Source organism: Ereboglobus sp. PH5-10, from assembly GCF_029504735.1.
In the GTDB taxonomy this organism is placed as follows: Bacteria; Verrucomicrobiota; Verrucomicrobiia; order Opitutales; family Opitutaceae; genus Ereboglobus.
Genome location: NZ_JAQFIP010000006.1, coordinates 1 through 115343 on the forward strand (window position 1 = coordinate 1; position 115343 = coordinate 115343).

General features: G+C 59.8%; 89 protein-coding genes and 1 pseudogene (1 of these 90 running past the window's edge). 57 read left to right on the forward strand and 33 right to left on the reverse strand.

The features are described 5' to 3' along the window. Positions 1-2619, forward strand: a 2619-nt coding sequence (locus tag M2447_RS06485) for an autotransporter outer membrane beta-barrel domain-containing protein (RefSeq protein ID WP_277557897.1), incomplete at its 5' end; no start/stop codon positions are given. An 81-nt stretch (positions 2620-2700) separates the two neighbouring features. Here M2447_RS06485 and M2447_RS06490 read toward each other — a convergent pair. The 6 genes from M2447_RS06490 to M2447_RS06515 form a co-directional block, all read right to left on the reverse strand. Next, a complete protein-coding gene (locus tag M2447_RS06490) occupies positions 2701-4062 on the reverse strand; it encodes a Gfo/Idh/MocA family oxidoreductase (protein ID WP_277557898.1) in 1362 nt (453 codons plus the stop codon). Positions 4063-4104: 42 nt separating this feature from the next. Beyond that, positions 4105-6186 (reverse strand): DUF1080 domain-containing protein, encoded by a 2082-nt coding sequence (locus M2447_RS06495; RefSeq protein WP_277557899.1) that lies wholly within the window; start codon positions 6184-6186, stop codon positions 4105-4107. A gap of 345 nt (positions 6187-6531) precedes the next feature. Further along, positions 6532-7602 carry a uroporphyrinogen decarboxylase family protein gene (locus M2447_RS06500; protein ID WP_277557900.1) on the reverse strand — a complete coding sequence of 357 codons (1071 nt, stop codon included), beginning with the start codon at positions 7600-7602 and terminating at the stop codon, positions 6532-6534. Positions 7603-7719: 117 nt separating this feature from the next. After that, the gene (locus M2447_RS06505; protein ID WP_277557901.1) at positions 7720-8364 is read right to left on the reverse strand and encodes a corrinoid protein; all 645 of its coding nucleotides are present in this window, start codon (positions 8362-8364) and stop codon (positions 7720-7722) included. Between the two features lie 299 nt (positions 8365-8663). Next, on the reverse strand, positions 8664-9077 hold the full coding sequence (locus tag M2447_RS06510) for a hypothetical protein (RefSeq protein WP_277557902.1): 414 nt from the start codon (positions 9075-9077) through the stop codon (positions 8664-8666). Positions 9078-9174: 97 nt separating this feature from the next. After that, positions 9175-9669, reverse strand: a complete 495-nt coding sequence (locus tag M2447_RS06515) for a hypothetical protein (protein ID WP_277557903.1) — start codon at positions 9667-9669, stop codon at positions 9175-9177. 442 nt (positions 9670-10111) lie between these two features. On the opposite strand from M2447_RS06515, the gene sugE reads away from it, so the two are divergent. Continuing rightward, positions 10112-10438: a quaternary ammonium compound efflux SMR transporter SugE gene (gene sugE, locus M2447_RS06520; RefSeq protein WP_277510229.1), complete on the forward strand. Its 327-nt coding sequence runs from the start codon at positions 10112-10114 to the stop codon at positions 10436-10438. A gap of 29 nt (positions 10439-10467) precedes the next feature. Here the strand turns inward: sugE and M2447_RS06525 are convergent, their stop codons facing one another. Beyond that, on the reverse strand, positions 10468-11055 hold the full coding sequence (locus tag M2447_RS06525) for a flavoprotein (RefSeq protein ID WP_277557904.1): 588 nt from the start codon (positions 11053-11055) through the stop codon (positions 10468-10470). 85 nt (positions 11056-11140) lie between these two features. Between M2447_RS06525 and M2447_RS06530 the strand changes: the two genes are divergently transcribed. From M2447_RS06530 to M2447_RS06565, 8 genes are all read left to right on the forward strand, one after another. Next, on the forward strand, positions 11141-12022 hold the full coding sequence (locus tag M2447_RS06530; protein WP_277557905.1) for an SDR family NAD(P)-dependent oxidoreductase: 882 nt from the start codon (positions 11141-11143) through the stop codon (positions 12020-12022). A gap of 125 nt (positions 12023-12147) precedes the next feature. Beyond that, complete coding sequence (locus tag M2447_RS06535) at positions 12148-13866, forward strand: exosortase/archaeosortase family protein (protein WP_277557906.1); 1719 nt, start codon at positions 12148-12150, stop codon at positions 13864-13866. 32 nt (positions 13867-13898) lie between these two features. Further along, positions 13899-15491 carry a ribonuclease Y gene (gene rny, locus M2447_RS06540; RefSeq protein WP_277510235.1) on the forward strand — a complete coding sequence of 531 codons (1593 nt, stop codon included), beginning with the start codon at positions 13899-13901 and terminating at the stop codon, positions 15489-15491. A 49-nt stretch (positions 15492-15540) separates the two neighbouring features. Beyond that, positions 15541-16119 carry a hypothetical protein gene (locus tag M2447_RS06545; RefSeq protein WP_277557907.1) on the forward strand — a complete coding sequence of 193 codons (579 nt, stop codon included), beginning with the start codon at positions 15541-15543 and terminating at the stop codon, positions 16117-16119. A 178-nt stretch (positions 16120-16297) separates the two neighbouring features. Then, positions 16298-16489 carry a hypothetical protein gene (locus tag M2447_RS06550; RefSeq protein ID WP_277510237.1) on the forward strand — a complete coding sequence of 64 codons (192 nt, stop codon included), beginning with the start codon at positions 16298-16300 and terminating at the stop codon, positions 16487-16489. A 44-nt stretch (positions 16490-16533) separates the two neighbouring features. Next, positions 16534-17052 carry a thioredoxin family protein gene (locus tag M2447_RS06555; RefSeq protein WP_277557908.1) on the forward strand — a complete coding sequence of 173 codons (519 nt, stop codon included), beginning with the start codon at positions 16534-16536 and terminating at the stop codon, positions 17050-17052. A gap of 166 nt (positions 17053-17218) precedes the next feature. Next, positions 17219-19201, forward strand: coding sequence for an OPT/YSL family transporter (locus tag M2447_RS06560; protein WP_277557909.1), 1983 nt, complete (start codon positions 17219-17221; stop codon positions 19199-19201). A gap of 204 nt (positions 19202-19405) precedes the next feature. Further along, positions 19406-20110, forward strand: a complete 705-nt coding sequence (locus M2447_RS06565) for a DUF4412 domain-containing protein (protein ID WP_277510240.1) — start codon at positions 19406-19408, stop codon at positions 20108-20110. Positions 20111-20201: 91 nt separating this feature from the next. Here the strand turns inward: M2447_RS06565 and argJ are convergent, their stop codons facing one another. The 3 genes from argJ to prfB all read right to left on the reverse strand — a co-directional run bounded on the left by argJ (position 20202) and on the right by prfB (position 24023). Next, positions 20202-21524 (reverse strand): bifunctional glutamate N-acetyltransferase/amino-acid acetyltransferase ArgJ, encoded by a 1323-nt coding sequence (gene argJ, locus M2447_RS06570; protein WP_277557910.1) that lies wholly within the window; start codon positions 21522-21524, stop codon positions 20202-20204. A 99-nt stretch (positions 21525-21623) separates the two neighbouring features. Continuing rightward, positions 21624-22766 carry a sialidase family protein gene (locus M2447_RS06575; protein ID WP_277557911.1) on the reverse strand — a complete coding sequence of 381 codons (1143 nt, stop codon included), beginning with the start codon at positions 22764-22766 and terminating at the stop codon, positions 21624-21626. A gap of 110 nt (positions 22767-22876) precedes the next feature. Further along, positions 22877-24023, reverse strand: a protein-coding gene (prfB, locus tag M2447_RS06580) for a peptide chain release factor 2 (protein ID WP_277557912.1) whose coding sequence is annotated in 2 segments (ribosomal slippage) — positions 22877-23950 and positions 23952-24023 — 1146 coding nt in all. Because the reading frame shifts where the segments join, the coding sequence is not laid out codon by codon here. Between prfB and M2447_RS06585 the strand changes: the two genes are divergently transcribed. Further along, positions 23967-24206: a hypothetical protein gene (locus M2447_RS06585; RefSeq protein WP_277510341.1), complete on the forward strand. Its 240-nt coding sequence runs from the start codon at positions 23967-23969 to the stop codon at positions 24204-24206. The two genes, prfB and M2447_RS06585, sit on opposite strands and share 57 nt — an antisense overlap. A 95-nt stretch (positions 24207-24301) precedes the next feature. Then, positions 24302-25732 (forward strand): lysine 2,3-aminomutase, encoded by a 1431-nt coding sequence (locus M2447_RS06590; RefSeq protein ID WP_277557913.1) that lies wholly within the window; start codon positions 24302-24304, stop codon positions 25730-25732. Between the two features lie 55 nt (positions 25733-25787). Here M2447_RS06590 and pheA read toward each other — a convergent pair whose 3' ends face one another. The 3 genes from pheA to hisA all read right to left on the reverse strand — a co-directional run bounded on the left by pheA (position 25788) and on the right by hisA (position 28808). Next, on the reverse strand, positions 25788-26861 hold the full coding sequence (gene pheA / locus M2447_RS06595; protein ID WP_277557914.1) for a prephenate dehydratase: 1074 nt from the start codon (positions 26859-26861) through the stop codon (positions 25788-25790). A gap of 23 nt (positions 26862-26884) precedes the next feature. After that, complete coding sequence (scpB, locus tag M2447_RS06600; protein WP_277557915.1) at positions 26885-27973, reverse strand: SMC-Scp complex subunit ScpB; 1089 nt, start codon at positions 27971-27973, stop codon at positions 26885-26887. 106 nt (positions 27974-28079) lie between these two features. Beyond that, complete coding sequence (gene hisA / locus M2447_RS06605; RefSeq protein WP_277557916.1) at positions 28080-28808, reverse strand: 1-(5-phosphoribosyl)-5-[(5-phosphoribosylamino)methylideneamino]imidazole-4-carboxamide isomerase; 729 nt, start codon at positions 28806-28808, stop codon at positions 28080-28082. A gap of 161 nt (positions 28809-28969) precedes the next feature. Here hisA and M2447_RS06610 point away from each other — a divergent pair, with 161 nt between their 5' ends. Both M2447_RS06610 and M2447_RS06615 read left to right on the forward strand, forming a co-directional pair. Continuing rightward, the gene (locus M2447_RS06610; RefSeq protein ID WP_277557917.1) at positions 28970-29803 is read left to right on the forward strand and encodes a helix-turn-helix domain-containing protein; all 834 of its coding nucleotides are present in this window, start codon (positions 28970-28972) and stop codon (positions 29801-29803) included. A 156-nt stretch (positions 29804-29959) separates the two neighbouring features. Beyond that, a complete protein-coding gene (locus M2447_RS06615) occupies positions 29960-30664 on the forward strand; it encodes a glycosyltransferase family 2 protein (protein ID WP_343215381.1) in 705 nt (234 codons plus the stop codon). Positions 30665-30704: 40 nt separating this feature from the next. On the opposite strand, the gene M2447_RS06620 is transcribed toward M2447_RS06615, so the two are convergent. Both M2447_RS06620 and M2447_RS06625 read right to left on the reverse strand, forming a co-directional pair. After that, the gene (locus tag M2447_RS06620) at positions 30705-31172 is read right to left on the reverse strand and encodes a GNAT family N-acetyltransferase (protein ID WP_277510254.1); all 468 of its coding nucleotides are present in this window, start codon (positions 31170-31172) and stop codon (positions 30705-30707) included. 1 nt (position 31173) lies between these two features. Beyond that, a complete protein-coding gene (locus tag M2447_RS06625; protein ID WP_277557984.1) occupies positions 31174-31857 on the reverse strand; it encodes a 3'-5' exonuclease in 684 nt (227 codons plus the stop codon). A 137-nt stretch (positions 31858-31994) separates the two neighbouring features. On the opposite strand from M2447_RS06625, the gene ychF reads away from it, so the two are divergent. The 3 genes from ychF to M2447_RS06640 all read left to right on the forward strand — a co-directional run bounded on the left by ychF (position 31995) and on the right by M2447_RS06640 (position 35643). Further along, positions 31995-33101, forward strand: a complete 1107-nt coding sequence (gene ychF, locus M2447_RS06630) for a redox-regulated ATPase YchF (protein WP_343215380.1) — start codon at positions 31995-31997, stop codon at positions 33099-33101. A 146-nt stretch (positions 33102-33247) separates the two neighbouring features. Next, on the forward strand, positions 33248-33997 hold the full coding sequence (locus tag M2447_RS06635; RefSeq protein ID WP_277557919.1) for a DUF1638 domain-containing protein: 750 nt from the start codon (positions 33248-33250) through the stop codon (positions 33995-33997). After that, a complete protein-coding gene (locus M2447_RS06640; protein WP_277557920.1) occupies positions 33994-35643 on the forward strand; it encodes an ASKHA domain-containing protein in 1650 nt (549 codons plus the stop codon). The genes M2447_RS06635 and M2447_RS06640 overlap by 4 nt, the downstream gene beginning before the upstream one ends. Positions 35644-35666: 23 nt before the next feature. On the opposite strand, the gene prfA is transcribed toward M2447_RS06640, so the two are convergent. Beyond that, positions 35667-36797: a peptide chain release factor 1 gene (prfA, locus tag M2447_RS06645; protein ID WP_277557921.1), complete on the reverse strand. Its 1131-nt coding sequence runs from the start codon at positions 36795-36797 to the stop codon at positions 35667-35669. A gap of 253 nt (positions 36798-37050) precedes the next feature. Here prfA and M2447_RS06650 point away from each other — a divergent pair, with 253 nt between their 5' ends. The 5 genes and pseudogenes from M2447_RS06650 to M2447_RS06675 all read left to right on the forward strand — a co-directional run bounded on the left by M2447_RS06650 (position 37051) and on the right by M2447_RS06675 (position 45244). Beyond that, on the forward strand, positions 37051-38283 hold the full coding sequence (locus M2447_RS06650) for an anaerobic sulfatase maturase (protein ID WP_277557922.1): 1233 nt from the start codon (positions 37051-37053) through the stop codon (positions 38281-38283). 306 nt (positions 38284-38589) lie between these two features. Next, positions 38590-42395, forward strand: a pseudogene (gene metH / locus M2447_RS06660) (methionine synthase). Between the two features lie 106 nt (positions 42396-42501). Further along, the gene (locus M2447_RS06665; protein WP_277557925.1) at positions 42502-42834 is read left to right on the forward strand and encodes a hypothetical protein; all 333 of its coding nucleotides are present in this window, start codon (positions 42502-42504) and stop codon (positions 42832-42834) included. A 71-nt stretch (positions 42835-42905) separates the two neighbouring features. Continuing rightward, on the forward strand, positions 42906-44570 hold the full coding sequence (locus M2447_RS06670; RefSeq protein WP_277557926.1) for an AarF/UbiB family protein: 1665 nt from the start codon (positions 42906-42908) through the stop codon (positions 44568-44570). A 92-nt stretch (positions 44571-44662) separates the two neighbouring features. After that, positions 44663-45244: a flavin reductase family protein gene (locus M2447_RS06675; RefSeq protein ID WP_108824465.1), complete on the forward strand. Its 582-nt coding sequence runs from the start codon at positions 44663-44665 to the stop codon at positions 45242-45244. 76 nt (positions 45245-45320) lie between these two features. Here the strand turns inward: M2447_RS06675 and M2447_RS06680 are convergent, their stop codons facing one another. Continuing rightward, entirely contained in the window at positions 45321-46496 is a 1176-nt protein-coding gene (locus M2447_RS06680) for an L-rhamnose/proton symporter RhaT (RefSeq protein WP_277557927.1), read from the reverse strand. A gap of 324 nt (positions 46497-46820) precedes the next feature. Here M2447_RS06680 and M2447_RS06685 point away from each other — a divergent pair, with 324 nt between their 5' ends. The 5 genes from M2447_RS06685 (at position 46821) to M2447_RS06705 (ending at position 53361) form a co-directional block, all read left to right on the forward strand. Next, positions 46821-48338 carry a putative Na+/H+ antiporter gene (locus M2447_RS06685; RefSeq protein WP_277557928.1) on the forward strand — a complete coding sequence of 506 codons (1518 nt, stop codon included), beginning with the start codon at positions 46821-46823 and terminating at the stop codon, positions 48336-48338. A gap of 119 nt (positions 48339-48457) precedes the next feature. Beyond that, on the forward strand, positions 48458-49150 hold the full coding sequence (locus tag M2447_RS06690; RefSeq protein ID WP_277557929.1) for a hypothetical protein: 693 nt from the start codon (positions 48458-48460) through the stop codon (positions 49148-49150). 129 nt (positions 49151-49279) lie between these two features. Then, a complete protein-coding gene (locus tag M2447_RS06695) occupies positions 49280-49654 on the forward strand; it encodes a septum formation initiator family protein (RefSeq protein ID WP_277510271.1) in 375 nt (124 codons plus the stop codon). 176 nt (positions 49655-49830) lie between these two features. Further along, positions 49831-51267 carry a UDPGP type 1 family protein gene (locus M2447_RS06700; RefSeq protein WP_277557930.1) on the forward strand — a complete coding sequence of 479 codons (1437 nt, stop codon included), beginning with the start codon at positions 49831-49833 and terminating at the stop codon, positions 51265-51267. Positions 51268-51381: 114 nt separating this feature from the next. Next, positions 51382-53361, forward strand: a complete 1980-nt coding sequence (locus M2447_RS06705; RefSeq protein WP_277557931.1) for a phospho-sugar mutase — start codon at positions 51382-51384, stop codon at positions 53359-53361. A 126-nt stretch (positions 53362-53487) separates the two neighbouring features. On the opposite strand, the gene M2447_RS06710 is transcribed toward M2447_RS06705, so the two are convergent. Next, positions 53488-55017 (reverse strand): immunoglobulin domain-containing protein, encoded by a 1530-nt coding sequence (locus M2447_RS06710; RefSeq protein WP_277557932.1) that lies wholly within the window; start codon positions 55015-55017, stop codon positions 53488-53490. Positions 55018-55142: 125 nt separating this feature from the next. Next, a complete protein-coding gene (locus M2447_RS06715; RefSeq protein WP_277557933.1) occupies positions 55143-57770 on the reverse strand; it encodes an immunoglobulin domain-containing protein in 2628 nt (875 codons plus the stop codon). 237 nt (positions 57771-58007) lie between these two features. Between M2447_RS06715 and M2447_RS06720 the strand changes: the two genes are divergently transcribed. From M2447_RS06720 to M2447_RS06745, 6 genes are all read left to right on the forward strand, one after another. After that, positions 58008-59024: an ABC transporter ATP-binding protein gene (locus tag M2447_RS06720; RefSeq protein ID WP_277557934.1), complete on the forward strand. Its 1017-nt coding sequence runs from the start codon at positions 58008-58010 to the stop codon at positions 59022-59024. A gap of 62 nt (positions 59025-59086) precedes the next feature. Further along, positions 59087-59845, forward strand: a complete 759-nt coding sequence (locus M2447_RS06725; protein ID WP_108824475.1) for an ABC transporter permease subunit — start codon at positions 59087-59089, stop codon at positions 59843-59845. A gap of 3 nt (positions 59846-59848) precedes the next feature. After that, entirely contained in the window at positions 59849-61348 is a 1500-nt protein-coding gene (locus tag M2447_RS06730; protein WP_277510280.1) for a GldG family protein, read from the forward strand. 33 nt (positions 61349-61381) lie between these two features. After that, positions 61382-63319, forward strand: coding sequence for a DUF4340 domain-containing protein (locus tag M2447_RS06735; RefSeq protein ID WP_277510282.1), 1938 nt, complete (start codon positions 61382-61384; stop codon positions 63317-63319). A gap of 43 nt (positions 63320-63362) precedes the next feature. Continuing rightward, a complete protein-coding gene (locus tag M2447_RS06740) occupies positions 63363-63770 on the forward strand; it encodes a hypothetical protein (protein WP_277510284.1) in 408 nt (135 codons plus the stop codon). Positions 63771-63868: 98 nt separating this feature from the next. Further along, positions 63869-64993 carry a metallophosphoesterase gene (locus M2447_RS06745; RefSeq protein ID WP_277557935.1) on the forward strand — a complete coding sequence of 375 codons (1125 nt, stop codon included), beginning with the start codon at positions 63869-63871 and terminating at the stop codon, positions 64991-64993. Between the two features lie 133 nt (positions 64994-65126). Here the strand turns inward: M2447_RS06745 and M2447_RS06750 are convergent, their stop codons facing one another. Continuing rightward, entirely contained in the window at positions 65127-66581 is a 1455-nt protein-coding gene (locus tag M2447_RS06750) for a hypothetical protein (protein WP_277510287.1), read from the reverse strand. Between the two features lie 63 nt (positions 66582-66644). Further along, positions 66645-68009: a Gfo/Idh/MocA family oxidoreductase gene (locus M2447_RS06755; protein WP_277510288.1), complete on the reverse strand. Its 1365-nt coding sequence runs from the start codon at positions 68007-68009 to the stop codon at positions 66645-66647. Between the two features lie 188 nt (positions 68010-68197). Here M2447_RS06755 and M2447_RS06760 point away from each other — a divergent pair, with 188 nt between their 5' ends. The 5 genes from M2447_RS06760 (at position 68198) to M2447_RS06780 (ending at position 73393) form a co-directional block, all read left to right on the forward strand. Continuing rightward, positions 68198-68659, forward strand: coding sequence for a DUF5069 domain-containing protein (locus M2447_RS06760; RefSeq protein WP_277510289.1), 462 nt, complete (start codon positions 68198-68200; stop codon positions 68657-68659). A gap of 201 nt (positions 68660-68860) precedes the next feature. Then, positions 68861-69853 carry a DUF362 domain-containing protein gene (locus tag M2447_RS06765; RefSeq protein WP_277510290.1) on the forward strand — a complete coding sequence of 331 codons (993 nt, stop codon included), beginning with the start codon at positions 68861-68863 and terminating at the stop codon, positions 69851-69853. A gap of 356 nt (positions 69854-70209) precedes the next feature. After that, positions 70210-72309, forward strand: a complete 2100-nt coding sequence (locus M2447_RS06770; protein WP_277510292.1) for a TonB-dependent receptor — start codon at positions 70210-70212, stop codon at positions 72307-72309. A gap of 46 nt (positions 72310-72355) precedes the next feature. Beyond that, entirely contained in the window at positions 72356-72586 is a 231-nt protein-coding gene (locus M2447_RS06775; RefSeq protein WP_277510293.1) for a DUF3185 family protein, read from the forward strand. A 480-nt stretch (positions 72587-73066) separates the two neighbouring features. Next, positions 73067-73393, forward strand: coding sequence for a hypothetical protein (locus tag M2447_RS06780; protein WP_277510295.1), 327 nt, complete (start codon positions 73067-73069; stop codon positions 73391-73393). A 118-nt stretch (positions 73394-73511) separates the two neighbouring features. On the opposite strand, the gene M2447_RS06785 is transcribed toward M2447_RS06780, so the two are convergent. Then, on the reverse strand, positions 73512-73850 hold the full coding sequence (locus M2447_RS06785; protein ID WP_277510296.1) for a metalloregulator ArsR/SmtB family transcription factor: 339 nt from the start codon (positions 73848-73850) through the stop codon (positions 73512-73514). Between the two features lie 67 nt (positions 73851-73917). Between M2447_RS06785 and M2447_RS06790 the strand changes: the two genes are divergently transcribed. After that, positions 73918-76410 (forward strand): FAD-dependent oxidoreductase, encoded by a 2493-nt coding sequence (locus M2447_RS06790; RefSeq protein ID WP_277510297.1) that lies wholly within the window; start codon positions 73918-73920, stop codon positions 76408-76410. 134 nt (positions 76411-76544) lie between these two features. On the opposite strand, the gene M2447_RS06795 is transcribed toward M2447_RS06790, so the two are convergent. Beyond that, positions 76545-77714, reverse strand: coding sequence for an ATP-binding protein (locus M2447_RS06795; RefSeq protein WP_277510298.1), 1170 nt, complete (start codon positions 77712-77714; stop codon positions 76545-76547). 288 nt (positions 77715-78002) lie between these two features. Here M2447_RS06795 and purL point away from each other — a divergent pair, with 288 nt between their 5' ends. The 3 genes from purL to rfaD all read left to right on the forward strand — a co-directional run bounded on the left by purL (position 78003) and on the right by rfaD (position 85431). Continuing rightward, positions 78003-82004 (forward strand): phosphoribosylformylglycinamidine synthase, encoded by a 4002-nt coding sequence (gene purL / locus M2447_RS06800; protein WP_277557936.1) that lies wholly within the window; start codon positions 78003-78005, stop codon positions 82002-82004. A gap of 165 nt (positions 82005-82169) precedes the next feature. Next, entirely contained in the window at positions 82170-84251 is a 2082-nt protein-coding gene (locus tag M2447_RS06805; protein WP_277557937.1) for a carbon starvation CstA family protein, read from the forward strand. A gap of 181 nt (positions 84252-84432) precedes the next feature. After that, complete coding sequence (gene rfaD / locus M2447_RS06810; RefSeq protein ID WP_277557938.1) at positions 84433-85431, forward strand: ADP-glyceromanno-heptose 6-epimerase; 999 nt, start codon at positions 84433-84435, stop codon at positions 85429-85431. 203 nt (positions 85432-85634) lie between these two features. Here rfaD and M2447_RS06815 read toward each other — a convergent pair whose 3' ends face one another. Beyond that, positions 85635-86057, reverse strand: coding sequence for a hypothetical protein (locus M2447_RS06815; protein WP_277510303.1), 423 nt, complete (start codon positions 86055-86057; stop codon positions 85635-85637). Between the two features lie 310 nt (positions 86058-86367). Further along, entirely contained in the window at positions 86368-86706 is a 339-nt protein-coding gene (locus tag M2447_RS06820; protein WP_161554732.1) for an RDD family protein, read from the reverse strand. 205 nt (positions 86707-86911) lie between these two features. Here M2447_RS06820 and M2447_RS06825 point away from each other — a divergent pair, with 205 nt between their 5' ends. Then, a complete protein-coding gene (locus M2447_RS06825) occupies positions 86912-88471 on the forward strand; it encodes an alpha-N-arabinofuranosidase (protein WP_277557939.1) in 1560 nt (519 codons plus the stop codon). Positions 88472-88969: 498 nt separating this feature from the next. Here the strand turns inward: M2447_RS06825 and M2447_RS06830 are convergent, their stop codons facing one another. After that, a complete protein-coding gene (locus tag M2447_RS06830; protein ID WP_277557940.1) occupies positions 88970-90823 on the reverse strand; it encodes a DNA topoisomerase IV subunit B in 1854 nt (617 codons plus the stop codon). A gap of 241 nt (positions 90824-91064) precedes the next feature. On the opposite strand from M2447_RS06830, the gene radC reads away from it, so the two are divergent. Then, positions 91065-91793 (forward strand): DNA repair protein RadC, encoded by a 729-nt coding sequence (gene radC / locus M2447_RS06835; RefSeq protein WP_277557941.1) that lies wholly within the window; start codon positions 91065-91067, stop codon positions 91791-91793. 194 nt (positions 91794-91987) lie between these two features. Then, positions 91988-93085 carry a hypothetical protein gene (locus M2447_RS06840; RefSeq protein WP_277557942.1) on the forward strand — a complete coding sequence of 366 codons (1098 nt, stop codon included), beginning with the start codon at positions 91988-91990 and terminating at the stop codon, positions 93083-93085. Positions 93086-93102: 17 nt separating this feature from the next. Here the strand turns inward: M2447_RS06840 and M2447_RS06845 are convergent, their stop codons facing one another. Continuing rightward, a complete protein-coding gene (locus tag M2447_RS06845; RefSeq protein WP_277557943.1) occupies positions 93103-94002 on the reverse strand; it encodes a DNA adenine methylase in 900 nt (299 codons plus the stop codon). 5 nt (positions 94003-94007) lie between these two features. After that, positions 94008-94892 carry a NotI family restriction endonuclease gene (locus M2447_RS06850; RefSeq protein ID WP_277557944.1) on the reverse strand — a complete coding sequence of 295 codons (885 nt, stop codon included), beginning with the start codon at positions 94890-94892 and terminating at the stop codon, positions 94008-94010. Positions 94893-95032: 140 nt separating this feature from the next. Here M2447_RS06850 and mnmE point away from each other — a divergent pair, with 140 nt between their 5' ends. The 6 genes from mnmE (at position 95033) to M2447_RS06880 (ending at position 104928) form a co-directional block, all read left to right on the forward strand. Next, positions 95033-96445, forward strand: a complete 1413-nt coding sequence (gene mnmE, locus M2447_RS06855; protein ID WP_277557945.1) for a tRNA uridine-5-carboxymethylaminomethyl(34) synthesis GTPase MnmE — start codon at positions 95033-95035, stop codon at positions 96443-96445. Positions 96446-96587: 142 nt separating this feature from the next. Beyond that, on the forward strand, positions 96588-98735 hold the full coding sequence (locus M2447_RS06860) for an FAD-dependent oxidoreductase (protein ID WP_277557946.1): 2148 nt from the start codon (positions 96588-96590) through the stop codon (positions 98733-98735). A 1044-nt stretch (positions 98736-99779) separates the two neighbouring features. Next, a complete protein-coding gene (locus M2447_RS06865) occupies positions 99780-102080 on the forward strand; it encodes a cation:proton antiporter (RefSeq protein ID WP_277557947.1) in 2301 nt (766 codons plus the stop codon). A 192-nt stretch (positions 102081-102272) separates the two neighbouring features. After that, positions 102273-102770: a 5-(carboxyamino)imidazole ribonucleotide mutase gene (gene purE, locus M2447_RS06870; protein WP_277510312.1), complete on the forward strand. Its 498-nt coding sequence runs from the start codon at positions 102273-102275 to the stop codon at positions 102768-102770. A 93-nt stretch (positions 102771-102863) separates the two neighbouring features. Next, positions 102864-104261 carry an MFS transporter gene (locus tag M2447_RS06875; protein WP_277557948.1) on the forward strand — a complete coding sequence of 466 codons (1398 nt, stop codon included), beginning with the start codon at positions 102864-102866 and terminating at the stop codon, positions 104259-104261. A 1-nt stretch (position 104262) separates the two neighbouring features. After that, on the forward strand, positions 104263-104928 hold the full coding sequence (locus tag M2447_RS06880; protein ID WP_277557949.1) for a ribulose-phosphate 3-epimerase: 666 nt from the start codon (positions 104263-104265) through the stop codon (positions 104926-104928). Positions 104929-104946: 18 nt separating this feature from the next. Here the strand turns inward: M2447_RS06880 and M2447_RS06885 are convergent, their stop codons facing one another. From M2447_RS06885 to M2447_RS06900, 4 genes are all read right to left on the reverse strand, one after another. Next, the gene (locus M2447_RS06885) at positions 104947-105831 is read right to left on the reverse strand and encodes a hypothetical protein (protein ID WP_277557950.1); all 885 of its coding nucleotides are present in this window, start codon (positions 105829-105831) and stop codon (positions 104947-104949) included. Positions 105832-106009: 178 nt separating this feature from the next. Next, the gene (gene dnaN / locus M2447_RS06890) at positions 106010-107134 is read right to left on the reverse strand and encodes a DNA polymerase III subunit beta (RefSeq protein WP_277510316.1); all 1125 of its coding nucleotides are present in this window, start codon (positions 107132-107134) and stop codon (positions 106010-106012) included. A gap of 239 nt (positions 107135-107373) precedes the next feature. Further along, on the reverse strand, positions 107374-108294 hold the full coding sequence (gene pssA / locus M2447_RS06895; RefSeq protein ID WP_277557951.1) for a CDP-diacylglycerol--serine O-phosphatidyltransferase: 921 nt from the start codon (positions 108292-108294) through the stop codon (positions 107374-107376). 42 nt (positions 108295-108336) lie between these two features. Further along, complete coding sequence (locus M2447_RS06900) at positions 108337-108660, reverse strand: cytotoxic translational repressor of toxin-antitoxin stability system (protein WP_277557952.1); 324 nt, start codon at positions 108658-108660, stop codon at positions 108337-108339. Positions 108661-108885: 225 nt separating this feature from the next. Between M2447_RS06900 and M2447_RS06905 the strand changes: the two genes are divergently transcribed. From M2447_RS06905 to M2447_RS06920, 4 genes are all read left to right on the forward strand, one after another. Continuing rightward, positions 108886-109167, forward strand: a complete 282-nt coding sequence (locus M2447_RS06905; RefSeq protein WP_277557953.1) for a hypothetical protein — start codon at positions 108886-108888, stop codon at positions 109165-109167. Between the two features lie 58 nt (positions 109168-109225). Beyond that, complete coding sequence (rpe, locus tag M2447_RS06910; RefSeq protein ID WP_277510320.1) at positions 109226-109891, forward strand: ribulose-phosphate 3-epimerase; 666 nt, start codon at positions 109226-109228, stop codon at positions 109889-109891. Positions 109892-109915: 24 nt separating this feature from the next. Next, positions 109916-110863: a hypothetical protein gene (locus M2447_RS06915; protein WP_277510321.1), complete on the forward strand. Its 948-nt coding sequence runs from the start codon at positions 109916-109918 to the stop codon at positions 110861-110863. 354 nt (positions 110864-111217) lie between these two features. Further along, complete coding sequence (locus tag M2447_RS06920) at positions 111218-112492, forward strand: glycosyltransferase N-terminal domain-containing protein (protein WP_277557954.1); 1275 nt, start codon at positions 111218-111220, stop codon at positions 112490-112492. 156 nt (positions 112493-112648) lie between these two features. Here M2447_RS06920 and M2447_RS06925 read toward each other — a convergent pair whose 3' ends face one another. Further along, positions 112649-113689: a P-loop NTPase gene (locus tag M2447_RS06925; protein ID WP_277510323.1), complete on the reverse strand. Its 1041-nt coding sequence runs from the start codon at positions 113687-113689 to the stop codon at positions 112649-112651. Positions 113690-113806: 117 nt separating this feature from the next. Between M2447_RS06925 and M2447_RS06930 the strand changes: the two genes are divergently transcribed. Together M2447_RS06930 and prmC are read left to right on the forward strand one after the other, a co-directional pair. Next, positions 113807-115054 (forward strand): biopolymer transporter Tol, encoded by a 1248-nt coding sequence (locus M2447_RS06930; RefSeq protein WP_277557955.1) that lies wholly within the window; start codon positions 113807-113809, stop codon positions 115052-115054. A 164-nt stretch (positions 115055-115218) separates the two neighbouring features. Beyond that, a protein-coding gene (prmC, locus tag M2447_RS06935) for a peptide chain release factor N(5)-glutamine methyltransferase (protein WP_277557956.1) crosses the window boundary here: on the forward strand, positions 115219-115343 show its 5' portion. 745 nt of this gene lie beyond the right edge of the window; only the first 125 of its 870 coding nucleotides appear in the window; its start codon is at positions 115219-115221; its stop codon lies beyond the right edge, outside the window.

Genomic DNA, 115343 nt, shown 5'->3' on the forward strand with positions numbered 1-115343 from the left:
AACACCGGCGGCATCCTCCACGCCAACGCCGAAACCCGCCGCATCCACGGCCTGACCCTCAACGGCGGCGCGCTCTGGCTGCCCATGAACGGCGTGGACCCGGTCGAAGTGCTCAACGTCGGCGCGCTCTCCATCGCCGACCTCGGCAGCACGGTGGTCTTTGAAAACTACACCGGCGGCACCACCGCGATTATAGACTCGACCGTCCAGAAAAACTGGCTCGACCAGGACAACCTCACCGACAACGCCACGCTGCTCGTCGCCGCCGACACCCTCGCCGAGGCCGCCCCGCGCCAAATCGCCATCCACAAGGCCGACGGCACCGCGCTGTCCAACGGCCAGACAATCGAGCACGACGAAGTTTACGCCATCTACAACTACACCGCGCAAACCACCGGCAGCGCCAGCGCCCACACCAGCGCCACGCTCGCCGCCGGCCTCTACTACGACTACGTGCTGACCGAGCTCAACGTGAAGCAGGACAAAACCCTGCAACTCACCGACACCGGCGCGACCGACGACACCCTCTCGGCCGCGATCACCGGCGCCGGCAGCGTCACCTTCGCAACCGGCTCGGCCATGACCCTCACCGGCACGAACACCTACACCGGCACCAGCACGCTCGTCACCGGCACCGTGATCGCCGGCGCGGACAACGCCCTTGGCGCCACCAAGCTCATCCTCGTGGAAATCCCCGCCACCTTTGACCTGAACGGCAAGGCGCAAACAATCGCCGAAGGCGGCCGCATCGACGGCCACATCACCGGCTCGGGCACGCTCACCCTCAACGGCGGCACCCTCGCCATCAACAGCGCCAACACCGGCTACAACGCGCAAACCAACATCGCGCTGCCCGCCGCCGTGCACGCCACCGACGCCGGGGCGCTCGGCACCTCGCACATCCAGCTCGACGGCACGCTCAAAGTTGACGCCACCGGCACGATGCAAAACACCCTCGCCGGCTCCGGCCAGTTCCACGCCTCGAGCGGCGACATCACCCTTGTCAACTCCAGCGCCTCCTTCCACGGCACCGGCACGGTCACCACCGGCCGCCTCACCGCCACCGAAATCGACGCGCTCGGCGACGCACCGATCAGCGTGGCCGCCGGCGCGACCTTCGGGCAACTCAACATCACCGGCACCCTGCAAAACGCCCTCGCCGGCGAAGGCACGCACCAACTCGCCAACAGCATGCTCCACCTAAACAACCCCGCCGCCTACACGATTGCGAACACCGCGCTCGACGCCACCTCCGCGCTCATCCTCGAAACAACCGGCTACGCCTTCGGCAAACTCGACATGAACAACGGCACGCTCGCCTTCGCCAAGCTCGCCGACCGCGCCACCATCGCCACCCTCGGCACACCGGGCACGTTTATCATGAACGCCAACCTCGCCGCGTTGGACGAAGGCATCAACGACGCCGGCGCCATCGCCAACCACCTCGACATCGCCAACGCCGGCGCGGGCACGCACAACGTCTTTATCGAGACAAACGGCACGCTGCCCTCCGCGCTCAACGCCTCCATCGAACTGATCAGCGTGGACGCCGCGAGCACCACGACCTTCACCCTCGCGAACAACGCCGCCGGCAAACTCGAGTATGACCTCACCGTCTTCGAACTGGTCCGCGGCGACCTCAGCGACTACACGCCCGACGCGAACATGTGGTATCTCTCGGACCGCAACCTCAGCCACGCCGCCGACGCGATCATCAACACCGCCTCGACGCTCGCCATCGACTGGAACTACTCGCTCGACTCCATCCACCAGCGCCTCGGCGACATCCGCCTCGGCCTTGAGCACGCCTCCACCGGCAGCGTCTGGATCAAGTCGCGCGGCTACCGCCTCAACGCCCGGAACGAACTCTCCGGCATGTCCTTCCGCCAATACGGCTGGGGCGTGACCGGCGGCGCGGACAAAGTCTTCGCCACCCAAGCCGGCGCCAGCCTGCTCGGCGGCTTCATCGACGCCGGCGGCGTCAACCGCGAGTTTGACAACAACGGCAACGGCCGCACCAACAACATCGGCATCGGCGCCTACCTCACGCTCATCCAAACCAACGGCTGGTTTGCCGACATCACGGCCCGCGCCGACCGCTACTCGAACCGCTTCGAGGCGCGCGCCTACGGCGACACGACGACCAAGGGCCGCTACACCAACAAAGCCCTCGGCCTCTCATTTGAAGCCGGCCGCCGCCTGCAACGCACCGACGGCTGGTGGATCGAGCCGGCCGTGCAAATGAGCGTCCTGTGGCTCGACGGCGCCAGCTACACGACCGAGGCCAACGCCACGCACCGCGCGATGAAAGTGAAAATCAACGACTCGATGAACACGCAATACCGCGCGCTGTTGCGCTTTGGCCGCCAGATCAAGGACAGCCGCTGGCACCCCTACGGCAAGCTCGCCGGGGTGACGGTGGACTCGGATCGCGGCGCGATCAAGGCGCACGGCAAAACCTTCCGCACCGACTACGACGGCAAACGCATCGAAATGGGCTTTGGCACGAGCTACCGTCTCGACGCCGCCTCGCAGCTCCACATCGACTACGAGTATGCCAAGGCCCGGGCCTACGACCGCCCCTGGTCCATCAACCTCGGCTACCGCAGACTCTGGTAACCCCCCCCTTCATAAAACCCGCCCGCCCAAAAAAAGGCCGCCCCATAACGAGGCGGCCTTTTTATCTGCCCGCACTTTGGCTCAGAAGGAGCGGTAGGTTTTGTTTATGTATTGGTTTAATTCGGGCTGGCCGACGGCGGTGGCGCTGGCGGTGTCCCAACGGACGGGACGATCCGAAAGCAGGGCGAGGTTGCCGAGGAGGGTGGTTTCGGTGAGATCCACGGAATAGTCGACGAAGTTCGAGCACGGCGCGGGGCCCGCGCTGGTGATGGCGTTGATCCAGTCCATGTAGATGCTGCCTTTGACGATGCGGGGAATGGTTTTGGGCGGGCGGGCGGAGGCGAATTTTTTCGCAAGCTCGACGGGGAAGACGCGCGGGACGCCGCCGTAGGTGTTGGTGTCGTAGAGGGCGCCCTTGTCGCCAAGGTAAATCGTGCCGTTGCCGGCGAGCTGGGTGTCGGCCTCGAAGGAATCGGGTTTCCCGGGCTTTTTGCCGCCGTCATACCAGACGAGCTTCACGGGAGGACGGCTACCGCGGGCGGGGAATTGGTAGGTGATGACGGACCATTTGGGCCAGATTCCGTCGGCGATGCCGGAGTGCTTGGCGGAAACAGTGACGTCGCCGCTCAGTCCGAGGGCGAAGACGGGGGCGTTGAAGAGGTGGCAGCCCATGTCGCCGAGGGCGCCGCAACCGTAGTCGAGGAATCCGCGCCAGTTGAAGGGGGCGATTCCCGGGGCGTAGGCGCGGGCGGGGGCGACGCCTTGCCAAAGATCCCATTCGAGGGTGGGCGGCAGCGGCGAGGCGGCGTCGGGACGGGGCGCGGGCATGCCCTGGGGCCAGATGGGGCGGTTGGTCCAGCAGTGGACTTCGCGGACAGTGCCAATGACGCCGGCATCGATCCATTCCTTGGTGACGCGGCAGCCTTCGCGGGCGGCGCCTTGGTTGCCCATTTGTGTGACGACGCCGTGTTTCGCAGCGGCGGCTTTCAGGATGCGCGCCTCGCCGATGGTGTGCGAAAGGGGTTTTTCGACGTAAACGTGCTTGCCCCGCTCAATGGCGGCGAGGGCGATGGGGAAGTGCATGTGGTCGGTTGTGGAGATGGCGACGGCGTCGATGCGGTCGTGCATCTCCTCGAGCATCTGGCGGTAGTCGCGGTAGCGCGGGGCGAGGGGGAAGCGGGCGAAGTTCTGGCGCGCGCGGGCGAAATCCACGTCGCAGAGCGCGACGACATCGGCGAGCGGTGCGAGGCCGTCGATGTTGCTGTTGCCGCGTCCGCCGATGCCCACGAAGGCGAGGCGGACTTTGCGGCCGGAGACGAGGTTCCTAAACCCGGGGGCGGCGGGCGCGGCGCGGAGGCGTCCGAGCGGGAGCGCGGTCGCGAGCGCGGCGAGCGCGGAGGTTTGCAAAAAATGGCGTCGGGTGAAGAGGGTGTTTTTTTTCATGGAAATTTCTAATGTAACCGCTGAGGCGCGGAGTTCGGAGTGTTATTTGGAGGAGGCCGGCAGGGAGAGCTCGCGCAGCCAGATGTTGCGGAAGGAGGGACGGTCGGTGGCGTGGTTTTGGAGGACGAGCGGGAGCTTGGCGGGGTGCGCGGCATAGGGGACGCGGCCCCGGTGGACGGTCGGGCCGGTGAGGATGGCGCCGTGCTGGACGAGGATGCCGTTATGGAAGGCGGTGATGCGCGCGGGGGAGACGAGCTCGCCGGCGGCGTTGAAGCGCGGGGCAATGAAAACCACGTCGTAGGACTGCCATTCGCCGGGGGCGCGGGAGGCGTTTGCGAGGGGCGGGTGTTGTTTGTAAACGGAGGCGGCCTGTCCGTTGGCGTAGGTGGGGTTTTCGTGGGAATCGAGCACCTGGAACTCGTAGAGGCCCATGAAGATGAGACCGCTGTTGCCGCGTTGCTGGCCGCTTTTCACGGGGTTGGTTTGCGTGCGGAATTCGAGGTGCACTTGCACGTCGCCGTAGGAGGCCTTGGTGCGGAGGCTGCCGGTTTTTTCAACAGGGGTGAGGATGCCGCCGGCGACTTTCCACCGGGGGGAGGTTTCCTTGGCGCTGGTGGATTCCCATGCGTCAAGGCCGGAGCCGTCGAAAAGGACGGTGGCATCGGACGGAACGGCGGAGCCGGCGGGAGCCTTCACGACAGGGACTTTGGTCGTCCAGTCCTCGGTCTCGGCGGCGGGGGTGGTGGAAGGGAGGTAAGTGATGCCGGCGAAGGGCGCGGCGGAGCCGGAGCGAGCGGCGGCGGGAGGGAGCTTGTCGAGCGCGGCGGGATTGGTCGGGGTGTAGATGGCGGAGCCGCGGCGACGAAGGACGCGGTTTGCTTGGTCGGCGGTGAAAACGAGCGTGTTTTTTTCGGGGGTTGTGAGGGCGATGGTGGCGGGACCGGTGACGCGCCAGGTGCCTTTCTTGTTCTTGCCCATCCAGTTCTCGGTGTAGGTGTTGTCGGGGTGGAGGGTGAAGGTGGAGGTGTTTTTGCCGAGCTTGCCGGTCCAGGGAGTGGCGGTGAGGAAGGACAGGAGCGCGCCGTCATCGACACGGACAGGGGTGGACGGGGTTTTCTGGAGCGCGGCGGGATTGGTCGGGGTGTAGGTGGCGGAGCCGCGGCGACGGAGGACGCCTGCGCCGGGATCGGCGGTGAAGACGAGCGTGCTTTTTTCGGGGGTTGTGAGGGCGATGGTGGCGGGGCCGGTGACGCGCCAGGTGCCTTTCTTATTCTTGCCCATCCAGTTCTCGGTGTAGGTGTTGTCGGGGTGGAGGGTGAAGGTGGAGGTGTTCTGGCCCTTGCCTATCTTGGCGGTCCAGGGGGTGGCGGTGAGGAAGGACAGGAGCACGGAGGCGTCGGCGTCGCTGACAGGGGCGGCGACGGGAGGCGGCGGGAGGGCTTCGATAAAGAGGTTTCGGTATTCGATTTTACCCTCGGCGGCGTGGAGGCCGATGACTCCGGAGCGGGCGAAGTCGCGGAGCGCTTTTTTGAATTTGTTGCCGGTGCCACCGGGGTTTTTTCCAGCGGCGGTCCATTGCTCAAGATCGGCGCGGACAAGGCGTTCGTCATCGAGCCAGACGGTGATTTTTTCGTTATCGGCGCGGATGAGGAGTTTGTGCCAGGCGCCCGGCTCAATTTCGACTTGGCGCGAGGGGGCGACGAGGTCGTAGAGGGCGCCGACGAGGGCGCGTTCATTGTTGCCCGCGGGGTCGCCCTGAAGGATTTGGACCTCGATGGAGTTTTGCACGTAGTCCTTGGTGTCGGAGCAGCGGAGGAAGATGCCGCCGTCGGCCTTGGCTTGGGCGCGGAATTCGAGGGAGAGGTAGAAGTTGTCGCCGGCAGCCTTGGTCCATGCGACGCCTTTGCCGGTGAAGACGCCGTCCTTGCACGACCACGCGCCGGGGGCGGTGGAGACGTTGGAGAGGTTGGGTGCGAAAAGCGGGGTTGCGGCAGGCCACTGTTTGGAGCCGGGGGGAGCCTTGCTGGTGGCGAGGTCGCCGGGGTTGGCGATGGTGGCGGCCTGGAGGACGGCGCCAGCACAGAGGGCGATGGCGAGGACGGGGATGAGGGATTTTGTTTTCATGGAAATGCGGTGGTTATCCGGAAGGGTTCGGTGTCGATCGCGAGATCTTTTTCAATCCGCGGATGAACGCGACGCCAGAACAAAGGTTTCCGGACGGGATGGAAAGCATGAATAAAAATTTACCGCGCCGCGAGGCGGTTTAACCGGAGTCGCGGACGCGGCGGGCATGGCCGAGAACAAATGCTCCTTATGCCAACGACCCAAAGCTTTTATATTTTCGTCGTAGGGGCGTCGCTTGCGACGCCCGGTTTGAGAATCATTCGTAGGGCAAGGGCGTCGCAAGCGACGCCCCTACGGGAGTGGTGCAATGGCTTCGGGGTAATCGGAGGGTTGCGACGGACGCCGTCACGCCCGCATAAAAGCGTCCACCTTGCTCATGATTTCGGCCTCGCTGCCGGGGACGCTGAGGACGTCGCACTCGGTGCCGAGGATGAAGGGGTGGCCCGTGGCGCGCATTTTTTCCAGAAGCTCGCGCGCCATCGCGGCGACGTTTTCGGCGGTGAGTTGCGGCGCGTAGAAATTTTTGCTGGGCAGGTTGCCGTAGATGACGGTGGTTTTCGGAATCAGCGCGGCGTCCTCCCAGAGTTTGCGCGAGCCGCCAAGGCTGATGATTGCCGGGTTGAGCGCGCCGAGGCGGCGCACCATTTCGCCCGTGAGTTCGCCGCAGTCGTGGAAGATCAGGTCGACATCGTGCTCCGCGAGCAGCGCGGCGAAACGACGCATGGGCTCCATCACGTATTTTTCGAAAACGGCGTAGTTGGTTTCCTCCTGCTGCTTCGGGGAAAAATAAACCAGGTTTGCCGCGGGTTCGCAGACGAAGATCGCCTTGGCGCCGGCGGCGATTTGCGCGCGCAAATATTCATGGATGACGTGCTCGCCGAGCGCGAGAAGACGCTCAACCATGGCGATGTCGGGTTCGTCCCCGGCGGTGATTCCGGTGCCGGCAAGAAAGACGGGCATGATCGGGTCGGTGACGAGCTTGGTCATCAGCGAAAAGGGGCCGATGCACATGCCGATGGGGAGGAGGTCCGTGTGCGTTTGCGCGATGCGTGTGATCGCGTCGCATGTGGCGCGCATGCGCGGCGTGAGCGGGATGCCGGGGAGTTCCGTTGCGAGCGGGGGGAGCTTGGGCGGGTTTTCCATCGAGGTCGACGGCGGCGCAAAATGATAACTTTCGATTTCGTCCTCGGGAACGCCGCAGGCGCGCAACAGCGCGTCTTTTTCGAGCGTGAGGTCCATGAGCGGAATCGCGAGCGGGCAGTTGAAACGGCGCGCGGTTTCGGCAATCACGTCGCCAAGGCGTTTGCCGTCGAGGAGAATGGCGTCGTGGTCGGCATGCGCATGCAGAATGAGGTGCGCGCCGACGGGCGCGCGAAGTCCCTTGATGGCAAGGTCGGTGTAATAGTTGTTGTTCATGAAAGCGGATGAGGGACAGTGGTTTGTTGTGTGTTGAAAAATTAGGGCACGCAGTGGCGATGGGCGCGGACAGGAATGTCCGCGCAACATGTCAGAATAAGACGCGCGGTTTGGGCGTCAGGCGGTTGCGCCTATGAGCTCGCAGGCTTTGTCAACGGCGGAGCCGGCGTCGGAGCTGTAACCGTCCGCGCCGATTTCGTCGGCGAATTGCTGCGTGATCGGCGCGCCGCCGATCATGACCTTGGTCTTCGGGAGATTGGCCTCCTTGATGAGGGCGACGGTCGATTTCATCGCGGGCATCGTGGTGGTGAGAAGCGCGGAAAGGCCGACGACGTCGGCGTTGTGCTCCTTGGCGGCGGCGAGGAATTTTTCAGGCGTCACGTTCACGCCGAGATCGACGACGCGGAAATTCGCGCCCTTCCACATCATGGCGACGAGATTTTTGCCGATGTCGTGAAGGTCGCCCTGCACGGTCCCGATGACGGCGGTGTATTTCGGAACGATGCCGGCCTTGGCGAGAAGCGGCTCGAGCATGCCCATCGACTCCTTCATGGCGCGAGCGGCAATGAGCATCTCGGGGACAAAGATTTCGTTGCGCTTGAATTTTTCGCCAACGATGCCCATCGCGCTAACGAGGGCGTTGTCCACGATTTCCTGGAGGGGAATGTTTGCGTCGAGCGCATGCTGCGTGGCGGCCTTTGCGTCTTTGCTTTTGCCGCCAATGACCGCGGCGGAAAGTTGTTCGAGGATTGGGTTGCTCATAATATCAGGGTTTTATTTGCGGTTGAGGGCGCAAACAATACCAGAACCGCCTCCGGTTTGCTTGCACTTAAGTGCGCAAACTTTGGATTTTCGTGCGAAGAGACACGCAAACACACGCAGTCAAGAACGCCAGCAGACGCGAAGTCGGCAAGAACGACGTTCCCCACACACGTGCCAACGGGAAGGACGTTCGTTCGCCCTGCGGCGACCAGAAAAACAAAATCAACCAATATCAATTAACCCTTTCGACTGGGCTACTCCTTCGGGCTGAACTTCGGAGGAAGTCCTGATCACAAATTTCACAAATTGCCACTCAAAAACCCGCTTTTCATTAAGTATAAAAATAGAAACAATCCTATAAAAACAAATGGAGCAAATGACAAAAAAGAATATATCAACCATAAAAGCCTTTTCTTCTTCGGTCGCATTTCATCGATCTGATCATAATAATGATCCGTCTTCTTAAATATAAGAAATATTATATTAATTATACCCGTCAGAATAAAGAGTAATATATATATTGAAAAATAAACACGCAGCACAGTCCCACTGCATTTCAAGACATCACCCAAAAAAACCAAACCCAAAGCTCCCCACGCGCCCAAAGAAACGGTAAGAGCGGCGACGGACCTCAATTCGACACGAAACTTATTTTCAACATTTCCGCCTATTATTTTTGAAATAAAACAATACCAATAAAAATAGTATTTCATGATACTCATAAAATGAAGCGTTTGCCCTCGATAGTCATTCATTGCATATCAAAATATTCCTTAATACTTGATATCGTCAGATTTAGCCTTTCAAATTTTATATTTCTTTCTCCATATAAAGAAATTCAATAACGCCGGTAGGCATTGAACTGGTTTTATATATAATTTCCCTTTTGAACCTTCCAACAATCGTCACGTAACTTCCAGTTGTTTTTGATAATGACGACCCTTTGCCTACCTTCTCCACATATTTCTTAGGAATTTGCACATCGTCAGGAAGTCCATAAATCCACACACTATTTTTCATTACTCCTCCCTTGTGATCTTCTATGCTATTGTATAAAAATTGTTGAGATGGAGAAAACATAAAATAATATCCGCGAACTTTTATGAATTTCCCATCATAGCGCTCAGGAGATGAAATAAGGGAAAACATGGATACGTATTCGAGCCGTTCCTCTTGGGAGGATGCTGCGCATAATGGCCCAATGCTAATCAGGAGAATTCTCAATAGAGTTTTCATCATTTTGTAATAATTTTGAAGAAACCAGATCGATGCTTGTTGATTTTCATTAGCAGAGAAAGGGGCCAAGTAGCATGAGAATCAGAGCCGAGTAGCGCGGGTAAGCACAGCGGCGCCTGGTTGCCATGAACGATGCCGGAATTGATTATCACAAGCGACATCGTGTGACGTGCGCGCTGGATGCGCAAGGCCGCAAACCTTTGTGCGGCGCGAAGCGAGGCCAACTCGCCCGAGGCCTTTGGGCGTTACTTCAAGGAGCTTGGCGGGCAAACACCGTTTTGGATAGGGCGCGACGGTTTCCTGGCCGCCGCTCCATCGCACGCGCCTTTTGCATTCACCAACTTCACCTTACCCCAGACGCCGGTCTTCCATTTGCTTGCCAAGGGATGTTTGTTTTGCATGTGTTCCCCACAGCCATGCGAGATGCCGATGGCGGGTTTTTGAGCGCAAATCGCGCCCGGCCCGTAGGTGTCATAACTCATCAGTTGAAATTGTTTGGAAAGGAAAAGTTATGGCTTGGGTTTATCTGGTTATCGCGGGGGTTTTTGAAGTTGTCTGGGCGATTGGCATGAAGCAGTCGGACGGGTTTTCTCGGTTTTGGCCGGGTGTCGTCACAATTGTGTTCATGCTCGCCAGTTTCGCCCTGCTCGCGATGGCAATGAAACAGCTGCCGGTTGGAACGGCTTACGCGATCTGGACCGGCATCGGCGCGGCAGGCGCGGCGATTGTCGGGATGATGTTTCTCGGAGAATCGCGCGACGTGCCGCGCATCCTCTGCGTGTGCCTGATCGTCGGCGGAGTGGTCGGCCTGAAACTGCTGGCAAAACCCGCGGCCTAAAAAACCCGGGCTCGCCCGGGCGCCCTTCCCTATTCCGGTTTGCCACCCGACGCGCCAAGCATCGTTTCGACCCGCCCGACAATGTCCCCGACCGGCCAGAGGCGGCCGATGCCTTCGTAGCCGCAGGCGAGCGCGCCCTCCTCGGGGCCGATGAATTCGACGCCGCGCGTCTTGAGCGTGGCAACATTGGCGGCGGTCGCCGGGTGCGTCCACATTTTGCAGTTCATGGCGGGCGCGATCAGCACCGGCGCGCGACAAACCAGATACATTGAACTCAAATAATCAGGCGCGAGTCCGTGGGCAAATTGCGCGATCACGTCGGCGGTGGCGGGCGCGACAAGCATGAGGTCGGCCTTGTCGGCGAGCTCGATGTGGCCGGGCTGCCAGCTGTTGCCCTCGTCCCAAAGATCGGCGGCGACGGGATTGCGCGCGAGCGTTTGCAATGTCAGCGGAGTGATGAACTTTTGCGCGGCGGCGGTCATGACGGGAAAAATCTCCGCGCCGCGCTTGCGCAACTGGCTGGTGATCTCGGCCGCCTTGTAAGCGGCGATCGAGCCTGTGACTCCGAGAATGATTTTTTTGCCTTCGAGCGAGGGAATGGGCGCGGGCGTCGTCATGCGAAAAAACGAAACACCACTTTGCACGAGTCGCAAGTGTTGAAGCAGGCTTGGCAGCGCGCCCGGTAAATGACATTATGCAGCCATGCCAAAAAACAAAACTGTCATCGTCACGGGCGCGTCCTCGGGAATCGGCGGGGCCGTGGCACGGCGGATGGCGCGGGCGGGCGCGAACGTCGTCGTGTTTGCAAGGCGCGCGGAACGACTTGAGGCGCTTTGCGCGGAGATTGATCCGGCGGGGACTCGCACGCTCGCCGTCGCGGGCGATGTGAACGTGGCAATAGATCGCGAGCGGTTGGTGCGCGTGGCGGTGGGGCGATTCGGACGCATCGACGCGCTTGTGAACAACGCCGGCTACGGACAGCGCGGCCCGATCGAGCGGATTCCGCTTGAGGCGTTGCGCGCGAATTTCGAGACCAATGTGTTTTCGCTCGTCGCGCTCACGCAACTCGTCGCGCCGGTCATGCGCACGCAGGCGCGGCTCGGCAAGGACGGCACGGGAAAAGACGGCGGGCGCATCATCAACATCGGCTCGGTGGCGGGACGCATCACGCGCCCGATGTCGGCGGCGTATGATTCGACGAAGTTTGCGCTCGAGGGAATAACCGACGGGCTGCGCGGCGAACTCAAGCCGTTTGGAATCGACGTGGTGCTGGTGCGTCCGGGTTTCATCCGCACGGAGTTCGGGCAAGTCGCGGATGCTGTGTCGAATCGCGTGCTTTCCGGTGACGGCGCGGGACCGTATGCGCCCTATGTGGGGGATTTTCAAACAAAGCGCGTGAAGCTGCGGCGCATGGCGGGCGCGCCGGACGACATCGCGCGCCTCGTGGAAAAGGCGCTCACGGCACGAAGACCGCGCGCGCATTACAACGGACCGGCTCACGCAAAATTGTTTCTGTTTTTGAAATGGCTGCTGCCCGTGCGCGCAATGGACTGGGCGTTGCGAATGAAAAAACCAGCGAAATAAAACCTCTTGCGAGCGAGCCTTGGACTGCAACGGGTGGGGCATGCTCGCCGAGCGCGCCGGGAATTACGAGAGACAAACGCGGCAGTTGCAAAGCGCGGCGGCCTTTGCGAGAATGGGCGGCGTCAATGAAACAATCGTCGCGCATCAATTGCGTTCCGCCGTGGCTGCCCGTGCTTGTTTGCGCGCTGGCGGGCGCGGTTGTATTTCAGTTTTTCGGCAATGCGACGCGCGGCTACATCCACACACAATCGCTCTTCTGGTGGTGGGGCTGGCAATGGTTTGATCCGGCCTCGGAAACACAACACGGCCCGCTCGTCGTCGTCGTGGCCGCGTGGCTGTTCCGGCGAAACACACGAAATGCGGAAAGCGCGCAAATTGGCGGCGCAAGGGGCGCCCCCGCGATCGCCATGCTTGGCGCGCTCGCGCTGCATATCGCCGGTTATGCAATGCAGCAGACGCGCGTGTCGATTGTTGCGTTCCTGGTGTTCACGTGGGGCGTGCTCGCGCTTGCCGATTGTTGCAAAAAACAAGACGGGCGCGGCGCGGTTTTGTCGTGGTCGCGCGCGGCGGTTTTTCCGCTCGGGTTTCTGATGCTTGCGATTCCGTTCGGGTTTCTCGACACGCTTGGTTTTTACCTGCGGCTCGGCGTGGTGGGCACGGTCAGCGCGCTTGCGCACGGCGCCGGCATCGACGTGGTGCGCAATGGCACGCAGCTGTTTTCTCCGGATGGAAATTTTCAATACGATGTCGCCGCGGCGTGCTCCGGAGTGCGGTCGTTTGTGGCGTTGCTCGCGATGGCGTTGCTCGTCGGGTATCTCGGATTTCGCTCGTGGTGGCGGCGCGCGGCGCTGGCGGTGTTGTGCGTGCCGTTTGTGTTTGTCGGCAACGTGGCGCGCATCGGCGTGATCGTGCTGGCCGGCGAATGGTTCGGACACGCGGCGGGCGGGCGCGTGCACGACTGGTCGGGCTGGGTGGTGTTTTTGATTGTGTTCGCGCTGCTGCTCGGCGCGGCGCGGTTGATGCGCGAATCTAAAAAACGCGATTCCGATAAATCATATCATAATGATAATGAACAAGAAAAGGAACACCGCAACCCAATGGACCGCACCGCATTAAAAGCGGCGGGCTCGCGCGGGATGTCTGTTGCGGCGGCCTGGGTGGTGGCGGTGTGTGTGTGTGTGACGGCGGCGGGCGCGGCGTTTGCGACGGCGCGACTGGACACGGTCGCGGTGCGCGGGCCGGCCGGCGTGCGGCTTGCGTCCGACGGGGTGAACCCGGCGCCGTTGCCGGTGTTTTTGGGAACCAAGTGGGGCGGACGCGATGTCGAGGTCAGCGCGGTCGAGCGCGAATTGCTCCCGCCGGACACGGGTTTTGCGCGCAAAAATTACGCGCGCCTTTCCAATCCGCAACGCGAGCAGGTTTTTTTCTCGATTGTTCTCAGCGGACGCGACCGCACGTCAATTCACCGTCCCGAAGTCTGCCTTGTCGGCCAGGGATGGCGAATCAAGGGACGCGGCAGGGAGCGATTCGCGCTGCCCGATGGCGGAACGCTCGACGCCACGCTGCTGCGCATCGAGCGCGGGGTGGTTTTGGCGGATTCAAAAACCACCGCGACCATACCGGCCGTGTTTGTCTATTGGTTTGCCGGAAGCGATGGCACCGAGGCGTCTCACGCCGGAATGCTTTTGCGCGGCGCGACCGACCGGCTGCTGCATTTGCGCGCGGACCGCTGGGCGTATGTGGTCGCGCAATCGCTCGCCCTGGACGGCGAGGAGGCGGCGCGCGCGCGCATTGCCGAAGTGATCGCGCTGAGCTGGCCCGAAACCCGCGCAAGAAATGATTGAACTTTCCCGCCGCCGTTTTACCTTCCGCCACCTTGAAACTACAAAGCGCGATATTTGCCGACGTCGCAACAGCCACGACATTCTGGGACGAATACGGCCCCGTTTGGGTATTTGTCGTGGCTGGCGTCGCGGGCATTTTACTCGGGCTGGTGGGGTCCTGGATGGTCACGCGCTACTCGCGCCGCATGGCCGCGCACCAGGCAAACCAGCTTGTCGAGGTGGCGCGCCGCGAGGCGGCGGTCGAGGCCCATGAACTGCGGCAAAAAGTCGAGGAGGAGATGCAGGAAAAACGCTCCGAAATGACGCGCGAGTTTGACCGGCGCGAAATCGAGGCCGATCTCAAATTGCGCGAAATCCGCGCGCACGAGGAATCGCTCGCGTTGCTCGACCATCAACTGGAGCAAAAACAGGAGCGCCTTTCGCGCGAAAACGCCGCCGCCAAGCAGGCGCGCGACGTGCTTCGGGAAACGTCGAAAAACCTGCGCAAACGCCTCGAGGGCATGTCGCAAATGGACGCCGAGGAGATAAAGAAAATTTTGCGCGAGGAGGTCGAAATGGAATGCCAGGACGAGTTGCGCCTTCTCCGCCGCGAAACACTCGACCGCTCCGAGCACGACCTCGAAATGCAGGCGCGCCGCATTCTCATCGCCACGATGCAGCGCATGGCGTCAAAACCCAACGCCGACATCACCGCGACGATTGTCCAGCTGCCCAACGACGAAATGAAAGGCCGCATCATCGGCCGCGAAGGGCGCAACATCAAGGCCTTCGAGGCCGTCACGGGCGTCACACTGCTCATCGATGAAACGCCGCAGATGGTGCTCATCTCGTCGTTCGATCCTGTGCGCCGCGAAATCGCGCGCATCGCTCTCGACAGCCTCGTGAAGGACGGCCGCATCCATCCGGCAAGCATTGAGGAAAGCGTCAACCGCGCCGCCGAGGAGGTGAACATCAACGTGCAGCAAGCCGGTGAATCCGCCGTCGAATATCTCGGCGTGACGGGGCTGCATCCCGAGATCATAAAACTGCTCGGCAAACTGAAATACCGTTTTTCATACACGCAAAACGTGCTCGACCACTCGATCGAAGTGGGCTTCCTCGCCTCAATGATCGCCAGCGAAGTCGGCCTCGACCCGAACATCGCAAAACGCGCCGGCCTGCTTCACGACATCGGCAAGGCGGTTGATGGCGAATACGAGGGCAGCCACGCGACAATCGGCGCCGAGTTTGTGAAGCGCCACGACGAGACGCCCATCGTGGTCAACGCCATCGCCGCGCACCACGAGGAGGTGAAACCCGAGACCGTTTATGCGGGCCTGGTGATTCTAGCCGACACGATCTCCGCGATCCGCCCGGGCGCGCGCGCCGAGGCGATGACCAATTACATCCAGCGCCTTGGCCGCCTCGAAAAACTCGCGCTTGGCATCGACGGCGTGCAGCAGGCCTACGCGATCCAGGCGGGCCGCGAAATCCGCGTGCTCGTCTCGCCGCAACACGTCTCGGACGACCAGGCCCGCGAACTCGCCCGCGAACTCCGCCGCAAAATCGAAAGCGAGCTCCAATACCCGAGCACAATCAAGGTGACCGTAATCCGCGAATCGCGGTTCACCGAAACGGCAACGTGAGATTGCCCGCGCGCAAGCCGCCCAAACTTCATGAACAAAAGATAATTCCATGAGGCATGCGCTGGCAGTTTTGGTGTCATTCATTGGAATACTCCTTGTTTGCGCCGGTTGCAGAAAGAACCCCTACGATCAAAAAATCTCGGCGGCAAACCAGGAGGAGTTGAACCGCTGGCTTTCGTTCAACACACACCGCCTCAGTGTCCGGGAAATCGAGGAGATAAACAACAGCATGAGGGAGATAAGAATCTCATTCATGCTGCAGGATGCCAAAAAATCGAAAAGCAACGAAACCCTGAACCGGCTGCTTTGCGAAAAAATCAACGGCCTGCCCCTGAAAGAAATGGTGGTGATGGGCTACGAATTGCAAATCGGGCGCTATGAAGTCGAGCGATTGCGGCTGGTGGGGGATCTCCATCATAAAAACAAATTGAAAACACGCCCCGGCGACCTGGACTCGGAACGCTTTTTGCGGGAGCAAAAGGAAATGGTGGGCGAGCAAATAGGCGAATTCGACTCGCGCATTGAGCGGTGCAAGACGCGCATCAAAGAACTTTGCGAAAAATTCGCCATGCCCGATCCGGCAACCGACTCCACCCCGCCGGAGCGAATCAGCACCGGGGACTCTTGATTTTTTGGGGCGGGGATTGCCGCGCCGCGAGGGCGCGAGCCCCATAGGCGCCAACCTGTTTGTTATTTACGCGCGCCAAAGGCGTGCCATTCGGCAGCCCAGGGTCGAGCTTGCGAGACCCTGGGGAAACGATGGAAGACAACGCGCCCTGTAAGGGCGCTACAAATAACGTTTCAAAATGAACGCCGTGCGTTTCTCGCAAACCATGTCATCGTTTACGATGAATGTTACGCGTGGGATTGAGGCGCATGTGGCACCGCTTGAGCACGGCATTGTGCGCAAGCGGCTGGTTGCAAACGTATTCACGTCATCCGCGTTTGGGCTTGATAAGCAACATGTGGAAAAGAAGATGCCCGAATGTCCCAAATAACCCTGACACCGCGCCAACTCGCCGTCGGCGGAGGCTGTTTCGCCGTGGCGCTGTTTGCCGGTATTTTCCTAGTTGTCTCCGGCAATCAAGACCGGGACATCCAGCAGGAGCCTGTTCAGACTTTCACGCCTCCGGCGGCCAGCGTTGCGAGTCCCGGCGCGGCGGCGCAAAAACAAGAGACGCCCGCGCCGGCAAAACGTCCGGCAGGCAAGGTTTACCCCAAGGAAATCGCCTATGGCGAGGAGGTGGATATCAAGGATTATGCGGTTCCGGATAAGATGATGATATTCGATTTCACCAGCCAGTATTGTCCGCCGTGCCGCCGGGTCGCGCCGCGCCTCGAAAAGTTGCATTTCGATCGCGAGGATGTCGTGGTGGTCAAGGTGAACATAAACCGACCGGGCGTGCGGGGCATTGATTTTCGCTCGCCGGTGGCACTCAAATACCGGCTGCCCTACGTGCCCTACTTTGTGGTTCTGCCCGCTGATCGCAGCCGTGTCATCGAGGGAAAGGACGCCGCGAACATGGTGTATGAAATGTTGCAAAAGAACGAACGCGGATGACCCGGCGGGGCGGTGTTGATTCGCGCCCGCGCTGAACGCGGCCGGACACCGGGTTTTTGGCCCGGAAGCGAATTTGAAAAGCGTGCTCGCCCTCGGGCGGCAATTCCGGCAAACGCAAACCTTTTCATATTTAGACCAAACGCACTCCGCTATCCCTCACCAAGCCATGGCAATCCATCAACTGAACGAAGAACAAATCCGCACCTGGACTCGCGAGCAAAAGGACCACTGGTGGTTCACAAACATCTTTCGCGGCAACATGCCGCAGCTCACGCTCCGCTCCGGCATCACGGGTTTTGTTCTCGGCGGCATCCTCGCCTCGACCAACCTCTACGTCGGCGCCAAGACCGGCTCGACGCTCGGCGTGGGGCTCACGTCGGTGATTTTGGCGTTTGCGCTGTTCCGCGTCATGTCGCGCATGGGACTGGCGAAGGATTTCACGATTCTGGAAAACAACGCCATGCAGTCCATCGCCACGGCGGCGGGTTACATGACCTCGCCGTTCATCTCGTCGCTCGCGGCCTACATGCTCGTCACGGGAAACATCGTTCCCTGGTGGCAAATGCTGTTGTGGAACGTGGTTATTTCGATCACCGGCGTGCTGGTGGCGTTTCCGATGAAGCGGCGCTTTATCAACGAGGACCAGCTTCCGTTTCCCGAGGGGCGCGCGTGCGGCGTCGTGCTCGACACACTTTACACGGGCGAGGGCGCGAGCGGCTTGTTCAAGGCAAAGGTGCTCGCCGTCGCCGCGGTGCTGGCCGCGGGCATGCAAATGGTCATGGGCGAGGGCTGGATGAAGTTAATCCAGTTCAAGTTGCTCCGCCTTTCCGGCAATCCGAAGGAAGGCGCGCTCTGGCACTTCAACGAAATGGTCGACCAGTATTATTACAACATCGCCACCTGGGTCCCGAAAATCATGGGAACCGACATCCGCGAGCTCGGCCTGCGCGTGAGTTTCGACTTGAGCATGATCGGCGTCGGCGGGCTCATGGGCATCCGCATCGCGACGAGCATGCTGATCGGCATGATAATCAATTATGTGTGGCTCGCGCCGTGGATGATCCAGCTCGGCGACATCACGCGCAAGGTCGGCCCCGACGGCACGCTGCTCCCGCTCAACCGCGGCGAGATTGTGAACCAGTGGTCGCTCTGGTGGGCGATTGCGATGATGGTGGTCGGCTCAATGGTGGGCCTGTTCGGCAAACCAAAGATGATCATCAGCGCGTTCACCGGCCTGTTTAAGAAAAAGGAAAAGGTGAAGAAGGGTCACGACGTGCTCAAGCACATCGAGGTGCCGCTGTGGATATCGTTCGTCGGCGTGCCGCTGTTCGCGTTGCTCGGCGCGAGCATGGCGCATTGGTTTTTCGGAGCGAGCTGGGTGCTTTCGCTCGTGGCGGTGCCGCTCATCTGCGTGCTCTCGATCATCGCGACCAACTCGATGGCGCTCACCTCGTGGACGCCCGTCGGCGCGCTTTCCAAGATCACGCAATTCACCATGGGCGCGCTCCAGCCGCACAACGCGGCGACAAACCTCACAACCGCCGGCATGACCGCCGAGGTCGCGGGCAACGCGGCCAACCTGCTCTCCGACATCAAGCCCGGCTACATGCTCGGCGCAAAACCGCGCCAGCAGGCGATCGGCCACGTGATCGGCATCACCGCCGGCGCGCTCGCCTCGACGCCGCTGTTCTTCGCGCTTTTCCTGCCAAAAAATTCAGAGGGCGTGCGCAGCATCTCAACGCTGGTGTCGGACACCTTCGGAATGCCCGCCGCGCTTCAATGGAAAGGCGTGGCCGACCTGATTGCGAAGGGGCTTTCCAGTCTGCCGACGACGGCGGTCATCGCCATGGTGATCGCCGCGGTGGCGGCGCTGCTCTTCGAGGTTATCCGCATAGTGACCAAAAACAAATTCCCCCTCTCGGCCGTTTCGATCGGCCTCGGCGTGGTGCTGCCGCCAAACGCGACCATCTGCATGTGGTGCGGCGCGCTGTTTTTCGAGATCATGCGCCGCAAATACAAAACGCCAAACACCAAGGGAAACACAATCTGGGTCGAGTGCCTGGAGCCGATTTGCGCGGGCCTGATCACCGGCGCGGCGCTGATCGGCATCGGCGACGCATTGATACAAAACGTGCTTCCGATTTGGTGATCGGCGACGGCTCATCCAAAGCCGTCGCGCCCGCAAAGGGTGCCGCATTATATTATATAAAGTGATGCGCCGGCATCATGGCGCCTGTTTACACTCTATTCACATTATTCATGGAAAAATAATGTGAATAGGGGGCGCGCCGGATGACTGGGTTTGAACACGCGCGCATCCGGGCGCAGTTTGAACATGAAATTATCCAATACCATGAAAACAAAAGGGCGTTTTTTCACACTCACACTTGCCGGCCTCTCATTTCTCGCATGCGGTCTTTTCGCATTTGAGGGCAAAATAACCATGCGCGCCATTGATTTGGCCGGCGACGCGGAGCCGCGCAATGTCACGCTCCACGCCAAGGGCGAGCTTTTGCGCCTTGAGCCGGCGGCGCAAAACCCGAAGGACAAGCGCGCGGTCACGATCATTGACCACAGCCAGCGCAAAAAGACCGTGCTCATGCCCGGCAGGAAGGCTTACACAATAAAATGGTTTCACGGCCAGGTTGCGGAGCAGATGGCGGTTGATTTCAGCCAGACACAGTTCAAGGCAGCGGGCGTAACGGAAGAAATCGCCGGAATTGACGCTGAAAAATACACGGGCACGGCGCAGGATGAAAAATACACGGAGCTTTGGGTGACAAAATCGCTGGGAAAATTCCTGCTCGATTATCCCGGCATGGGCGAGGTTGACGCCGTTGGCAGCAATATCGAACAGGCCGCGTGGTCGAAATTCGCCTACTCGCAGGATTTTTTTGTGCTTCGCGCGGTCGAATACGATCGGAAGGGAGGCGCGGAAAAATCCCGTTTTGAGGTGACTGAAATCACCCGGGCCAAACAACAGGATTCGCTTTTCAAAATCCCGGAGGGTTATAAGGAAATCGACGCGCCCGAGGGGAGGAACAAACAACCCCGGTAATGCCGCGCGCGCCAAAAACACACAAGGCGAAAGGGCTGCCTCCGGCGCAACCGTCCCGCTTGCGCACGCCAATGTTGATACAATTATTATATCAACTCCGGTAATCCGCGTTTTCGCTCACGTATTCATGCGTGAGGTCGCCGCCCAGAACCGCGCAGTCGCCGTCGCCGCTCGCGAGGTCGATTTCGATTTCAACGCCGCGCTCGTGCGGCGGATAATGAACCGGCGGCGCAAACACGCCGTCCGCTGTCGGCGCGCTTGCGTAAAGCTCGGCCTCGCGCAAATGCGCCACAAGCGCGTTTTCCTTTTCCGGGTCGAGCCTGAACACGCCGTTCGCAAAGATCTCGACCCCGCCCATGCGCGCGCTCATGCGCGACACATCGAGTTCCGGCATGTGCGCGCCGACGTGTTTGCCGATTGCCTGCACAAGGCGCCCGACATTCGGATCGTTGCCCGCGACGGCGCATTTGAAAAGCGGCGCGTTGACAATCGCCTTTCCAAGCGCGCGCGCCGTGTCGCGATCGGGCGCGCCTTTCACCGCGACACGGATCACATGGCGCACGCCCTCGCCGTTGCGCACGACATCCTCCGCAAGGTCGCGGCACACTTGCGCGAGCGCCGTCTCGAACGCGGCATATTCGCTCGCGGCGCAGGGCACTTTTCCGGACGACACAAGCGCGACGGTGTCCGATGTGCTCGTGTCGCTGTCGATGCTGATGGTGTTGAAACTCAAATCGACGGCGCGCGCGAGCATGGCGCGCAGCGCGTCGCGCGGCACGGCCAGGTCGGTCAAAATATAAACGAGCATCGTGGCCATGTTCGGCTCGATCATGCCCGCGCCTTTTGCGATTCCGACGATGCTGCCCGCCCCGACGGAGGCGCGGCGGATTTTCGGATAAAGATCGGTCGTCACAATGCCCTCGGCGGCGGGCAATATCGAATCGCCCGAGAGGGCTGCGACCGCATCGGGCAGCGCGGCCATCATCGCATCGGCGGGAAGCGCCCAGCCGATGACGCCGGTCGAACTGGGTAGCACTTGCTCCGGCGAAATGCCGAGATGCCGGGCGGTTTCCGCGCAAATGCGCTCCGCCGTTTCCACGCCGCCGGGCGCGCAGACGTTGGAGATTTTGTTGTTGATGATAATCACGCCGAGCGCGGGTTCGGCGAGCCGTTTGCGTCCGATGATAACGGGCGCGCCGGGAAAGGCGTTGCGTGTGAACATCGCGGCAAAATCCGGCGTCGGTTTGTCGAGCGCGATGAGCGTGAGCGTCATGCGCGCGGGTTTCGGCGCCTCGACGGGGGTGAAGTCAAAGCGGGCGGTGCCGGCGCGAAATCCGGCGGGCAGCGCGGCTTGCGAAACGAGCCATGCGCGATGGGCGTCCTGGTTGGCAAAGGTGAGATTGGTCGAGGGCACGGCAGGGAAAGAGAAAATGGTAAGGAGTAAAAGGTAGCGCGGCGCGGCGACGCTGTCTAGGCCGCAAGTGAGAAGTTGCGATTGTCCGGAAGGATGGCGTCAGGGGGCCAGTTTCCATTTCGCCTGTCGCAGCACGGCGCGAGGGGATTCCTTTAATTGCTCATACCAGACGGTGAGGAGCGTGCCGTCGTCGAGTTCGACAGTGCTGGGATAGCCGAGGTCCCAAGAGTCGCCGTCGCTCGAAATGTCGATGGGCGGGCCCCAGGTTTTTCCGTTGTCCGTGCTGACGCGGGCCTGGTTGCCAAAGGGCGCGCGCCGATAGCCGTAAGTCATCACGAGGCGGTTGTCGCGCAAGCGCAGCAGGTGCGAGGGCAAACCCCACACGCCAATGGGACGGGGCTCGGTCCATGTCCTGCCGCCATCCGCTGACTCGGCCTGGAGGGTTTCGCGATTGTTGTTTTTGTTGTGGGTGCGAATCTGCGCGATAAGCGTGCCGTCGCCGGCTTCGACGGCGTGCAGCTCATGATAATTGGCCGCGCTGTCCCCGGGGCGCGCGGGGATTTCCGCCAGCCATTGCCAGGTGAGGCCGTCGTCGCGGGACTCGGCGACGCCGATTTTCCTCCCGTTGGACTCGAGCTGTTTTCCGGCGTAGAGCAGGCGTCCGTCCTTGAGCTGGATGGGGCCGTGCGGGCTGTTGACGATGGTGGGGATGGGTGGCGACCAGGTTTTCCCGCCATCGGTGCTGCGGATGAGCCACTCGCCCAGTTGCGATTTCCTTTCCGCGTCGTCCATCCAGGCGTGGGCGGCCCGCCACGCCGGCAGGCGGCCTTCGCGCACATGCGAACTTTTTTTGCCCGAGAGGACGACGTCGAGCTGCCGTTCATAATAGGAGGAGGTGAAGGTGGTGACGAGCAGGGTGCCTTTCGCCGTTTCCAGCACGCCGGCGTCGCGATCGTCCAGCGCGGTGTCAAGCAGCACGCGGGGCCATGACCATGTGCGCCCCTCATCCCGCGAGGTCATGGCGACCACTTGGCCAAAGGGATCAACATGCCCGTCCCGCCCGCCGGACCAGACGACCCAAAGTTCATTGTTGCCGCGGCGAGCCACGGTGGGCCAGCCATGATAATACTCCGGCTGCAGGCTAATGACCTTGGTTTCAAGAATGACGGCAGTCTCGCCCGATGCGATCAAGGCGGGGAGAAACAGCAGGGGAAGAAATATTCGGGGGTTTATGCGTTTCACGTTGATAACCAAGAGGCGGGAAATCGAGAGGTCAATTTGGAACGGCTCGACAGGGAAAACCGCCGCCAAAAAAGAAAGCGACCCCGTGGGATCGCCTCCGTTTTTATAAATCAGTCATCGTCCACCTTGATGTCCTTGTTGCGGTGGCGCGGACTGCCGGCGCGAAGCCAGCCGTTGACGAAGCGGTCGATGTCGCCGTCGAGCACGCCTTGCGTGTCACTGGTTTCGACGCCGGTGCGCAAGTCCTTCACCATCTGATACGGTTGCAAAACGTAACTGCGGATCTGGCTGCCCCAGCCGATCTCGCCTTTCTCGCCGTAGAATCTCTCCATCTCGCTGCGCTGCTCGTCGAGCCGGCGCTCGTAGAGGCGCGCCTTCAGGACGCTCATCGCGCTGGCGCGGTTCTTGATTTGCGAGCGTTCGTTTTGGCAGACCACAACCATGCCGGTCGGGATGTGCGTGATGCGCACCGCCGAGTCGGTCGTGTTGACGCCCTGGCCGCCCTTGCCGGAGGAGCGGTAAACGTCCACGCGGATTTCGGTTTCGGGAATGTCGACCTTGATGTCGTCGTCGATTTCGGCGACAACGTCCACCGCGCAAAAGGAGGTGTGGCGTCGTTTGTTCGAATCGAACGGGCTGATGCGCACGAGCCGGTGCACGCCGCGCTCAGCGTTCACGTAACCGTAGGCGTTTTCGCCCTTGATGAGGAGCGTGGCGCGGCTGATGCCGGCCTGGTCGCCGGGCTGCACATCCTGCACCTCGACCGCGAAGCCGCGGCGCTCGGCCCAGCGCGAATACATGCGGAAAAGCATGTCGGCCCAATCGTTCGACTCGGTGCCGCCCGCGCCGGCCTGGATGGAGAGGATGGCGTTGTTTTTGTCGAACTGGCCGGTGAGGTAGGAGGCGATTTCGAGCTTGTCGAGCTCCACGACCATCGCGGCGGCGGTGGTTTCGAGCTCTTTTTCAAACTCGGCCTGCTCGGCGCCCTCGGAGGCTTCGGCGAGCTCGACCATCACGTCGAGATCGTCCGCCCTTTTCTTAAAGGCGACGACGGGCACGACCGCGCTTTTAAGCCGGTTGAGATTGGCGATGTGTTTTTGCGCGCGCTCGTTGTTGTCCCAAAAATCGGGCGCGCCCATTTGCGCTTCGAGCGCCTCTATTTCGCGGGTCTTTTGGTCGACGTCAAAGAAACCTCCATAAATGACCGGCTCGCTTTTTTATGTATTCGATGTGGGAAAATGTTTCTGGTGTGATCATGATGTTGTTTGTGAGCCGCACATGGCGGCACGCGGGCGCGCAAGGCGCAAGGGGAAATTTGATTCGGAAAAAATCTTCGCAAAAACGAAATGCGGGCTTGGCAACCGGTTCTCGCGCGCCGCAAAATGTGTGTTACTCGAAGGCAAAGCCGCTTTTCGCCCACGGCGAAAGACAGTCGTTTGAAATTACACGCAGCGACGTTTGTTTTGCCACTAGAGTCCTTACGCGGGACGCAGCGCGTGTCGCCCAACAGCAATTATCAAAAGAAAGGACATTGTATGACGCCGCCCAACATCACGACAAAAAGGCCGTCCGGCCGGGGCATTCAACCGCGCAAATATCGGGCTATTCAACGCCGGGACCTCGACTCCCTGCCGCAACTCAGCGGCCTCTCGACGGAGGAGCTTCTCGGCATGAAGGCCGTCGCCGCGGTGCTTCCATTTCGTGTCAACGAATACGTGATCGAGGAACTCATCGATTGGGACGCGATTCCGCAGGACCCGATGTTCCAGCTCAGTTTTCCACAGCCCGACATGCTCGCGACCGACGACCTCGCCGCCATGCGCCAGCTCATCGCCGATGACGCGCCCGCCGCGGAACAATCCGCGCTCGCGCACGCCATCCAGCTCAAAATGAACCCCCACCCCGCCGGCCAGATGGAGGTCAACGTGCCTCGCCTTGAGGACGGCACGCCGCTCCCCGGCATGCAGCACAAGTATCGCGAAACCGTGCTCTTTTTCCCGAGCCAGGGGCAGACCTGCCACACCTATTGCTCGTATTGTTTTCGCTGGGCGCAGTTCGTCGGGATGGACGACCTGAAATTCGCCAGCCGCGAAGCCGACAGCCTCCGCCGCTACGTCACGCAGCACTCCGAGGTGAACAGCATCCTTTTCACCGGCGGCGATCCGATGGTGATGAACGCCTCGCTGCTCTCGCGCTATATCGAACCGCTTCTCGAGCTCGACCATGTGCTGAGCGTGCGCATCGGCACCAAGTCGCTCGCATGGTGGCCGTATCGCTTCGTGACCGACAACGACGCGGACGACGTGCTGAAGCTCTTCGAGCGCGTCGTGAAAAGCGGGCGCCACCTCGCGCTCATGGCGCACTTCTCGCACCCGCGCGAACTCGAAACACGCGTCGTGCAAGCCGCCATCCGCCGCATTCGCGACACCGGCGCGATCATTCGCTGCCAGGCCCCGCTCGTGCGCAACATCAACGACGATCCGCTGGTTTGGACGAATCTCTGGAAACGCCAGATCGTGCTCGGCATGGTGCCGTATTACATGTTTGTCGAGCGCGACACCGGCCCGAAAAACTACTTCGAGGTGCCGCTCGCCCGCGCGTATGAAATTTTCAACAAGGCCTATCGCCGCATGTCCGGCCTTGGCCGCACCGTGCGCGGCCCGTCAATGTCCGCGCTTCCCGGCAAGGTGCTCATCGACGGCATCGCCGAGGTTCGCGGCGAAAAGGTTTTTGTGCTGAAATTCATCCAGGGCCGCGAACCCTCGTGGGCGGGCCGCGTCTTCTTCGCGCAGTTCGATGAAAAGGCCACCTGGCTCGACCACCTCAAGCCGGCGTTCGGCGAAAAGGAGTTTTTCTTCGAGCCCGCGATGCGCGACATCAAGACGCACCACCGCGCGCCCGCATGGGGCGACCGTTCAAAGTTCGTGAAACGCCTTTCCGAATTCGGCCACGTCGAGTGGATGTGATTTGGAGACACGCGGGGCGTTGCGCGGCAACGCCCCCGCGGGCGGGAGCGGCAGCTTACCGCGGATAGCTGCCAAGCCATTTGACCATTGTGCAATACTGGCGCATCTCGGCGATGGCCTCGCGCATCTCGGGGTCGTCAATATGGCCGCCCGTGTCGATGTAGAAGTAATAATCCCACGCCTTGCGGCGGCTCGGGCGTGATTCGATTTTTGAAAGGTTGATTCCGCGCTTCGACAGGGGCTCGACCATTTTCAAGAGCGTCCCCGAGTGCAGGGCGGCGTTTTCGTCGAGCAAAACCAGCAGGCTTGTCATGTCGCGACCTCCGCCAACCGCGCCCGACGGCTCGCGGCCGATCACGAAGAAACGCGTCATGTTGTTCGCCTTGTCCTCAATGTTGCGCGCCAGGATCGGAACGCCATAGCGCACGGACGCGAGCTCGTTGGCGACGGCCGCCGCGCCGGGTTGTTCGGACGCGATTTGAACAGCGCGCGCGGTGCTCGACGCATCGCACAACTCGACATTCGGCAGGTGGCGTTGCAACCAGAGCCGGCATTGCGCAAGCGCCTGATCCTTCGAGTAAACTTTTTTGATTTGGTCGAGCGGCTCGTTCGTGATCAGGCAGTAGGAAATTTCCATGTAGAGCTGCGCGACGATTTTCAGCTCCGAGGAGACAAATTGGTCGATCGCGTCGCGCACGGAACCGTCGGTTGAGTTTTCAATCGGGATGATGCCGTAATCGACCTCCTTTTTTTCCACCGCGGTGAAAATGTCCGCAAACGAAGTCATGGCGTGGTAGTCCACGCTCGATCCGAATTTCCTGATGGCGGCTTGGTGGCTGTTTGTCGATTCGGGGCCGAGGTAGGCAATCTGCAACGGCTTTTCGAGCGCGATGGCCGCCGACATAATTTCGCAGTAAATCGCCTTCAGCGCGTCGTTTTTAATCGGACCCTTGCTGAGCGATGTGACTTTGCGCAGCACTTCCGCCTCGCGCTCGGCCACGTAGATTTTACCGCCGACGCTGCGCTTGGCCTTGCCGATTTCGGCGGCCAGGGCGAGGCGTTCGTTGATCAATTCGACAAGCTGGCGATCAATGACGTCGATTTTTTCGCGAAACGGGGTGAGGTCCATGGATGCGGGTTGTTGCGGAAAAACTATTCGGATTTTTCAGGCTCTTCGGAATCGGGATTATCCGGCTGATCGGTCGGATCGGGCAGGGGCGCGACTTCCTCGGCGGAAGCCGCCACCGCCGCGAACGGCGGGGTCGAGTGGTCCCCGACACTCACTTCCGCGAGATTCGGCGACTCGCCCTCGCCCTCTTCGAGCGGCAGGCCCATGTCGGCGTCGGAGGGCGGCGTGACTTTCGCCGAATTTTGCAGCCACGCGTCGATCTGGCGCGGCGAGAGCACGTCGGACGCGGGCAGCTCGACGAGCGACTTCACGCCGACGAATTCGAGAAACTTGTCCGTCGTGCCGTATTGCAACGGACGTCCGGGCAAATCAGCGCGACCCGTGATATAAACGAGTTCGCGCTCAATCAGCTTGTTCAGGCCGGCGTCGGCGGACACACCGCGAATGGATTCGATCTCACTGCGCGTCACGGGCTGGCGGTAGGCGACGATCGCGAGTGTTTCAAGGGCCGACTGGGAGAGCCTCACTGGCGGCGGTTCGTCGCGCATAATGCGAATCCAGCGCGCAAAGCGCGGATGTGTCATGAGCCGGTAGCCGGCGGGGCCCTCAACAAGAATATAAATGTCGTTTGCCTCCTGCAGCTCGACGGCGATGGCGTCCATCGCCTCTCGAATTTGCGCCGCGGTGATGAGCGAGGGCACGCCCTTGTAAAGCTCCTCGTCCGAGTCCTCGGGGAATTGCACAACAACCTCCGCGGCATCATCGGCGGGCGGTTGCGGTTCACCGTCCTGCGGCTTCTCTTCGGTTGATGGTTCAGACCGCAGCTCGGCGGGTTTCAACGAAGGCGCCTCGGGATCGGGAGCCGGCTCCGGCTCGCGTCCGGCGGGCGTGGCGGCGGATGTGTCAGCGGTTTCCCCAACATCATCGGCGGGCGCGTCCGTTGCGGCGTCATCCGGCGGCACGGCAATCGGCGGCGCCTCCCCGTCATTTTCGACTGCGACGGGCGCTTGTTCGTGAAAACGCGCAAAAATATCCTGCACGTCCTTGATGGAAAGTGCCTGGCTGGAGGAAAACAGGAGTGCGCGAAGCACCTTTTGCAGATTGAAAGCCATTGATAAAAACGAGCCAAAAATGAATGAGCCGCCCCGCCCCGAAGCAATAACGAAAAAAACGGGCCGCCCGACGCCGGCCTCGTTTCAAAACTGAATGAACTTCGGACTACGCTCGCGCGTCCGCAATTGCCTGCGCGAGATCAACGCGTTTTTCGTAAATCGCCTTGCCTATGATCACGCCGTCAAGGTTGGCGTGGCGTTTTGCGAGCGCGCCAAGCGCGCCGACATCGCCTTGTTGCGACACGCCGCCGGAGGCGATCACGCCGCATTTGACGGTTTTCAGCATCGCTTCCTGCGCGGCGAGATTCGGGCCGGTCAGCATGCCGTCGGTGCCGATGTCCGTGTAGATGAGCGTGGACACGCCGAGCGCGTCCATGCGTTGCGCAAGCGCCAGCGCGCTCGTGCCGGTCGTGGAAACCCAGCCCTTGACCGCGACCATGCCGTCCTTCGCGTCGATGCCGACGGCGATTTTCGAGCCAAACACGCCAACCAGCTCGCGCACAAACTCCTCGCTTTCCGCCGCGCGCGTGCCGACCACGACACGCGACACGCCAAGCGCCAGCGCGCGTTCCACGGCCTCGCGCGAGCGCATGCCCCCGCCCAGCTGCACCTTCATTCCGGCGGCGACGATTTCGCGCACCGCGGCCAGGTTTTGCGACTCTCCGGAAAACGCGCCGTCGAGATCGACCACATGCACCCAGTCCGAGCCGGCGGCCTCGAATTGCGTCGCGATCGCGGCGGGGTTTTCCGAGTAGATTGTCTGCTGGTCCGCGCGACCCTGTGTGAGGCGCACGCAACGCCCGCCCTTGATGTCTATGGCTGGATAAATTGTCATGGTCGAAAGCGCGTAAAACGCCCCCAAACCCTCCCTGTTGCAAAGATAAACTGCGGGGAAGGTTAAAAAAAATCGTTGCGCGCTCCAGACTCTTGCGAATACGCGCATTATGTTGCACTTCGCACTTCCCTTGGACACCGCTTTTCCTTAACTCTCCCAACATGCAAACAATCGGCGAACGACTTGAAGAGGCCCGCAAGCGCAAGGGCGTTTCCATCCGCGAGGCCGCGGAAGCCACGAAGATTCGCGGCGAGTATCTGCACAAATTTGAATCCAACCAATACGACATCCGCCTGCCGGAGATTTATGTGCGCGGATTTCTCCGTTCGTATGCCAATTTCCTGAAGCTGCCCGCCGATCAAATCATCGCCGATTACAACGCCCTGCACCACGGAGAGGCCAAGTCCAGCCGCTCGATGAGCCGGGAAGTTTACGGGCGCATGGACATCTCGACCAGCAAGGACAAGGAAACCAAGGACCCGCTCACCGGGGGAACCACCCCGCCCATGCCCGGCGTCTCCGGCGAACCCGCCGCGACCACGCGCAACCCCGCCACGTTTGTGCCGCCGCACTCGCCGGGCTCCTCGCTCGACAAAAAACTCCTTATCAAGCTCGGCGCGATCATTGGCGTGATCGCGGCCATAATCATCCTGATCGTTGTTCTTCTCAGCAACGGCGGCTCGTCGGCATCCGCGCCCAAGGAAACATGGGTGCAGGCGCAGGCGGGCGAGGCCACGATCACAATCACCGCGAAGGATCTCCCGGTTGAGGTGAAAGTCACCTCAAAGGACACCCAGCCGGACGGAAGCGCCATCACCTATTACCAGGGCACGATTCCCGTCGGAGAGGCGCGCGCCATTCCGCGCCGCACGGACATCATTATCGAGTGCACGCATCCGGAAAACCTGCTTCTGACCGTTGGCAACTGGACAGGACAGCTCACCGACCCCGCAACAGGCCGGCTAATGACGCGCGGACAAATCAACAAACAATAGTCCGCCTCCACCCATTCCCGGAAAAGAATCCCCGTTAAAAAACGCACCGGTCAACCCGGTGCGTTTTTTGATGACAAGGCATGCCGCGGGCAACTGGGCATTATTAGTCATGACAAACACGTTCGCATATATTTCATTTGCGTGAGATTTAAAAAAATGACGCGGACACTTTCTGTTATTATTCCTTGTTACAACGAGCGCGCGACCATTCGCACGCTTGTCGACGCCGTGCTCAACTGCGGTGTGAACCCAATCGAAATCGTCGTTGTTGACGACGGCTCGACCGACGGCACCCGCGACGTGCTCGAAAGCGAAATTGCCCCGCTCGTTTCCAAGATTGTTTACCATGAGAAAAACCAGGGCAAAGGCGCCGCGCTGCGCACGGGCTTTCAACACGCCACAGGCGATTACGTGATCGTGCAGGACGCCGATCTTGAATACGACCCGCGCGAGCTTCCGCTCCTCATGCAGCCGCTCATCGACGGCAAGGCTGACGTTGTTTTCGGCTCGCGCTTCATGGGCGGCGCGCCCCACCGCGTGCTTTATTACTGGCACAGCCTCGGCAACAAGTTTCTCACGACGCTCTCAAACATGTTCACCAACCTCAACCTCACGGACATGGAATGCTGCTACAAAATGTTCCGCCGCGAGGTTATTCAGGAAATCGCGCTCAAGGAAAACCGTTTCGGCTTCGAGCCCGAAGTCACCGCCAAGATCGCGCGCCGCCAGTTGCGCATTTACGAGGTCGGCGTCTCGTATTCGGGCCGCACTTACGCGGAGGGAAAAAAGATCGGCTGGCGCGACGGATTTCGCGCCATCTACGCCATCTTGAAATACAACATCTGGCACCGTCGCGGCTAAGCGGCGTATCCAGTTTCTAGATACAAGCTCCGCCGTTTGATCAAAGCATGAGGGTGAGGATGTCGCGCTTGTCGTCCTTGAAGCCGGCCTTCAAGTAAATCCCCATGGCTCTCTTGTTGTGATGATTCACCTCGAGCCGGACGGCAACCGCGCCCTCCCGACGCGCCCAATCGCCCACCATGTCCAGCGTTTGCGGAGCCAAACCCCTGCCGCGCGCGGCGGGCGCCAGGTAAAGCTCGTCGAGAAGCGCCACGCGCCCGCCAAATTCAAGGCTGTGCCAGAACACAACCACCGCATAACCGCCGGGCGCGCTCCCGGGCGCGGATGTGTTTTTCAGCAAAAACACACGTCCAAGCTGCGGCTCGCGCAACAACGCGCGCAACGCCGTCCGCACCGGCCCGGGGCGAAACTCGATTTGATCCTCCTTGTAAAACTCCCCTATCATCGCAAACAACGCGCCTTCGTCGGCGGAGCCGGCCCCGGTCCATTTCCAGTCAATCGTGTTCATTTTAAAACAATTCCTCCTGCCGCATGGCATCGCGTTTTTCGGGATTCGCCGTGCTTGTTTGCAAAAGCCACGGCACCGTCATGTTGGAAAACTCTGCTCGTCGCCCGAGCGAAACCAGCAACAACGCCGCCGCGAGCGCGTCGTAGAGCGCGGCATGGTAGCGCCGCCGTCCCTCGGGACAATGCTCCGCCGCCATCAGGTCGAGCTCCGCCTGCAAGCCAAACGCCGCCACGAGTGTTTCCAACCGGCAGGATTTGAGCTGCGGGAAAACCTCCGCATACAAACGCCCCGTGTCAATCCACGGCCCCCACTCGGCGGTTGCATGCGAGCCGCCGCGCGCAAAATCGGGCGACTGACGCGAATAGGGCCACGCGGATTTGATGAGCGAGTTTTCCGCGTGCGCAAAATGCGCCCCGAGCGGCCCCGTCTCGCGCAATCCCGCAAAATAGGCGAACTCCCCGTCCGTCGCAAACGGCTCGGAATGCGCGACCAATCCCGCCGTGAGGCCGTGGATCGCCGCGTCCTCATTGCGCACGCGACCGGTCGCCCGGCAAAACCGCGTGCGCGTTCTTTCAACACGACCACCCCGCAGGGTAACCACGCCGTATTCAAGAATTCCGGACGCAATACTCCCCTCGAAATCAATGAAGTGAATGGGAATCTCGGTCCAGCGCATGGTGATCACAGACAAAAATGAAAATCCCGGGATAATTCAACAACAGCAATCGAAGCCGCAAACGCGCGCCCTGCTTTTAAAAATCATTCATTTGCTTGACCCTTCCCGTCCGTGCGCGAGACGCTTTGCGTTTTTCCTAAAACATCATGCTCAAAGCAGGCATCGTCGGCCTTCCCAACGTAGGCAAATCCACACTCTTCAACGCCCTCACACGCTCCCGCAAGGCGGAGGCCGCGAACTACCCGTTTTGCACCATCGACCCGAATGTCGGCGTCGTCACCGTGCCCGACGAGCGCGCCTACGTGCTGCAAAGAATCGCCAAGACGCAAGTCGTGATTCCCGCGGCGGTTGAGTTTGTCGACATCGCCGGACTCGTTGCGGGCGCAAGCAAGGGCGAGGGCCTCGGCAACCAGTTTCTTGCCAACATCCGCGAGGTGGACGCCATCGTGGAAGTCGTGCGTTGCTTCGAGGATTCCGACGTCGTGCACACAATGGGCGCGGTCGACCCCGTGCGCGACATCGAGGTGATCAACACCGAGCTCGTGCTCGCCGATCTTGAATCCGTGACGAAGCGCATCGAGAAAACGCAGAAAAAAGCGAAGTCCGGCGACAAGGAGGCCATCACAGAAATGGCGCTTCTCGAAAGACTCGTGCCACATCTCAACGAGGGCAAAACCGCCAACGTGCTTCCCGGCGCAACCGAGGACGACCGGGCGATGATGAAACTCTTCCAACTGCTCACCGCCAAGCCCGTGCTCTTCGCATGCAACGTCGCCGAGGGCGATCTTGCCACGGCAAATGAAAACCCGTTCGTGCAAAAAGTCGCCGAGTATGTGCGCACACACCACGACGCGGCCTACGTGCCGATCTCCGCGAAAATTGAGGCCGAGCTCATCGAGTTGCCGCCCGAGGAGGCGAAGGCGTTTTTGAAGGACCTCGGCGTGGACGACTCCGGTGTTTCAATGCTGATCCGCGAGTCCTATTCGCTTCTCGGCCTGCAAACCTACTTCACCGCCGGTGAAAAGGAAGTGCGCGCGTGGACGATCAAAAAAGGCTGGAAGGCGCCGCAAGCCGCCGGCGTCATTCACACCGATTTCGAAAAAGGTTTCATCAAGGCCGAGGTTGTCAGCTTCGAGGACCTCTCGCGACTGGGCAGCGTGCTCGCCGCGCGCGAGGCCGGCAAATACCGCCTCGAAGGCAAGGATTACGTCTTTCAGGACGGCGATGTCGCGCTGTTCCGGTTTAATAATTGAGCAGCGCGCTTTTTCGAGAAAAGCGGAAATCCCCGCGCATTGCCAACGGCCATGACCGCGCCGCGATCATTTGCGGCGGCGGGGTTTTGTTTGCATGAAACCCTTGCGATGAGGCCGCCGGTCATGGCATGGTCGGGCTTCTTACCATGCCGCAAAACTCTCCTCGCATTGCCGTGATCGCCTGCTCCGTCCTTGAGGACGAAGTGGGTCATTTTGCGCGAGGGCTGCCGCATGTGAAGGAGATCGAGTATTTGCCGCAGTTGTTGCACAACGAGCCGGTGCGTTTGCGCGCTGAATTGCAAGCCGCGGTGGAGCGTTGCGAGGCGAACCCGGAGGTGGACGCAATCGTGCTGGCCTACGGTTTGTGCAGTCGCGGCGTGGAAGGGTTGCGGCATGCGCGGTGTCCGCTCGTGATCGCGCGCGCGCACGATTGCGTGACGCTTTATCTGGGCTCGAAGGAACGCTACTCGGAATATCTTAAAAAACACCCGGGCACCTATTGGTATAGCCCCGGCTGGATCAAGGCGCACGCTCCGCCCGGACCGGATCGCAACGCGTATTTGCGGGAGGAATACGCGAAACAGTTCGAGCCGGAAGACGTGGAATATTTGGTCGAGCAGGAACGGCTCTGGACCGCGCATTATGATCGCGCCGCCTACATCGGGCTCGGCGCGGGCGAAAAACCGGAGCAGGTGGAATACACGAAGCAATGCGCCGCGTGCCTTGGCTGGGTGTTCGACCATGTGCGGGGCGACGAGTCGTTGATGCGCGATTTGTTTGCCGGACCGGACAAGTGGGACGCGAAGCGTTTTCTGATCGTGCCGCCGAATCACGGCATTCAGTTGACCGCCGATGACTCCGTGATCAAAGCCGTGCCGCTGGAGGAGCCGAAATGAGCGCGGCCGATTCATTGCGTGTGCGCGCGGTCGATGAGACGCGCGAACTGCCGCTTGCTCCGGCTGATCTTGCCGCTGCGAACACAAGCATGTTGACGGATTTTCTGGCAAAACGCGGACTGGCGTTGAACACGCGTTGCGGCGGGCGCGGATTGTGCAGCGGATGCCTGGTTGAAATCGAGCGCGCCGGAGGGAAACACGAACAGGCGCGCGCGTGCCGGATGCCGCTTGCGGAAGCGGTGGGCGCGGCGGCGAAAAACGCCGTCATCTCGATTCCGTCGAGATCGTTGTTAAAACAGCAGCCGTCGGTCGTGGATGATTTTCGCGTCAACATTCCGATGGCGCGAGATCCGCTGGTCGCGGGTGCGCGTTACGGCGCGGCGGTGGATGTGGGAACGACGACGGTGGCGGTGATCGTGTGCGATTTTGAAAACGGAAAAATGCTTGCGCGCGCATCGGCATTTAATGCGCAAATCAGGTTCGGCGAGGACGTGCTGACACGGATTCAATATTGTTGCACGAACGGCGCGCCGGCGGTGCGCAAATTGCAGCATGCGTTGATGGCGGAAACCATTCAGCCGTTGATCGAAAAAGCCTGCGCCAAGGCGGGCATCGCAAAAGGGGATGTGGGCGCGATCGTGATCGCGGGCAACACGACGATGCAACATCTCGCGGCGGGCGTCGATCCGGCGCCGCTGGGCGCGCATCCGTTCACACCGGCGTTTCTGGAGCATCGCGTGTATTCGGCGGAGGCGCTGGGGTTGGCGTGGCGCGGGCTGCCCGTGCATTTATTGCCCGGTCTTTCCTCCTACGTTGGCGCGGATTTGACGGCGGGGCTAATCGCGACGGGATTGGTTTACGAGGACGGTCCGTCGCTGCTCGTCGACGTGGGAACAAATGGTGAAATCATCGCAAAAACGGGTGACCGCATCGTGGGCTGCGCGACGGCGGCGGGGCCGGCGTTCGAGGGTGCGGGATTGTCGTGCGGCATGCGCGCGGCGCGCGGCGCGATCGAACGCGTGCGCATGAACGTGAATGCCGGTGGCGCTTTTGAGATGCGACTCGACGTGATTGGCTCTGGTGAAAACAGCGCGCCACTGAAGCCAATCGGCATGTGCGGCTCGGCTTACATCGATTTTTTATGGGAAGCGCGACGCGCGGGATTGCTCATGCCAAACGGACGTTTTGCGCCACGGGAAAAGCTGCCCGAGGGCGTGTGCGTGGAGGTCGATGAACACGGGAAAAAGTTCCGCATCCACGAACACGGCGCGTCGGAACCGCTGTGGATTTCCGAAATGGATGTCGTGAAATTGCTGCAGGCGAAAGCGGCAATTGGCGCGGGCATTTGCACGTTGCTTGACGTGCTCGGCATCAAGGCGCGCGACATAAAACGGCTTTATCTTGCGGGCGGTTTCGGCATGCACCTGTCACTCGAGCACGCGATCGGCTGCGGCTTGCTGCCCGGCTTCGCGCCGGAGCAGATCGAGGTGGTCGGCAACACATCACTCGGCGGCGCGTATCTGGCGATGAACGACAGCTCGCTGCTTGATGAAATGGAAACCGCGCGAAAACGCTTCGAGGCCGTCGAGCTAAACCTGCACCCGAATTTCGAGGATGCGTATATTGACAACCTGATGCTGGAGTAACCTTGCTCCCGCAAAAAGCCCGTTCAGTCCTCGTCGTCCGCGCCGCCGCGGGTGGCGCTGGGGCCGGTGTATTCCTTGCCGGTGAGGCGGGCGAACTTCTCCTCGAAATCAACCCGCTGGAGCGCGGTAATGATTTCGTCGATGTCTCCTTCCATGACTTGCGGGAGGCTGTAAAGCGTGAGGCCGATGCGGTGGTCGGTGAGGCGGTTTTGCGGAAAATTGTAGGTGCGGATGCGTTCGCTGCGCCCGCCGGTGCCAATCTGGCTGCGACGGTGCTCGGCATATTTTTCACGCTCCTCGTCCTCCTTGAGCTTGAGGAGGCGCGAACGAAGGACGGTCATGGCGCGCGCCTTGTTTTTGAGCTGCGAGCGTTCGTCGGCGCATTGCACAATGAGTCCGGTGGGCTTGTGCAGGATTTGCACGGCGGAGTCGGTCGTGTTGACGCCCTGCCCGCCGGGACCGCTGGCGCGGCTGACGGTGATCTCGAGTTCCTGCGGGTCGATGTGGATGTCGACCTCCTCGGCCTCGGGAAGGACTGCGACGGTGACGGTGGAGGTGTGGATGCGGCCGTTGGCCTCGGTGACGGGGATGCGTTGCACGCGATGCACACCGCTTTCAAACTTGAGCTGCCGGTAAACATCCTGGCCGGTGATGAGGAAAATGACTTCCTTGTAGCCGCCGCGCTCGGTGCCGCTGCTGCTCATGGGCTGGACTTTCCAACCGCGGTTTTCGGCATAGCGGGTATACATCCGGAAGAGATCGCCGGCGAAAAGGCTGGCCTCGTCTCCGCCGGTGCCGGCGCGGATTTCCATGACGGTGTTGCGCGAGTCGCTGGGGTCGGGCGGAATCATGGACTCAAGGACGGTTTCGCGAAGCTGTGTGCGTTTGCGCTCAAGCTCGGGGAGTTCGGCGGCGGCGAGTTCCTTGAGGTCGGGATCGGCGGCGGGGTCCTTGACGAGGGTTTGGGCCTCGGCGATTTCAAGCCCTGTTTTTTCGAAGGCGATGTGGTCGTCGATGAGGGCCTTCAGCTTTTGCTGTTCGCGGGAAACATCGGCGGCCTTGCGCGGGTTTTGATAAAAATCGGGCGCGGACATCTGCGCATCGAGTTCATCGAGGCGAAGTTTGAAGGGAGCGATGTCGGGAAGCTGTTCCATGCCGAAAATACCGCACGAAACAGAAACTCCCGCGCAGTGCCAAGTCTGCAATGATCGCGGCCGGCGGGATTTGGCCGGCATCAGTTGTCGCGTCTTAATTTCGCGATTAGTTCTTCACTCCATCTCAATTTGCAGGCATGTTTTTGGGTCGTCACCATAATTGCAAAACAGCCCGGCGTCTCACACAACCCGCTTGCCGATGTCCGCACCGCTCACAAATCCTCTCAAGTCCGCGCGTTTCCCGTTTCACCTCATGACCAAGCCCGTCGGCTCGGTCTGCAATCTCGATTGCACGTATTGTTTCTATCTCGAAAAGGCGCGCCTCTATGAAGGCCAGGGCGGGCATCGCATGAAACGCGAGGTTCTCGCCACCTACATCCGCAGCTACATCGCCGCGCAACCGGGTCGCGAGGTCAGCTTCGCCTGGCAGGGCGGCGAGCCCACGCTTTGCGGTGTCGATTTTTTTCGCGAGGCGATGGAGCTGCAGCAACGCTACGGCGCCGGCCGCAACATCACCAACGCCTTCCAGACCAACGGCACGCTGCTTGACGACGAATGGGGCGAGTTTCTCGCCAAGCACAATTTCCTCGTCGGCATCAGCATCGACGGTCCGCGCCGTGTGCACGACGGCTACCGCGTGGACAAGGGCCAGAATCCCACGTTCGACCGCGTGATGAACGGCATCGACGTCCTCAAGCGTCACAAGGTCGAGTTTAACACCCTCACCACCGTCCATCGCAAAAACTCGCATCTTCCTCTCGACGTTTACCGCTTCCTGCGCGAAATCGGCTCCGGCTACATCCAGTTCATCCCCATCGTTGAGCGCGCCGCCGAGGCCACCGCCGCCGCCGCGTCCGGCCTTTGGCTCGCCCCGCCGCCAAACCACCCCGAGGCCGACGAGCTCGACTCGGTCGTCACCCAATGGAGCGTGCGCCCCTCCGACTACGGCAATTTCCTCTGCGCTGTTTTTGATGAGTGGATCAAAACCGATGTCGGCCGCATCTTCGTGCAACAATTCGACTGCGCCCTTGCCAACTGGGCCGGCGAACCCGCCGGTGTCTGCGTGTTTTCGGAAAAATGCGGACGCGCCCTCGCCATCGAGCACAACGGCGACGTTTACACCTGCGACCATTACGTTTATCCGCACTACAAGCTCGGCAATGTGATGACCGACGCGCTCGCCGACATGGTCGACTCGCCCATGCAAACCGCCTTCGGAGATTCAAAGGCCGACTCGCTCCCGCGCTACTGCCGGAAGTGCCCCGTGCATTTCGCCTGCCACGGCGAATGCCCCAAGCACCGCTTTCTCACCACGCCCGACGGCGAGGACGGCCTCGCGTATTTGTGCGGTGGATACAAAAAATTCTACGCGCATATCGACTCGCCCATGCGAACCATGACCGCGCTTTTGCGACAAGGGCGCGCGCCCGCCGAAATCATGCAAATCCCCCGCGCCCATTGGATGCGCGGGCCAAAACTGCGGTAAAAGTCCCTGCGGACGAAAATTCAGAATTCGACATAAATCATTACGTCAGACTGAGTTAATTTACACAGCATCAGTGTGAATCGAATTAAGCTGAAGTGTGTTGATGCAATAAAATCAACATATTTTGATTCAATGATATGTTCATTGCAATTATCCCAACTTTGTCTTTTTGTAAGCGATTTCACATTCCTCGCAACAGACAACATTCTCATGCCAGCCACCGTAGCCAATCCCATCAAAGAATCGCGCTCGTTCGCCGGGCTGCGCGAGCTGTTTGCCGCGCGCATCGCAGTGCTCGACGGCGCGATGGGCTCGATGCTGCAAACACACTCACTCACCGAAACTGACTTCCGCGGCGGCGAGGGAGGCCGCCTCGCGAGCCACCCGCACGACTTGCGCGGAAACAACGACCTGCTCAGCCTCACGCGCCCCGACCTCATCGAAAAAATCCACGCCGACTACTTCGCGGCGGGCGCGGACTTGGTCGAGACAAACACCTTCAACGCCACCTCGATCTCGCAGGCCGATTACCACACGGAAAACCTCGTCGTCGAAATCAACACTGCCGCCGCCGAAATCGCCCGCCGCGCCGCGCGCGCCGCCGAGGCCGGGTCGCGCGAAAAAGGCGGGCCGCGCCGCCGCTTCGTCGTCGGCGCCATCGGCCCGCTCAACCGCACGCTCTCGATGTCGCCCGACGTGAACCGCCCCGAATACCGCGCCGTCACCTGGGCGCAAGTCGTCGCCGCCTACGCCGAACAAATCCGCGCGCTCACCGCCCCCGCGCCCGACACCGACGGCGAGCCCGGCGTGGACGCGCTTCTCATCGAAACCATCTTCGACACGCTCAACGCCAAGGCCGCGCTCTTCGCCGCCGAAAACGTTTTCGCGGAAACCGGCGTGCGCGTGCCCGTCATGGTCAGCGTCACGATCACCGACGCCTCCGGCCGCACGCTTTCCGGCCAGACGGTCGAAGCCTTCTACAACAGCATCCGCCACACGCGGCCCTTCAGCGTCGGCATCAACTGCGCGCTCGGCGGTGCCGCGATGCGCCCCCATGTCGAGGAACTCGCCCGCATCGCCGAGTGCCCCGTGACGTGCCACCCAAACGCCGGCCTGCCAAACGCCTTCGGCGGCTACGACGAAACCCCCGCCGACATGGCGCGCATACTCGGCGAGTTCGCCCGCAACGGACTCGTCAACATGGTGGGCGGCTGCTGCGGCTCCACGCCCGCGCACATCCGCGCCATCGCCGGCGCCGTGAGCGAACTCAAGCCGCGCGCCACCCCAACCCGCCACCACGACCTTCGCCTCAGCGGACTGGAGCCGCTCAACATCCAATGACAAACGCCGCATCCACCCTCCTCGTCGTCGGCGAACGCACCAACATCACCGGCTCGCCGAAATTCGCCAAGGCGATCCGCAACGCCGACTGGCGCGCCGCTATCGAAATCGCCCGCCAGCAAGTCGAGAACGGCGCCAACATCATCGACATCAACGTGGACGAAGCCCTCATCGACGGCGAGGCCACCATGGTGCATTTCCTCAACCTCATCGCCGCCGAACCCGACATCGCGCGCGTGCCCGTCATGCTCGACTCCTCCAAATGGAGCGTGCTCGAAGCCGGCCTCCAATGTCTCCAGGGCAAAGGCATCGTCAACTCCATCTCGCTCAAGGACGGCGAGGCCGAGTTCCTGCGCCGCGCCGCGCTCCTGCGCCGCTACGGAGCCGCCGCCGTCGTCATGGCCTTCGACGAACAAGGCCAGGCCGCCTCGCGCGACGACAAAGTGCGCATCTGCACCCGCGCCTACCGCCTCCTCACCGAGCGCGCCGAGTTTCCGCCGGAGGACATTATCTTCGACCCCAACGTCCTCACCGTCGCCACCGGCATCGACGAGCACAACAACTACGCCGTCGATTTCTTCGAGGCCGCTCGCATCATCAAGCAAACGCTCCCCGGCGCGAAAGTCTCCGGCGGCATCTCGAACGTCTCCTTCGCCTTCCGCGGCAACAACCCCGTGCGCGAAGCGATCCACACCGTCTTCCTCTACCACGCCATCCGCGCCGGCCTCGACATGGCAATCGTCAACGCCGGCATGCTCGGCAACTACGACGAAATCGACCCCGCTCTCCGCGCCCGCGTCGAGGACGTGATCCTAAACCGCCACCCCGAAGCGACGGACAACCTCATCGCCCTCGCCGAAAAAATCAAAAGCCAAAACACCGCCGTAGGGGCGTCGCTTGCGGCGCCCGTTCCCGTCCCCGAGTCCAACCTGACCGTCGAGGAGCGCCTCTCCCGCGCCATCGTCGCCGGGCTCGACGCCAACATTGAAACCGACACCGAACTCGCGCGCCAAAAATTCGCGCGCCCGCTCGACATCATCGAAGGCCCGCTCATGGACGGCATGCGCATCGTCGGCGAACGCTTCGGCGCCGGAAAAATGTTTCTCCCCCAAGTTGTGAAAAGCGCGCGCGTCATGAAACGCGCCGTCGCCTACCTCACGCCCTTCATGGAAGAGGAGAAGCGGCGCCTTGCGGCGCAGGAGTCAGGAGTCAGAAGTCAGAAGTCAGGAGAAAAACAATCAAGCCGCGCCCCCCGCGTCGTCCTTGCCACCGTCAAAGGCGACGTCCACGACATTGGCAAAAACATCGTCGGCGTCGTCCTCGCGTGCAACAACTACGAAGTCCACGACCTCGGCGTGATGGTGCCCTGCGAAAAAATCATCGCCGAGGCCAGGCGCCTCAACGCCGACCTCGTCGGCCTCTCCGGACTCATCACACCCTCGCTCGACGAAATGACCCACGTCGCCGCCGAGATGTCCCGCGCCGGCCTCGATATCCCGCTGCTCATCGGCGGCGCAACCACCAGCGCCGCGCACACCGCCGTCAAAATCGCCCCCGCCTACCCGCCCGGCGTCGTGCACGTCCTCGACGCCTCGCGTGTCGTCAACGTCGCCAGCGCCCTGCTCTCCCCTACGCAAAAACCCGCCTTCCTCGCCGACATCTTTGCGCGCCAGCAAAAACTCCGCGACGACTTCGCCGCCCGCCGCACGCAAAAACAACTCCTTCCCATCGCCACCGCCCGCGCCAACCGCCCGCCCGTCGATTGGAGCGCCGCCGACATTCCGCGCCCCGAATTTCTCGGCACGCGCACCCACGCCGACATCCCCGTCGAGGACATCATCCCCTATATCGACTGGTCGCCCTTCTTCAGCGCGTGGGAACTCACCGGACGTTATCCGCAAATTTTCGACGACCCGAAAATCGGCGCCGAAGCCAAAAAACTCCACGCCGACGCGCAACAACTCCTCGCCAAAATCGCGCGTGAAAAACTTTTCGCCCCCCGCGCCGTCATCGGCTTCTGGCCCTGCAACTCCACCGACGACGACATCGAACTCTACGGTAGGGCGAACCCTCCGGGTGAGCCGGAATCGTTTTCGAAATCCACATCAAACACGGCTCAGCCGAAGGCTTCGCCCTACCCCGACAAAACTCCTCTCGCCCGCCTCCACCATCTGCGCCAGCAAATGGAAAAACCCGCCGGTCAGCACAACCACTGCCTTGCCGACTACATCGCGCCACGCGAAAGCAACCACACCGACTACATCGGCGGCTTCGTCGTGACGGCCGGTGACGGCGTCGAAAAACTCGCCGCCGAATACAAGCGCGCCGGCGACGATTACCGCGCCATCATGACGCAGGCGCTCGGCGACCGCATCGCCGAGGCGCTCGCGGAAAAAATGCACAAGCACGCCCGCGACCTCTGCGGTTTCGGTAAAACCGAAAACCTCACACCCGAGGATTTGATTCGCGAAAAATACCGCGGCATCCGTCCCGCACCCGGTTATCCCGCGTGCCCCGACCACACCGAAAAACAAACCCTCTTCCGCCTCCTCAACGCAACCGAGGCCACCGGTGTTTCCCTCACGGAATCCTGCGCCATGGCACCCGGCTCGTCCGTCAGCGGTTGGTATTTCAACCACCCCGACTCAAAATATTTCGGCGTTGGAAAACTGGGCCGCGACCAAGTCGAGGACTACGCCCGCCGCAAAACCATGCCCCAGGCCGAGGCCGAAAAATGGCTCGGCCCCTGGCTGGATTACGAGGCGGCATAATGCCATTGGCGCCCGGTTGATTTACATCGGTTTCAAACCGGTCCGCGGCGCCAATATCAAAAAGCTGGTTGCACACTTCGCGTAATCGGGCGATAGTGCGGGCACTATGATCGACGTAATCAAACGCACCATGCTCGCCGGTGTCGGCGCAGCCGTCATCACCAAGGAAAAAGCCGAGGCCGCCTTCGGCGAGTGGGTGAAAAAAGGCAAGATCTCCGCCGACGAAGCCAAGGCCATGGCCTCCAAGCTCGCCGACGACGGCAAAGCCGAATACGAACGCAGCTCCGCCGAGGTCAAACAAACCGTGCGCGAACTGCTGGACAAGGCCGGCGTCGGCCAAAAAGACCGCATCGACGCACTCGAGAAGCGCCTTCTCGCGCTCGAAATCGAAGTCGCCAACCTCGCCACGCACAAGGACGCGCCGCCTCCACAAGACTAACTTGCCCAAACATCGCGAATCATCAGGCCGATCGGTCCGCTCCGGCTGATCAGTCTGATCTTTTCACCTCCATGAAACCCTTCGGCTGGCTTACCAACGCCGCTCGGATGCGCGAAATCATTGCCGTTCTCTGGCGCAATGGTTTCGACGGCTTTCTGCAAAAAATCCGGCCGCCTTCGGGGCTGCTCCGCCGCCTCACGCCGAAACCCCGCTCGCGTCACAGCCTTTGGGAGCGCATCCGCATCACGCTTGAGGAGCTCGGCCCGACTTTTGTTAAATTCGGCCAAATCCTCAGCATGCGACCCGATGCGTTTCCCGAGCCGCTGATTGTCGAGCTGCAAAAACTCCAGGCCAGCGTAACGCCGCAGCCCTTTTCGGAAATGGAGCCCGTGCTCCGCGCCGGACTCAACGGCGAGGAGCTTGAGGCTGTTTTTTCCGACTTTGACCGCACTCCCGTCGCCGCAGCCTCCGTGGCGCAAGTTTACCACGCCACGCTCCGCCAAAACGGCCAGCGCGTCGCCGTCAAAATCCAGCGTCCCGGAGTTCAGAAAAAAATCGGCGCCGACTTTGAAATCCTGCGCTGGTTCGCGCACCAGGCCCACCAGCGCATTGAGGCGCTGCAAGCTTACAACCTGCCCGAGATTGTTGACGAACTCGGACGCGGCCTTGAGGAGGAACTCGATTTCCGTGTCGAGGCGCACAACGTCTCCTATTTTCTAGAGCGCAACAAGGATCGCGAGCACGTCACCGCTCCGCGTGCTTATATTGCGTATTCAAGCGCCACGGTCCTCGTCATGGATTTTGCCGAAGGCACCAAAATCCGCGACATCGAGCCCGGCTCGCCCCTCGCGAAGGCCGCCGCCGGCAACGGCGCGTCATCCCTTTTCCACCAGATTCTCGTTGACGGTTTTTTCCACGCCGACCCGCACGCGGGCAATGTCCTTGTGCAGCCGGGCGGTCGCATCTGCTTTCTCGACTGGGGGCTCGTCGGGCAGCTCACGCGCCAGATGCGCTACACGCTTGTTGATCTCTTCGAGGCGTTCCTGAGCGGCGACTCCGCGCAGGTCGTGCGCGTGGCGATGGATCTTGAGCGAAGCAGCTCCATTTATCCCAACACCCGCCGCATGGAGCGCGAAATCCTCTACGCCCTCCGCGAGACGTTTGACCCCGCGACCGGCAAGGGCGAGATCGGGCGCGCCATGCTGCGCCTCCTCCACATTTTCGGCGAAAACGGAATCGAAATCGCGCAGGATTACGCGCTCGTGGCGAAGGCCGTTTACACAATCGAGGAAACCGGCACGCGGCTCGACCCGGAGTTTTCGCTCAGCGCGAGCTTCATGCCCGCGGTGAAAAAACTCATCGCCCAGCGGCGCAATCCCAAGGCATTGCTGCAAAACTTCCGGCGCACATTTGCCAGCGGATTCAGCCGCATTCAGGAACTGCCCGCCGAAATGCACCGCGTGTTGCGCCTCCTCGAATCGGGCCGCACCACGATTAATTTTCAGCATCGCGGCCTCGAGGACATGGACGACGTGCTCAATTCCGCGAGCAACAAACTCACCATCGGCTTGATCATCGCCGCAATGATCATCGGTTCCTCAATCATCATCGCGACAAAAATACCGCCGCTGGTCGGTGAAAACATGTCGTTGCTCGGCCTCGTCGGCTACCTGCTCTCAGCCATGCTCGGGCTCTGGATCGTTTATAATATTTTGCGGCACGGGCCGCATAAATAGCGGGGTGATCGGCGTCGCGCGCGGATCAAACGCGCGCAACAAAACCGCGACGGTGTTGACATGCCGTTTTGCCGCGGAAAACTGCTCGAATCATGTCTTCCACGATTGAATCCGTTCCGCTTCCCGAATCAATTCGCCTCATCAATCACGGCCCGACTGTGATGGTCACCGCCGCCCACGGCGGGCGCGGCAATGTGATGACCGCCGCGTGGACGCTGCCGCTCGATTTTGACCCGCCGAAAGTCCTGGCGATCATCGGCGCGAACAGTTTCACGCGGGAATTGATTAACGCCTCGGGTGAGTTTGCGCTCAACGTCCCGCCGCAAGCGCTCGTGAAAGCGGCGCTTGGTGTCGGCTCCGAAAGCGGACGCGACGTGCCTGACAAATTTGCGCGCCACGGGCTCAAGACATTTGCCGCGCAAAAAATAGCCGCGCCACTGGTCGAGGGCTGCGTGGCCTGGCTCGAATGCCGCGTGATCCGCGACGCAAACACCGCGCAAAACGAGAAGGACTACGATCTTCTCTTCGCGGAAGTGGTGGGCGCGCAAGCCGACACGCGTGTTTTCTCGCAAGGCCACTGGCACTTCGAAACCGCGCCCGACGAATTGCGCACGATTCACCATGCCGGCAGCAGTCAGTTCTACGCGATCGGCGAGGCGGTGAAAACAGCGTAACGCTTTTGCGGGCGAACTTTAAATCTCGGCGCTCTCGTCGAGCGCGCCGAGATTTGTCGAACGGCGTTGCCGTTCATCACGTGTCAAGCCAGGTGCCGAGACCGATGACGACCGTGGAAATAATCAGCGTCGCGATGCCGGCCGTGATCAAGCGGCGAGCCTTGGCGCTCACGCCGCTCCACTCCTTGAAATACACGCCCCAGAGCGTGCTGAAAATGATGATGCTCGCCATGTGGAGCGTCCAGCTTGCGAAACCATATTCGCCCATCTGCGACTCGCCCATGTTGTAGAAGAAGAACTGGAAATACCAAGTGGCGCCGGCGAGGGCGGAGAAAAAGAAGTTGCTTGCGCGCGGGATGCGAAGCGCGTCAGCGGAGGGCGCGCGGGCGGCGGCGGGTTGCGCGAGGTTTTGCGGGGCGAGGTTGGCGTGCCCGCTGCGCAGGTGGCTGGCGAGATATTGGTAGCCGGTCTTGTTTTTGATGTTGAGATACACGCACCAGATAAAGTTGGTCGTGAACCCGCCGAGGAGAATAACGACGAGGCGCGGAATGCCGGCCCAGAGCTTGTCCGTCCCGCCGGCCTCGATTGCTTGCGCGATGGGATTTCCCGCCGTGATGGCAAAGGCCATGCCCGCGCTCATGACGCCGGAGAAGGTCGCGACGAGAATGCCCTTCTTGAAATCAAATTCCGCGATCGCCTTTTTCTTTTCCGCCTCGGGCATCTCGCGCTCCTTGGTGAGCCCGGCTTTCGCGGCAATAAAAATGCCAAGCACGGTCACCGCAATTCCGACCATGGTGACGATGCCGCCTCGGGTCTGGACGATGTCAACAAGGCTCTTGGGAACCGCGGGGCCGAGATCGACAAAAATCTTGAGCAACGGCGGCAGCAGCGTGCCGAAAACCGTGCAATATCCAAGCGCCACACCCATGCCGAGCGACATGCCCAGGTAACGCATCGTCAGCCCGAACGTGAGCCCGCCGCAGCCCCACATCATGCCAAAAACATAAGGCCACACGAACGGCGCGATGCCCTCGTTTTGCCAGATCTCTCGGAGAATGCCGAAGGCGTTGTGGTCTTTCGTGATCAGCCACGCAAAAAACGCGGGGCAGACAATCCACGAGAAAACGCCGCCGACCAGCCAGTAAACCTCCCACGCCCATTTTTTAACCCCCTTGTAAGGGACATAAAAGCTGCCTGATGCCAGGCCGCCTAGCCAATGGAAAACAACGCCAAGAATAGGATTGGAGTGCATGGGTTTTTATGAGTTGAAAATGACCGGATGAAACACCCTGAACGCGACGATCCCCAGTGTCGCGCGGCAACCTTCGCAAGCCGGTGGGATTTGTCGGGATGGCATAAACGGGGAAATGAATGGTTAAAAAAGCGAAGCACACATTGCGAGTCTTCACGCCGTGTGCAGGCCGCATCTGAAGCAAAATAAACCCGCCTGTAAACAGCTTTGTGCGGCGATCGTTAATCTGGAAGTGCGCCGGGCCACAGTCCGGTGTTTTCGTTTTTTTTGAATAAAAATACGCCTTCGCTTGCCAGCGGGTGCCCGTGCTTTTTTAATGCGAGCATGCAGCTTCCCGCAGTATTGGTCTCGCTGGCGTCCAGCGCCCCGGTCGTGGATTTTCCACGGTCGCTTTCCTCGTATGCGGATTCCGGCGCCGCGGAAAATGTCGGACTGATTGAAGCGCTCGCGGCACGGATACAGGCCGAGCCGTTCAACCTCGTCGCCACAGTCATCTTTTTGCTCGCGATCATCCACACGTTCCTGACGCCGCGATTCCGGCATTGGGCGCACGAGGTCGAGGAAGCGCACCGCAAAAAACTCGAGGCGTGCAAACAACGCCGGGAACACCCCGACACCTTCGACGGATCGCCCCACAAGGAAACCGATTGCAACCCCGACGAGGTTAGTTTCAAGGGGCAGGTGCTGCACTTCTTCGGCGAGGTCGAGGCCGTGTTTGGCATCTGGGCCGCCGTGCTTGTTGCCGCGATGACCATTTCGAAGGGATGGGGCACGGTGGTGCATTACCTCGGGCATCACGTTAATTTCACCGAGCCTGTTTTTGTCGTCGCCATCATGGCGCTGGCATCCACCCGGCCAATCCTGCAACTCGCGGAGCGCTTCCTGCGCATGATCGCCGCGCTTGGGAAAAACACCGTGGCGGCGTGGTGGATCACCATCCTCGTCATGGCGCCGTTGCTCGGGTCGCTCATCACAGAACCCGCCGCCATGACAATCGCCGCGCTTTTGCTCGCGAGGCAGTTCTACGCGTTAAAACCGCGGACCGTCTTTGCCTATGCGACGATCGGCCTGCTCTTCGTCAATGTCTCCGTCGGCGGCACGCTCACAAACTTTGCGGCGCCGCCAATCCTTATGGTCGCCGGGCCGTGGGATTGGAGCATCGCGCACATGTTCACGAATTTTGGCTGGCGCGCGGTCATCGGCATCGTTGTCGCCACCGGCTTCTATTATATTGTCTTCCGAAAACAGTTCGCCGCGCTCCAGCGCGCGCGCGACAACACGAGCCGGGCCGCGTCCGCGCCCAGGGAGGAGCGCGTGCCACTCTGGATCACGCTCGTGCAAATCGGCTTCATGGCGTGGATGGTCGCCGTCTCGCATTATCCGCCGATGATTATTGGCGGCTTCCTGTTCTTCCTGGCATTCGCCCAAGCGACCGCGCATCACCAGGGAAAGTTCGACCTGAAATCGCCCATGCTCGTCGGCTTTTTTATCGCCGGCCTCGTTATTCACGGCGGCTTGCAAGGCTGGTGGATCGAACCGGTGCTCGCGCGCCTCGACGCCGTGCCGCTTTTCTTCAGCGCGATCACACTCGGCGCGGTCAACGACAACGCCGCCATCACCTACCTCGCCACGCTCGTGCCCGACCTTCAGGACAATTTAAAATACGCCATCGTCGCGGGCGCGGTGACGGGAGGCGGCCTCACCGTGATCGCCAACGCGCCCAATCCCGCGGGCCAGTCCATCCTCGCGCGCTTTTTCCCCGACGGCGTTTCGCCGCTCGGCCTGTGCCTCGGGGCGCTCATCCCCACGGCCGTGCTCTCGGCCGCGTTTTTGCTGCTGTGAGCCCGCGCCGCCGTTTGGCGCGCGGGAAAATCCGCCGGAAATTCCACCGCCCTCGCGGTTGACCGCGTTCCACGCGGCGGCATGCTGGCCGGCTTAAATAAATTCAAAAACTCCGCACCATGATTACAAAAAAACTCGCCATCGTTTTGCTCGCCATCCTCACACTGGGAACAGGCCACCTGTTCGCACAAAAGAAAAACGGCCCCGTCGTTGAAAAGATGACCGGCAACAACGGCAATTTTATCCGCACCGCCAATTACACAAACAACGTGTTGAACGGACCCTACTCGGAAGTTTTTGAGAAGGGCGGAAAAACCAAAAGCTCCGGCCAATACACGCTCGGCAAAAAGACGGGGCGCTGGGATTACGGCAAAAGCGACGGCGCCAAAACGCTGACCGAGGTTTACAACGCAACCGGCGGCCTCACCCAAAAGATCACCTATTACAGCAACGGTAAACCGAACGCCGAAACCGAATACAAAAACGGCAAACTCCACGGCGTGACCAAAAAATACGACCAGGACGGCTCGTTAAAAAGCGAGACAACCTACGCCAACGGCAAGGAGCACGGAAAACAAACGCAACACATCACAAGCACCTCGGGAAACTACGTTTGTGTTTCCCACTACCAAAACGGCCAGAAGCACGGCGATTATTCGGAGCAATACCAAAAAACCGGCAACCTCAAGGCCAAGGGCCAATACAAGCAGGGCCAAAAGGACGGCGTCTGGGTTTACGGCGAAGCCGGCGGAAAAAAGACCCGGGAAGAAACCTACGCCGACGGCAAGCTGGCCGGCTCCAAAAAACTCTAGTCACTCGCGTGGCGCGCAAAGGCGGCGCCGACGGGTTCGCGTCGGGCCGCATTTGTGTGAATAAGTCTTTCCGCAAACAGCTTTACACAAAAACGCGGCGGGTGTTTCCTTCACATTCATTCATCGATTGTGAAGATTCCACGCATCAACGCCTTTTTTCTCGCGATCATAGCGACCGTAATGCTTGTCGCGGCGGGCTACTTTGGCTGGCGGTATGTCGAGCTGCGCCGCCAGAACGCGGAGCTCCAACGCAACAAGGACCGGCTTTCCACGCTCTTTGACGAGCAAAAAGAAAAGCTGCGCGAAAGCCAGCGCATCCTCGATCGCCTGAGCAAGGACCCCGAGTTCGTCGAGATGATCATCCGCCGCCGCCTCGGCTACGCCAAGCCCGGCGAGGTGATTTATAACTTCGAGGAACCCGCGCCCGGAGATCCCCTGCCCGCGCCCGCGCCGGTCGAAAACATTCCCGCCCCGCCGCCACCGCAACAGCAACCGCAGCGTTGAGGACTGGCGCGATTTTTAATGCGCGCGTGTTTGCCGGCTGATTTGCGCGCGTGAATTTTTGAGGGGAACCATTGGTGGCCGGTTCGGGCTTCGCGTGCGTCATATAAGCATTGCACCCGCGCATGTGTTTTTTTGAATACACCCTCACGCTAAACATCGGACAACAACGACCGCCAATGGCCACACCAGAAATCATCGAAGCCTTTCAACGCGCCGGGCAAGGACACGTCTTTGCCTTCTACAACGAACTCGCCCCCGCCGAACGCGAACGCCTCCTCGCTGACGCCGCCGAGATCGACCTCGCCGAAATCGCGCGCCTCCACAAGACGCTCGTCGCCGACGGAGCCTCCGCCGCGCTGAACCTCGAAGGCCTCGCCCCCGCGCCCTACGAACCGCTTCCCGAAAACGGCGGCGACACCGCCGCCTGGGCCGCCGCCAAAACCGCCGGCGAGGAGGCGCTCCGCGCCGGACGCGTCGCCGCCTTCGTCGTTGCCGGCGGCCAGGGCACGCGCCTCGGCTACAACGGCCCGAAGGGCTCCTTCCCCGTCACCCCGCTCAAAAACAAAACCCTCTTCCAAGTCTTCGCCGAAAAAATCCGCGCCGCGGGCCTTCGCTACGGAAAACCCATCCACTGGTTCATCATGACCAGCCACGCGAACCACGCCGCCACCGAGGCCTTCTTCAAGCAGCACGACTACTTCGGCCTCGCGCCCGCCCGCGTGCATCTTTTCCGCCAGGGCCGCATGCCCGCGATTTCGCCCGACGGCAAAATCCTCCTCGAAACCAAGTCCGCCATCGCCATGTCCCCCGACGGACACGGCGGCTCGCTCCGAGCCCTTCAGCGCAGCGGCGCGCTCGACATCATGCAGCGCGAAGGCATCGACATCCTCAGCTATTTCCAAGTCGACAATCCGCTCATCCGCATCATCGACCCCGCCTTCATCGGCTGGCACCTCGCCCGCCGCTCCGAAATGTCCTCGAAAATGATTCCCAAGGCCTACGCCGAGGAAAAAGTCGGACACTTCTGCACGCAAAACGACCGCACCGTCGTCATCGAATACTCCGACCTCCCGATGGAAATGCAGCGCGAAACCGATCCCGCCACCGGCAAACTCCGCTACATCGCCGGCAGCATCGCGATCCACATTTTGGACACGCAATTCATCCGTCGCATGGCGGGGGGAGCCGCCGGCGGCCACGAAGTCGCGCTCCCCTTCCACCGCGCCGATAAAAAAATCCCCACGATCGACGCCGACGGCAACCCCGTGAAACCCGACAAGCCCAACGGCATAAAATTCGAAATGTTCGTCTTCGACGCCGTCCCTCACGCCAAGAACGCCGTCATCATCGAAACCCGCCGCGCCGACGATTTCAGCCCGGTGAAAAACGCCGAGGGCCTGGACTCGCCCAAAACCTGCCGCGACGACCAGCTCCGCCAGTTCGCCCGCTGGTTAAGGCAAGTCGGCGCGCCCGTCGAAACCGACGCCACCGGCCTGCCCAACATCACCGTGGAAGTGTCGCCGCTTTTTGGATACGACGAGGAAACCTTCGCCCAATCCTGGAACCGCCTCCCCACCAAACCCGCCATCGCCGACGGACTGTATCTCGAATAATTTTTTAATTAACCACGGAGAGCACGGAGAAACACAGAGAAAAAAACTCTAACTCCGTGCCCCTCCGTGCTCTCCGTGGTTAAAACAATTCCGCATTCCGAAATCCGCATTCCCATGAGCACTCTCAAAAAAATCCAAGCCGCCGCCAAGTCCGGCGCGCTCCTCCCCTCCACCGCCGCCAACCTCGCCGACTGGCTCGCCGCGTCACTCCCCGAATGGGCCGTCGCCAGCATCGGTGAGCTCGTTGAAAAACAAGCCTGGCCTGAACTCAACGACCGCTTTTACCGCTACCTCGAATTCGGCACCGGCGGCATGCGCGGACGCACCATCGGCGCCGTTCCCGCCGCCGCCGAAACCGGCAAGCTCTCGCCGCTCGGCACACCCGAGCACGCCGCCATCGGCAGCAACGTCCTCAACGACTTCACGCTCATCCGCGCCGTCATCGGCCTCTACCGCTACACGGCGAAATTCCTTGCCGCGCAAAACCGCGCCGACTCGCCCAAACTCGTCATCGCGCACGACGTGCGCCACTTCTCGCGCCACTTCTGCGAACTCGCCGCCTCCACCTGGACGCGCCTCGGCGGCACCGCCTGCATCTTCGACGGCCCGCGCTCCACGCCGCAACTCAGCTTCAGCGTCCGCCACCTCAAGGCCCACGCCGGCGTCGTCATCACCGCCAGCCACAACCCCCCGCACGACAACGGCTTCAAGGCCTACTTCGAGGACGGCGCGCAAGTCATCGCCCCGCACGACAAAGGCATCGTCGCCGAAGTCAACGCCGTCCCCCTCTCCGAACTCGGCGCCTACCTCGACAAAGACCTCGCGCGCGTCATCACGCTCACGCCCGCCGCCGATGCCGCCTACCACGCCGTCGCCGCCGAGTCCGTCATCGACAAAACCGTTTTCAAAAAAGCGAAACTCAAAGTCGCCTTCACCAACATCCACGGCACCGGCGCCATCGCATCCGTTCCCCTCCTCAAAGCCGCCGGCGCGCTCGTCACCCACGTCCCGCAACAAGCCGCGCAAGACCCGCGCTTCCCCACCGTCAAATCGCCCAACCCCGAAAACGCCGAGGCGCTCTCCATCGCCGTCGCCCTCGCCGAGAAAAATAAACTCGACGTCGTCCTTGCCACCGACCCCGACTGCGACCGCATGGGCGTCGCCGTGCGCAACAAAGCCGGCAAAATGGAACTCCTCACCGGCAACCAAGTCGGCGCGCTCTTTGCCGACTACCGCATCACGAAACTCAAACAGCTCGGCCGCATCCCGAAAAAAGGCGGGAAAAACATTGCCCTCATCAAAACCTTCGTGACGACCCCGCTCCAGGACGCCATTGGCGCGGCCCACGGCGTGAAAGTCATCAACACCCTCACCGGCTTCAAATGGATCGCCGCAAAAATCCGACGCTACGAGGAACAACTCAAGGCGAGCCTCCTCGCCAAGGAAGGCATCGCGCTCGACTACGACCGCACCCCGCACGCCACCCGCGCCAAACTCCTCCAAAAACACAGCACCTACTTCATCTTTGGAAACGAGGAAAGCTACGGCTACCTCGACGGCGACGACGTGCGTGACAAGGACGGCAACACCGCCTGCCTCATGTTCGCCGAACTCTGCGCCTACGTGAAATCGCGCAAACTCACCGTGCCCGAATACCTTGATGAAATCTACCGCAAGCACGGTTACTTCATGGAAGGCGTGATCAACATCTACTATGAAGGCGCGACCGGCGCGGCGAAAATCAAGCGCATCCTGGAAACCTACCGCGCGCGCCCCCCGAAAAAATTCGGCGACATCGCGGTGAAGAAATTCCAGGACTTCGGACGCGCGAAAATCCTCGACGCCGACGGCGAGCGCATCCCCGCGCAAGACCTCTATTTCGTGACCCTCGCCAACGGCTACACCTTCGCCGCCCGCGGCAGCGGCACCGAGCCAAAAATCAAGTTCTACATCTTCGCCAACGCAAAGAATCAGAAACCGGTAAAAGGCAAAAAGAAACCCACCCTCGCCGAAACGAAAGCCGCCGTAAAAGCCGAGCTGGAACGCGTAAAAACCCTAATCGAAACCGACGCAAGAAACCGCGCGGAATCATAATGTTCATTGCGCATCCCGTAGGGGCGCACCTCGCGTGCGCCCTCGTTTACGCAGACGTTGCGACCACGCACGCAAAGAGTTTTCGCATACAAGGGAGCGCTGCAAGGCGCGCCCCTTCATGCGCCTTCAAAATAACGCCTGAAATTTCCTGACGCGACGCAGCGCGAACATCACGCCAACAACGCCGAGCCAGAGCAAGCTGGGCGCGCCACCGCCACCGCCGCCGGAGCTATTATTATTATTTCCATTATTGCCGCCAACAGAGACGGTGAGCACCGCAGCGTTACTGGTAACGAACCCCAGCATGTTGCTTACGACAACCGTATAACTCCCTCCATCTGATGCCTTCACGCTTGGAATCGTGTAAGTGGCACTTGTGGCACCGAGGATAGCCTCATTGTTTTTCTTCCACTGGTAGGTGGGGGTTGGCCCCGTGGCGACAACAGTAAAAGTCGCCGAGCGGCCTTCAAAAATGGTTTGACTGACAGGTTGGGTGGCAATTACAGGCAGACTATCCCCAGCAATATACACTGGGATGGCACTTTGACTCGGGAGCGCGGCCGCGCCCAACTGGCCGGAGACGTTACTTCCCATGCTCCAAAGTGAACCGTCAGCCTTTACAAAAAGGCTGTGATGCCACCCGGCAGCGATAACACAACCATCGGTGGTTACTTGCACAGGGCTGTTCCGCTTCGTGGTTGTGCTGTCGCCCAATTGACCATGGATATTATTGCCCATTGCCCAGAGTGTGCCGTCGGTTTTCACAAAAAGGCTATGGCTCCACCCAGCGGCCACAAAGTCGACACCGGTGGCTATTTGCACAGCTTCGCCTTGTCCCATGTAGGTGCCGTCACCCAACTGTCCATCGATATTCCAGCCCATGGCCCAAAGCTCGCCGTTGGTTTTTACAAAAAGGGTGTGATTCCATCCGGCGGCTATTTCAAGAACATCGGTGGCTATTTGTTCGGGGGTGAGGAATTTGTCATCAAGGACGTCTGGATAATAGTCCGCGGAGTCGACGCCCAACTGTCCCGTGCCGTTATATCCCATTGCCCAAAGGGTGCCATCGGTTTTCAGAAACAGGCTATGATTGCCTCCGGCGGCCACGGCAACAACATTGGTTGCTACTTGCACAGGTGTGTTGTGAACATTCAGGGTGCCATCGCCCAACTGTCCGAATTCGTTGTATCCCATGGCCCAGAGAGTGCCGTCACTCTTCACATACAGACTGTGCCATCTTCCGGCGGCCACGGCAAAAACATCGGTGTCTATTTGCACGGGAGTATTGATATCCTTGGTGTCGTCGTTGCCCAATTGTCCTGTGGCGTTGAGTCCCGTTGCCCAGAGAGTGCCATCGTTTTTAACAAACAGACTGTGTTTAGATCCGGCAGCCACAGTAATAACATTGGAGGCCACTTGCACGGGAGTATTTCGCCTTGTGTAGGTGCCGTCACCTAATTCGCCTTTGTCATTATTCCCCATCGCCCAAAGGGTGCCATCATTAGTCACAAACAGGCTGTGCCCTTCGCCACCTGCTATTTTGATAACATTGGCGGCGTTTGCCTGCGATGTGGCAACGGCGAGAATGCAAACTGTGAAAAACAAAGGTCGGAGGATGTATAACACTGGTGCTTTGGTGAATATTGGGCGTTTCATGTGTAAGTGGCGATATGGGGTGTTTTCGACTGGTGGATTGATGATTTGTTGCCGAATTTGTCCGAAAGGATTCACACGCAGGGCGTATTTTCAAGCAGGTAATAGCCCGGTCAGCCTTAGCGGGACTATGCTCTCTTTGATGCGCGGCGAAGCGCGAACAGCGCGGCAACCGCAGCGAGCCAGAGCAGGCTGGGAGCGCCGCCGCCTCCGCCACCGCTGGAACTCCCGTCGTTGTTGTTATTTCCACCATTGCCACCGGAGCCGTCGCCGACGGTGAGCGTGGCAGCGAAGCTGGTAACGGAGCCTTTTGAGTTGGTGGCAACGCAACGATATTGCATGCCGCTTAGTTTGGTGGTGGCCGCGGTGATGACGAGCGTGTCGGTGGTGGCGCCACTGTAGAGAGCGGAGTCTGAAATATCCGCCCAAGACCTGCCGTTGGCCGAGGATTGCCAGCGCAATGACGGCGCAGGATCGCCCGAAGCGGCAACGGTGAATGTGACATTCCAGCCAGGCGAAACGGTCTGCGTGGCGGGTTGCGTCTTGATTGCAGGGCCGTCCCCAATGATATGAAAGGGGATGTTTGAATCCGCGCTCACGCCATCCCCCAGCTGCCCGTAGAAATTGTATCCCGTTACCCAAAGCGTGCCGTCTTTTTTAATAAACAGGCTGTGATTATATCCAGCGGCGATGTCTTTGATATCGGTGGCGACTTGCACAGGGCAGGAGCGGGCACGAACTACACGAGTTCCGTCACCCAACTGTCCGTAAAAATTGTTTCCCATAGCCCAAAGCGTGCCGTCGGTTTTTATAAATAAACTGTGATATTTTCCGGCAACCACGGCACTGACGTTGGCGACTACTGGCTCATAATAGTCGTTGTCTCTAGTGGAGACACGGCCATTGCCCAACTGGCCGTATCCGTTGTGTCCCTTAGTCCAAAGCGTGCCACTGTTTTCCAAAAACATGCTATGCAGTGATCCGGCAGCCACGGTGGAAAAGGAGAAAATAGATAATACATCTCTGGGCATATATGGAGAAATCCCCGAATTAGCCCCCAACTGGTCATAGGAATTGTCTCCCATGCTCCAGAGCGAGCCGTCATTTTTCACAAACAGACTGTGAAACTCTCCAGCGGCGATGGTGGAAACATTACTGTCCACTTGCACGGGTGTGATTTTATCCTCTTGTGTGCCATCCCCCAACTCGCCGTGGAAATTGTTACCCATGGCCCAAAGCGAACCGTCGTTTTTCACAAACAGGCTGTGATATCCGCCCCCCGCGATGGCGATGACGCCGGTGGCCACTCGCACCGGTGTTTTTCGATCTGTGGTCGTGCCATCTCCCAATTGTCCGTAAACGTTGAGCCCCGTGGCCCAAAGTGAACCGTCATTTTTCACATACAGGCTATGATATTTCCCCGCGGCCGCGGCGATGACGCCGGTGGCTATTCGCACAGGCGTGCTTCGATCCGTGGTCGTGCCATCTCCCAACTGTCCGTAAAAGTTGAGCCCCATGGCCCAAAGCGTGCCGTTATCCTTCAAAAACAGGCTGTGAAGCTCACCGGCACTTGCCGCAATGACGTTGGTGGCCACTTGCGCGGGAGTGCTCCGGCCCGTGTTGGCGCCGTCCCCCAATTGGCCCGCGTCGTTATATCCCATGCCCCAAAGCGAACCGTCGCTCCTCACAAACAGACTGTGACGACTGCCGGCAGCCACGGCAGTGACGCCGGTTGTCACTTGCACAGGCGTGCCGCGAATTTCGCCGAGGCCATCTATATTCCCCAGACGACCCGAGGTGTTGTCTCCCATGGCCCAGAGAGAGCCGTCGTTTTTTACAAACAGGCTGTGGTTGTATCCGGCGGCCACGGCAACGACACCAGTGGCTATCTGCATATTGGCAATGGAAACATCATCCATTGGTCTGCTGTATAACGAGTTGTCTTTGTAATATCCCATGCCCCAAAGCGAACCGTCGTTTTTTATATACAGGCCGTGATATTTTCCCGCAGCCACGGCAGCGACATCGGAGGCCACTTGTTTGGGGGTAAAAGCAGTGGGCGCCTCGGAATCATCTGATATCGAAGTGCCGTCAAGCAGGTAAAACCAGTGCCCGTAGACAACGCTGTATCCCATGGTCCAAAGCGTGCCATCGGTTTTCACAAACAAGGTGTGATATTCCCCGGTGGCCACGGCCACAACGTCCGTGGCCACTTGCACCGGCAGCCTATAATCCGAAGTTGGAGCATCCCCTAATGGCCCCAAGTTGTTATATCCCATGCCCCAAAGCGAGCCGTCGTTTTTCAGAAACAGACTGTGGTTGTTTCCGGCTGTCACAGAAGAGACATTCGTAGCCACCTGCACGGGTGTTCTTTGTATCGTTGTCGTGCCATTGCCCAATTGGGCGTCATAGTTGCCGCCCATGGCCCAAAGCGTGCCGTCACTCTTCACAAACAGACTATGGTAATAGCCGGCAGCCACATCAATAACACCGGTGGCTATTTGCACTGGCGTGCTTCGATTTACAAGATATCCGGAAGAGCCATCGCCCAGCTGCCCCTCGCTATTATCGCCCATTGCCCAAAGCACGCCGTCATCGGTTATATACAGCGTGTGATTGTAGCCAGTGGCGACCTTGATAATTTTGGCGGCGTTCACCTGTGGCGCGGTGGCGGCCAAGGCCAGAAGGCAGATGCAGGAAGCCAGAACGTGAAGAATGGAACGCGGAGGCATTTTTGTGAAGGCGAGGAGTTTCATGTGCGGGCGAGGTATGGGTTTTGCTTTCAACAGCTGGTTCGGCGCCGAACCAGCACGAAATGATTCATGCGCGGAGAATGTTTTTGCAATCAGGAAATCCTGACGGTTGCCGGCCACCCGTCCGCGATTGCGCGCGGCCGGCCTCACGAAATTCCCGCCGCCATGCGATTTCCAAGCTTTGCAAGTGGCACGGAAAGCGTGCATTGATGTCTGTCTATCGCATTTGCCATATAACACATGTCCGCCGACGCCACGCAGCCAGATTCCCTTTCACCTGCCATTGAGGTGCAAAACCTCGTCAAATCTTACGCGGGGTTTCTTGCCGTCAACAATGTCAGCTTCACGGTGCGGCGCGGCGAAATCCTCGGGTTTCTCGGGCCTAATGGCGCGGGCAAATCCACCACCATGCGCATCCTCACCGGCTACCTGCCGGCGACTTCCGGCGTGGCGCGGGTTTGCGGCGTTCCGGTCGCCACGCGTCCGGAGGAGGTCAAGCGGCTCATCGGTTACATGCCCGAAAACAATCCGCTGCCCGAGGACATGCGTGTTTCCGAGTATCTTTATTACCGCGGTCGACTCAAGGAGCTCGGCCGGCGCAAACTCTCGTCCCGCATCAACGAGGTCATGGAACTTTGCGACCTCGGGCGCGAACGGCACCGCATTATCGGCAAGCTTTCCAAGGGGTTTCGCCAGCGCGTGGGCATTGCCGAGGCGATTCTTGCGGAGCCGCCCGTGATCATCATGGACGAGCCGACCATCGGACTCGATCCGCATCAGATCCAGCTCGTCCGCGATCTCATCGACAGTTTGCGCGGAAACATGTCGGTCATCATTTCGTCGCACATTCTTCCCGAGATCGAAGTCACCTGTGACCGCGTGCTCATCATCAACCAGGGACGCATCGTCACGATGGGCACGCCCGCCGAGTTGCGACGCGACATCATCGGCCATTCCGTCTACAAACTCGAAATCGCCTGCGACGTCGAACAACTCGGCCCCGCGCTCGCGGTTTTCGAACCCAGCATAAAAATCAGCGAGACCTCCGCGCCCGACGCGGACGGCTTTCGCATAATCTACATCACCACCGATCGCGACGAACCCATTGGCGAATCGCTTCTGCAACTGCTCAGGTCCGACGACCGTTTTCGGTTGCGCGGCCTCTCCCGCGAGAACCCGACGCTTGAGGACGTTTTCCTTGTCGCCACCCGGCGCAGCCGCGACATCATTGACGCGCCGAAAAAACCAAGAAGGTAAGTCCGTTTCCTTTTCACATTTTTCCATTCCGCATTCCGAACTCCACATTCCGCATTTCACACATGCGCCACTTCTTCACCATTCTCAGCCACGAAATTCGCATGCTGCTGGTCAATCCCGGCACCTACATTGCGGCGGTGTTTTTTCTGGGAGTCATGGGTTCCATCTTCATCGACCTGCTCAACCTTTACAGCGCCGTGCCGCAGGAGACATCGCCGGCGACGGTGTTTTTCCGGCTTTTCTGGGTGCCCGTTCTTTTCATGGTGCCGCTCCTCACGATGAAAAGCATCTCCGAGGAACGGCGGCACGGAACGCTTGAGACGCTGCTCACCTCGCCCGTCTCCACCACCGAGGTCGTGCTCGGCAAATATGGCGCGGCGTATTTTCTCTACATTCTCCTTTGGGGATCGACGGCGGTCTTTTTCTACATCCTGCAAAAATTTGCCGGCGACTCGCGCTTTCTGGACGCGGGCCCGCTCATCGGCGGATACCTTTTCATCGCGGTTTCCGGACTTTTCTTTGTCGCCATCGGCATCCTTGCCAGCTCGCTTTCGCGCAACCAGGCCGTTTCCGGATTTCTCTGCTTCACGCTCCTCGCGCTCATCCTCGGACTGAACTTTGTTTCCAACGCCGATATTTTCAGCAATGAAACACTTTCGCCCTTCAAGTCGATCGTGCAGCGCGCGCAGATATTCCAGCACCTCGATGATTTCAGTCGCGGCATCATCGACACACGCCAGCTTCTTTTCTACGTCAGCGGCGCCACGCTCACCCTCATCCTCAGCATCCTCGGCCTTGAGGCTAAAATATTGCATAGCTAACCGATGAAATTCTTTGAAAGCTTTCGCGCCACGCGCTGGTTGCGCAGCACAAACCTGGTTCTTCAGGCGTTGCTGTTCGTGGCGTTTTTCGGCGGGCTGAACTACCTTGCGCTCCAATACTCGTGGCGCTTCGACATCACGCAGCTTCGCAAGCACACGCTTTCCGCCGAGACGCGCGCCTACCTTACGCAACTCGACCAGCCGATTCGCGTTGTTGTCACCCTGCCGAAAAGCGCCTCGCCCGACGACCACGAGGCGCCCGCCGACCTCGACCAGATCAACAACGACGTCGCCGGCCTTCTGCGCGAATACACTTACGCCCTCGAAACCAACGCCAAGGTGGATTTCCGCGTCGATTACATCGACGTTTACCAGCGCCCGCGCGAGGCCGAGCAACTCGGGCTCGAACCAAACGCCATTTACTTTTTCTCCGGCCAGCGGCCCAGAAAGGTCGGCGTCGACGCGCTCTATCGTTACAAAAACAACCAGCGCGTCGCCTTTCTCGGCGAGCAGGCGTTCACCGCCGCCATCCTCGGCGTTTCCAATCCCGAGCAGAAAAAAATCTATTTCCTTACCGGCCATGGCGAAATGGACCCCCACAGCGTGGATAACCAGCGCGGACTTTCAGAGATCCGCAACGCGCTCACCGCGCGCAACTACGCGCTCGACGCGCTCGACCTTTCACGCGCGCGCGCCATCCCCGACGATGCCGCGCTCATTATTTCCGTCGGCGCGCAATATTCATACGAAGCCCGCGAGCAGGAAATGCTCCGCCAATACATGGGCACCCGCGCCGGCCGCCTTATGCTTTTTACCGCGCCCGGCACCGATCCGACCGGCCTTGAGGACTTGCTCCGCGAGTGGGGCATCGTCGCCGACAACAACTGGATCTACGACCGTTCCACCTCCAGCCAGTCCGACATGAGCGGCGACCTCATCCTCACCACCGACACCCAGCATCCGATCACCCAGGCGCTCGCGGACAACAATCTCGCGCTCAAGTTCGGCGCAACCCGCTCGGTGCGGCCCGCGCCCTCGCGCGCGACTGATCCGAGCCTCTCCATCACGCCGCTCGTCCTCACCGCGCCCACGGCCTGGGGCGAGGTTTCCTACCGCACCATGCGCCGCGGTCGTGCGCCGCGTTATGATGTCGGCGCGGACCTGCCCGGCCCGCTCGCGGTCGTGACCGTTGCCGAGCGCGTCACCGCCAAGAGCGATTTGCCCTTCAGCATTCCCGTCGGACGGCTCGCCGTTTTCGGATGCTCCGATTTTATCGCCAACGGCCGCCTTGGCACCCGCGCCAATAGCACCGTCTTTTTCTCAACGCTCAATTGGATCACCGACAGCGACACGCAATTCAACATCCCCGCCCGGCCCATAGAAAGATTCCAGCTCGCCCTCAGCCGGGACCGGCTCTCACGCCTCCGCTACATCCTTCTTTTCGGCGCGCCCGGAGCGTTCGCCATCCTCGGCTTCATCGTCTATTGGACGCGACGGCGCTGATGCTGAATGCATAATGAACAATAAATTTTCTCCATGAGAACAAAGATCACCATAGTGCTGCTTTTGCTCAACGCCGCGCTTTTTTATTACATTTTCTACGTGCGCCAGCACGATATCGGCGACCGCGAAACCACCACCATTCTCGGCTCCGAGGCCTCGAATATCCAGGCCATCACGATAGAAGACCCCGACCAGCCTGGTTCGGCCATTCATCTCGTCCGGCAGGGTGACAACTGGACCATTTCCTCCCCCGTCGAATGGCCCGCCAACCCCTTCGCCGTTCGCCCCATCATCGCCGATCTGCAACGTCTTTATTCCATAACCAGCTTCACAGTTCAGGATCTCGTCAAAAGCGGGCAAACACTCGACGAATACGGCCTCGAAAAACCCAAACGCATCCTCACCTTCACCCCGGCCTCGCTTCCCGGGCTTCCCGTAAATCCCGTCACGCTCAAAATCGGCGCCCCCACCCAGGCCGGCAACCGCCTCTACATCCTCTCGCCCGACGGCCAGCGCGTTCACATCGTCATGCGCTCCCTTGCCGAAAGCCTCAACGTCAGGCTCGACACCCTGCGCGCCGACACGCTCTTCACAATCGATGTCTTTGAGGCGCGCTCGCTCAACATCGAGCCCGCCGCCGGCTCGCGCGTCCGCTTCCGTCGTGACAATGAGCGCTGGGCCCTCGAGGCGCCCATTCAGGCCCGCGCCAGCAAGACCGGCACCGAGATCACCATCAACGACCTGCGCGGGCTCCGCGTTGACCGCTTTCTCGACACGGCCGACACCGCCGCGCCCGCCCGCGACAGCCTCGCGCTTCCCGCCCTCCGCGTCACCGTCGAGGGCAACAACCGCTCCGAAACCCTGCTCATTGGCGACCGCCTTGAAAAGGCCCCGTCCGCCGCCTCAGGCGGAGAAGACACGGAGCCCGCCGCCGAATACTACGCCCAGCTCGACGGACGCAAAGCCTACTTCATCGTTCGCATTCCCGACATCCTCGTCAAAACCCTGCGCGACGCGCAGCAAGACCTTCGCGACCGCCACATCCTCGACTTCAACCGCGCCAACGTCACCTCCATCACGATCGCCGCCGCGCAACAAACCGAGGTTGTCCTCCAGCGACTCGAGGCCACCGGCAACCCCGAAAGCGCGCCCTGGCAAATCATCCGCCGCACCGACCACGGACCGCAAATCACGCCGGCGGATCACGACGCCGTTGTCAGGCTCCTCGACTCGCTCGCCGGCCTGAGGGTTCTCCAGGATGGCACCGAGGGAAAAGGTTTTGTCAACGACGCCCCCTCCGACGCCGAAAAGGAAAACTATGGCTTCACCATGCGACCCGCCCGCGAGATCACGCTCAACTTTGCCGCCGCGCCCGCCCTCACCCTCCAGGTCGGCTCGGGCGCGAGCACGGTCGCCGAGACGGCCGGCAACACCTACGCCCGCGTCACCAACCAAAACTACATCTACCGAGTTTCCCCCGACATCCTCGACGAGCTGCCCGCCAACCCGCTCGCCTATCGCGACCGCGTCATCCGCGAACTGCCCGCCGGCGCGCAAATCACCGCCCTCAAACTCACCGATCTCGCCAGGCGTGTTGTTGTCATGGACGCCGCGTTTCCCCTCGAACCCGGCACCGTTGGTCGCGAGGCCATCGAATCGCTCTCCGCGCAACTCCGCACCCTTCGCGCCAAACGGTTCACGTCCGACGATTTTGCGAACACCATTTACGTTGCGGGAGAGGAGCGCTCGTGGGCCTACCAGCTCGAAATGACCATCACCCTGAGCGGCGGCGCGGCGGCGCGCACCGACACGGACAGCCTGTTTGTCGCGGCCCGCTCCGGCGGCACGACCCAATACATCGGCTCGCCGCAATACCGTGTGATTTTTGAGGCCGAGCAATCCCTGATCGACGCCCTGCATACCATTACCTACGGCCCCCGCGACCCCGGTCCGCCTGAGCCGTCGAAATAACTCCCGACAACTCCAAAAAAGCCAATCAACACACATCCCAACAATGGAGCCCCACCCCCCTCAACTACCGCCGGCGCAGCCGCCAAATCAAAACGTTCTTCCACCACCCGCTCCCGCCCCGGCCAGCCGCCAGTCGCATTCCGGCCTGGGTATTGCGTCGTTCGTTCTCTCCATCATCAGCGGCATGGCGTTGTTTTGCGTGGTGCTCGCCGCCGGGGTCATTGAAAGCAGCACGCCCGGAGGCATGGATGAATCATCACCGCAGGCCATGGTTGTGGGCTTGTTTCTTTTTGCGTTCATGGGGCTGGCATTGCTGGCGGCGGGGCTTGGCGTTGGCGGATTGTGCCAGAAAAATCGCCGGAAAATCTTCGCGATTCTCGGTGTGGCCTTTTCCGGCGCCGCGATTGTGCTTGTGATGGGGCTGATGATTTTCGGACTGATGGCTGGATGAACCGGGGCGGATTGTTCCGCCCTGTTTTTTTGATCTTCACAATTTCGCCGGTTTTCCGAATAAACAAAACCGTGCCCAATCCCCGCAATCCCCGCGCCATGAACATAATGAAAAAAACATCGAAAGTCATATTCACCAAATCCCTCGCGTTTGCCGCCGGCATCGCACTCGCCCTGATTTGCGCCGTCGCGCCACTTCACGCGCAAAGACATGCCGACCCGCAAAAACTCGCGAACCCGGATTCGTTTTCAATGATCCTCCTCGGCGATCCGCAGGGTTACACAAAATACGACATCAACCAACCCATCTTTGAGCTCTGCACGGCGTGGATCAGCGACAACATCAGCCGCCTCAATATAAAAGCCGTGCTGTGCACCGGCGACCTCGTTGAGCAAAACGAGAACATCATCCTCAACCGGAAAATGCTCAACCAAACCAGCCGCGAAATGTGGCAGTCCGCCTCGCGCTCACTCGCGCGCCTCGATAACAAGGTTCCCTACATCGTCTCCTGTGGCAACCACGACTACGGTTACAGGTCCTCCGAGAATGGCATGACGCGCTTCCCCGAATATTTTCCCATCGAGCGCAACTCCACATGGCGCGACACCTGCGTCGCCGCCCTCCCGAACCGCAACGGCATCCCCTCGCTCGAAAACGCCGCCTTTGAGTTTTCCGATGAAAAATGGGGCAGGCTGCTGGTCATCACCTCCGAGTTTCACCCGCGAAACGAGGTGCTCGACTGGGCGAAAAAACTCGCCTCGTCCAAAAAATACGAAAACCACACGGTCATATTTATGACGCACAGTTTTCTCACCAACGGAAAAGACAGCCGCCGCATTGAAAAGGAGAAATACAAGCTCATCGACAACAATGGCGCCGACATTTGGGAAAAACTCATTCGCTCCACGCCCAACATCCGCCTCGTCATTTGCGGCCACACCGCCAACGGCAAGGGCAAGTTCGAGGACAACGTCTCCTATCGCGCCGACGCCAATGACGCCGGCAAAACCGTGCACCAAATGATGTTTAACGTGCAAACCCTCGGCGGCGGCTGGGAGGGCAACGGCGGCGACGGCTGGCTGCGCATCCTCGAATTTCTCCCCGACGGCAAGACCATCGCCGTGCGCACTTATTCGCCTCTGTTTGGAATCTCGCCGTCCACAAAACACCTCGCCCACCGCACCGAGCCGTTCGACCAGTTCGAAATGACAATCGAGCGCTGATCTGCGCGTGTGTTCGATGCGTTCAGTCGCTTGGTAGGGCGAACCCTCCGGGTGAGCCGGGAATTTTTCGACCCACCCGGAGAGTTCGCCCTACCAAAACAGCCACGTCATATCCATGGCCGCTGTTTTGGGTTTATTTCTTTTTCGGTTTTGCGTTGGCGAGCCGTTCGGTCGCGGCTTTCACGTCGTCGTTGGCGGCGTTTTTGCGAAGGTAATCCAGCGCCGCGGACTTCGTGCCGACGCGCTCCATCAATGTGACGAGCATTGTTTGCGCGAGCAGTCGCTCGTGGTCATCGTTGGCTGCCTTTGAAATCGAGACGAGCGCATCAACCGCGAGGGGGCTTTTCCAGGCCCCCAGCGTTTTGATGGCGTCGCTTCTCAGTTTTCCCGCGTGGGCGCGCGTGCACAGGGCGATGGCGTTTTCGCTGTCATGCAAGGGGGCGAAGCGCAGCCAGAAGGCTTTTGCGGGCGCGGCGGTTTGCGCGTAGGCGTTTTCCACCGCGGCGAACATCGCCGGCGTGAACACGGCTTGCGAGATGCGCATGAGCGCGCGCTGCATCGCGGTGCGCAGCGATGCGCTCGTTTCGACGGGAAGGCGGCGGGCGATTTCGCAGAAAACATATTCGTCGGCGAGGGATTCGCAGACTTTCAGCATGGCGCGTTTTTCGTCCGCGTTTGCCGAGTCGTAACCGGCGAGAAACTTGCGCCCGAAATGCGACAAATCCATCAGCGCGAGCGCGGATGCCGCCAGCTTTGACACGGACGAATCCCGAGAGCCGAGCGCGCCCGCCAGCGCGTCCGCGCGCGAGGGCAAGGGGGCTTGCGCCAGGTAAATCGCCATCTGTGCCGCCTGCTCCTTGTCGAGCATGGGGGCGAATGAAAGGAGGCGCGTGAGCGTTTGCGCGTCCTTCGTTTCTTTTGAAAAGGCGCATCCCAGCGCGAGCGCGAGTTCCGGCGTCGCGGGGTCTAGCGCCCACAAATTCATTTCATTTTTGCCGCGCGCCAGCAGCGCGTAAACCAGCCTCGGTTTCATTGGCTCGCTGAAGTTTTCAAACACCAGGTAGGCGGGCAGCGGTGTTTCCGGGTGGCTGCCCAGGTAATCAATCAGCAGCGCCTGGTCTTGCGCGGACGCCGGCAGCGCGGACGGGATGGAAAGCTGCTTTTCCGCGATAATCGAGGTGCCGCGTTTTGTGTGCGCGAGGGCTTCCGCCAGGCGCGAGCGCACCGATTCATCCTTTTCGGCGGCGATGATTTTTTCGAGCCGCTTCGCGCCGGCTTTTTGCATGCCGACGGCCTGGACCAGTTGCGCGAGCATCATTCGGTAGCGCGGAGTGCCCTTCCCTCCCGCAATCTCGTCGAGCAGCGCCTTCTCCATGCGCGCGCAAAAATCCTTGTCGTTGTTGTGATAATACACGGCAAAAACCAAATCGTTGATGGCCTTTGTTTCGGTTTCGCCGGAGCCAAAATCGCATTGCTGGAGCTGCCGCACTTGCGCCATGTCGGGGGCGGGATACAGCGGTTGCGACTGCGCATGGCAAACGCATGTGACCGCCAGCAATAGTATCAAGGGTGTGATGATTTTTTTCATAAAATATTATTACATTTAATTGTATTACAATTTTCGGGTGCTCGGGATCGGAAGCCGGGCTCCTTAGATCTTCGCCCATTCACCCCTGTTTTCGCGCCACAGGAAACGATTCGCCACCTCGTCGCCGACAAAGCTCCGCGTGCGCCAGTCCCATTCGAGGCTGCGTCCGAGCTGGTGCGCGATGTTGCCGATGAGGCACATGTTGCAACTCGACTGGCCGACCTCCGGCGGGCAGATCGTCGGGCGGCCCGTGAGCACCGCGTCGATGAAGTCGCGCCGATGGTCGTTGGACACTTGCACGGGATTGTTTCCGTCGCCGAAACGCACGTTGCGAAGCGACGGTTTGTTCACCCAAAACCGGCCGCCGCGCGCGCAGGATGCCGTGGCCTCGGTGCCCACGAACGTGACCATGGTCGCCTTGCCGGAATTGCGTTTCACCTCGTCGGGGCATCCGTAACGAACCTTCGTGCCGTTGGCGAATGTGTAGGAAATGTGCTTTGTGTCCGCCGGCATTTTCGGGTTCGGGCTTGGGAAAACCTCGACGTATTTCGGCCCCTTGCCATCGAGCCCGAGCCCCCAGAGCGCGATGTCGAAATGGTGCGCGCCCCAGTCGGCCTGCAAACCGTTGCCATACTCGATGTGCCAGCGCCACTCGCCCCAGGGATAACCGTAGGGTTTCGGCGGCGTGCCTCCCATCAAAGGAGGCAAAAAGTGCGACGTGTAAGGTCGCATGACCGCCGGCCCGACCCACATTTCCCAGTCCATGCCCGCGGGCAGTGGCTCCGCCGGCCAGTTGTAATCCGTCGGATACCAGCGCCCGAAATCGCACCACACCTCCTTGATGTCGCCGAGCATTCCCGTGCGGGCAAGCTGCACCGCCCGGCGGAATCCCGAATCGCTCCGCTGTTGCGAGCCCGTTTGGAAAACAACGCCGCTTGCGCGCACCGCGTCCACGACGCGCTGGCCTTCCTCGATCGTAAAGGTCATCGGCTTTTCGCAATAGATCGCCTTGCCCGCGCGCGCCGCGAGTATCGACATGATTGCGTGCCAGTGGTCGGGTGTCGCAATAACCACCGCGTCGATCGTGGGGTTCGCGAGGAGCGCCCGGAAATCCTTGTAACCCGCCACGCTGATTTTTTCCCCGTATGCCTGCTCATATTTCGAGGCGATGTTTTTCTTTTCGTAGGCAATGCGCTCGTCGTCGACATCGCAAACGGCGGTGATCCGGCAGCGCTCGTCGTTGACGAAGGACCTTATGTGCGAGGACGCCATCCGCCCCAATCCAATGACGCCCACATTGACCAGCGAGTTGCGCGAGGATGCCCGTGCGAGCACGGCTCGCGGAAGCAACAGGGCTCCGCCCGCGGCCACCGCCGCTTGTTTTAGAAAATCACGGCGTGTCGCCAGTGTGTGTCGGGGAGTTTTCATAGGATAATTGGCTCTGGGTTAAAATTGCGCGCACGCAATTCGAGGGTTTTAGGCAAGCCATGGATGGCATTATTTTCATGAGCGGAGTCAATTGTGAAGACGAACCGGGGCAAAACGCGTTCGCCTTTCAACGCCGCCCCGCAAAATAAAAGTGGAAGCATTCGCCCCGGGTGCTTTTATTTCGCGCCATGCCATCGAAACCCATTCCCGGATCGACTGGTGAAGTGCTCACTTGCCTGCCTTCGCCCTACATTCCCCATGCCGCAACCGGGCTGCTTTACCTGCCGCGCTTCATCGCCAAGTGCAAATACGTGAAAACCCACGGCGCCCTGCCCGCCAGCTACGCGAAAAACTACAAGCGCGGGCTCGACCGTTTTCTCTGCCTCCATCTCGGCGTGGATCCGTCCGCGGTCGAGGAAATCGTGCACACCTCGACCGGCGACGCCGAAATTGACCGACGCTTGCTCGAACTTTTCCCAAGGGACACCCGCGCCGCAAAATGGAACCGCGACCTTGTGCAAAAAGGCATGACCGACGCCGGGCGGGATTTTTTGCGCGACGCGCTCACCGCAATGGGCTGCGCCGACCGTGCCGGCGAAATCAAAAGCGTGCCCGACTTGATCGATTTCGACGAAGGCCGGATCGAATAATTCGCAGTCTTCATATGTAGGGGCGTCGCTTGCGACGCCCGGTTTGATCCAAAAATTCGAGCAAGATCGCGACATTCGCAGCAAGATCGCGGGCGAAATAATCACGCGGCGTGATATTATCCGGCGTTCGTGAACATGCGGGCGCGCCAGTGCTCCGCGCGCGCGGCAATGTCGCGCCTCAAAATATAAACCGATAATATAATGAAAAAGGATAAACTGATTTTAATGGCCGCCTTGGTTTCCGCTTCGCTTCTTTTCTCCGCCTGCTCCGAAAACTCCGGCACGGTTAACAAGACCGCCGCCAAACCCGCCGGGAAAAGCGAGAAGGCGAGGGTTTATTATACATCGGAAATCAGCTCGCAAAGTTTGATAGCAATATACAAGGCGCTCGGTCGCGAGGCCAGGGGCAATGTGGCGGTCAAGCTGAGCATGGGCGAACCCGGGGGAAACAATTACCTCAAGCCCGCGCTTGTCGGGGATTTTGTCCGGCTTGTGAACGGCACGTTTATCGACGCGAACACCGCTTACGGGGGACGCCGCTCCACCACGGAGCAACACTTGCAAACCGCCCGGGATCACGGTTTCGCGGCAATCGCCCCGGTGGATATTCTCGACGCCGAGGGCGAAATCGACCTGCCCGTGGTCGGCGGCAAACACTTGAAGCGCGATGTCGTGGGCTCGCATTTTACGAAATATGATTTTGTCGTTAACCTGTCGCACTTCAAGGGCCACGCGATGGGCGGGTTTGGCGGCGCGCTCAAAAACATGTCGATCGGCATTGCTTCCGTGTCGGGCAAGTGCCTCATCCACACGGCGGGCGCGAGCAGCACGAACGCGTTTGAGAAGGTCGAGCAAAACCATTTTCTCGAATCGATGGCCGAGGCGGCCAAGGCCATCGCCGACCATTGCGGCGAAAATATTATTTATATAAGCGTGATGAACAATCTCTCCGTCGATTGCGACTGTGACGCCAGTCCGGAGGACCCCAAGATGGGCGACATCGGCATCCTCGCCTCGCTCGACCCGGTGGCGCTCGACAAGGCGTGCGTCGACCTCGTGTATGCGTCCAAGGATCACGGGAAAATACACCTAATCGAGCGCATGGAATCGCGCAACGGCATCCGCATTGTCGAGCACGCCGAGCAAATCGGCATGGGCACGACCAATTACGAACTCGTAAACTTGAGCCGGTAAGGATTCGCCGAAACGAACTACGCCTGCGTCCGGGAGCGCGGGCATCTTGCCCGCCGGTTTGAAGGCCTGTGCGGCGCGGCGCGCCGTCTTGCGGGCAGTATGCCCGCGTTCCCGGGTGCAAGGTGCGCCCCTGCAAGATGAAACGCGTTGACAAGCATGCTGAACTCCCGAAACAGGAGCGCGATTTTTTCTTGGCGCCAATCTATGCTGGCAATCCCGGCGCGGATTTCGCGTCCCATTTGTTTTTATATTAATATTTAATAATATTCTTCATGATTAATTATATTACGACAACCCTGTGTCGTTCCTTTCAGTGTCTGCGCAGATTTATTATTATATTTTCCGCAATAACACTAATGGCGGGCGCCGGTTTTGCGCAGCAGCGCGCGGATGATATTGTCACATTGCCCGGGGTTTCGGTTGACGCGGCGCGGCTGCCGGTGGCGCGGGCGTTGCGGGAGACGAGACAGGTTCCCGGCGGCGCGGGCGTGGTGGACGCGGCGGCGTTGCGCGGCGGGCGGCTCAACAGCCCCGCCGACCTTTTCTCGCTTCAACCGGGCGTGCTCGTGATGACGGCATTTGGCGGGATCGATCATCCGCGCCTGAGCATTCGCGGCGCGAGCATCCAGCGCGGCGGCGATCCGAGCGCGGGGCGCGGCATTTTGTTTTTGCAGGACGGGTTTCCGGTGAACTTCAGCGACGGCAGCTACGATTTTGTCGAGTTTCTCGATCCGGCGGGCATTGATCACGCCACGATTTTGCGCGGTGGAAACGCGCTCACGCTCGGCGCGACCGCGCTCGGCGGCGCCGTCGATCTGGTGTCGCCCGCGGGACGCGATGCGTCGGGCGGCTTGGTGCGCGGCGAGGCCGGCGGGCATGGTTATGCGCGCGGGCAGCTCTCGCTTTCGGGTGACGGAAAGGGGAGGGATTTTCATTTCGACGCCACGGGGTTCGCGCTCGACGGCTGGCGCGAATACAGCAGGCAGGAGGCGTCGCGCGCGCGGCTCAATTTCGGCATCGACCTCGGGCGCGGCTGGAGCAATCGCGTTTTTCTTTCCGCGATGCACAGTCGCGTGGAGGTGACCGGCGTGCAGACGCTCGCGCAGATCGACGCGGGCGACACCGCGGCGCTGCCCATCGCCATCATGGCGCAGATCGGGCGCGATTCGTCGCAATACCGTTTCGGCGACCGCGTCACCGGGCCGCTCGCCGGCGGCACGCTCTCGGCGGGCGCGGGCGTCGCGTATGTGGATTTCACTTTTGCGCAGGGCGGCAATGTCACGCGTTCGCGCAACACCGATGCCAGCCTCGACGCGAAGTGGACGCGGCGCGGCGAAGTTTTCGGCGGGCTCGCAAACACGCTCACACTCGGCGCGCGCGCGCAAATCGGCCGCCGCGACCAGCAGGTGTTTCTCAACGGCAGCGGTGTCGCCCCGAACCTCGGCGGCGTGCGCGGACTCATGCATTCCGACAACCGCCTGACCGCGGAAAACGGCACGCTCTGGATCGACAACCACCTCGGGCTCGGACGCGGTTTCACGCTCGTCGCCACGGCGGCGGTCACGCGCGCCAACCGCATCAACGAGGACCGCTTCACGGCGATTCGCGCCGGGCGGCCCGACAGCTCCGGCAGCGTTGGCACGGCAGCGTTTTTGCCGCGCCTCGCGCTGGTTTACGAATGCAAGGATGTGCAGTTTTTTGCCAACATCACGCGCGGATTCGAACCGCTCACATGGGACGCGTTGCTGACGACCCGCGGCGGCACGGGCTCGGGCGAGGCGCTCATCAACGGCTCCGATCCTCGCCGCGCCGTCGCCACCTCCCACTCGCCGCAACGCGCGATCACGGTCGAGGCGGGCATGCGCGCGCGCACGCGCCGCGTCGCGTGGGAGCTCACGGCGTATCGCTCGTGGGTGAGCAAGGAACTGCTCCTGCTCGCGACCGACGCATCCGGCGTGGCGACCCGTTTTGGCAACGCCGACCGCACCATCCACCAGGGCGTGGAGGCTGCCGCGGGCGTTGACCTGTTGCAAACCGCGGCGCATTCGCTCATCGCGCGCGCCAGCTACACATGGAGCGATTTTTATTTCGACGGCGATCCCGTCTGGCGCAACAACACCCTGCCCGTGATTCCGCCGCACTTCGCGCAATTCGCGCTGCGCTATCACCACGCGCGCGGCTGGTATGGCGGCGCGACGCTCACCTGGCAGCCGCGCGGAGGCTGGGCCGATTACGCGAACACATTGCGCGCCCCCGGTTACGCGACCCTCGACTTGCGCGCGGGCTACGCGCCGGCCAAGGGCATCGGATTTTTCCTCGATCTGCGCAATGTGCTCGGCCGCCGCCACGTCACCGGCATCAACGCCGGCGCGGGCAATCTCGGCGGCATGGATGCCGCGCGCTTTTTCCCCGGCGAGCCGCGCACCCTCTACGGCGGGGCGGAATTCCGCTGGTAAAAGCGGCGTTGTGTGCTTTATTGCGGGCACACAACCCGAAGAATCCATGAAATACATCATCGCAATCGTTCTCATCGCAATCGGCGGCTGGCTTATTTATTCCGGCTATCAAAAACAGGAATCGCTCAGCGGCTCGTGGAATTCAGTGAGCAGCAAAGTCGCAAGCAGCGTGGACGGCAAAACACGCGTCACCAATTACACCTGGTATTACATCGGCGGCGGCGCGCTGGTCGTCGTTGGCCTGGGCTCGCTCGCGCTTGGGCGGAAGAAGGGGTGAGGGCATTTATACTGTAACCCTATACTCCGTCGTTGACATTCAATACTGCAGCGCGAGCCTAAACGCCGTTTTCACACATACAATTCAAAACCATTTTGACCTGATATTATCGGCTGTTTGATAAAAGATTCTCCTTCAATCCATAACTCACAAAAAGAAAACAACCTATGCCTGACTATGTAAACACATTCATCACGCCCAGTTATATCGAGGAAATTATTACTAAGAAAGAAACCGGAAAGGTAGTTGGCACAATTCGAATTAAACCATCCGGACTTCTTTGGAAGCCTGCTGGTGCTCGCAGCTATTACAGTGTATCTCTTGATACATTTACAACGTGGATTACTTCAAGTGCTACAGCTGCAGCTAAAGTTAAAAGTTAAAAAGAGCCTAATCAGTAACCAAAAACAATGTGGATGAACGATTTAACATATCAACTCCATTGACTCTGCGCGGCTCATCTTTGAGCCGCCCCAGAAGATGTCCAAGAGCATTCACACTACCCGGCGCATAGTTAGTAAAGTTCGACGATTTAGTCTTGGATCGGCGGAATATAAAGATGCGGCACTTGAACCGTTATACGACGAACTCACAGAGAAGCGATATTTGAAGCGTAATGAGAAGCGTCGGCGTGCGGTCAACAAGGCTGGCGTGCCGATTTATGTTCATTCGCACATCCCGCGTCATGAAGATTCAAACCGTCCGTATGTCGCAATCACGCCGGTGACTGCGGAGGAGTGTGGTCGCGCACTTTCCGATATAAAAGAAATCCGCATTGATACCAATGCCCTTTCAAAAGGAGATTGATTGACAGCAAGTCCCTCGTAGGGGCGCACCTTGCGTGCGCCCTGGTATGCGAAAGACTGTGTGCGCATGAATGATAACGCGAGGGCGCACGCAAGGTGCGCCCCTACGAGCCCGCGGCTCATCCGTTGAGCGCGCGGGCTTCCTCGGCAAGGTCGCGCTCCATTTTGGCGCAGACGAGGCCGCATAGCTGGTCCACCACTGAATCCGCCAGCTCGTAATTCACAAATACCCCGGCGCGCGATTTTTTGACCAGGCGCGCCCCGTGCAGCACCGTCAGGTGCTTCGACACGTTCGCCTGGCTCAGGCCCGTCACCTCGACGAGCTCGCCCACCGACAGGGATCCCTCCTGCAACGCCTGCAGGAGCCGCAGCCGGGACGGCTCGGACAGGGTCGCAAACAACATCGACGCCCTCTGGAGCTGGGGCTCGGAGAGTTTCTTATTTGACTTTTTTTTCACGGACATGGCCCTTGACATATTACTGATTAGTTATATCGTTATAAGTGAAATTGTTTTTTAATCAACCATGAACTCCAGTCAAACACAACCATCATCACGTCTTCGCGTTCTCATCGTCGGCGGTGTCGCGGCGGGTGCCTCCGCGGCGGCCCGCGCGCGCCGTCTTTCCGAGGGCGCGCACATTACCATCATCGAGCGCGGTCCCGATGTTTCCTTTGCCAACTGCGGCCTGCCATACCACATCGGCGGCGAAATCGCAGATCGCTCGCGGCTCGCCCTTCACACGCCCGAAAGCCTCGCGGAGCTTCTTAATGTGGAGGTGCGCACCAGGACGGAGGCCGTCGCCATCGACGCCCGGGGCAGGACGCTTGCCTTGCGCAATCTCGATACGGGCGCGGAGGAGACGCTTTCCTATGACAAGCTGGTGCTGGCGCCCGGCGCCGCCCCGTTGCGTCCTCCGCTGCCCGGCATAGATCTTCCGGCAATCCATACGCTGCGTTCCTTGCAGGACATGGACCGCATCAAGGCGGCGGCGGCCTCCGCCCGGTCGGTCCTGATTGTGGGGGGCGGTTTTATCGGACTGGAAATGGCGGAGCAGTTGCGCCACCTCGAAAAACAGGTGACACTCGTCGAGACCAACGATCAGGTGCTCCCCCAGGTCGATGCCGAAATCGCCGGGCCGATCGCCTCCACGCTTCGCGCGCATGATGTCGAGCTGGTTCTTGGCGATGCCGCCGAGTCGTTTGCACCGGGGAAACCACCGGCGGGCGACGCGGTTGTCACGCGGCTGAAATCGGGCCGGGAAATCACGGCGGACATGGTGATCCTTTCAATCGGGGTGAAACCCGAAAACGCCCTTGCTTCCGCGGCCGGTCTCGAGCTCGGGGCGCGCGGGGCGATAAAGGTCAACCAGTGGATGCAAACCAGCGATTCGGACATCTATGCGGCGGGCGACGTGGTCGAGGGCGCGGATCGCATTTTTGGCGGTGCGATGCACCTCGCGCTCGGCGGGCCCGCGAATCGCCAGGGGCGGGTCATTGCCGACCATATTTTCCTCGGGCCTGAGAAGGCGCATCCTTATCCCGGGCACATCGGAACCGCCATTGTGCGCGTTTTTGACATGGCCGCCGGGGTCACTGGCTGGACGGAAAAACGTCTGCGCCAGGCGGGCACGGCCTTTGAGTCCACGATTGTCACGGATCATCAACACGCCGGCTACTATCCCGGCGCCACGCCGCTCACGATCAAGCTCCTCTGGTCGCCGTCGGACGGGCGGCTTCTCGGCGCGCAGGCATTCGGCGCAGATGGCGTGGACAAACGCCTTGATGTTCTCGCCACGGCCCTGGCCGGGCGCATGTCCATCGATGAGCTCGCCCAGTTGGAGCTGGCCTACGCGCCGCCCTTTGGCAGCGCCCGCGATGTTGTGAACACGGCCGCGTTCACCGCGCAAAACCAGCGCGACGGCCTTGTCAAAATTGTCCCGAAAATCACCGCCGACCGGCATTTGATCGACGTGCGGCCGCAAGCCGTCGCATCAATCGATCCGCTGCCCGACTCGACCAACATCCCTTTTTCGGACCTGCGCTCCCGCCTCGGCGAATTGGATGCGGGGAAAAAATACGCCGTCACTTGCAGCTTGGGAAAAACCAGCTACTTCGCCGCGCGAATCCTCATGCAGCACGGTTTTGACGTGGTCAGCGTGGCCGGCGGCCTGAAGATGTCCCGGCCCGTCGAGTCCGAAAAAACGCAGCCGCAACCCGCAACCGCCGCGCCGGTTTCGAAAGACGAATTGTTTCCCGAGGACGCGCGGATTGTCGAATCGCTGGATTGCACGGGCATGAGTTGTCCCGGCCCGTTGCTGCAACTCAAGTCCCGGATGGAAACGCTCGCCTCCGGCGCGGAGTTGCATGTGACGGCCTCCGATCCGGGATTCGCGCACGATGTCCGCGCGTTTTGCCGTTCCGCCAATCACGAGCTGCTCGGGGTGAGCAGCGGGAAGGGCGTCATTTCCGCGCGCATTCGCAAAACCGCCGGCGCCTCCATTTCCGCGCCCGCGACATCCTCGCCACAGGCGACCGCGCGCCGCAAGGGAGCCACGGTCGTTGTGTTTTCCGGGGAAATGGACAAAGTCATGGCCTCGCTGGTCATCGCAAACGGCGCCGCGGCGCTCGGCGGCAAAGTCACGATGTTTTTCACCTTCTGGGGGTTGAACGCATTGCGTCGCGAACGCCCCGTGCAAGTCCCGGGGAAAAAGTCGCTGCTCGACCGGATGTTTTCGTGGATGCTGCCGAGAGGCCTGTCGCGACTGCCCCTGTCCAAAATGAACTTCGGCGGCGCGGGCCGGGCCATGATGAAACACCAGATGGCCGGCAAAAACCTGCCAAATCTCGCCGGTTTGCTGGGCTCGGCCAAAATGTCGGGCGTGCGATTTGTGGCCTGCACCATGTCGATGGAGGCGATGGGAATACAACCCGAGGAGTTGATTGACGGAGTCGAGTTTGGCGGAGTCGCCGACTATCTCGATTCCGCCGAACTCTCCGGCACCAACCTCTTCGCGTAAAAGCAAGCAGCCGTGTGGGGGCGCACCTCGCGTGCGCCCTGGTGCGCGAAAGACGGGGCGCGCATGTATGCACAAAACGGGCGAACACAAGGGCGCACGCAAAGTGCGCCCCCACGATTCAGCTCGGATTGCCATCACTCACCGAGCACGAACGGCTGATAATTATCACGATTAATCACAGTATAGTTGGCGTTGGGATAATTGGTTGAAAAGGCGCCGGGTATTTTCGTGCGAGCGTCGCCCCATTTGAATTCGTAAGCGCGCAGGACGGACGCAGGCACGGCGGCTGTTGAACCGGCTCCACCGAGCTCTTCAATCAGGTCGATTTCCTGCCCGTCGTAGGTGCGCCAAAAGTAGTGCGCTTTGTTTTGGAAGAGATAGGCGTTTTGTTTGCGCCGTTCGGAAATGAGGTAGCTTTCCCAAAGCTGCCCGACGTCGTTGCGAAGAGCGAGCGGGCTCAGATTGCCGATGATCGCGTTGCGGATGCCGTTATCATAAAAATACCACTTCGACGTCTTGCGGATTTCCTTGCGCAAGTTGCGCGAAAAGGCGCCGAGGCGGTAAATGACAAAAACCTGGGTGAGCAAATCGAGATATTTTTCGACGGTGTTTCGGCTTAGGCCGAGTTGCGTGCCGAGTTCGTCGTAGGAGACTTCAGCACCGGTTTGAAAGGCGACAAGGCGCAGGAGATCACGCATTTTCGATGCGTTTTTGATGCCGTCGATTGAGAGAATGTCTTTTAGCAAATAAGCGTTAACGATATCGGCCAGATAGGCTTTTTTTTCGCCGGCGTCCGTCATGCCAACGATTTCGGGATAGGAGCCATGGACAAGGCGGTCTTCGAGGTGCTGGCGTGTTTCGAGGGTGTTTTCGGCGGGCGAGAGCTCGGCCTGGCTGAAAGGGAACAAGTGGAACGCGGTGCTGCGCCCGACGAGAGGCTCGCCCGCATGGTGCAGAAGGTCGAAGGATGAGGAGCCGCTTGCGATGACTTTGACGCCTTTGATTTCGTCGAGGATGAGTTTTAGTTTTTGCCCAATGCCGGGAATGCTTTGGGCCTCGTCGATGACGAGCAAATCGATGCCGCTGAGGAGCCGAGCGTAATTGGCGGCGGTGCGTTGTTCAAGCAAGGCGTGGGTGTCGAGGTCGTCTCCATTGAGGGAGAGCGTTTTGCCGTCAAAGTTTTCGAGGATGCTCCGAAGCAAGACCGTTTTTCCAACGCGGCGCGCGCCAAACAGCAACGCGGCTTTGTTCGGACGCAGGCTTTTGCGGATTTTATCCTCAAGGAGACGTGGTATGATTTGCATTGCTGCGCAAGATTGGGAGTTTGGAGCTTTGAAGGATTTACTAGTAAATTTTTCAATGCAATGAAGAAATTAGCATTAAATCTTTCATTTAATTGACAAAAACGCTGATTTTGAGCGATCAGACAAAACGGTGCGGGCGCCAGATTCATGAGTGAGGCGTTTACGCAGTCTGATTAAACCGTGTCTTCCGCGTTGAATCCATATCTCAAATTTTGCGGCGCTCATTTTTCCCTATCGACAAACACCGGTCATGCGTGTTTTAGGAACCCCTTCCCTTCTTTCCACACCATGCTCATCCATCACGGCTCCTCCGCTCTCTCCGAATTTCGCCTCGCCAAACTCCGGCAGGACCTGGCCGACGCCGGCGTGCCGGTCGCCCGCATCTCCGCGCAATTCATCCACATCGCCGAACTTGCCGACCCCGCCGCAAAATCCCTCTCCGCCGACGAGCAAGCCGTTTTCGAAAAAATCCTCACCTACGGACCCGCGGACTCCGGCAGTTCCGCAACCCGCAATCCCCAATCCGCACACTACATCGTCACCCCGCGTCCCGGCACCATTTCGCCATGGTCGTCCAAGGCCACCGGCATCGCGCACATTTGCGGACTCGCCGCCATCAAGCGCATCGAACGCGTCATCGCCTACACCTTCGAATTCGCGCCCGGCACGCCGGACACATTCCGCATTCCGCAATCCGCGTTCCGCATTTTCTCGGATCGCATGACGCAGGCCGTCTTTGAAAAACTCGACGACCTCACCGCGCTTTTCTCGCACGAAGCCCCCCGCCCGCTCACGACCATTCCCGTCCTCGCGCAAGGCCGCGCCGCGCTCGTCGAGGCCAACCAAACCCTCGGCCTCGCGCTCGCCGAGGACGAAATCGACTACCTCGTCAACGCCTTCACCGGCCTCAAGCGCGACCCCAACGACATCGAGCTCATGATGTTTGCGCAGGCCAACTCCGAGCACTGCCGCCACAAAATCTTCAACGCCACTTGGGACATCGACGGCCAGCCGCAAGACCGCTCGCTGTTCCAGATGATCAAGAACACCTACCAACTCCACAGCGACGGCATCCTCTCCGCCTACAAGGACAACTCCGCCGTCATCGAGGGCACCCGCGCCGCCCGTTTCTTCCGCGACCCCGCCACCGGCGAATACATCACGCGCGAGGAGGACATCCACATCATGTGCAAGGCCGAGACGCACAACCATCCCACGGCCATCTCGCCGTTCCCCGGCGCGTCGACCGCCGCCGGCGGCGAAATCCGTGACGAAGGCGCCACGGGCCGCGGCGCCCGCCCCAAGGCCGGACTCACCGGCATCAGCGTATCCAATCTTCAAATACCCGGCGCGCTCCAGCCCTGGGAAAAGGACAACGGCAAACCCGGCCGCATCGTCAGCGCGCTCGACGTCACAATCGACGGCCCGCTCGGCGCCGCCGCGTTCAACAACGAATTCGGCCGCCCAAGCATCAACGGCTATTTCCGCACATTCGAGCAAGCCGTCCCCGCCGCCAAACCCGCCTCTCCTGACTCCTCTCTCCTGACTCCTGACTCCTCCACCGCAGCGGAGCTGCGCGGCTACCACAAACCCATCATGCTCGGCGGCGGCCTCGGCAACATCCGTCCGGCGCACATCAAGAAAGGCGTGATCAACCCCGGCGACCACATCGTCGTCATCGGCGGCCCCGCGATGCTCATCGGTCTCGGCGGCGGCGCGGCCAGCTCGATGGCCGGCGGAAGCGGCAGCGACGACCTCGATTTTGCCAGCGTCCAGCGCGACAACGCCGAAATGCAATGCCGCTGCCAGGAAGTCATCGACCACTGCTGGGCGCTCGGCGACGACAACCCGATCGCCTTCATCCACGACGTCGGCGCGGGCGGCGTGAGCAACGCCATCCCCGAGCTCGTCAACGACGGCGGCCGCGGCGGCCGCGTCAACCTGCGCGCCCTCCCCAACGACGAACCGGGCATGTCGCCCCTCGAAATCTGGTGCAACGAATCGCAGGAACGCTACGTGCTCGCCATCCCCGCCGCGCGCATCGAAACCTTCAAGGCCCTCTGCGCCCGCGAACGCTGCCCCTACGCCATCGTCGGCGCCGTCACCGAGGAAAAACAACTCGTCATCGAGGACCCGTATTTCAAAAACACACCCATCGACCTGCCCCTCGAAGTCCTCCTCGGCAAACCCCCGCGCATGCACCGCAGCGAAAAAACGCTCGTCCGCCCGCAGCGCCCGCTCGACCTCGGCGGCACCACGCTCGCCGAAGCCGCGCGCCGCATCCTCGCGCACCCCGCCGTCGCCGACAAAACCTTCCTCATCACCATCGGCGACCGCAGCGTCACCGGCCTCATCTCGCGCGACCAGTTGGTCGGCCCCTGGCAGGTGCCCGTCGCCGATTGCGGCGTGACCGCCACCGCATTCGACACCTTCGCCGGCGAAGCCATGGCCATGGGCGAGCGCACACCCGTCGCCGTCAACAACGCCCCCGCCTCCGCGCGCCTCGCCGTCGGCGAAGCGCTCACCAACCTCGCCGCCGCCAGCATCCCCGACCTCGGCCGCGTCAACCTCTCCGCCAATTGGATGGCCGCGCCCGCGCACTCCGGCGACGCCGCCGACCTCTACGCCGCCGTGCGCGCCGTCGGCATGGAACTCTGCCCCGCGCTCGGCATCACCATCCCCGTCGGCAAGGACTCCCTGAGCATGGCCACCGCGTGGACGGAAAAAGACGCCGCCACCGGCAAGGAAACACGCAAGAGCGTCATCTCCCCCATCTCGCTCATCGTCTCCGCCTTCGCGCCCGTTGCCGACATCCGCAAAACACTCACCCCGCAACTCGCCACCACCGGGGAAGCCGGCGACGACACCACGCTCCTGCTCATCGACCTCGGTCGCGGCAAAAACCGCCTCGGCGGCAGCATCCTCGCGCAAACCCTCTCGCAAATGGGCGAGTCCACGCCCGACGTGGACAACCCCGCCGACCTGAAAAACTTCTGGAACGCGATCCAGCAACTCAACGCGCAGGACAAAATCCTCGCCTACCACGACCGCAGCGACGGCGGCCTCTTCGCCACCGTCACCGAAATGGCCTTTGCCGGAAACACCGGCGTGGACCTCGCGATCCCCGGCGGCGCGACAACGCCCTCCGACCTCTTCGCGCAATATTTCTCCGAGGAACTCGGCGCCGTCATCCAAATCCGCACCGCGGATTTCGACGACGTCCACAGCGTCCTCCTCGAGCACGGACTCGAAGACTGCACCCGCGCGATCGGACGGCCCAACAACGACAAAACCCTCCGCATCCTCGACGATGTTGGCGGCAAGGAAATCTACGCGGAAAAAATCCACGCCCTCCGCGCCATCTGGAGCGACACCACCCGCCAGATCTCCGCCCTCCGCGACAACCCCGCCTGCGCCGAGTCCGAATACCAACTCAAACTCGACCCCGCCAACCCCGGCATCACGCCGAAAGTCACATTTGATTACACGACCGTCAGCGCCACAAAATCCCGTCCCCGCATCGCCATCCTCCGCGAGCAAGGTGTGAACGGCCACGTCGAAACCGCCGCCGCCTTCACCCGCGCGGGCTTTTCGGCAATCGACGTCCACATGACCGACATCCTCAGCGGACGCGTCAGCCTGCGCGATTTCCGCGGCCTCGCGGCATGCGGCGGCTTCAGCTTTGGCGACGTGCTCGGCGCCGGCGAAGGCTGGGCCAAGAGCATCCTCTTCAACGCCCGCGCCCGCGACGAGTTCTCCGCCTTCTTCGCGCGCCCCGACACCTTTGCCTTTGGCGTGTGCAACGGCTGCCAGATGATGAGCAACCTCCACAGCATCATCCCCGGCGCGGAAAACTGGCCGCGTTTCGTGAAAAACAAATCCGAAAGCTACGAAGCGCGCCTCGTTTCCCTCCTCATTGAAAAATCCCCGAGCATCCTGCTCGCCGGCATGGAAGGCTCGGTCCTCCCGGTCGCCGTTTCGCACGGCGAAGGCTACGCCGAGTTCCCGAGCGCGGCCGCGGCCGACGCGTTCAGCGCGAGCAGCCTCGTCGCCGCGCGCTATGTGGACAACCACCACCGCGCGACGGAGCAATACCCGCTCAACCCGAACGGCAGCCCGCACGGCATCAACGCGCTGACAACGCGCGACGGCCGCGTCACGATCCTCATGCCGCACCCCGAGCGCGTGCACCGCACCGTGCAAATGAGCTGGCACCCGAAATCCTGGCTCAAGCACGACGACTCCCCCTGGATGCGCCTTTTCCGCAACGCCCGCACATGGGTTGGTTGATGCGAGAACTCGACATGAACCGACTTGAGTCGACCTAAATCGATACAAGTCGATTCATGTCGGGTCGACTTCGCGCCGCCTATTCCGCCCGCAAATGCTTCGGCGCGAGACATTATTGTTGACCATCCGGTTTCGATGGCGGTTGTTTTTGCGCTGTTTTTCCCCATGAACAATACACCCGCGCAATCGAAGACAAAGACTGGTCGTCCCCGTTTATCACCGCTGGCAATCCTGGCTTGGGCCGTTGTGGCCGTGCTGCTGGGAATCTCGGCAAGCATCATCGCGCTGGCGCGCGGCGAGCCGATCAACGCCATTTGGATCGTGATCGCGTCGGTGTGCGTGTTCGCTCTGGCGTATCGTTTTCACTCGTCGTGGCTGATGGCAAAGGTGCTGACGCTCGACGACATGCGCGCCACGCCCGCAGTCGCAAAGGGCGACGGGCACGATTTTGTGCGCACGCACAAGTGGGTGGTGTTCGGTCACCACTTCGCGGCGATCGCCGGGCCGGGTCCGCTGGTGGGGCCGGTGCTCGCGGCGCAATTCGGTTATCTGCCGGGACTGTTGTGGATTCTGGTCGGCGCGACGCTCGGCGGCGCGGTGCACGATTCGCTTATTTTGTTTTGCTCAATTCGGCGCGGCGGAAAATCGCTCGGGCAAATGGTGCGCGACGAGGTCGGCACGTTCGCGGGCGTGGTGGCGTTGATCAGCACGGTGGCGATTTTGATCATAATCATCGCGGTGCTTTCGCTCGTCGTGGTGAAGGCGCTCGCGGAAAGTCCGTGGGGCTTGTTCACGATTCTGGCGACGATTCCGATCGCGATGGTCATGGGCGTGGGACTGAAGTCCGGCAAGGTGCACGTGGGCGCGGTGAGCGTGTTCGGCGTGGTGATGCTGATCCTGTCGGTGTTTGCCGGAAAATGGATTCAGGGCACCGCGCTCGAGGGCTGGCTGACGCTTGGCGGCGTGCCGCTGGCGTGGGGAATCATGGGTTACGGTTTGCTGGCGAGCGTGCTGCCGGTGTGGCTGCTGCTGGCGCCGCGCGATTACCTGAGCACGTTCATGAAGATCGGCGCGGTGGCGATGCTGGGCGTGGCAATTGTGTTTCTCGCGCCGACGCTGCACATGCCCGCGCTGACCAAGTTCACCGACGGCACGGGGCCGGTGTTCGCGGGCAAGGTGTTTCCGTTTTGTTTTATCACGATCGCGTGCGCGGCGATCTCGGGTTTTCACGCGCTGATCTCGTCGGGCACGACGCCCAAGCTGCTCGCGCGCGAAAGGGACATCCGCGTGGTGGGCTACGGCGCGATGATCACCGAAATGCTCGTCGGCGTGATGGCGCTGGTCGCGGCATGCGCGATGCAGCCGGGCGAATATTTTTCAATTAACATGACCGGCACCGCCGCCGAGGTGACGTCCAAGGTGACCGAGCTCGGCTTCCCCGTGAGCGAGGAGCAGATGGCGAAACTCGCGTCGGATGTCGGCGAAAAAACGATGATCGGACGCGCGGGCGGCGCGCCGACGTTTGCCGTGGGCATGGCGCGGATTTTCTCGAACGTGTTCAAGGACCCCACGGCGATGTCGCTGTGGTATCACTTCGCGATCATGTTCGAGGCGCTGTTCATATTAACGACGATCGATGCGGGCACGCGTGTGGGGCGGTTTCTTGTGCAGGATTTGCTCGGCTCGGTGTGGAAGCCGCTCGGCAACACAAAATCCTCCGCGGCGAACTGGGCCGCGAGCGTGTTGTTTGTGGCGGCGTGGGGATGGTTTTTATATCAGGGCGTGGTCGATCCGCACGGCGGCATCAACTCGCTCTGGCCGATCTTCGGCGTGGCCAACCAGTTGCTCGCCGTGATCTCGCTTTCGCTCGGCGCGACGGTGCTCATCAAGATGGGGCGCGCGCGTTACGTGTGGGTGGCGTTCCTGCCGCTGGCTTGGCTGCTGTCGGTGACAATGACGGCGGGCTGGCAAAAGATTTTCGCCGCCGATCCGCGCCTCGGCTTCCTGAGCGCGGCGCGCGGGTTGAATGAAAAAATCGCCGCGGGCCTCGGTTCGCCCGAGCAGGTCGCGGTCTGGAAACATCTCGTTTTTAACAACTACGTGAACACGGGCGTGACGGCGATTTTCATGGTGCTCGTGCTGCTCATCGTCGGCGCCAGCGCGCGCTGCTGGTGGCTCATGCTGGTGAAGGGGCAAAAGCTGCCGCTGCATGAGGACTCGCGCGTCGAGGTGGCGGCGGAAGGGTGAGACGCTTTCGCCGGAGTGTTTGTTTGCGCATGAGACGCTGATTGCGAAAGAGCGTCTCATGACAAAACGAATTGCGCGGACGCCTTGGCAAGCGGCTTGAAATTCGGCGGGACGAAGACTCAGGGAGTGTTTTTCAAAAAAAACGTGCAGCCGGTGCGCCAACCGCTATGTTGCCGACATCATGGCAAATAGCAACGGACGCATTCTTGTCACCGGCGGCGCCGGATTTATCGGCAGCGCGCTCATCTGGGCGCTCAACAAACGCGGCTTCACCGACATCGTCGTCACCGACATTCTCGGCCAGGAGGAGAAGTGGAGGAACCTCGTCCCGTTGAAATTCAGCGACTATATTGAGGCGGATGTATTCAGAAAAAAGATACACGAGACGCCGTCCGTGCTTGGGAAATTCGCCACCGTGTTTCACCTCGGCGCGTGCTCGGCCACGACCGAGAAAAACGCATCCTACCTTGTGGACAACAATTACGAGACGACCAAGGAACTCGCCGGCTGGGCGCTGGCGCAGCAGGCGCGTTTCATCTATGCGTCGTCCGCGGCCACCTACGGCGACGGCGCGCGGGGCATGGATGATAAAAATGACAACATTTCCGAACTGCGCCCGCTCAACATGTATGGTTATTCGAAACACATGTTCGATCTCTACGCGCAACGGCACGGTCTGCTCGATCGCATCGTGGGCGTGAAGTATTTTAATGTTTTTGGCCCCAACGAAGACCATAAGGGCGAGATGCGCAGCCTTGTGAACAAGGCCTACCAGCAAATCCTCTCGACCGGCCGGGTGCAGCTTTTCAAGAGCCACAAACCCGAATACAAGGACGGCGAGCAGATGCGCGATTTCCTCTATGTGAAAGACGCCGTCGAAATGACGATTCACTTCGCCGAAACCGCGACCGGCGGCGGCGGTCTTTACAACCTCGGCTCCGGCGAGGCAAACACATGGCTCACGCTTACGAATGCGATTTTCTCCGCGCTCGGAAAGAATCCCAAGATTGACTTTATCGACATGCCGGAAGTCCTGCGCGGCAAATACCAGTATTACACCTGCGCCGACATTTCGAAACTGCGCGCCAGCGGTTACGAAAAACCGCTCACACCGCTTTCAGAGAGCGTGCGCGACTACGTGCAAAACTACCTGGTGGCCGGCAAAAAGCTGGGAGAGTGAAGATCCTCGGGGTAAGCAGCGAGGCATTGTAAGGGCGGGCTCCGGCCTGTCTGTGCGCAATCGGAGTCCGTTCGTTTTTCAAACCGGACGACACAGAGGTCGTCCCTCCATCACGAAACATGCTTCGAGATATTGAACTTGTTTTAAATAAAAAAAGGGGCGTCGTTTGCGACGCCCCTGCCCTTGCGCGTGAAACTTGCGCCTTAGATAAAGTGGAGGACGATATAGATGATACCGGTGATGATCGCCGCGATGCCGAGCTTGCCTTGGTAAGGAGCGACTTTTGCCAGCATTTCCTGACCCTTTGCCTGGGCCTCAGGACTCTTGGAAATCGCGTGTTTGGCGACCAAGTTGTATCCCATGATAAAACCAAGACCGATTTCAACGATGGATATGGCAAGGAAAATAACCCATGTTATAATCCCCCAAGTGCCGCTGCTAAGCAGACTTAGCGAACGAATTACGCGGTAAAGCGTCCAAATGCCCCAAATGAGGGCGACAACGCCGATCCAGCCCATGTAGGGGGCGACTTTGTCAAAGAGTTCCTTGGCGTTTGGCTTTTTGGCCAACACGAGCGAAGGGATTGCCAGCAGGCCAAGTATGATAATTACGATTCCGTATAGCATGATTTTGTTGTAGTGTAGTTTGCGTTGAGGGTTGTGGAAAACGATTGATGACTTATTGAAACGCAAATGCGGTTTCATCTGCCAGATCGCTCACACTTCTGTGAAGAAGATGGTCAAAAATGTGTTAAACCATTTACATTAAGCCAACCCAAAATTCATGGAAACGGCGGCGATATTTCCACATCCGTCAGCGGTAAACAGAGCGGAGAGGGTAATAATTTTGGATAGGTTCATCCTTCGGATACAAACCCGACGGGCATAAAAAAACCGCCTGTTTCCAGGCGGTTTTGATTTAAAATGCTGTGGTGTGTTATTCGACTGACACAACCTTGGTCTTGGCCCACTCGTCACCGAGGCGCAGACCGGTTTCCTTGTTCTTGATAAGAACGCAGTAGAGCTCAACCAAGCCGAAGAACGGGATGAGCAACACAACCTGGCGGATGGCGCAGGGACCCCATTGACCGGCCATCGACTGACCGTCAGCCGTAACACACTTGATTTTCATCAACTTACGGCCCACGCTTTGGCCGCCGAGAAACGGAAGCGCGTCCTTCGTGAAAAAGTAAATCAGACCGACGATCGGTATGCAGATAATAACGCCATCGATAATGTAAGCTATGAGTCGGTTAACAAATGTTGCAGGTTTCATATAGTAGGTGTGGTGGATAAGTCCGCATATAAATGCAACATGACCCTTTGATGGCAAGGATGTTTATTTGCATTTAGAAACATTGCCCGGCCGCACCCGAGGCCCGTGAACTCAAGTTTTACCGTCAACTGCGCGTCTGGTTGCGTATGCGCGCCACCGAGGGGATGCCTTTTGCGAAACGCACGACCCAAACTCCTCACTTCCCATGAAAACACGAACCCGCATCGCATTCGCATGTTTGCTGATGGCGTCCGCGCTCGCCGCCCAGACTCCTTCGCAAACCGCCACTGTCATCATTCGCGCCGACCAGCCCGGCCCGGTTATCAATCGCAACATCTACGGACACTTCGCCGAGCACTTGGGACGTTGCATTTATGAGGGCATTTGGGTTGGCGAGGATTCATCCATCCCGAACACGCGCGGCATTCGCAACGACGTCGCCGCCGCACTGCGCGAACTCAACATCCCGGTGCTGCGCTGGCCGGGCGGATGTTTTGCCGACGAATATCACTGGAAGGACGGCATAGGCCCGCGCGAAAAACGCCCCGCGATGATCAACACGCACTGGGGCGGGGTTGTGGAAAACAACCACTTCGGCACGCACGAATTCATGGACCTGTGCGAGCAAATCGGCGCCGCCCCCTATGTGTGCGGCAATGTCGGCAGCGGCACCGTGCAAGAAATGATGGAATGGGTCGAATACATGACTTCCGACGCCGATTCACCAATGGCAAACCTCCGCCGCGCCAACGGCCGCGCCAAACCGTGGAAACTCCCCTACTTCGGCGTGGGCAACGAAAGCTGGGGTTGCGGCGGCAACATGACGCCGGAATTTTATGCCGACCAATACAAACGCTACAACACATTCGTCAAAAACTACCCCGGCAGCAAAATCTATCGCATCGCCTGCGGCGCGAACGGCGGCGATTTCAACTGGACGGAAGTGCTCATGAAAAACGCAAGCCGCCGCATGAACGGCCTCTCGCTGCACTACTACACGCTCCCCACCGGCAATTGGAAAACGAAAGGCTCCGCCACCGATTTCGACGAGGCCGGCTACATCGCCACGCTCGTTAACACGCTCAAAATGGACAGTCTCATAGCGAAGCACGCCGCGATCATGGACAAATATGATCCGCAAAAACGCATCGGCATGATCATCGACGAATGGGGCATCTGGACGGATGTCGAGCCGGGCACCGAGCCGGGTTTCCTTTACCAGCAAAACTCGATGCGCGACGCGATCATCGCCGCGCTCAACTTCAATATTTTCCACGCCTACGCGGACCGCGTTGCGATGACGAACATCGCTCAAACGATCAACGTGCTCCAGGCCATGATTCTCACGGACAAGGGAAAAATGATCCTCACGCCGACCTACCACGTCTTCAACATGTATAAAGCGCACCAAGGAGCAACCTCGCTGCCCCTCGCGCTTTCGACTCCGAATTACGAGCACGGAGGCAAGACAATCCCCACGGTCAGCGCCACCGCCTCGCGCGCCAAAGACGGCAAAATCCACATCAGCCTCGTGAACACAAATCCGAGCGCCCCCGCAACCGTGCGCTGTGAAATCGCAGGCCTCGAAAAACAGCCTAAAGTTATATCGGGGCAATTGCTGACCGCGCCTGCCATCAATAGCGTGAACACCTTCGACTCGCCGCGAGTTGTGGAGCCGAAGGCGTTTTCCGATGCAAAAATCGCGGACGGAACATTGACAATCACCCTGCCCGCAAAAGCCATCGTGACGCTGGTTGTGGAGTAAAGGCCGGTTTTACCAAGGACAGCTCGATGCCCCGCGACAACAGCTTTGTCGCGGGGTGTTTTTTGTAAAAATCATGTCGAATGCATTTTTTTAAAAAAAAGGTATTGACGAAATGTGCACGAGGGCTTTTTTTCCTAATCAAGATTTTTCATTTCTCCCGCATAGCGGGAGTTTTGGGGTAACTAAGAAAGCAAATGGCCGGTCGCTTAGGGGTAGGCGACCGGCCAACTTTTTTTCAAGTTTTGTTTCCTTCGGGAAAAATCACGAGCGCGCTTCGTGCTCAAAACCAAATGCGCAAAAGCCGTTTGCTGGCACTTTGTTGCGCTTATTTTTATCCCGCTCGCGAATGGGATTTTTTACCTTTTAGGTGTCGCCAATGGTAGGGCGAACCGTCCCGGTGAGCCGCAACATTCCCGGCTCACCGGGACGGTTCGCCCTACCAAAAGGCGTTTCATAAACCGAAACAGCTCTAAAGGCCAAAATGGCGCACAAACGCTATCACACCTCGATGAGGTCTTTTTCAGTGCGGAGGTTTTTGATGATGAACTCCTGGCGTTCGGGAGTGTTTTTGCCCATGAAAAAGCTCAAAAGCTGATCGCTGTTGTGGACGTGCTCGAGCGTGACTTTTTCGAGGCGGATGTCCTCGCCAATGAAATCCTTGAACTCGCCGGCTGAGATTTCACCGAGGCCTTTGAAGCGTGTGGTTTCGGCGGTCTGGCCGAGTTTTTTCAGGGCGCTTTGTTTTTCGGCTTCGTTGTAACAGTAAATGGTTTCCTTTTTGTTGCGCACGCGGAAGAGCGGAGTTTCGAGGAAGAAGACGTGGCCGTTGGTGATCAACTCCGGGAAAAATTGGAGGAAAAAGCTGAGGATGAGCAGGCGGATATGCATGCCGTCCACGTCGGCGTCGGTCGCGACGATGATTTTGTTGTAGCGGAGGCTGTCGAGGCCGTCCTCGATATTGAGGGCGCTTTGGAGGAGGTGAAACTCCTCGTTTTCGTAGATGATCTTTTTGGTGAGGCCGTAGGTGTTGAGGGGTTTGCCGCGGAGGGCGAAGACGGCCTGCGTCTGCACGTTGCGGCAGGAGGTGAGGGAGCCGGCGGCGGAATCGCCCTCGACGATGAAGAGTGAACTGTCCTCGGCGCGCTTGTCCTTGCTGTCGAGGTGCACGCGGCAGTCGCGGAGTTTTTTGTTGTGAAGGGAGGCTTTTTTGGCGCGTTCGCGGGCGATGTTGCGGATGCCGGCGAGTTCCTTGCGCTCGCGTTCGCTGTCCTCGATTTTGCGCTTGATGGCGTCGGCCGCCTCGGGGTTGCGGTGCAGGTAGTTGTCGAGGTGTTGCTGGAGAAAACTGGTGACAAAATTCCGGATGGTGGGGGCGTTTTTCTCGGGGGAGGTGGTGACCGATCCGAGCTTGGTTTTGGTTTGCGACTCGAAGATGGGTTCCATCACGCGAACAGAAACGGCGGCGACGATGGACTGGCGAATGTCGGCGGCCTCGTAGTCCTTCTTGAAGAAGTTGCGGACAGTGGTGACGACGCCCTCCTTGAAGGCGGTGAGGTGCGTGCCGCCCATGGTAGTTTGCTGGCCGTTGACAAAGGAGTAATATTCCTCGCCGTAGTGGGCGCCGTGGGTCATGGCGATTTCGATGTCCTCGCCTTCGAGGTGAATCATGGGGTAAAGCGGCTCGCCGGTGAGCTTTTTGGCAAGCAAGTCCTTGAGGCCGTTTTCGGAGCGGAAATTTTTACCGTTAAAGCTGAGGGTGAGGCCGCGGTTGAGGTAGGCGTAGTTCCAGAGCATTTCCTCTATGAACTCGGAGCGGAAGCGGAAGTCCTTACCGAAAAGAGCCTCGTCGGGCGTGAACTCGACAAGCGTGCCGTTGCGTTCGCCGGGCGGGGTGCTAACGACCTTGCCGTCCTTTTTGAGTTTGCCCTGGTAGAATTCGACGAGGCGCGACTTGCCGTCGCGGATGGCCTGGGCGCGGTATTCGAGGGAGAGCGCGTTGACGGCTTTTTGGCCGACACCGTTGAGGCCGATGGCCTTCTTGAAGGTTTCGGAGTCGTATTTCGCGCCGGTGTTGATAATGGAGACGCACTCGACGAGTTTGCCGAGGGGAATGCCGCGTCCGTAATCGCGCACGTAGATGGAACGGTCGGCGAGGTGAATTTCGACGCGCTTGCCGAAGCCCATCGTGAATTCGTCGATGGCGTTGTCGATGGTTTCCTTGATGAGCACGTAGATGCCGTCGTCGGGATGGGAGCCGTTGCCGAGGCGCCCGATATACATGCCGGGGCGCAGGCGGATGTGCTCGAGGGCGGAGAGTGTCTTGATGGATTTTTCGTCGTAAGTGGCGGACATGTGCGAAAAAGAGAAGAAGTGTGAGTGGTGAAGTGTGAAAAATAGCGCGTTTGGCGTCGGGCGGGTTGCCGCCCGGACGGAAAAACGAAAACAAATAATCGTTCGGCTGAGAGCCCGCGGGGCAAGATGTTTTGCACAAATCCACCAGAATTGCCTTTGCGAACCGCGGCGGCGCGCCGCTGGTTTTCGGTTGCCACGACGCAGGTTGGGCGTGATTTGTTCTGCGAACCCCGTTTTACCCTTGGACAATGCAAAACCAGCCATGAATGCGCAGAGTCGTTTGAAGGAATTGGCGGCGACTGAGCGGCCACAGGAACGGTTGCAACGGCTGGGAGCGGGGGCGTTGAGCGATGTGGAGTTGCTGGCGATGCTGTTGCGGAGCGGAACGCGCGGGCATGATGTGCTGACACTCGCCGGGGCGTTGTTGCGCGAGGCGGGATCGCTGGGGGCGTTGATTGGCTGGAGGGAAAACGATTTCAAGAAACTGAAGGGAATCGGGCGCGTGAAGGCGTTGCAGTTGTTAACGGTAATGGAAGTGGCGCGACGGGTGCTGGCGCAGCAAAACGGCGCGGCTCCGGTATTCGACAAGGGTGATGGGGTGGCGGCATATATGAGGCCGTTTTGCGCGGGGGCGGAGGTGGAGAAGTTTTGGATTTTGTGTCTGAACCGAAAAAACCGGCTGCTAAAACTGGTGGAGCTTTCATCGGGGACGGCGACGCAGGCGCTAGCGGGAACGCGCGAGATTTTTCGCGAGGCGTTGCGCGAGGGCGCGGTGGGTATCATTTGCGTGCACAATCATCCGAGCGGCGACCCGATGCCGAGCGCGCAGGATATCCAGACGACGCGGCAGATTCGCGAGGGTGCGAGGGTGCTTGGCGTGGATTTGGTTGACCACGTAATCGTGGGCGAGGCGGCAAACGACCCTGCCGGCGCGGGATGGTATTCGTTCAAGATGGCGGGGCTGCTGTGACTGCGTGAAAGCTCGTTGCAATCAATGCTGCAATTGGCGCCGGCTCGCGACTCATTTTGCCTCGTCGCGTCTGATCCGGTCGTGGTTATGGCATCATATTCCTTCGCACTTCGCATGCTTGCGCGGGTCTCAAGCTTTCCCAACTCTTCAAGCCGGTTTCGGTTCTCAACTTTTTCCCAACAGTTTTTCAACGAATGATTTTGCCGCGTTTTTTTTCCACATTCGCACTCACCTTTTTTCTCGCGGGTGTTTTTTCGGGATGCGCCACCCGCGCCGAGCTGCCGCCCGGGATTGCCGCGCCCAAGGGAGCGGATGCGCCACCACCCGCGCAATTCGTTCCCGTGCCGGTCAAACCCAAGCAACACCCGCAACTCGACACCGAAAAAGCCGATCGTGAATTGCGCGAAATCGTTGCCGCGCAAAATACTATTTTCGCCGAGGCCGAGGCGGCGGGCGCCAATTTTGACCGCGACAGTTTCCGCTCAAAATTGCAGCAACTCACCCATCGCTACGACAAGTTGCTCCGCATGAACCCCAATTACGTGCCGGGCTGCGTCGCCTACGGGCTCCTGCTGGACAAAATCGGCATGAGCCGCGAAGGAGCCGCGTTCATGTATAAGGCCAACGAACTCGACGACAAAATCCCCGTCGTGAAAAACCAGCTCGGCAATTTCTGCGCCGAGGAGGGCCGCCCGCTCGAAGCCTACATATTCTACAACGCCGCCATAGCGCTCGCCCCGCAAGAACCGCTTTATTATTATCAGCTCGGCACGCTGCTCGCCGAGGCGCGCGATATTTTTCTGAAGGAACAACCCGAAATGTGGTCGCGCTCGACAATCGACCAGGCCATGCAAGCCGCCTTCCTGCAAGCCACCGAGCTCACCCCCGGCGACTGGCGATACGCCTACCGTTACGGCCTTTCGTTTTACGACCTCCAAACCGGCGAATGGGAGGCCGCGTTGCAATTCTGGGAAGTCTTCGAGACAAAACTCAAACCCGGCATCGAGCAACAAGTCTGCCGTATCCACCAGGCAAAAGCCCTCGGCCAGCTCCGCCGTCTCAAGGACGCGCAAACCAAACTCGACACCGTGACCGCCGATGAACTTTTAACGCAAAAAATGTCGGCCGTGCTGGAAATCGACGCCCTGCGCAAAAAAGGCGTCGCCGACCAAAGCGAGCCGGCGAAGGCGGATGCGCAAAAAAGCGGGGCAAACGGCGAACAAAACAAAAAGACCGCGCCTGTTGATAAGCAAAGCGAAATACCGCAAGCGCCCAAAAATAATGACGACTAGCAAACCGAGGCACCGGTTTATATTAACCAGCTCATATCTTTGCTTATAGCCAATTCGCTCATTTCAGCATGATGCGTATTTTTCATGGCAATTTGCCTGTGTTGAAATCCATGCTGGTTAGCCAGCGTCACCACCTCTTCGGCATTGTCGTATGTTAACACGAAAGAACCCTGAAGACCGCCGCATATTGAAAATAATTTTTCATGATCTATTTTCCAATATGTATATAATCGTGATCCGGCGCTTTTGCTTCCCGGAATCGAATAGGGTGGATCTATAAAAAACAATGCCTTTTGGTTCTTGTATTTATTGAATACACTGAACGCATCGTCATGCAGGAATTTGATGCGATGTCTAATCAAGTGTATCTGCTGAATTCGCCTGGCAAGTGTTTGCGGATACCAGCGACTTGATACACCCTTTCCGTTTTCTCCATGCTTAAGCAACCCCGAACCGGATGCGAGTATGCCTCCGTGAACCGTGCGATTTTTTATTATGGTTTGAAATGCGACATCCCGTGTTTCCTTGTAATGGTCCTCTAGAACGCGCCTTGCGTTTTCCAGCGTCATCTCGAACCTAATTATGCGATTTATTAACCAGTCGGCGTCATCCGACAGAATTGTCTGCCATACAGCCGCAACTTGCGCGTCCAGCTCAACCATCACTACTTCGTCACACAGTGACTCCGCCGCCGCTGTCAGGCTGATAATCCCTCCTCCGGCAAACGGTTCCACCAGCAATTTGGGTCTCGCTGGCTGGGATTGAATCCATTGACGGAATCTGGGCACAAACCAAGTTTTGCCACCAGGATAGCGAAACGGACTCAACTGAGGCACGCTGGCAACATTTATTGGTTTGGGTCGGGGCGTCGAATCCTCGATTATATCCAATGATAATTGTTTAGTAACAGAAACCATGGCGTCTATCCGGACAGTTTAACCTGCAATGTTTCGGTTGTGGGCGGAGTTTCCAGTTTCTCATCAAGTTTGTTTTGGAGTTTTTTAAGAAAATCCCCCACATTGCCCGCCCTTGAGCGTGTGATTTTATTCAAGGCCGGGGCAAATTGCGTATACACAATTTCATCCAAAACCATTTTGTAGCGACCTGACTGCAATTTGAAATCATATATGAACCAGGCCATCTCGGCTTTCTTTTTGGGCACTCTTTCCAGTGTTGGAAGCGTTGCAAAAAAATGTCGATCCAACGCAACGGCGGTCTTCTTGTTCCACGCATTAAGAATTCCGCCTTTATATATTAGCTGGGGAGCAAGCCTTTTTCTAGAACTCGAAAGAAAGTCGGGATTGGGATAATTCTCCTGTTTTAGCCAATTCATTGACGCACGTTTGGGGCAATCCTGCATATAATATTCAAATGGGTTGCGCACATTACCTGAAATATAAACTGCCTGAACCTCCAGTGCGCCAAAATCGTATATTTTTCCATTGTCGTCGTAAGCAACAATTACAACGTCGATATTGCCGGCACTCCTGCCGTCCTCATCCTGAAGGCGTATCTCCGTCAAGGTTGTCCATTTTGCCTTGGTGTCGAAAAAGAATTCGGCGGCATCGGTGGCGATCAACCAATCCTCGCGAAACCTCACTGGGCATGTGCTGACTATGTTTGCGCCGTCATATACTGAACAGACGCCGAGAGGATTCTTGGCCTTATCCTTGGTGCAGTTTGGCACCTTGTTGTAGAAAGGGCACAGTTTTGTCCTACGGGCACGAATCGCCTCCGGGCTTTGGTTATTGATCGGATATCCAAAAACCTCGGCAAGGGGCTGATTAAGATTCGGCTTGAGTGGCATGGTCTCAAGTAATCCAGCCCAAGGGATAAATGCGAGAAAAAGGTTTTCAAACTGGCCAGGGCTTCATTGCTGTGGGTGGCTGAAAGCGGCCCTCACTTTTAATTTCACTCTTTGCCGCAGTGCGTCCATAGTGCGGGGTCATGATTTCCAACCGCGACACCATCGCCGCGCTCGCCACGCCGCTCGGCACATCGGCAATCGCCATCGTGCGCGCGAGCGGGCCGGATTGTGCCGCCATCGCCCGCGACGCGCTCGAACTCCCCCACCCTCCCCAACCCCGCGCCGCCACCCATGCGGATTATCGCAACCGTTCCGGCGCGCTGCTGGATGATGTCGTCGCCATCTATTACGCCGCGCCCAACTCCTACACGGGCGATGACATTCTCGAAATCTCCTGCCACGGAAACCCTTTCATTGCCCAAAAAATCCTCGAAGACCTTCTCGCGCGCGGTTGCCGCCCCGCCGAGGCGGGCGAGTTCACGCGTCGCGCCTTCGCCAATGGTCGCATCGATTTGAGCCAGGCCGAGGCGGTCATGGACCTCATCCATGCGCGCAGTGAAAGGGCGTTAACCGCAGCCAACCAACAACTTCGCGGTTCTCTCGGGCGCCATCTCGACGCGCTCACCGAGAACCTCCTCTCCGCCCTCGCCCGCATCGAGGCGTATATCGATTTTCCCGACGAAGACCTTCCGGCGGAAGATCGCGCGATTGTCCGGCGCGACATTGAGGATCTCTCAAAAGGCACGGCGCGGCTCCTCGCCACACAGCACTATGGCGAACTTTTGCGCGAAGGCATCCGCACGGTCATTATCGGCGAGCCCAACGCCGGCAAAAGCTCCCTGCTCAACCGCCTCGTCGGCCAGGAACGCGCGCTCGTAAGTGCCGAACCCGGAACGACTCGCGATTTTATCGAAGAGCGACTCCACATCGGCCCGCACTGCCTGCGGCTCATTGACACCGCCGGCCTGAACCCCTCCCCTGCCCCGCTCGAAAAACTCGGCATGCAAAAAACCCTCGAGCGCGCAGCCGAGGCGGACCTGTTCCTGCTCGTGCTCGATGCCACACGCCCCCACCCCAGTCTGCCGCCGGAAATTTTGGAAAAGTTATCACAGGAAAACGCCCTGATTGTCTTGAACAAGATTGACCTCGTGCCCGTTGCCGGGGCGGCAACGGGAAATTCCAAATCCAAAATAAATCTCAAATTCCAAAATCAAGATTTCAAAAATTACAACATAACTCATTTTTGTGGAACAAGTTGCGTGACAGGGGAAGGGTTGGATGCGCTTGAAAAAGCCATTATTGATCGCGCCGAAACATTTCGCCGCGACCAAGGCGACGAGATTATCGCGATCAACTCCCGCCATGCCGACGCCCTTTCGCGTGCCCAAGCCAGCTTCGCCTCCGCCCTCGTTCATCTCGACACCAACGGCCCCGTCGAATTGCTCGCCGCCGACCTCCGCGCCGCCCTTGATGCCTACGGTGAAATCGGGGGCCGCATTGACAACGAGCGCATGCTCGACCACCTCTTCGCAACTTTCTGCATAGGAAAATAGTTATGAAATTAGAATACAGAACACAGGAGTCAGGAGTCAGAATATAGCAAAACAGAAAGCTTCCAACCCAAACCCGCCACGGCGCTATAGCGCCTCTCCTGACTCCTATCCTTTTCAGTCCTTCAGCCTTTTTTCTTCACCCGTGATCTACAATCCATCCAATCCATTTGATGTCATCGTCTGCGGGGCCGGCCATGCCGGCTGCGAAGCGGCGTTGGCCGCCGCCCGCATGGGGGCGCGCACCCTGCTTGTCACCGGCAATCTCGACACTGTTGCCCAGATGTCGTGCAACCCCGCCATCGGCGGACAGGCCAAGGGGCAAATTGTGCGCGAGATCGACGCGCTCGGTGGCGAAATGGCTGTCAATACCGATGTTACGGGAATCCAATTTCGCCTGCTCAATGAATCGAAAGGCCCGGCAGTTCAGTCTCCCCGCGCCCAATGCGACAAAAAAGCATACCAGTTTCGCATGAAGCAAACGCTAGAGCTCCAGCCCAATCTGCAACTCTTCCAAGCCACCGTCACCGCCCTCACCTATGCCCTGCCCTCCCGCGACCGCGTCACCGGCGTGCAGACCAATCTTGATATTGAGTTTCTCGGCCACACGGTGATCGTCACCACCGGCACGTTTCTGCGCGGGCTCATGCATATCGGCTCAAACAAAAACGAAGGCGGTCGGCTCGGCGATTTCAGCGCCCTCACCCTTTCCGCCAGCCTGCTTGAAGGCGGTATCGAGCTTGATCGCTTCAAAACCGGCACCCCCTGCCGCGTGCTCGGGCGAAGCCTGAATTTCAGCAAGATGCAGCCGCAATACGGTGACGCCTCCCCGACCCTTTTCGGATTTTACGACACGCGCGACCCGGAGGACTTGTTCCACGTGGAACAAGGGAATGCGGAATGCGGAATGCGGAGTGCGGAATGCCTGACTCCGCCATTTCACGGTGAATTGGGTAGGGCGAACCCTCCGGGTGAGCCGATGACTGGCGGCTCAGCCAGAGGTTTCGCCCTACCAAATATAAACGAGGGCGCGCGCGAAACGCCGTTCCACGTGGAACAGCAGAAGCTTTGGCCTTTCAAGCGTCCCGGCTGGAAGCCCGGCGGTGAGCAGCTTGCGTGTTGGATGACTTACACAAATGAGCGCACGGCCTCGGTTGTGCGCGCCAATTTGCACCGTTCGGCCATGTATTCCGGACAGATCGAGGGAATCGGGCCGCGTTACTGCCCGAGTTTTGAGGACAAGATCGTCAAGTTCGCCGAAAAGCCGCGCCATTTGCTTTTTCTCGAACCCGAGGGGCGCACGACCGACGAGTATTATATTAACGGGCTTTCCACATCGCTGCCGTTTGATGTGCAGCTCGAAATGGTGCACAGCGTGCCGGGACTCGAAAACGCCGTCATCCTTCGTCCAGCTTATGCGGTCGAATACGATTATGCGCCGCCGACCCAGCTTTACCCGTCGCTTGAATCGAAGAAGGTCGAGAATCTTTTCTTTGCGGGCCAGATCAACGGCACTTCGGGTTACGAGGAGGCGGCAGGGCAGGGGCTTGTCGCCGGAGTGAACGCCGTGCGAAAAATCCGACAACAAATCCCGCTCGTGATCAGCCGTCACGAGGCCTACATCGGCGTGCTCATCGACGACCTCGTGACCAAGGGCACAAACGAGCCCTACCGCATGTTCACGAGCCGCGCCGAGCATCGTTTGCTCTTTAACCACGGCAGCGCCGAGTTGCGGCTTATTCATCACGCCCGCGAACACGGCTTGCTCAGCGCCAGCCGGATTACGCGCATCGACGAGAAATGCCGCTTGGTCAAACAATGGATCGAGCAGTTGGAAAAAAAGCGTCCGCCCGCGGGCAGCGGGGTGGGGCAGGGGACTTGGGGCGATGTTATCCGGCGGGGCGGAACGGGTAGGGCGAAGCCTCCGGCTGAGCCGCAATCCGATGCGGACAGGTCAAATGGCGATTTGAAAAACGGCTCAGCCGGAGGCTTCGCCCTACCATCGGAATTTCTTGAGCAATCCCAACCCGTTCGCGATGAAGTTTTGTATCGCATTGCGTATCAAGGATATTTGTCACGCGAACAACGCCAGATCGAAAAATACGCGCACATTGAAAAGATCAAGATTCCGCCCGAAATGGACTTCTTGAAAGTGCGCGGCTTGCGCAAGGAATGCGCCCAAAAACTCCAGCAATTCAAGCCCTACACCTTGGGCCAGGCGAGCCGGATCAGCGGCATCACGCCAGCCGATATCAATATTTTGATGGCGCTAATTGCGTCCGGGCGGCTGTGATTGCGATTGGTGGCAATTTGACTGGGAAGTGTGAAAGTCGCCGTCGTTGTTTGTTGTGGAGTGCGCCACGTCAATGCCGCTTTGGACGGGGCGATAAATCGCCGCACGCCATAATTGCGCGCATCTCGTTTATGGGTTACCCCTTTCGAAATTGCACCCGCTTAATACCCGGCCGTTTCGGTTACTTGATTCGCTTCTTCCGTGACGCCCAGTAGCCAGTTGGCTCAAACGCCACAATGGACTCAACGTGCATTACCGTCTTTTCTCCTTTTCGCGCTATATAGATATCTTCCTGCATTGGATACCGAGTGCGATGAACCTCCGAGCAAATTTTAATCCTCTCGGGTGTAATGCGTTCAATGGATGTAATCTTGCATGAACCTGACATCTCTCTCGCCAACGCAGCCACTTGTTCCTGGCCAAGGTCCAGCCGTTCCGCGTTCTCTTGCAATACCGCCAGCCGCCCCGGGGCTCGATACTCCCTGCTTATGCAACCAGCACAGAATAAACCTGAAAGCATGAATAGAAAAAGGGTAGGCGCTTTCATTTTTCAATAGATGTTAGAAATGAGCCGCGCGCAGGCAAGCGTGTTTGCCTTGGATATATCGCTGTTGGTGTGACCAGAAGTTGTGTCAAAAAGACAATGCAGGGTGAATGAAACGTGTCAGCACCCTGGGAGCGCGGGCATCTTTGCCCGCAAAACGAATGACTCAAGTTGTGCGAAAATACATTGCGGGCAAGATGCCCGCGCTCCCAGGGCGCAAGCGTGATTTGACACAACCTCTGGTCACACCCTGTCGCTGTTGAATGGGAAAGGGGCGGGCGGGGGCGGGCGTTTGGCGCTGGTGCCTTTGGACGGTCTTTTTCGCCGATGGTGGTCGTTTTGGGCGTCGCAAGCGACGCCCCTACGCCTGGGAATTGTTGCGCGGGAAACGACAGGATGCCGTTTTAGACTTGGTTGTCAGCGCTGCGCCGCCACGTCGCTACGGGGCTTGACGATTTGGGCGGGGTGGGGTCGAGTCGGTGCTACTTAATCTAACCATCATGGACCAAGGGATTTTTTTAATACAGGACCTCGCCTTGGTGCTCGTTGTCGCCGCAATCGCCGGGTGGGTTTGCCAGCGCATCGGGCTGTCCGTTGTTGTCGGCTACCTGATGGCGGGCATGCTCATTTCGCTGCATCCGTTCACCGAGCCGATGTTGCGAGATCCGGCTCGTATTGAACGGCTTGCGCAAATGGGTCTGGTTTTTCTGATGTTCGGAATCGGGTTGCGATTGAGTTTGCGACGGTTGCGACGGCTCGGGCTTTCGGTGATGCTGGCGGTGTTTGTCAGCGCGAGCACGATTTATTACATCACGCGCATGGTGGCAACGGGGGTGTTTGCCATGCCGCCGATGCAGGGGCTTTTTCTCGCGGGCATGCTGATGGTGTCGTCGTCGGCAATCATCAGCAAGGTGCTTGAGGAAACGGGTGGCGCCCACGAGCGCGCGGGGCAAACGGCGATGGGCGTGGTGGTGCTTGAGGATGTCGTCGCGGTGATTCTCGTGGCGATGCTCAACTCGGTCGCGAAATTCGGCGGCACGCAGGAGGCGCACATCGGCGGCACGCTGGGCACGTTTGCGATGTTTGTCTTGATGGCGAGCGTGGCGGGGTTGCTTTTTGTGCCGTGGCTGTTGCGCAAGCTGAGTATTTCGGCGAGCGGCGAATTGCAGACCGTGGCGGTGGCCGGCATTTTGCTCGGGCTGGCGCTGGTGGCAAACGAGGCGGGGTATTCGCTCGCGCTGGGCGCGTTTTTGCTCGGCATGATCGTGGCGGAAACACCGCAGCGCATTCAGGTGGAGCGCACGTTCGAGGGAATGACTGATGTGTTTTCGTCGGTGTTTTTTGTGGCGATCGGACTGCAAATCGAACCGGGGCTGCTGATTTCCTCGTGGAAAATGATCGTGGCGGTCGCGGCGCTCACGATTGTGGTGCGCACGTTTGCGGTTTCGTTCGGACTGTCGTTGATCGGCACACCGATGTGCAACGCGCTCCGGGCCGGCTTGATGGTGACGCCCATCGGCGAGTTTTCCTTCATAATTGCGCAAGTCGGTGTCACAGCGATGCTTGTGCCAAAGGAATTTTATCCAATCGCCGTGGGGGTTTCGCTGCTGACGACCGTGTGCGCGCCTTCGCTGACTCGCAATGCCGGAAAAATCAGCAAGTGGATTGTCGACCGCCTGCCCGGGTGGATGCGCACGTGGCACTCGTATTACAACACGCAGCTCGACCGCATGAAAATGCGCCGCAAGAAAAACGTGCTCTGGCAGTTGAGCCGCAAGCGCATCATTCAGGTCGCCGTCGAGGTGCTCATGGTCACGGGCGTGATGGTTTTTTCGCGTCCGCTGCTCGGGTTGCTGACGGACTGGCTCGGCGAAGACTGGCTGTTTCCAAACGGGCTGTTCGTGCTGTTCTGGCTGCTCATGATGGTCGTGGTGCTGGCGCCGCTCGTGGCGTTGTGGCGAAATCTTTCCGCATTGAGCCTGCTTTACGCGCAAGTGCTCGTGCCGCGGCGCACAACCGGATCGCATCGTTTGCGACCCGTGATGGAGGCAATGTTCAAGATTCTCTCGGGCACGATCATGTTTGTGTGGTTTTTCACGCTGTTGCCGTCGATGCCCGGCACGCGCTGGTTCCTGCTCACGAGCGTGCTCGCGGCGGCCGTGCTGCTATTCATGCTTCGTCGCAGGTTGATTTACTGGCACAGCGAAATGGAGTCCGAACTGCACTCGATGCTCAACCATCCCGCGCAGCTGGGCGTGGAAACCGCGGCGCCCTGGCTCGCCATGCGCGACGATTGGGGCATCCGCGCGACGAGCTGCACACTGCCCGATCTTGTTGATTGTCAAGGAAAACGAATCAGCGAGCTCGATTTGCGCGCGCGTTATGGCTGCGTGGTTGCCGGCATTGAGCGCCAAGGCGTGATGATTCCCCACCCAGGCTCCGACGAGGTGCTTTATCCGCGCGACAAAGTTTTGCTGATAGGCACCGAGGAACAAGTGAGCGAAGGCAAAAAAATGCTCACCGCTGTTTCCGGCCGCGCCCACATGGCCGAATTTGACGACGCGCGCATAGACACGTTGCTGGTGCCGCCGGACAGCCGCGCGGCGGGAAACGACTTGCGTTCGCTCGCGCTCGCGCAAACGCACCGCGTGCAAATCCTGGGCATACGCCGCGAGAACCGCCGCATACTCAACCCCGACGGAAACGAAGTGCTCATGGCCGGCGACGAATTGCTCGTGATAAGCACGCCCGACGAGTTGCGCGCGTTCAACGCCTGGCTTGCGGAGCCGGGCGAAGGGTAGGGCGCTCCGGGCAAAACGACCGTTTGACACCGTTCCGGCACGCCGCAATCGCCACCGCCCACTTCCCGTTATTTTTTGGCGCGCCAGGCGAGCGCTCCCCGCCGGCGAAACCCAATCGCGTGTTGCTATTTTTCCGCGGGACGCTACGCATTTTCGGCTTCACCCACGTTTTAGCCTGAGATTTTTCCCAAAATGAAATCCGAATCCGCCGCTCCTCTTGTCGCAATTATCATGGGCAGCCAGTCCGACTGGCCCGTGCTCGAAAATGCCGCCAAGACCCTCGCCGATTTCGGCGTCGCCCACGAAGCGCGGGTTATCAGCGCGCACCGCACGCCGCACGCCGCATTCGAGTATGCGACATCGGCGCAAAAACGCGGCTTGAAATGCATCATCGCCGGCGCGGGCATGGCGGCGCATCTCGCGGGTGTCATGGCCGGTCTCACGCAACTTCCCGTGCTCGGCGTGCCGATGGAGTCGCCGCAGTTGAAGGGCATCGACTCTCTTCTTTCCACCGTGCAAATGCCGGGCGGCGTGCCCGTGGCGACATTCGCAATCGGCAAGGCCGGCGCGGTGAACGCGGCGCTGTTTGCCGTGTCGATGCTCGCGCTGAACGATGAGAGCCTTTCAAAGTCGCTCAGCGATTTCCGCGCCTCGCAGGCGAAAAAAGTGCTCGATATCAAACTCGGCTAAACGCCTTTCCCCGCCGTTGTCCTGAAACGTGCGCCTTCGCTTCGCCGCCCGCCGGCGCGATCCCGTTTAATTAATCCCCAAAACAAAAAACACATGACCCCTGAACAGGCCAAGAGATTCAAATACTGGCAGACGCGCACGATCATCGGCACAATGGTCGGCTACGCGCTCTATTATTTCGTGAGGAAAAACTTCAGCCTCGCGATGCCGGGATTGGAGGCGGACATGGGCATCACCAAGGTGCAGTTGGGATTTTTCCTGACTTTGCACGGCGTCATTTACGGATGCTCGCGCTTTGTCAACGGCTTCATCGCCGACCGTGTGAGCGGGCGCAAGTTCATGACGCTCGGGCTGGTGCTTTGCTCGCTGGCCAATTACGCGTTCGGGTTCAGCGACACGTTCGCGCGGTGGACGACCGGCATGTCGAACGGCGCGCAGTTTCTTTCCGTCACGGTTGTGTTCATGGGCGTCATTTGGGTGATGAACGGCTTTGTCCAGGGCATGGGCGTGCCTCCCGTCAACCGCCTGCTGACCCACTGGATTCCGGCCAGGGAGCTGGCCACAAAAATGTCCGTCTGGAACACGTCGCACTCAATCGGCGCCGGGCTCGTGGTTATTCTTTGCGGTTACCTGATGACGCATTTCGGTGTCGGCGCGTGGCGGTTGTGCTTTTTTGTCCCGGCAACGATTTCGCTTTGCGGCGCCGTCTGGCTGTGGTTCACGTTGCGCGACACGCCCTCCTCGCTGGGGCTTCCCGAGCTGACAAACACCGCCACCGCAGGAAAGGTCGAAAAAACGGACACCAAATCGCCCGCATACAGGGCCTTCGTGCGCAAGCAGGTTTTTGGCAACCGCATCATCTGGACGATCGCGTTCGTCAACTTCCTCGTTTACATCGTCCGCTTCACCATTCTCGACTGGGGCCCGACGCTCCTCAAGGAAACCAAGGGCGTGTCGCTCGCCTCGGCGGGCTGGATGGTCGCCCTCTTCGAAATCGCGGGCATCGTGGGAATGCTCGTCGCCGGCTGGGCGACGGACCGGTTCCTGAAAAGCCGCGCCCACCGCACCTGCGTGTTTTGCATGATCGGCGCCGCCGTTTCGATGCTCCTGTTCTGGAAAATCCCGGCGGACGCGCATCCCATCGCCACCTTTGTCGCGCTCTGCATGGCGGGCTTCTTCATCTACGGCCCGCAAGCCCTGCTCGGCATCGCCACCTCCAACCATGCGACCAAAAAAGCCTCCGCCACCGGCAACGGCCTTGTGGGACTCTTCGGTTACGCCAGCACGGTGATCTCGGGACTGGGCATCGGGTTCATGGCCAAAAATTACGGCTGGGATCACACCTTTGTGGCGTTGCTCGGCGTCGCCATCTTCACCATCCTCGTCCTGCTGACCATCTGGAACATCAAGGCCGACAGCTACGAGGAGGCCGAAAAACTTGAAGCCAAAATCGCCGCCAAATACAAAGACGGAAATCCCTTAACGAACTAAAATGGAACGAAAAATCTCAGTGTCATTAATGTGCGCCGACCTGTTGAATCTGGAGTCGGAAATCAAGCAGTTGGAAAAATCCGGCGTGGATTACCTCCACATGGACATCACCGACGGGCACCTGGTCCCGAACCTGACGTTCGGCCCCGATTTTGTGACGGCGATGCACCGCGTCAGCAACACGCCCACCGACACCCACCTCATGGTGAAAGACCCGGAGCTGATTCTCTCCAAGCTGAACATCCGCAAAGGCGACATCCTCTCCGCGCATGTGGAGCTCGACCGCGATTTCGCGTCGATGAGCAAAACCGTGCGCGCCGCCGGCGGAAAATTCGGCCTCGCAATCAACCCCGAAACTTCGATCGAGGCGCTCGAACCCTGGCTCGGCATCATCGACGTCGTCATCCTGATGCTCGTGCGTCCGGGCTTCGCCGGCGGCAAGCTGATCGACGGCATCCTGGACAAAGTGCCCCAAGCGCGCGCCTATCTCGACGCGCGCGGCCATGCCGACGTGCTCATCAGCGTCGATGGAAGCGTGAGCACCGAACGCGCGCGCCTGATGGCCGGCATGGGCGCGAACCTATTCGTCGGCGGCACCACGGCGGTATACCGCCCCGGCCAGCCGCTCGAGCAATCCATGCGGGAATTTCGCGCGGCGATATCCTGATTTGACTGCCGGCCCCGCTCACGAATACCGCATGCTTTTGCCGAGGTAGTTGAGCGTCCAAAGTTCTTTCCACGTGCGGTAGCGGCCGGCGTTGGTGATGCGGCCTTGCTCCTCGCGTTGAAGCGGTGTCGTCAGGAAACCCATCTCGACATTGAGGCGCTCGATCATGCGTTGGTGCGCGTTGGTTTCCTCCAGCGGATCACTGGTGTGCGGCACCGGGGTCTCGTTATTCTTTTCGAGGCGGTTTTTGTGACGCTTGAGCAACGATGTCAGCGATCGAATCCACGGTCTGCGCTCAACAAACCAGTTTTCCGGATAAAACCCGGCGTAGGGCATGAAGGTGTTGTCGGTCACGTAACGGCATCCGTCGGCGGTCAGCGTTGAGAGTCCGATGATTGTCGCCATTCCATTGGTTTTTGTTTGCGGCAGAAATGTGATTTGAAGGCGCGTCGCGGTAGAGGCGTCCTGGTAAACGGATATGCGCACATGCACGCTGTCCATGACCCACGCGCGCATCGAGCACAGGTGGACAAAACCGTTGGCGCGGATATCCTCCCGCATTTTGAGGAATCGTTTTTGCGTGGGCCACTCCTCGCCGGATTCGTTGGGCTCGTAATTCGGGAAGAGCGGCAGTTCGCTGTAACTGTATGCCTTGATTGCCATCCAGTTGTAGAGCGTTTCGCCGAGGAACCAGATCAGCGCGAACATAACCACCAGCATCCAATACGGATGGTCGAGCATCAGCAATCCCTTCAGCACATACGCGCCGCCGGTGGAAAAAATCCCCCAGCGCAGCCAGCGGTTCACCAGCGCGATGATCGGCGACGCCTCGGTCCGGTTGATTTGAATCAACACAAGCGAAACGACCATCGCGAAAACAATGATGTATGCGGCGTTTTCCATCGTGGAAATTTTCGATTTTCGATTTTCGATTCTCGATTGCGTGCTTCCGCGCGGAATCACGCTTTGGTAGGGCGAACCCTCCGGCTGCGCCGCAACATTAACGGCTCAGCCGGAGGGTTCGCCCTATCTCAAAATGCGACGAATCAAACATGTCCCAATCGCAAAATCGAAAATCACCTCAGCTCATGCGCACGGGCATGATCACGCAAATAAAGCTGTCGAGCGTCTTGAACACGCCGGGGCTCACCTCGTCCTTCACCTCGAAGAATACCTCGTCCTTGTCGAGCGCCTTGAGCGGATCGAGGATGAAGTTCGGGTTGAAGGCGACTTGGAGTTCGGGACCGCTGTAGGCAATCGCCATGTTTTCATGAGCCTCGCCGAAATCGGGGCTTTGCGCCATGACTTCGAGCAAGTTGGTGCTGAGCTTGATTTTGACCGAGTTCGACTTGTCGCTGCACACGAGCGCGGCGCGATGCACGCATTGGTGGAAAAGCTCGCGCTCGAGCTTGATGCGCTGGTGCGTTTCCTTGGGAATAACCTGGTTGTAATTCGGGTAGTTGCCCTCGACGACTTTCGAATAAAGGTAGATGTTGTCGAGCAGGCCGCTGGTGTCCTTTTCGACATTGATTTGGAAGGAGGCGCGGCGTTCGTTGAACGAGACCTTCACCTTTTCGCCCTTGTCGAGCATGCGGAGAAGCTCGGCGACGGTTTTTGCGGGAACGGTGATGTTGCCGGCGGCATCCTCGGGAATTTCCATTTCCTTGCTCATGAGAGCGAGGCGGCGGCCATCGGTCGCGACAACGGAAAACTTGCCGTCCTTGAAGTTGAAATAAACGCCGTTGAGGATGTAGCGCGTTTCGTCGGTGGATTGCGCGTAGGCGACGTTTTTGAGCATTCCAATGAGCTCGGTTTGATCGAGCACGAAGGAGCGTTCGTTGCTGAACTCGGGCAGCGGGGGAAACTCCTCCTTGCCGATGCCCATGATGCGAAAGTTGGAGCCGCCGGAGGTGAGCTTGACCTGGTGGTTCGGCGAGGCGTCAAAGGAAACGTCGATGTTGGGCAGTTCGCGAACGATTGTGGCGAGGCGCTTCACGGGAAGCGTGACGGTGCCGGGTTGCGAAACCTCCGCCTTGATTTTGCAGCGGATGCCGAGGTCGAGGTTCGTGGTGGTGAGCGAGATGGAGTCTTTTTCAGCCTCGATCAGCACGTTGCTCAATATGGGCATTGTGGCCTTTGAGCCTACGACATTAAGGACTTGTGCCAGTCCGTTGCTGAAGTGATCGCGGTTGATCTTGAATTTCATATGATGTGGGATGGTGACGAAACAGGAGCGACTTTGAAAGGATTAACAAATGGTAAATACTTACTAAATCAATAAAGAATGATATCCGTATTATTATGGGGTGTGAAAAACGGGCACAAGCCGGTTTTTCCCCAGTGAAAACACGCCAAAAAAGGCCTGTGAACAAATGCGGACGGGAGCGTTAATAAGCGGGTGGTTGTTCACAAAAGGAAGTTGTTGGAAAGTTGCGGGCAGGTTGCTCACACAGTTGTTCGCTTGTTGGAATCGGCTGCCGCGGGGGCGGTTTTGTGGCCGAATACCTTTCGTTTGATGTGCCGCAAGATGCCGAAGAGCAGAAACGCCACGCACAGGCCGAGAAACGCAAACTCGCGGTAGTAAATGACAAAGCCAACCACGATGAGCAGGACGACAAAGTAACGCACGCGAATGCGCGTTTGCATGCCAAGGTTTTTGCCGCTCGGAAAACGAATCGTGCTCATCATCAAAAACGCGACCAATAGCATCAGCACGGGCAACCCGAGCGAGATGACCTTGAGCGATTTTTCGGATTCCGTCAGGCGCATGAGGCAGAGAAGCGTGGCGGCCACGGTCGCGGCGGCGGTCGGCACCGGCAGGCCGATGAAATCCTTGTTGGAATCCTTGGCTCCGCGGTGGAGCAGGGGATTGGTGATGACGTTGAAGCGGGCCAGTCGCATTGCCGCGCAAAGCAGGTAAATAAAACCGACCGCCCAGCCGATGTTGCGAAACCAGGGAATGCCCTGCGTGGGCGAGAGGATGAAAAAGAAAACCATCATCGCCGGCGCGATGCCGAACGAAACCACGTCGGCGAGCGAGTCGAACTCGGCGCCAAAAAGCGATTCGCGGCCGCCCATGCGCGCGAGCCGTCCGTCGAGCGAATCAAACACCGCCGCGCCCAAAATCAGAAAAACGGCAAACCGGTAATAATCGTAGGACGAGTAGCCATTGTAGAGGCCGTCGGCGCCGTATTCGGCGAAACGCGCGAAGATGCAACTGATGAGTGACGAGAATCCGCAAAAGAGATTTCCCGCCGTCATAAGGTTGGGCAAAAGGTAAATCCGGCTGGCCTGCGTGACGTTGTAAGGGTCTCGCGGATCGGCATCAACGGGCGCCTGCGGGTTTGTCGGTGAATCTTGCGACATGGGAAGGGAAAATGGAAAGGGCGTCGGAACCTCGCGGCTGCTTTATTTTTTCGTGAGCGTTTCGAGATATTTCCAGAACTTGGAGTGCTGCTCAACGAGTTGCGACTCGGAAACGGGAAGCTTGTTGCGCAAAAGAAAATCCTCCAGCGAGTTTTTGTGGAGGATGTAAATGGTGTGGAGCGTGCTGCCGCGCACCTCGAAATAAAAACGAAACTCGGCGGCGCGCAACCGGTAGAGCGTGTTTGTGCCGCGGGTGAAGCGGCTGAGCGGTTCGCGCGGATTGGCGATGTCGGAGGGCTTGAGATTGCTGATGGGCAGGATCACTTCCAGCTGTTGGAGTTTGTCGAGCTTGTTGAGCTCGGCCATCGCTTGTTCTGAAAAGGTGACTTGATACATTGGCGTTGAGTGTGAGGCGCGTGTGGAAAAGTGCGCCTACTCTCGGTGGTGCTTTCACGCATTGCAAAGATTTTCCGCCGTGCCACCGGCTCCGCGGCCAAAACGAAACCGCGCTGATTTCTTCGATTGAAGCGGCGCCGTTTCGCGTTTTTTCTTTTCGCAAAACAAAGCCCGCACACACAAACAACCATCCGCATGTCCGCAACCATTCCTCTCCTACTGATCGCCAGCATTTGTTTCGGCGTGATTTCGATCGTGATCTTCTTTGTCCACCAAAACACGCGCAAACGCCAGGCCGCCGCCGCGCGCGCGAACACCCGCAACGATGCCGCGCCCGTCGTGCTCGATCTCGGCGGACGCCTTCCGTCAAAACGCCGCCGTCCCTGCGGCCGTCACGGTGAAGGCGGCGGCAACTGCGACGATTGCGAGCACAAGCACGAGCACGGCGAACACGAACACAACCATTGCCAAAAATAACCCCTCCCACATCTTTCAGTCCTTCAGCCTTTCAGTTTTTCAGCCCTTCCCTCCACTCATGCACAAACCGATCCTCGCCCCGTCGATCCTTGCGGCGGACCACGCAAACCTCGCGGCGGGAACCGCCGTGGTCGAAAACCTCGTCCGCCCGCAAGAGCTCGCGTGGGTTCACCTCGACATCATGGACGGGCATTTCGTGCCGAACTTTTCCTTCGGCCCGCAAACCGTGGCGGCGCTTCGCCCAAACTCGCGCCTCTTCTTCGACACGCACCTGATGCTCGACGAGCCTCACCGCTACATCGAGCCATTCGCCAAGGCCGGCGCCGACCTCATCAGCATCCACATCGAGCCGCAATACGACCACGCCGGCACGCTTGCGCGCATTCGCGAACTCGGCTGCCAGTGCGGAATCGTTCTCAACCCCGGCACGCCCGCGACCGCCATCGAGCCGCTGCTTGCGCAAGTCGACCTCGTGCTTGCGATGACCGTGCAGCCCGGTTTCGGCGGGCAAAGCTTCCGGCGCGACGTGCTTCCAAAAATCACGCAAATCGACACCTGGCGCCGCGAACGCGGCCTGGGTTTCCGCCTCGAAGTGGACGGCGGCATCGACCTCAACACCGTCGTCGAGTGCCGCGCCGCAGGCGCCGACACTTTTGTCGCCGGCACCTCGTTCTTCAACGCCGCCGACCGCGCCGCCTTCGCCGAAAAAATCTCGGCACTTTAACACCCGCCTCCTTTCTCAAGCACAATGAATCTCCGCATGCCCGCCGCAAAACTCGCCTGCATCGCCCTTGCCGCTTTCGCGATGCAGCTCGCCTCGCCCGCCCAGTCCGCCCTTGAAAAACGGAACGAGGCCGGTCTCGCCCAAGCGGAGCAACAACTCAAAAACGCGCAAACCGACGGGGCCAGGCTCGCCGCGCTCAATGAAAAATCGCTCGCACTGGCCAGGCTCGGGCGCTCTGCCGAGGCGCTTGATGTCATCCGGCAGGCCGAGGCGCTCGCGCCGGACGACCTGGGCGCGCAGGTGAACAAGGCGATTATTCTCGACTCAAACGAAGAGCACCAGGCCGCGCGCGCGTTATACGACAGCCTTCTCGGAAAATTCCAAGAATGGCGCGGCGAGCGCGCGAAGAGCATCAGGAAGGGTGAAAAACCCGCCAAGTCGGACGGGGATGCCGGCATGCGCGCCATCAGCACGGATGCGCCGATGCACTCGGCGCTCAACTACGCGCTTCTCGGAAACTACAACAAGGCGCTCGCGCAACTCACCCGCGATTTTGAGATCCAGCCCCGCATTTCCATGCTGAGCAAGGACGGCGACTACGCCACGCTCTGGCGCCTCTGGCTCACCGCCAAAAGCCGCTCGGTCGACGGACTCCGCCCCGACATCGCGATCACGACCCTGATCCAAACGGCAAACGTCTCCACTCCGTATCACGAGGAAATGCTGCGCCTCTGGTGGGGCAAGGGCCACTGGCAGAGAATCCTGGCCGCCATCAACGGCATGAAAATCAGCGACGAGGAAAAGGAAACATTCCTCACTGAGGCGCATTTTTTTGCCGCGGGATATTACCGCTACATGAAGCGCGACACCGAAACCGCGCTTGAGCTGCTCAATGCCGAAAACGCGCGCCCGTTCAACGGCTGCATCGAGCGGCTCTTTATCCGTAAGGAAATCGGCGAACTGAAAAAATAACGGGTGCCGCGGCGGATTGCGCACTGCGCAAACGGAGTGAGATTAAAAGTGTGCCTGAAATGAGGGTGGGGCGGTTGGCAGACTGTCGCTAACCGCTCGAAACGCCGTTACCGAGCGCAAGCGACATCTGCCAACCGCCGTGTTGCGGGTTTCTCTCAATCGACGCCCACGATTCTCGGCGCGCACGCCCCACACATGACGTCGTGTTTCCGGTCACACTTTTAATCACACTCCGCGCAAAACCCGCCCGCGCACTTTGTCTTGCATCATGTGCGCGGGAAAAGAGTCTTGGCGCTGTCAAAACCACCGATGATCTGGGTTTACCGCATACTGTTTTTTCCCGCGCTATTCTTCATGCTTCCTTATTATTTGCTGAGGATGTGGCGGCGCGGCGGTTACAAAAGCGGTTTCTCGCAACGGTTCGGCGCGGTGAATCTGCCGCCCAAAAACCCCGCCAAAAAACGCGTGTGGTTGCAGGCGGTGAGCGTCGGCGAAATGCAGGCGATCTCGCCCTTGCTTCAGGCGTTGAAAGCGCGCGGCGACGTGGAGGTTTACCTGACAACCACAACGAGCACGGGCCACAAAATCGCCCTCGACCGCTACGGCGAAAAATCCGGCATCACAATCGGCACCGGCTATTTTCCGCTCGACTGGTGGGCATTTTCCGCGCGCGCATGGCGGCGCGTGCGCCCCGACTTGGTGATCCTGATGGAGGGCGAGCGCTGGCCCGAGCACATCGCGCAGGCGCGGCGGCGCGGCGTGCCCGTGCTGGCGGTGAACGCGCGCCTTTCGGACCGCAGCTACTCGCGAATGAAAGCATGGCGCGCGGTGGCGATGCCCCTTATGCAGCGCGGCATCACGCGCGTGCTGGCGTGTTCGGAAATCGACGCGGAACGCTTCCGCGAACTCGGCTTCACGGCGGAGCAAGTCACGGTGACGGGCAACATTAAATGGGATGTGACCATTCCGCTGATGAGCGCGGAGGAGCGCGTGTCACTGCGCGCGGAGATTGGCCTCGGCGCGAACGCAAACGAACTGATCCTGCTCGGCTCGTCCACATGGCCGGGCGAGGAGGATGCGCTGCTGGAGGCGCTGCGTGCGATTCGCGCGGCGGGCATCGCGGCGCGATTGCTGCTCGTGCCGCGCCACATGGAACGTCGCGGCGAAGTCGAGGCGCTGCTGCAAAAACAGACAACCCCGGACAGGGAAGACACCGCGCCGACCTGGCATTTTCGCTCGCGTGGCGCCGCGCCGGGCGTGGTTGACATTGCGGTGGGCGACACCACGGGCGAGTTGAGAAAATTCACGCAACTGGCCGACCTGGTTTTTGTTGGCAAAAGCCTTCCCCCGCACACGGAAGGCCAGACGCCTGTCGAGGCGGCGGCGCTTGGCCGCGCGATCCTGTTCGGCCCGGGCATGGGCAACTTCCGCGAAATCGCGAGGCGGCTGACCGACGCCGGCGCGGCAAAGGTTGTGCATAATCGCAAGGAGCTTTGCGTCACGGCGGCGCGCATACTTGGAGACGCCGATGCGCGCGCAAAAATGATGACCGCCTCAACCGAATGCTACCGCGGCAACCAGGGTGCCGTCGCGCGCACGCTCGAAATCATCGAAAAAACACTGGGATAAACCCCTGCGAGCCTGCGATGTCACAAAGCGGACGGGCTGAGTATTGTTGATTTTGAGGGGAGCCTTGAAATAAAAAGACACAGGCTTTTGCACATGCCACAAGCGATTCGCTTTTATCCATCAAGGAGCTTCGGTCGCGTGGTGACTACATTCACCTCAACCCAGCAACGCCGTGCCGATTTTTCGGAATGTCATCGCGGCTTCGCTTTGCGGCGCGCTCACCACAATTGGCGCGCCCAAGTCGCCGCCTTCGCGAATTTCCGGTTGTATCGGCACCTGCCCGAGCAGTGGCGCGCCGAGTGACTCCGCCGTTTTTGCGCCGCCGCCGCTGCCGAATAATTCGTGCCGCAGCCCCGCCGGATCGGTGAACCAGCTCATGTTTTCCGCGACTCCGAGCACGGGCACGTTCACTTTTTGAAACATCAGGCCGCCTCGGCGCGCCACTTGGGTCGCGGCGAGTTGCGGCGTGGTCACGATGACCGCGCCGTCGAGCGGCAGCGTTTGCACGAGGGAGAGTTGCGCGTCGCCCGTGCCCGGCGGCAGGTCGACCAGGAGCACGTCGAGCTCACCCCATTTCACGTTTTGCACGAATTGTTGCACGGCTTTCATGATCATCGGGCCGCGCCAGACAACGGGCGTGTTTTCGTCCACCAGAAAACCCATGCTCATCACCTTCACGCCGTGGTTTTCCAGGGGAATAATGAAGTTGTCGTCCTCGACATACGGGCGTCCCGAAATCCCCATCATCAGCGGCACGGACGGACCGTAAATGTCGCAATCCATCAGTCCCACGCGTCCCGCGCGCCCGCGCTCGGCGAGCAGTTGCGCAATCGCGCACGCGAGGTTCACCGAGAAAGTCGACTTGCCCACGCCGCCTTTTCCGGAGGCGATGGCGATGGAGCGGCTGATGCCCGCCGGGGCCGCGCTGGCGGCGGCTTGCGCGGGGGCGTTTGCGGGCGGCGCGATTTCAACCTCGATGAGCGTGTCGTTCACGCCCGGCTGCGCGCGCAGGCATTTGTCCACCTCGGTCTTGATAAACTGCGCCACTTTTGGGTCGGAGGTGGTCAGCGCGAGCGACACCTTTGCGACTCCATCCGCAAAACCGGCGCCGCGCACCAGCCCGAACGAAACGATGTCGCGGCTGAAGCCGGGATATTTCACTTGTTTGAGAACTTCTTTGATTGAGTCGGAGGTCACGTTGGGAAATGTGAATAATTTTTTGGCGATTTCGACTGTTTTGACATTGTTAATGACGCCCAGCCAGTAAATAGAAATGGGCTGCAACAACGCCTCCCGGGGCAACACACTTTTTCCATGAAACATAACTTCGCACTTTCCCTTCTCATCCTCGCAACCGCCGCGACACCCGCCTTCGCGCAAAAAACCGGCGGCCAGCCCGTCACTGTTTACGATCTCGACACGCTCCAAAAAAACACGGTGCCCATCGTGATCGCGGGCGACACGCAACTCGCCGCCTACGCGCACAAGGCCTTCGAGTCGCACGGCCGCTATTCGCGCGTCACCAGCGGCGGCGATTTCACGCTCACTTTCTCGCCCGTCTCGGCCACGCAGGTTCGCGTCGATATTGCCAAAAAAGGCTCGCCCACCATCACCACTGTCACCGCCGGCGGCGCGGATGCGCGCGACGCCCTCTACCGCGCCGCCGACGCCGCTGTGAAAAACACCAGCGGCACCAGCGGCTACTTCACCTCCCGGCTCGCCTTCGTCAGCAACAACACCGGCAAGGACGAAATCTACGTCAGCGACCTTTTTCTCAACGAAGCGCGCGCCGTCACCAACCAGCGCGCCAGCATCCTCATGCCTCGCTGGTCGCCCGACGGCTCCCGCATTCTCTACACGAGCCTTTTCAGGAGCAACTCGCCCGATCTCTTCCAACTCGATTTGCGCTCCGGCCGCTGGACCACCTATGCCGATTACAAGGGCACCAACATGGGCGCCCGTTACAGCCCCGACGGCTCGCGCGTTGTCTTCGTGATCGGCCACACCAACGACACTCACGGCCTCTACATCGGCACGCCGGACGGCCGCGCCAAACCCAGGTCCATCCTGAATTCGCCCGACGCCAAATCCTCGCCCTGCTTCTCGCCCGACGGCCAGCGCATCGTGTTTGCGATGGCCTACGGTTCCAGCCCGCAGCTCTACATTATGCCCGCCGGCGGTGGCACGCCCGAGCGCATCAAGACCGGCGCGAGCTACAGCGCCGAGCCCGATTGGAGCCAGGCAAACCCGAACCTTATCGTGTTCACCGCCAGGCGGAACGGCGCCTTCTGCATCGGCGTGTATGATCTTTCGACAAAAAAGACGCGCTTCATCACGCCGAAAACATCCACCGGCGCGGTGATCAGGGGCGATTTCCTCGAACCCTCGTGGCTGCCTGACGGGCGTCACGTCGTCTGCACCTCGCGCCCCTCGGGCGACCAGCGCTATCTCTACATCCTCGACACCGTGGAAAGCCCAGATGGCGAGGAAAAGGCGCACAACCGCGCCACAAAAATCAGCGCCCTGCGCGCCGAGCACGCCAGCGTGCTGCCGCAGCCGTAAGCGCGGCAGCCGGCCTTTTGGCTTTTTGGCAGGGCGGTTGGCGTTCAAAAAACCCGGCGCGCCCGCCGCGGACACAGTTTCATTTAAGCTGCCTTAAATCGCACCGGCCGTCTTCGTGCTCCGTTGACTACGGAGCGCACATTCACCCATGCTGCGCGCGTTCCATGCTCTCAGTTCTCGAAATCATCAAAAAGACGACCGATTTTTTTGCCACCAAGGGAATCGAGTCCGCGCGCCTCGACGCGGAATTGTTGATCGGGCACTCGCTTGGATTGAGGCGCATGCAGCT

Bases quoted from the DNA above. Each gene is read 5' to 3' on its own strand.
- M2447_RS06490 (WP_277557898.1), bottom strand. From the start codon at position 4,062: ATGAAAAAAAACACCCTCTTCACCCGACGCCATTTTTTGCAAACCTCC.
- M2447_RS06495 (WP_277557899.1), bottom strand. From the start codon at position 6,186: ATGAAAACAAAATCCCTCATCCCCGTCCTCGCCATCGCCCTCTGTGCT.
- M2447_RS06500 (WP_277557900.1), bottom strand. From the start codon at position 7,602: ATGAACAACAACTATTACACCGACCTTGCCATCAAGGGACTTCGCGCG.
- M2447_RS06505 (WP_277557901.1), bottom strand. From the start codon at position 8,364: ATGAGCAACCCAATCCTCGAACAACTTTCCGCCGCGGTCATTGGCGGC.
- M2447_RS06510 (WP_277557902.1), bottom strand. From the start codon at position 9,077: ATGAAATACTATTTTTATTGGTATTGTTTTATTTCAAAAATAATAGGC.
- sugE (WP_277510229.1), top strand. From the start codon at position 10,112: ATGGCTTGGGTTTATCTGGTTATCGCGGGGGTTTTTGAAGTTGTCTGG.
- M2447_RS06525 (WP_277557904.1), bottom strand. From the start codon at position 11,055: ATGACGACGCCCGCGCCCATTCCCTCGCTCGAAGGCAAAAAAATCATT.
- M2447_RS06530 (WP_277557905.1), top strand. From the start codon at position 11,141: ATGCCAAAAAACAAAACTGTCATCGTCACGGGCGCGTCCTCGGGAATC.
- M2447_RS06535 (WP_277557906.1), top strand. From the start codon at position 12,148: ATGAAACAATCGTCGCGCATCAATTGCGTTCCGCCGTGGCTGCCCGTG.
- M2447_RS06545 (WP_277557907.1), top strand. From the start codon at position 15,541: ATGAGGCATGCGCTGGCAGTTTTGGTGTCATTCATTGGAATACTCCTT.
- M2447_RS06550 (WP_277510237.1), top strand. From the start codon at position 16,298: ATGAACGCCGTGCGTTTCTCGCAAACCATGTCATCGTTTACGATGAAT.
- M2447_RS06560 (WP_277557909.1), top strand. From the start codon at position 17,219: ATGGCAATCCATCAACTGAACGAAGAACAAATCCGCACCTGGACTCGC.
- M2447_RS06565 (WP_277510240.1), top strand. From the start codon at position 19,406: ATGAAAACAAAAGGGCGTTTTTTCACACTCACACTTGCCGGCCTCTCA.
- M2447_RS06585 (WP_277510341.1), top strand. From the start codon at position 23,967: ATGACCGGCTCGCTTTTTTATGTATTCGATGTGGGAAAATGTTTCTGG.
- M2447_RS06590 (WP_277557913.1), top strand. From the start codon at position 24,302: ATGACGCCGCCCAACATCACGACAAAAAGGCCGTCCGGCCGGGGCATT.
- pheA (WP_277557914.1), bottom strand. From the start codon at position 26,861: ATGGACCTCACCCCGTTTCGCGAAAAAATCGACGTCATTGATCGCCAG.
- scpB (WP_277557915.1), bottom strand. From the start codon at position 27,973: ATGGCTTTCAATCTGCAAAAGGTGCTTCGCGCACTCCTGTTTTCCTCC.
- hisA (WP_277557916.1), bottom strand. From the start codon at position 28,808: ATGACAATTTATCCAGCCATAGACATCAAGGGCGGGCGTTGCGTGCGC.
- M2447_RS06610 (WP_277557917.1), top strand. From the start codon at position 28,970: ATGCAAACAATCGGCGAACGACTTGAAGAGGCCCGCAAGCGCAAGGGC.
- M2447_RS06615 (WP_343215381.1), top strand. From the start codon at position 29,960: ATGACGCGGACACTTTCTGTTATTATTCCTTGTTACAACGAGCGCGCG.
- M2447_RS06620 (WP_277510254.1), bottom strand. From the start codon at position 31,172: ATGAACACGATTGACTGGAAATGGACCGGGGCCGGCTCCGCCGACGAA.
- ychF (WP_343215380.1), top strand. From the start codon at position 31,995: ATGCTCAAAGCAGGCATCGTCGGCCTTCCCAACGTAGGCAAATCCACA.
- M2447_RS06635 (WP_277557919.1), top strand. From the start codon at position 33,248: ATGCCGCAAAACTCTCCTCGCATTGCCGTGATCGCCTGCTCCGTCCTT.
- M2447_RS06640 (WP_277557920.1), top strand. From the start codon at position 33,994: ATGAGCGCGGCCGATTCATTGCGTGTGCGCGCGGTCGATGAGACGCGC.
- prfA (WP_277557921.1), bottom strand. From the start codon at position 36,797: ATGGAACAGCTTCCCGACATCGCTCCCTTCAAACTTCGCCTCGATGAA.
- M2447_RS06650 (WP_277557922.1), top strand. From the start codon at position 37,051: ATGACCAAGCCCGTCGGCTCGGTCTGCAATCTCGATTGCACGTATTGT.
- M2447_RS06665 (WP_277557925.1), top strand. From the start codon at position 42,502: ATGATCGACGTAATCAAACGCACCATGCTCGCCGGTGTCGGCGCAGCC.
- M2447_RS06670 (WP_277557926.1), top strand. From the start codon at position 42,906: ATGAAACCCTTCGGCTGGCTTACCAACGCCGCTCGGATGCGCGAAATC.
- M2447_RS06675 (WP_108824465.1), top strand. From the start codon at position 44,663: ATGTCTTCCACGATTGAATCCGTTCCGCTTCCCGAATCAATTCGCCTC.
- M2447_RS06680 (WP_277557927.1), bottom strand. From the start codon at position 46,496: ATGCACTCCAATCCTATTCTTGGCGTTGTTTTCCATTGGCTAGGCGGC.
- M2447_RS06685 (WP_277557928.1), top strand. From the start codon at position 46,821: ATGCAGCTTCCCGCAGTATTGGTCTCGCTGGCGTCCAGCGCCCCGGTC.
- M2447_RS06690 (WP_277557929.1), top strand. From the start codon at position 48,458: ATGATTACAAAAAAACTCGCCATCGTTTTGCTCGCCATCCTCACACTG.
- M2447_RS06700 (WP_277557930.1), top strand. From the start codon at position 49,831: ATGGCCACACCAGAAATCATCGAAGCCTTTCAACGCGCCGGGCAAGGA.
- M2447_RS06705 (WP_277557931.1), top strand. From the start codon at position 51,382: ATGAGCACTCTCAAAAAAATCCAAGCCGCCGCCAAGTCCGGCGCGCTC.
- M2447_RS06710 (WP_277557932.1), bottom strand. From the start codon at position 55,017: ATGAAACGCCCAATATTCACCAAAGCACCAGTGTTATACATCCTCCGA.
- M2447_RS06715 (WP_277557933.1), bottom strand. From the start codon at position 57,770: ATGAAACTCCTCGCCTTCACAAAAATGCCTCCGCGTTCCATTCTTCAC.
- M2447_RS06720 (WP_277557934.1), top strand. From the start codon at position 58,008: ATGTCCGCCGACGCCACGCAGCCAGATTCCCTTTCACCTGCCATTGAG.
- M2447_RS06725 (WP_108824475.1), top strand. From the start codon at position 59,087: ATGCGCCACTTCTTCACCATTCTCAGCCACGAAATTCGCATGCTGCTG.
- M2447_RS06730 (WP_277510280.1), top strand. From the start codon at position 59,849: ATGAAATTCTTTGAAAGCTTTCGCGCCACGCGCTGGTTGCGCAGCACA.
- M2447_RS06735 (WP_277510282.1), top strand. From the start codon at position 61,382: ATGAGAACAAAGATCACCATAGTGCTGCTTTTGCTCAACGCCGCGCTT.
- M2447_RS06740 (WP_277510284.1), top strand. From the start codon at position 63,363: ATGGAGCCCCACCCCCCTCAACTACCGCCGGCGCAGCCGCCAAATCAA.
- M2447_RS06745 (WP_277557935.1), top strand. From the start codon at position 63,869: ATGAACATAATGAAAAAAACATCGAAAGTCATATTCACCAAATCCCTC.
- M2447_RS06750 (WP_277510287.1), bottom strand. From the start codon at position 66,581: ATGAAAAAAATCATCACACCCTTGATACTATTGCTGGCGGTCACATGC.
- M2447_RS06755 (WP_277510288.1), bottom strand. From the start codon at position 68,009: ATGAAAACTCCCCGACACACACTGGCGACACGCCGTGATTTTCTAAAA.
- M2447_RS06760 (WP_277510289.1), top strand. From the start codon at position 68,198: ATGCCATCGAAACCCATTCCCGGATCGACTGGTGAAGTGCTCACTTGC.
- M2447_RS06765 (WP_277510290.1), top strand. From the start codon at position 68,861: ATGAAAAAGGATAAACTGATTTTAATGGCCGCCTTGGTTTCCGCTTCG.
- M2447_RS06770 (WP_277510292.1), top strand. From the start codon at position 70,210: ATGGCGGGCGCCGGTTTTGCGCAGCAGCGCGCGGATGATATTGTCACA.
- M2447_RS06775 (WP_277510293.1), top strand. From the start codon at position 72,356: ATGAAATACATCATCGCAATCGTTCTCATCGCAATCGGCGGCTGGCTT.
- M2447_RS06780 (WP_277510295.1), top strand. From the start codon at position 73,067: ATGTCCAAGAGCATTCACACTACCCGGCGCATAGTTAGTAAAGTTCGA.
- M2447_RS06790 (WP_277510297.1), top strand. From the start codon at position 73,918: ATGAACTCCAGTCAAACACAACCATCATCACGTCTTCGCGTTCTCATC.
- M2447_RS06795 (WP_277510298.1), bottom strand. From the start codon at position 77,714: ATGCAAATCATACCACGTCTCCTTGAGGATAAAATCCGCAAAAGCCTG.
- purL (WP_277557936.1), top strand. From the start codon at position 78,003: ATGCTCATCCATCACGGCTCCTCCGCTCTCTCCGAATTTCGCCTCGCC.
- M2447_RS06805 (WP_277557937.1), top strand. From the start codon at position 82,170: ATGAACAATACACCCGCGCAATCGAAGACAAAGACTGGTCGTCCCCGT.
- rfaD (WP_277557938.1), top strand. From the start codon at position 84,433: ATGGCAAATAGCAACGGACGCATTCTTGTCACCGGCGGCGCCGGATTT.
- M2447_RS06815 (WP_277510303.1), bottom strand. From the start codon at position 86,057: ATGCTATACGGAATCGTAATTATCATACTTGGCCTGCTGGCAATCCCT.
- M2447_RS06820 (WP_161554732.1), bottom strand. From the start codon at position 86,706: ATGAAACCTGCAACATTTGTTAACCGACTCATAGCTTACATTATCGAT.
- M2447_RS06825 (WP_277557939.1), top strand. From the start codon at position 86,912: ATGAAAACACGAACCCGCATCGCATTCGCATGTTTGCTGATGGCGTCC.
- M2447_RS06830 (WP_277557940.1), bottom strand. From the start codon at position 90,823: ATGTCCGCCACTTACGACGAAAAATCCATCAAGACACTCTCCGCCCTC.
- M2447_RS06840 (WP_277557942.1), top strand. From the start codon at position 91,988: ATGATTTTGCCGCGTTTTTTTTCCACATTCGCACTCACCTTTTTTCTC.
- M2447_RS06845 (WP_277557943.1), bottom strand. From the start codon at position 94,002: ATGGTTTCTGTTACTAAACAATTATCATTGGATATAATCGAGGATTCG.
- M2447_RS06850 (WP_277557944.1), bottom strand. From the start codon at position 94,892: ATGCCACTCAAGCCGAATCTTAATCAGCCCCTTGCCGAGGTTTTTGGA.
- mnmE (WP_277557945.1), top strand. From the start codon at position 95,033: ATGATTTCCAACCGCGACACCATCGCCGCGCTCGCCACGCCGCTCGGC.
- M2447_RS06865 (WP_277557947.1), top strand. From the start codon at position 99,780: ATGGACCAAGGGATTTTTTTAATACAGGACCTCGCCTTGGTGCTCGTT.
- purE (WP_277510312.1), top strand. From the start codon at position 102,273: ATGAAATCCGAATCCGCCGCTCCTCTTGTCGCAATTATCATGGGCAGC.
- M2447_RS06875 (WP_277557948.1), top strand. From the start codon at position 102,864: ATGACCCCTGAACAGGCCAAGAGATTCAAATACTGGCAGACGCGCACG.
- M2447_RS06880 (WP_277557949.1), top strand. From the start codon at position 104,263: ATGGAACGAAAAATCTCAGTGTCATTAATGTGCGCCGACCTGTTGAAT.
- M2447_RS06885 (WP_277557950.1), bottom strand. From the start codon at position 105,831: ATGGAAAACGCCGCATACATCATTGTTTTCGCGATGGTCGTTTCGCTT.
- dnaN (WP_277510316.1), bottom strand. From the start codon at position 107,134: ATGAAATTCAAGATCAACCGCGATCACTTCAGCAACGGACTGGCACAA.
- pssA (WP_277557951.1), bottom strand. From the start codon at position 108,294: ATGTCGCAAGATTCACCGACAAACCCGCAGGCGCCCGTTGATGCCGAT.
- M2447_RS06900 (WP_277557952.1), bottom strand. From the start codon at position 108,660: ATGGCCGAGCTCAACAAGCTCGACAAACTCCAACAGCTGGAAGTGATC.
- M2447_RS06905 (WP_277557953.1), top strand. From the start codon at position 108,886: ATGTCCGCAACCATTCCTCTCCTACTGATCGCCAGCATTTGTTTCGGC.
- rpe (WP_277510320.1), top strand. From the start codon at position 109,226: ATGCACAAACCGATCCTCGCCCCGTCGATCCTTGCGGCGGACCACGCA.
- M2447_RS06915 (WP_277510321.1), top strand. From the start codon at position 109,916: ATGAATCTCCGCATGCCCGCCGCAAAACTCGCCTGCATCGCCCTTGCC.
- M2447_RS06920 (WP_277557954.1), top strand. From the start codon at position 111,218: ATGCTTCCTTATTATTTGCTGAGGATGTGGCGGCGCGGCGGTTACAAA.
- M2447_RS06930 (WP_277557955.1), top strand. From the start codon at position 113,807: ATGAAACATAACTTCGCACTTTCCCTTCTCATCCTCGCAACCGCCGCG.